The sequence below is a fragment of the Limnohabitans sp. genome (genome assembly GCF_046052765.1).
Taxonomy (GTDB): Bacteria; Pseudomonadota; Gammaproteobacteria; order Burkholderiales; family Burkholderiaceae_C; genus Limnohabitans.
Genome location: NZ_JAVLFQ010000065.1, coordinates 57,672 through 146,261, shown reverse-complemented (window position 1 = coordinate 146,261; position 88,590 = coordinate 57,672). Strand labels below are relative to the sequence as shown.

The 88,590-nt window shown below is 50.2% G+C and carries 79 protein-coding genes, 1 tRNA gene and 1 pseudogene (1 of these 81 cut by a window edge); 39 read left to right on the top strand and 42 right to left on the bottom strand.

From position 1 onward, the window contains the following. Window positions 1-28: 28 nt before the first annotated feature. From tolB to AC9UG7_RS09730, 5 genes and pseudogenes are all read left to right on the top strand, one after another. Window positions 29-1,219: pseudogene (gene tolB, locus AC9UG7_RS09750) on the top strand (Tol-Pal system beta propeller repeat protein TolB); the annotation flags it as partial. Between the two features lie 44 nt (window positions 1,220-1,263). After that, window positions 1,264-1,806 carry a peptidoglycan-associated lipoprotein Pal gene (gene pal, locus AC9UG7_RS09745; RefSeq protein WP_099730420.1) on the top strand — a complete coding sequence of 181 codons (543 nt, stop codon included), beginning with the start codon at window positions 1,264-1,266 and terminating at the stop codon, window positions 1,804-1,806. Then, the gene (gene ybgF / locus AC9UG7_RS09740) at window positions 1,806-2,597 is read left to right on the top strand and encodes a tol-pal system protein YbgF (RefSeq protein WP_509587085.1); all 792 of its coding nucleotides are present in this window, start codon (window positions 1,806-1,808) and stop codon (window positions 2,595-2,597) included. The genes pal and ybgF overlap by 1 nt, the downstream gene beginning before the upstream one ends. Then, complete coding sequence (locus AC9UG7_RS09735) at window positions 2,597-3,424, top strand: tRNA threonylcarbamoyladenosine dehydratase (RefSeq protein WP_509587083.1); 828 nt, start codon at window positions 2,597-2,599, stop codon at window positions 3,422-3,424. Before ybgF ends, AC9UG7_RS09735 begins: the two co-directional genes overlap by 1 nt. A 42-nt stretch (window positions 3,425-3,466) precedes the next feature. Beyond that, window positions 3,467-3,542 (top strand) — tRNA-Lys (locus AC9UG7_RS09730). A 42-nt stretch (window positions 3,543-3,584) separates the two neighbouring features. On the opposite strand, the gene AC9UG7_RS09725 is transcribed toward AC9UG7_RS09730, so the two are convergent. From AC9UG7_RS09725 to dapC, 5 genes are read right to left on the bottom strand one after another with little or no spacing between them, the layout of a single operon-like run. Continuing rightward, complete coding sequence (locus AC9UG7_RS09725; RefSeq protein ID WP_509587081.1) at window positions 3,585-5,546, bottom strand: ABC-F family ATP-binding cassette domain-containing protein; 1,962 nt, start codon at window positions 5,544-5,546, stop codon at window positions 3,585-3,587. Then, the gene (gene prmB, locus AC9UG7_RS09720; protein ID WP_509587079.1) at window positions 5,543-6,406 is read right to left on the bottom strand and encodes a 50S ribosomal protein L3 N(5)-glutamine methyltransferase; all 864 of its coding nucleotides are present in this window, start codon (window positions 6,404-6,406) and stop codon (window positions 5,543-5,545) included. The genes AC9UG7_RS09725 and prmB overlap by 4 nt, the downstream gene beginning before the upstream one ends. After that, window positions 6,403-7,575, bottom strand: a complete 1,173-nt coding sequence (gene dapE / locus AC9UG7_RS09715; RefSeq protein ID WP_509587077.1) for a succinyl-diaminopimelate desuccinylase — start codon at window positions 7,573-7,575, stop codon at window positions 6,403-6,405. Before dapE ends, prmB begins: the two co-directional genes overlap by 4 nt. A 2-nt stretch (window positions 7,576-7,577) precedes the next feature. Continuing rightward, on the bottom strand, window positions 7,578-8,402 hold the full coding sequence (dapD, locus tag AC9UG7_RS09710; protein WP_509587074.1) for a 2,3,4,5-tetrahydropyridine-2,6-dicarboxylate N-succinyltransferase: 825 nt from the start codon (window positions 8,400-8,402) through the stop codon (window positions 7,578-7,580). After that, window positions 8,399-9,604: a succinyldiaminopimelate transaminase gene (gene dapC / locus AC9UG7_RS09705; RefSeq protein WP_509587072.1), complete on the bottom strand. Its 1,206-nt coding sequence runs from the start codon at window positions 9,602-9,604 to the stop codon at window positions 8,399-8,401. The genes dapD and dapC overlap by 4 nt, the downstream gene beginning before the upstream one ends. Here dapC and AC9UG7_RS09700 point away from each other — a divergent pair. Genes AC9UG7_RS09700 through AC9UG7_RS09680 form a run of 5 tightly spaced genes read left to right on the top strand, consistent with a single transcriptional unit; the run spans window position 9,603 to window position 17,597 of the window. Continuing rightward, complete coding sequence (locus tag AC9UG7_RS09700; RefSeq protein ID WP_509587070.1) at window positions 9,603-9,980, top strand: Hpt domain-containing protein; 378 nt, start codon at window positions 9,603-9,605, stop codon at window positions 9,978-9,980. The genes dapC and AC9UG7_RS09700 overlap by 2 nt on opposite strands. 47 nt (window positions 9,981-10,027) lie before the next feature. Continuing rightward, entirely contained in the window at window positions 10,028-13,543 is a 3,516-nt protein-coding gene (gene smc / locus AC9UG7_RS09695) for a chromosome segregation protein SMC (RefSeq protein WP_509587068.1), read from the top strand. A 10-nt stretch (window positions 13,544-13,553) separates the two neighbouring features. After that, window positions 13,554-14,603 (top strand): cell division protein ZipA C-terminal FtsZ-binding domain-containing protein, encoded by a 1,050-nt coding sequence (locus AC9UG7_RS09690; protein ID WP_509587066.1) that lies wholly within the window; start codon window positions 13,554-13,556, stop codon window positions 14,601-14,603. A 10-nt stretch (window positions 14,604-14,613) separates the two neighbouring features. Continuing rightward, entirely contained in the window at window positions 14,614-16,689 is a 2,076-nt protein-coding gene (ligA, locus tag AC9UG7_RS09685; protein WP_509587101.1) for an NAD-dependent DNA ligase LigA, read from the top strand. After that, complete coding sequence (locus AC9UG7_RS09680) at window positions 16,686-17,597, top strand: ROK family protein (RefSeq protein WP_509587064.1); 912 nt, start codon at window positions 16,686-16,688, stop codon at window positions 17,595-17,597. Before ligA ends, AC9UG7_RS09680 begins: the two co-directional genes overlap by 4 nt. On the opposite strand, the gene AC9UG7_RS09675 is transcribed toward AC9UG7_RS09680, so the two are convergent. Continuing rightward, window positions 17,598-20,219, bottom strand: a complete 2,622-nt coding sequence (locus AC9UG7_RS09675) for a [protein-PII] uridylyltransferase (RefSeq protein WP_509587062.1) — start codon at window positions 20,217-20,219, stop codon at window positions 17,598-17,600. It abuts the gene before it with no gap. A gap of 3 nt (window positions 20,220-20,222) precedes the next feature. Then, window positions 20,223-21,035 carry a type I methionyl aminopeptidase gene (gene map / locus AC9UG7_RS09670; RefSeq protein WP_509587060.1) on the bottom strand — a complete coding sequence of 271 codons (813 nt, stop codon included), beginning with the start codon at window positions 21,033-21,035 and terminating at the stop codon, window positions 20,223-20,225. A gap of 128 nt (window positions 21,036-21,163) precedes the next feature. Between map and purL the strand changes: the two genes are divergently transcribed. Continuing rightward, window positions 21,164-25,144 (top strand): phosphoribosylformylglycinamidine synthase, encoded by a 3,981-nt coding sequence (purL, locus tag AC9UG7_RS09665; protein WP_509587058.1) that lies wholly within the window; start codon window positions 21,164-21,166, stop codon window positions 25,142-25,144. Between the two features lie 42 nt (window positions 25,145-25,186). Further along, complete coding sequence (locus AC9UG7_RS09660) at window positions 25,187-25,597, top strand: hypothetical protein (RefSeq protein WP_509587056.1); 411 nt, start codon at window positions 25,187-25,189, stop codon at window positions 25,595-25,597. A gap of 240 nt (window positions 25,598-25,837) precedes the next feature. Here the strand turns inward: AC9UG7_RS09660 and AC9UG7_RS09655 are convergent, their stop codons facing one another. The 6 genes from AC9UG7_RS09655 to AC9UG7_RS09630 form a co-directional block, all read right to left on the bottom strand. Beyond that, complete coding sequence (locus tag AC9UG7_RS09655) at window positions 25,838-29,524, bottom strand: hypothetical protein (RefSeq protein ID WP_509587054.1); 3,687 nt, start codon at window positions 29,522-29,524, stop codon at window positions 25,838-25,840. A gap of 762 nt (window positions 29,525-30,286) precedes the next feature. Further along, the gene (locus tag AC9UG7_RS09650) at window positions 30,287-31,069 is read right to left on the bottom strand and encodes a peptidylprolyl isomerase (RefSeq protein ID WP_509587052.1); all 783 of its coding nucleotides are present in this window, start codon (window positions 31,067-31,069) and stop codon (window positions 30,287-30,289) included. A gap of 60 nt (window positions 31,070-31,129) precedes the next feature. Continuing rightward, on the bottom strand, window positions 31,130-31,402 hold the full coding sequence (locus AC9UG7_RS09645; protein ID WP_509587049.1) for a BolA family protein: 273 nt from the start codon (window positions 31,400-31,402) through the stop codon (window positions 31,130-31,132). Next, window positions 31,399-31,953, bottom strand: coding sequence for a septation protein A (locus AC9UG7_RS09640; RefSeq protein WP_509587047.1), 555 nt, complete (start codon window positions 31,951-31,953; stop codon window positions 31,399-31,401). Before AC9UG7_RS09640 ends, AC9UG7_RS09645 begins: the two co-directional genes overlap by 4 nt. Beyond that, window positions 31,950-32,366 (bottom strand): peptide-methionine (R)-S-oxide reductase MsrB, encoded by a 417-nt coding sequence (gene msrB, locus AC9UG7_RS09635; RefSeq protein WP_509587045.1) that lies wholly within the window; start codon window positions 32,364-32,366, stop codon window positions 31,950-31,952. The genes AC9UG7_RS09640 and msrB overlap by 4 nt, the downstream gene beginning before the upstream one ends. Beyond that, entirely contained in the window at window positions 32,363-33,859 is a 1,497-nt protein-coding gene (locus tag AC9UG7_RS09630) for a protein adenylyltransferase SelO (protein ID WP_509587043.1), read from the bottom strand. Before AC9UG7_RS09630 ends, msrB begins: the two co-directional genes overlap by 4 nt. 62 nt (window positions 33,860-33,921) lie before the next feature. On the opposite strand from AC9UG7_RS09630, the gene AC9UG7_RS09625 reads away from it, so the two are divergent. From AC9UG7_RS09625 to AC9UG7_RS09560, 14 genes are all read left to right on the top strand, one after another. After that, the gene (locus tag AC9UG7_RS09625; RefSeq protein WP_509587041.1) at window positions 33,922-35,547 is read left to right on the top strand and encodes a 3-(methylthio)propionyl-CoA ligase; all 1,626 of its coding nucleotides are present in this window, start codon (window positions 33,922-33,924) and stop codon (window positions 35,545-35,547) included. A 92-nt stretch (window positions 35,548-35,639) separates the two neighbouring features. Next, window positions 35,640-36,866, top strand: a complete 1,227-nt coding sequence (locus AC9UG7_RS09620) for a branched-chain amino acid ABC transporter substrate-binding protein (protein WP_509587039.1) — start codon at window positions 35,640-35,642, stop codon at window positions 36,864-36,866. A 60-nt stretch (window positions 36,867-36,926) separates the two neighbouring features. Then, window positions 36,927-37,964 carry a branched-chain amino acid ABC transporter permease gene (locus AC9UG7_RS09615; protein WP_509587035.1) on the top strand — a complete coding sequence of 346 codons (1,038 nt, stop codon included), beginning with the start codon at window positions 36,927-36,929 and terminating at the stop codon, window positions 37,962-37,964. Beyond that, window positions 37,957-39,243, top strand: a complete 1,287-nt coding sequence (locus tag AC9UG7_RS09610) for a branched-chain amino acid ABC transporter permease (RefSeq protein ID WP_509587033.1) — start codon at window positions 37,957-37,959, stop codon at window positions 39,241-39,243. The genes AC9UG7_RS09615 and AC9UG7_RS09610 overlap by 8 nt, the downstream gene beginning before the upstream one ends. Continuing rightward, window positions 39,240-40,004: an ABC transporter ATP-binding protein gene (locus tag AC9UG7_RS09605; RefSeq protein ID WP_509587031.1), complete on the top strand. Its 765-nt coding sequence runs from the start codon at window positions 39,240-39,242 to the stop codon at window positions 40,002-40,004. The genes AC9UG7_RS09610 and AC9UG7_RS09605 overlap by 4 nt, the downstream gene beginning before the upstream one ends. Window position 40,005: 1 nt before the next feature. Next, complete coding sequence (locus tag AC9UG7_RS09600) at window positions 40,006-40,701, top strand: ABC transporter ATP-binding protein (RefSeq protein ID WP_509587029.1); 696 nt, start codon at window positions 40,006-40,008, stop codon at window positions 40,699-40,701. Window positions 40,702-40,785: 84 nt separating this feature from the next. Beyond that, window positions 40,786-42,888, top strand: coding sequence for a 3-hydroxyacyl-CoA dehydrogenase NAD-binding domain-containing protein (locus tag AC9UG7_RS09595; protein ID WP_509587027.1), 2,103 nt, complete (start codon window positions 40,786-40,788; stop codon window positions 42,886-42,888). A gap of 9 nt (window positions 42,889-42,897) precedes the next feature. After that, a complete protein-coding gene (locus tag AC9UG7_RS09590; protein WP_509587026.1) occupies window positions 42,898-44,073 on the top strand; it encodes an acetyl-CoA C-acyltransferase in 1,176 nt (391 codons plus the stop codon). 65 nt (window positions 44,074-44,138) lie between these two features. Next, window positions 44,139-45,953: an acyl-CoA dehydrogenase family protein gene (locus AC9UG7_RS09585; protein ID WP_509587024.1), complete on the top strand. Its 1,815-nt coding sequence runs from the start codon at window positions 44,139-44,141 to the stop codon at window positions 45,951-45,953. Window positions 45,954-45,980: 27 nt separating this feature from the next. After that, window positions 45,981-46,772, top strand: coding sequence for an SDR family oxidoreductase (locus AC9UG7_RS09580; protein WP_509587021.1), 792 nt, complete (start codon window positions 45,981-45,983; stop codon window positions 46,770-46,772). A gap of 40 nt (window positions 46,773-46,812) precedes the next feature. Further along, a complete protein-coding gene (locus tag AC9UG7_RS09575) occupies window positions 46,813-47,826 on the top strand; it encodes an NADP-dependent oxidoreductase (protein WP_509587019.1) in 1,014 nt (337 codons plus the stop codon). A 6-nt stretch (window positions 47,827-47,832) separates the two neighbouring features. Next, complete coding sequence (locus AC9UG7_RS09570) at window positions 47,833-48,759, top strand: glutathione S-transferase family protein (protein WP_509587017.1); 927 nt, start codon at window positions 47,833-47,835, stop codon at window positions 48,757-48,759. Then, window positions 48,756-49,661: an SDR family oxidoreductase gene (locus AC9UG7_RS09565; RefSeq protein WP_509587014.1), complete on the top strand. Its 906-nt coding sequence runs from the start codon at window positions 48,756-48,758 to the stop codon at window positions 49,659-49,661. The genes AC9UG7_RS09570 and AC9UG7_RS09565 overlap by 4 nt, the downstream gene beginning before the upstream one ends. Window positions 49,662-49,759: 98 nt before the next feature. Continuing rightward, window positions 49,760-50,842 (top strand): patatin-like phospholipase family protein, encoded by a 1,083-nt coding sequence (locus tag AC9UG7_RS09560; protein ID WP_509587012.1) that lies wholly within the window; start codon window positions 49,760-49,762, stop codon window positions 50,840-50,842. On the opposite strand, the gene AC9UG7_RS09555 is transcribed toward AC9UG7_RS09560, so the two are convergent. Together AC9UG7_RS09555 and AC9UG7_RS09550 are read right to left on the bottom strand one after the other, a co-directional pair. Next, entirely contained in the window at window positions 50,830-51,465 is a 636-nt protein-coding gene (locus AC9UG7_RS09555; RefSeq protein WP_509587010.1) for a LysE family translocator, read from the bottom strand. The genes AC9UG7_RS09560 and AC9UG7_RS09555 overlap by 13 nt on opposite strands. A gap of 12 nt (window positions 51,466-51,477) precedes the next feature. Further along, window positions 51,478-52,335 carry a YbgC/FadM family acyl-CoA thioesterase gene (locus tag AC9UG7_RS09550; RefSeq protein WP_509587008.1) on the bottom strand — a complete coding sequence of 286 codons (858 nt, stop codon included), beginning with the start codon at window positions 52,333-52,335 and terminating at the stop codon, window positions 51,478-51,480. 56 nt (window positions 52,336-52,391) lie between these two features. Between AC9UG7_RS09550 and gbd the strand changes: the two genes are divergently transcribed. Next, window positions 52,392-53,540: a 4-hydroxybutyrate dehydrogenase gene (gbd, locus tag AC9UG7_RS09545; protein WP_509587005.1), complete on the top strand. Its 1,149-nt coding sequence runs from the start codon at window positions 52,392-52,394 to the stop codon at window positions 53,538-53,540. Between the two features lie 10 nt (window positions 53,541-53,550). On the opposite strand, the gene ygfZ is transcribed toward gbd, so the two are convergent. After that, window positions 53,551-54,480: a CAF17-like 4Fe-4S cluster assembly/insertion protein YgfZ gene (gene ygfZ, locus AC9UG7_RS09540; RefSeq protein ID WP_509587003.1), complete on the bottom strand. Its 930-nt coding sequence runs from the start codon at window positions 54,478-54,480 to the stop codon at window positions 53,551-53,553. A gap of 45 nt (window positions 54,481-54,525) precedes the next feature. Here ygfZ and mltG point away from each other — a divergent pair, with 45 nt between their 5' ends. From mltG to AC9UG7_RS09510, 6 genes are all read left to right on the top strand, one after another. Then, entirely contained in the window at window positions 54,526-55,539 is a 1,014-nt protein-coding gene (mltG, locus tag AC9UG7_RS09535; RefSeq protein WP_509587001.1) for an endolytic transglycosylase MltG, read from the top strand. Between the two features lie 5 nt (window positions 55,540-55,544). Further along, complete coding sequence (gene tmk / locus AC9UG7_RS09530) at window positions 55,545-56,192, top strand: dTMP kinase (protein WP_509586998.1); 648 nt, start codon at window positions 55,545-55,547, stop codon at window positions 56,190-56,192. Next, window positions 56,189-57,178 (top strand): DNA polymerase III delta subunit-related protein, encoded by a 990-nt coding sequence (locus AC9UG7_RS09525; protein WP_509586996.1) that lies wholly within the window; start codon window positions 56,189-56,191, stop codon window positions 57,176-57,178. Before tmk ends, AC9UG7_RS09525 begins: the two co-directional genes overlap by 4 nt. An 8-nt stretch (window positions 57,179-57,186) precedes the next feature. After that, on the top strand, window positions 57,187-57,981 hold the full coding sequence (locus tag AC9UG7_RS09520; protein WP_509586994.1) for a TatD family hydrolase: 795 nt from the start codon (window positions 57,187-57,189) through the stop codon (window positions 57,979-57,981). A 287-nt stretch (window positions 57,982-58,268) separates the two neighbouring features. After that, entirely contained in the window at window positions 58,269-59,756 is a 1,488-nt protein-coding gene (locus tag AC9UG7_RS09515) for a PglL family O-oligosaccharyltransferase (RefSeq protein WP_509586991.1), read from the top strand. Between the two features lie 43 nt (window positions 59,757-59,799). Beyond that, complete coding sequence (locus tag AC9UG7_RS09510; RefSeq protein WP_509586989.1) at window positions 59,800-60,402, top strand: ankyrin repeat domain-containing protein; 603 nt, start codon at window positions 59,800-59,802, stop codon at window positions 60,400-60,402. Window positions 60,403-60,409: 7 nt separating this feature from the next. Here AC9UG7_RS09510 and AC9UG7_RS09505 read toward each other — a convergent pair whose 3' ends face one another. From AC9UG7_RS09505 to cspE, 10 genes are all read right to left on the bottom strand, one after another. After that, complete coding sequence (locus tag AC9UG7_RS09505; protein WP_509586987.1) at window positions 60,410-61,039, bottom strand: Tll0287-like domain-containing protein; 630 nt, start codon at window positions 61,037-61,039, stop codon at window positions 60,410-60,412. A 26-nt stretch (window positions 61,040-61,065) separates the two neighbouring features. Beyond that, on the bottom strand, window positions 61,066-62,496 hold the full coding sequence (locus AC9UG7_RS09500) for an aldehyde dehydrogenase family protein (protein WP_509586985.1): 1,431 nt from the start codon (window positions 62,494-62,496) through the stop codon (window positions 61,066-61,068). Window positions 62,497-62,749: 253 nt separating this feature from the next. Beyond that, window positions 62,750-63,679 carry an LD-carboxypeptidase gene (locus AC9UG7_RS09495; RefSeq protein WP_509586983.1) on the bottom strand — a complete coding sequence of 310 codons (930 nt, stop codon included), beginning with the start codon at window positions 63,677-63,679 and terminating at the stop codon, window positions 62,750-62,752. 56 nt (window positions 63,680-63,735) lie between these two features. Then, window positions 63,736-65,103, bottom strand: coding sequence for a four-carbon acid sugar kinase family protein (locus tag AC9UG7_RS09490; RefSeq protein WP_509586980.1), 1,368 nt, complete (start codon window positions 65,101-65,103; stop codon window positions 63,736-63,738). 4 nt (window positions 65,104-65,107) lie between these two features. After that, a complete protein-coding gene (locus tag AC9UG7_RS09485; RefSeq protein WP_509586978.1) occupies window positions 65,108-66,319 on the bottom strand; it encodes a ribulose-bisphosphate carboxylase large subunit family protein in 1,212 nt (403 codons plus the stop codon). Window positions 66,320-66,358: 39 nt separating this feature from the next. Beyond that, complete coding sequence (locus AC9UG7_RS09480; protein WP_509587099.1) at window positions 66,359-67,132, bottom strand: SDR family NAD(P)-dependent oxidoreductase; 774 nt, start codon at window positions 67,130-67,132, stop codon at window positions 66,359-66,361. 8 nt (window positions 67,133-67,140) lie between these two features. After that, on the bottom strand, window positions 67,141-68,535 hold the full coding sequence (tadA, locus tag AC9UG7_RS09475) for a tRNA adenosine(34) deaminase TadA (protein ID WP_509586976.1): 1,395 nt from the start codon (window positions 68,533-68,535) through the stop codon (window positions 67,141-67,143). A gap of 32 nt (window positions 68,536-68,567) precedes the next feature. Beyond that, entirely contained in the window at window positions 68,568-69,248 is a 681-nt protein-coding gene (locus tag AC9UG7_RS09470; RefSeq protein ID WP_509586974.1) for a class I SAM-dependent methyltransferase, read from the bottom strand. After that, window positions 69,245-69,502, bottom strand: a complete 258-nt coding sequence (gene infA, locus AC9UG7_RS09465) for a translation initiation factor IF-1 (protein WP_509586972.1) — start codon at window positions 69,500-69,502, stop codon at window positions 69,245-69,247. Before infA ends, AC9UG7_RS09470 begins: the two co-directional genes overlap by 4 nt. Before the next feature lie 22 nt (window positions 69,503-69,524). Further along, on the bottom strand, window positions 69,525-69,731 hold the full coding sequence (cspE, locus tag AC9UG7_RS09460; protein WP_509577987.1) for a transcription antiterminator/RNA stability regulator CspE: 207 nt from the start codon (window positions 69,729-69,731) through the stop codon (window positions 69,525-69,527). Window positions 69,732-69,930: 199 nt separating this feature from the next. On the opposite strand from cspE, the gene AC9UG7_RS09455 reads away from it, so the two are divergent. The 3 genes from AC9UG7_RS09455 to AC9UG7_RS09445 are packed head-to-tail and all read left to right on the top strand — an operon-like array spanning window position 69,931 to window position 71,900. Then, complete coding sequence (locus AC9UG7_RS09455) at window positions 69,931-70,398, top strand: CoA-binding protein (RefSeq protein ID WP_509586969.1); 468 nt, start codon at window positions 69,931-69,933, stop codon at window positions 70,396-70,398. Window positions 70,399-70,403: 5 nt separating this feature from the next. Continuing rightward, window positions 70,404-71,684 (top strand): O-acetylhomoserine aminocarboxypropyltransferase/cysteine synthase family protein, encoded by a 1,281-nt coding sequence (locus AC9UG7_RS09450; protein ID WP_509586968.1) that lies wholly within the window; start codon window positions 70,404-70,406, stop codon window positions 71,682-71,684. 42 nt (window positions 71,685-71,726) lie between these two features. After that, window positions 71,727-71,900, top strand: a complete 174-nt coding sequence (locus tag AC9UG7_RS09445) for a hypothetical protein (protein WP_509586966.1) — start codon at window positions 71,727-71,729, stop codon at window positions 71,898-71,900. A 2-nt stretch (window positions 71,901-71,902) separates the two neighbouring features. On the opposite strand, the gene AC9UG7_RS09440 is transcribed toward AC9UG7_RS09445, so the two are convergent. The 5 genes from AC9UG7_RS09440 to AC9UG7_RS09420 all read right to left on the bottom strand — a co-directional run bounded on the left by AC9UG7_RS09440 (window position 71,903) and on the right by AC9UG7_RS09420 (window position 76,856). Then, window positions 71,903-72,802 carry an aspartyl/asparaginyl beta-hydroxylase domain-containing protein gene (locus AC9UG7_RS09440; RefSeq protein WP_509586964.1) on the bottom strand — a complete coding sequence of 300 codons (900 nt, stop codon included), beginning with the start codon at window positions 72,800-72,802 and terminating at the stop codon, window positions 71,903-71,905. A 26-nt stretch (window positions 72,803-72,828) separates the two neighbouring features. Further along, window positions 72,829-74,481, bottom strand: a complete 1,653-nt coding sequence (gene guaA, locus AC9UG7_RS09435; protein WP_509586961.1) for a glutamine-hydrolyzing GMP synthase — start codon at window positions 74,479-74,481, stop codon at window positions 72,829-72,831. A 37-nt stretch (window positions 74,482-74,518) separates the two neighbouring features. After that, window positions 74,519-75,988, bottom strand: coding sequence for an IMP dehydrogenase (gene guaB / locus AC9UG7_RS09430; protein WP_509586959.1), 1,470 nt, complete (start codon window positions 75,986-75,988; stop codon window positions 74,519-74,521). 104 nt (window positions 75,989-76,092) lie between these two features. Next, entirely contained in the window at window positions 76,093-76,425 is a 333-nt protein-coding gene (locus tag AC9UG7_RS09425) for an RnfH family protein (protein ID WP_509586956.1), read from the bottom strand. Continuing rightward, window positions 76,422-76,856 carry a type II toxin-antitoxin system RatA family toxin gene (locus tag AC9UG7_RS09420; RefSeq protein ID WP_509586954.1) on the bottom strand — a complete coding sequence of 145 codons (435 nt, stop codon included), beginning with the start codon at window positions 76,854-76,856 and terminating at the stop codon, window positions 76,422-76,424. Before AC9UG7_RS09420 ends, AC9UG7_RS09425 begins: the two co-directional genes overlap by 4 nt. Window positions 76,857-76,928: 72 nt before the next feature. Here AC9UG7_RS09420 and smpB point away from each other — a divergent pair, with 72 nt between their 5' ends. Continuing rightward, on the top strand, window positions 76,929-77,402 hold the full coding sequence (smpB, locus tag AC9UG7_RS09415; RefSeq protein ID WP_509586951.1) for an SsrA-binding protein SmpB: 474 nt from the start codon (window positions 76,929-76,931) through the stop codon (window positions 77,400-77,402). Window positions 77,403-77,404: 2 nt separating this feature from the next. On the opposite strand, the gene AC9UG7_RS09410 is transcribed toward smpB, so the two are convergent. After that, complete coding sequence (locus tag AC9UG7_RS09410; protein ID WP_509586948.1) at window positions 77,405-78,082, bottom strand: ABC transporter ATP-binding protein; 678 nt, start codon at window positions 78,080-78,082, stop codon at window positions 77,405-77,407. A gap of 3 nt (window positions 78,083-78,085) precedes the next feature. Here AC9UG7_RS09410 and AC9UG7_RS09405 point away from each other — a divergent pair, with 3 nt between their 5' ends. Both AC9UG7_RS09405 and mnmH read left to right on the top strand, forming a co-directional pair. Further along, on the top strand, window positions 78,086-78,733 hold the full coding sequence (locus AC9UG7_RS09405; RefSeq protein ID WP_509586946.1) for an arylesterase: 648 nt from the start codon (window positions 78,086-78,088) through the stop codon (window positions 78,731-78,733). Then, window positions 78,733-79,812 carry a tRNA 2-selenouridine(34) synthase MnmH gene (gene mnmH, locus AC9UG7_RS09400; RefSeq protein ID WP_509586943.1) on the top strand — a complete coding sequence of 360 codons (1,080 nt, stop codon included), beginning with the start codon at window positions 78,733-78,735 and terminating at the stop codon, window positions 79,810-79,812. Before AC9UG7_RS09405 ends, mnmH begins: the two co-directional genes overlap by 1 nt. On the opposite strand, the gene AC9UG7_RS09395 is transcribed toward mnmH, so the two are convergent. The 10 genes from AC9UG7_RS09395 to der all read right to left on the bottom strand — a co-directional run. Then, complete coding sequence (locus tag AC9UG7_RS09395; protein ID WP_509586940.1) at window positions 79,809-81,041, bottom strand: PLP-dependent transferase; 1,233 nt, start codon at window positions 81,039-81,041, stop codon at window positions 79,809-79,811. The genes mnmH and AC9UG7_RS09395 overlap by 4 nt on opposite strands. A 3-nt stretch (window positions 81,042-81,044) precedes the next feature. Further along, window positions 81,045-81,569, bottom strand: a complete 525-nt coding sequence (locus AC9UG7_RS09390) for a phosphoribosyltransferase (protein WP_509586938.1) — start codon at window positions 81,567-81,569, stop codon at window positions 81,045-81,047. A 15-nt stretch (window positions 81,570-81,584) separates the two neighbouring features. Beyond that, window positions 81,585-82,958 carry an adenylosuccinate synthase gene (locus tag AC9UG7_RS09385; protein ID WP_509586936.1) on the bottom strand — a complete coding sequence of 458 codons (1,374 nt, stop codon included), beginning with the start codon at window positions 82,956-82,958 and terminating at the stop codon, window positions 81,585-81,587. A gap of 18 nt (window positions 82,959-82,976) precedes the next feature. Further along, window positions 82,977-84,131 carry an ATP phosphoribosyltransferase regulatory subunit gene (locus AC9UG7_RS09380; RefSeq protein WP_509586933.1) on the bottom strand — a complete coding sequence of 385 codons (1,155 nt, stop codon included), beginning with the start codon at window positions 84,129-84,131 and terminating at the stop codon, window positions 82,977-82,979. Between the two features lie 82 nt (window positions 84,132-84,213). After that, a complete protein-coding gene (locus AC9UG7_RS09375) occupies window positions 84,214-84,381 on the bottom strand; it encodes a DUF2065 domain-containing protein (RefSeq protein ID WP_509587097.1) in 168 nt (55 codons plus the stop codon). A gap of 31 nt (window positions 84,382-84,412) precedes the next feature. Further along, window positions 84,413-85,309 carry a protease modulator HflC gene (gene hflC / locus AC9UG7_RS09370; RefSeq protein WP_509586931.1) on the bottom strand — a complete coding sequence of 299 codons (897 nt, stop codon included), beginning with the start codon at window positions 85,307-85,309 and terminating at the stop codon, window positions 84,413-84,415. A gap of 12 nt (window positions 85,310-85,321) precedes the next feature. After that, a complete protein-coding gene (gene hflK / locus AC9UG7_RS09365) occupies window positions 85,322-86,626 on the bottom strand; it encodes an FtsH protease activity modulator HflK (protein WP_509587094.1) in 1,305 nt (434 codons plus the stop codon). Window positions 86,627-86,802: 176 nt separating this feature from the next. After that, window positions 86,803-87,972 (bottom strand): GTPase HflX, encoded by a 1,170-nt coding sequence (gene hflX / locus AC9UG7_RS09360; RefSeq protein WP_509586929.1) that lies wholly within the window; start codon window positions 87,970-87,972, stop codon window positions 86,803-86,805. 32 nt (window positions 87,973-88,004) lie between these two features. Further along, the gene (hfq, locus tag AC9UG7_RS09355) at window positions 88,005-88,250 is read right to left on the bottom strand and encodes an RNA chaperone Hfq (RefSeq protein WP_509586927.1); all 246 of its coding nucleotides are present in this window, start codon (window positions 88,248-88,250) and stop codon (window positions 88,005-88,007) included. A gap of 74 nt (window positions 88,251-88,324) precedes the next feature. After that, window positions 88,325-88,590, bottom strand: the 3' end of a protein-coding gene (der, locus tag AC9UG7_RS09350) for a ribosome biogenesis GTPase Der (protein WP_509586924.1). The gene runs 1,072 nt beyond the window's last position; 266 of the gene's 1,338 nt are visible here — the last part of the coding sequence; its start codon lies off the right edge, out of view — the gene reads right to left on this strand; it ends in the stop codon at window positions 88,325-88,327.

Here is an 88,590-nt window from a genome sequence, read left to right as displayed (position 1 = left end):
CGTCGGCAGCGTCAGATGTGTATAAGAGACAGGCGTTGGGCTGACCCAATTGCCCATCGCCATTGCTCCGTTCCGGGGCGAGGCGCAATCGCCCCAAAAAATTGCGGCCATCGTCCAGGCCGACCTGGAGCGAAGCGGGCAGTTCCGCGCCATTGACGCCTCCGGCGCAACGCTGGACGAAACCGCGCGGCCAGACGTCGCACTGTGGCGCCAGAAAAGTGCGGATTCGCTGGCCACTGGCAGCGTCACGCGTTTGGCCGATGGGCGTTTTGATGTGCGGTTTCGTCTGTGGGATGTGGTCAAGGGCCAAGACCTGGGCGGACAGAGTTTTGTGGTCACGCAGGGCGACCTGCGCCTGGTGTCGCACCGCATTGCCGACTTCATCTACGAAAAGCTCACGGGTGAGCGCGGTATCTTCTCGACGCGCATTGCCTATGTGACCAAAACCGGCCCCCGTTACAGCCTTTGGGTTGCGGATGCCGACGGCGAGAACGCCCAGTCCGCACTGTCCAGCCCCGAGCCCATCATCTCGCCTGCATGGTCGCCCAACGGGGGGCAACTGGCCTATGTGTCGTTCGAGTCGCGCAAGCCGGTGGTCTATGTGCACGATGTGGCCACAGGTCGCAGGCGCCTGATCGCGAACTTCCGTGGCTCCAACAGTGCGCCAGCCTGGGCGCCGGATGGCCGTACGCTGGCAGTCACGTTGAGCCGCGATGGCGGCTCGCAGCTGTACACCATTGATGCCAACGGCGGCGAGCCGCGCCGCCTGATGCAAAGCGCAGGCATCGATACCGAGCCTGTGTTCTCGGGCGATGGCCGCAGCATTTTCTTTGTGAGCGACCGGGGCGGTGCCCCGCAAATCTACAAGGTGGGTGCGTCCGGTGGCAATGCGGAGCGCGTGACCTTTACCGGCACCTACAACATCTCGCCCAGCGTGAGTCCCGACGGTCGCTGGCTGGCCTACATCTCCCGCGTGGGTGGCGCATTCAAGCTGCATGTGATGGATCTGTCCACGGGCACCGTCAATGCGGTGACAGATACGACGGCGGACGAAAATCCCAGCTTTGCGCCCAACAGCCGGCTCATTGTTTACGCGACCCAACAGCAGGGCCGTGAAGCCCTCATGACCACAACCCTGGACGGCAAGATCAAGGCGCGTCTCGCCGGTCAGGCGGGCGACATCCGCGAGCCGGACTGGGGCCCGTTCCAAAAGCAATGAACTTATCTGCACTTTCAGTTATCAAGCCTTCAGGAGAAATTTGGATGATGAAACGTATTACCCTTGCCCTCACCGTTGCCGCTCTCGTGGCGGGCTGCAGCTCTGGCGTGAAGCTGGATGATGTGCCGGTCGAAGACAAAAATGCCACCTCCACCATGGGTGGAGCCAACAACGGTGCCAACTCCGGCAATACCTCGCAAAGCGGCGTGGCGGGCGTGGACCTCGGCCAGTCCGGCCGCGACGGTGCCGGCCCCGTGGGGGTCGCGCGCGTCGTGTACTTTGATTACGACAGCTACGTGATCAAACCCGAGTTCCAGTCGCTGATTGAAGCGCATTCCCGCTTCATCAAAGCGGCCCCCAACCGCAAGGTCATGATCGAAGGCCACACGGATGACCGTGGTGGCCGCGAGTACAACCTGGCACTGGGCCAGAAGCGCGCAGAAGCAGTGCGCCGTTCGCTGGGCTTGCTGGGCGTGCCTGACAGCCAGGTCGAGGCCGTGAGTTTTGGCAAGGAAAAGCCTGCAGCCCAAGGCGCTACCGAAGATGCACGCGCCCAGAACCGCCGCGCTGAACTGTCGTACCGTTAATGACATCCGCTGCACCGGTTTTCTCGTTGCGGGCGCTGGCCACGGCGGCATTGCTCGCCGTGTCGCTGTCTTCTGCCCATGCCGCCATCTTCGAAGACGGCGAAGCGCGACGGGCTATCCTGGAGATGCGACAGCGCGTTGATGGTCTGCAGTTGTCTCAGCAGCGTTCTGCCGAAGAGGTGCGCAAGCTGGACGAAGAAAACGCTCAGCTTCGCCGCAGTCTGCTGGATTTGCAGACGCAGATCGAGACCTTGCGTGCCGAGCAGGCCAAACTCAATGGCCAGAACGAGCAGCTGTTGCGCGATGTCGGTGAACTGCAGCGTCGGCAGAAAGACATCGCGCAGGGTGTGGATGAGCGATTGCGGCAGTTTGAGCCCATCAAGGTCAATGTGGATGGCCGCGATTTCCAGGCAGATCCTGCCGAAAAGCGGGATTTTGAGGCGGCTCTGGCTGTCTTTCGCTCCGGCAAATTCCCTGATGCAAGTGTCGCTTTCGCGGGCTTTGTGCGGCAGTATCCGCGCAGCGGCTACGTGCCCTCTGCCCGTTTCTGGTTGGGAAATGCCCAGTACGCTACGCGTGAGTACAAGGAAGCCATCGGCAATTTCAAACAAATGCTGACCGACGCCCCCACGCACGCCCGTGCGCCCGAGGCAGCTCTGTCCATCGCCAATTGCCAGATTGAGCTCAAAGACACACGTACCGCGCGCAAGACACTGGAAGACCTCATCCGGGCTTATCCGCAGTCTGAGGCCGCTGTGGCCGCTAAAGAACGCCTGTCGCGGCTCAAGTGATGGCGGGTGATGTGGCTTTTGCCTCGCAGGCTGCGCCAGATGGTGGTGCGGAGCACGCTTCGGAGCGCCGCTTTGGTGGGCTTCAGCGGCTCTACGGAGTGCAGGGCGCAGCCAGAATTCGCTCCGCGCACGTGGCCGTGGTTGGTATTGGTGGAGTCGGGTCGTGGGCCGCAGAGGCCCTGGCGCGCAGCGGCGTCGCGCAAATTACCCTGATCGACTTGGACCATGTGGCTGAATCCAACATCAACCGACAGATCCATGCGCTCACCGATACGGTGGGAGAGGCCAAGGTTCTGGCCATGCGTGATCGCATCGCACAAATCCACCCGGACTGCATCGTTCATTGCGTGGAGGAGTTTGTGGAGCCTGGAAACTGGCCTGCCTTGCTGCAAACGCCCGTAGATGCTCTCATTGATGCCTGTGACCAGATCAAAGCCAAAACTGCACTGTCCATATGGGCGCAGGCCCATGGGGTGCTGCACATCACCGTGGGTGCAGCAGGGGGCAAGCGGCATGCGCACAAGGTGGATGTGGATGATCTCGCACTGACCACCCATGACCCGCTGTTGGCCCAAATGCGCTATCAGCTGCGCAAACACCACGGCGCACCGCGGGAGGGCAAGAAGATCGGGGTCACCTGCGTTTTCAGCCGTGAGGCCGTAGCTCCGCCAGATGCTTCCTGCAATATCAATGGCGATGGTTCTTTGAACTGCCACGGCTACGGCTCGGTGGTCGCTGTGACCGCGACCTTCGGCCAATGTGCCGCAGGCTGGGTGCTCGATAAACTTGCAACCAATTCCAAATCGGCTGGAAAAAAGACGCTATAATTCAAGGCTTTGCAGCAATCGACACGATAGCTGCAATCGGTCGGGACGTTAGCTAAGTTGGTAGAGCAGCGGACTTTTAATCCGTTGGTCACAAGTTCGAATCTTGTACGTCCTACCACCCTCATTCAAAAAAACCAGTTCATTTTGAACTGGTTTTTTTTTAACTTGACGTGCTGGCGTTTTCTAACAAGCCTGTCAACTCCAACCATCTTGATTCCAATACCGGCAGTTCTTCATCAATTCGTTTTAATTGTTTGCCTTTGTCAGCCAGTTCGGTACTTGCCACTGCACGAGTCATGAATTCATGCAATTGTTCGCGCTCAGCTTCAAGCGTTTGCATTTTTGATTCAAGCTGCGTCAACTCTTTTTGTATATTTTTTAAAGAAGGCAGAATTGTTTTGGGCGTCGCAGTTTTCACAACAGTCGCGGGTGGATTGATATTTGGAGAGCTCGCAGCAACACCAGAATGAGCGGAGGCTATCGTCTTTAATCGTTTGGCTTCATCCAGCAAGAACTTTTGATAGTCATCTAAATCGCCTTCAAATGGCTCTATGCCTCCACGAGAAACCAACCAAAACTCATCGCATACTGCGCGTAACAAGGCGCGATCGTGACTGACCAGCATCACGGTTCCTTCAAACTCATTCAAAGCAACCGACAACGCTTCACGCGTAGCCAAGTCCAAATGGTTGGTAGGCTCATCAAGCAGCAACAGATTGGGACGCTGCCACACCAACATGCACAGCACCAGACGTGCTTTTTCACCGCCACTCATGCTTCCCACACTTTGCTTGACCATGTCACCACTGAAATTGAATTGGCCGAGAAAACTTCTCAAATCTTGTTCGCGCGTTGCCTGACCAGACAACAAACTTTGCTGGTTTAAGCGTTTAGCCAATGCAATCATGTGATCCAAAGGATTGTCAACCGGTTGCAAAACATCGAGTTCCTGCTGTGCAAAATAGCCAATATTTAACCCTTTGCCTTCGGTGATTTCACCTGCTACCGCTTGCAGATTACGGGCTATGGTTTTCACCACGGTGGATTTACCTTGCCCGTTGGCACCCAAGATGCCAATACGCTGACCTGCCAATACCGAGCGACTGATATTTTTGACAATCACAGTAGATGCTGCATCAGTACCGTCTGCATTCGGATAGCCAAAGCTCACAGCTTGCATAGACAACATGGGATTGGGCAAATGGGCAGGCGGTTTGAATTCAAATTGGAAATCTGCTTCACTGAGCAGAGGTGCAATTTTCTCCATGCGTTCCAACGCTTTGACGCGACTTTGTGCTTGCTTGGCTTTGCTGGCTTTAGCCTTGAAACGCGCGATAAATTTTTGCAAATGGGCAATTTTGTCTTGCTGTTTAGCGAACGCGTTTTGTTGCAGGTTCATTTGCTCGGCACGCATATCCTCGAACTTACTGTAATTTCCACCATAACGCATCAATTTGGCAGCATCGATATGCAAAGTAACGTTGGTCACTGCGTCAAGAAATTCTCTGTCGTGGCTAATAACTAACAAGGTGCCCTCGTAGCGCTTGAGCCAACTCTCTAGCCACACCAATGCATCAAGATCCAGATGGTTGGTAGGTTCGTCCAGCAACAATAAATCCGAAGGACTCATCAATGCGCGAGCCAGTTGCAAGCGCATACGCCAACCGCCGGAAAAACTATTGACAGGATTGTCTAATTCACTGGTTTTGAAACCCAGTCCCAATATGAGCGACTGAGCCCTTGAGGGCGCATCGTGCTCACCCGCATCTGACAAAGCCATGTAAGCATGCGCCATGCGTTCGCCATCATCTGTTGCTTCAGCAGCAGTTACTTCAAGTCGCGCTTGCATCAAGGCGATGTCACCTTCAATCACAAACGCTGTCGCGCTTTGTGCAGTTTCGGGCATGTCCTGTGCAACTTGCCCCATACGCCATTGCGTAGGAATATAAAACTCGCCAGAGTCCTCTTGCAAGCTTCGATTGAGTAATGCAAACAGGCTTGATTTACCAGCTCCGTTGCGTCCAACAAGACCTACTTTCTCGCCGGGATTCAAAGTCACTGAAGCTTGATCCAGCAGCAGTTTGGTGCCGCGACGCAGCGATATATTCTTCAACGTAATCATGAAAGTAACGCCTGCCGGGTGATCAACATGACTTGCTCATCACCAGCACTGGTGGACAAGTATGTCACTTCAATCGAGGGAAATGCTTTGTGAAAATGCGCAATTTCATGTCCTATTTCCAAGACCAACACACCCTCATTCGTCATGTACTCAGGCGCTTGCGATAACAACCCTCGAATGAAATCCATACCGTCTATTCCTCCAGCCAATGCGAGCTCGGGCTCATTGCGAAACTCCTCTGGAAGCAACGTCATGCTTTTTGCATTCACATAGGGTGGATTGCAGACGATCAGGTCATACCTGCCAGATGCCTGCTGCAGACCATCCGATTGTTGTGTTGCGATACGGTCTTGCAAACCATGCCTTTCAATGTTGATGTGTGCCACGGCTAAAGCTTCGGCGGAAATATCCAAAGCATCGACATGCAATTGTGGATAAGCCAAGGCAAGTAACACCGCCAAGCTGCCTCCACCCGTGCACAGGTCAAGCGCTCTTTGACTATGAGGGTTTAGCCACGGATCCATGCTGGCATACGCAATAACTTCGGCGATTAAGCTTCGAGGAATCAAGCAGCGAGGATCGACATGAAATGAAACACCTTGCAACCATGCTTCGCCTGTCATGTAAGCCAGCGGTTGACGTGTGTGTATTCGCTTGTGCAACAAGTCCAGCGCAGTGTGTATATCGTGTTCAGACAAATCGGTATTGAGCGAGGAGGTATCTATGTCTAAAGGTAATTTCATGGCCCACAGCACCAACCAAGCGGCTTCATCCTCTGCGCACAAAGTGCCTTGACCAAAGGCCACACCAGCCATGTTCAATTCTTTACTGCAGTGCGCGATCAACTCAACAAGTGTCATGCACCTGCCGCACTTTGAGTGTGTTCTTGCAGTTTTTTTAAGATACCTAAATAAATATTTTTCAGGCAGTCAATATCGCTTAAGCGTATGAATTCGTTGATTTGGTGAATGCTGTCATTGGGAGGACCAAACTCAATGACTTGGGGACAAATTTGCGCAATGAAACGTGCATCGCTGGTGCCGCCGGTGGTGGAGAGTTCGGTTTTTAAACCCGTGTGCTCCAAAATGGACTGTTGAACTACCTCCAACAAATCTCCTGGGGTAGTGATGAATGGCAATCCACCCAGCGTCCATTTGACAGTGAAGTTGAGTTGGTGTTTGTGCAAAATAGCTTCGAGTGTTTGTATCAAACCTTCGGCGGTAGATTCGGTACTGAATCGAAAATTAAAATCAACCACCACTTCACCGGGAATCACATTGTTAGCACCCGTGCCTGCGTGAATGTTGCTGACCTGCCAGCCTGTCGGCTGGAAATAAGCATTGCCTTTGTCCCATTCGATAGCCGTTAATTCAGCCAATGCGGGCGCAAGCAAATGGATGGGATTGCGAGCAAGTTGAGGATAAGCGATATGACCTTGCTGTCCTTTGACTGTGAGTTTGCCGCTGAGCGTGCCACGTCTTCCGTTTTTCACCATGTCGCCTATGTGATGGACTGAAGTAGGCTCACCCACAATGCACCAGTGCAGAGTTTCACCGCGTTCTTTCAGTGCTTCTATCACTTTGACCGTACCATCTACCGAAGGACCTTCTTCATCGCTGGTGAGCAAAAAAGCCAAAGAAAAATCAGCTTGGTTTTGAGCTTGGGTGAATTCCTCTGCCGCCACGACCATGGCTGCAAGCGATGTTTTCATGTCACTAGCGCCGCGCCCAAATAGTTTGGCTTCGCGGTGCGTAGGTGTGAAAGGATCACTGGCCCATAGCTCTAAGGGGCCTGTAGGCACTACGTCGGTATGACCCGCAAACACAAATGTTTTTGCATGTGGGGCAGCACTGCGTTTGATTGCCCACAAATTACTAACGCGTGCTTTTTCAGGCCCTTGGTCCATGCGTTCACACTCGAATCCGATCGCAGACAGGCGCGAGGCTATCAGCGATAAGCATTGCGCATCATCTGGCGTGACTGAAGGACGGGCAATCAATTGCTCGACCAGATCGAGAGTCAAGGACATGGTCAGTCGCGCAACAAGTCGTTGAGGCTGGTTTTCGCACGCGTTTGTGCATCCACGCGCTTGACGATGACAGCACAGTACAAGCTGTATTTACCATCGGCACTGGGCAGATTGCCCGACACCACCACTGAGCCAGCGGGTACACGCCCGTAGGTCACTTCACCAGTGGCACGGTCATAAATCTTGGTGCTTTGGCCAATGTAGACACCCATAGAAATGACTGAGTTTTCTTCAACGATGACGCCTTCAACCACTTCAGAACGTGCACCGATGAAACAGTTGTCTTCAATGATGGTTGGGTTGGCTTGCACGGGCTCCAATACGCCACCAATGCCTACGCCGCCGGAGAGATGGACGTTCTTACCAATCTGTGCACAAGAACCCACCGTGGCCCAGGTATCGACCATGGTGTTTTCATCAACATAAGCGCCTATATTCACATAACTGGGCATCAAAATAGCGCCCTTGGCGATGTAACTGCCACGACGAGCCACTGCAGGCGGCACCACGCGCACGCCGCTGGCTTTCATGTGTGCTTCATCCATGTTGGAAAACTTGGTTTGTACTTTGTCGTAAAAACCTAAATCACCTGCTTTGACCACGTGGTTATCTTTCAATCTGAAAGACAGTAACACGGCTTTTTTCAGCCATTGGTGGGTGGTCCATTGACCCACTGATTGGCGTGTAGCAACGCGCAAACGGCCCGCATTGAGTTCAGCGATCACATGCTCGACCGCATCGACCAGTTCTTTGGGAGCAGCAGAAGGACTGTATTGGGTGCGGTTTTCCCAGGCGGTATCGATGATGGATTGCAGTTGTTGGGTCATGGTGTAGAGGATGAAAAGTGAGATTGAACAAATTGAACGATACGGTTTGCCGCTTCAAGGCATTCCTGAGGTTGCGCGACCAAGGCCATGCGAATCCGGCCCTGACCGGGGTTGATGCCGTAGACCTCGCGAGCCAGATAACGACCGGGCAACACAGTGACATTGTATTGAGCCAGCAAATCCCTTGCGAAAGCCTCGTCATCGCCGCCTGGAACACCTGCCCACAGATAAAAACCGGCGTCCGGCAAGCTCACCTCTAGTACCTCGGCAAGCAGGGGGGTGACTTGGTTGAATTTTTCTTTGTATAGCGCACGGTTGGCCGCTACGTGCGCTTCGTCATTCCATGCTGCGATGCTCGCCTGTTGCACCATCCCGCCCATGGCACTGCCATGGTAGGTGCGATAAAGCAAGAATGGCGCAATCAAGGCAGCATCTCCAGCGACAAAACCGCTGCGTAGGCCTGGCACATTGCTGCGTTTAGACAAACTGGTAAAGCACACCAGACGCTTGAAATCAAGTCTTCCTGACAATGCCGCTGCCTGTAAACCACCTAAAGGAGGCGTGTCACCGAAGTAAATTTCGCTGTAACACTCATCAGAAGCAATCACAAAACCATAAGTGTCGCTGAGTGCAAAAAGTTTTTGCCACTCTGCCAGTGGCATCACTGCGCCAGTAGGGTTTCCTGGCGAGCAGACAAACAACAGGCGTGTTTTTTTCCAGACGTCATCTGAAACGCTGTCCCAATCAATAGCGAAATTTTGGGACGCCACACTTGGTGCATAGTGAACGCTGGCGTTACCTAAAAACGCTGCCCCTTCATAAATTTGATAAAAAGGGTTGGGCGATACAACGTAACTGCCCTCCTGCCCGTCCAGCACGGTTTGTGCAAAAGAAAATAAAGCTTCGCGCGAACCATTGACCGGCAAGATCTGGTTGGTGGGGTCTACCGACACCGCGTACCTGCGATGCAACCAGTTTGAGCAAGCTTGCCGGAAATCAGCCAATCCTGCTGTCGCAGGATAGGCGGCTAATTCAGAGGTATGCGTTCTTAATGACTGAATAATTAATTCAGGCGTAGCGTGCCTAGGTTCACCTATGCCTAAACTGATCGCACGAAAGTCAGGATTCGGCTGAATGTCTGAAAACAAATGACGTAATCGCTCGAAAGGATAGGGCTGGAGTCTGGAAAGTAGAGGATTCATGGCTGATATTATCTGTCTCATGTATATTTTCCTTGATACTGCCAAGGCAGGCGACTTTGCAATTGACCACGACCAGTTGTTGAACCTGGCCGAAACCTTTGTATCCAGTCTGCAAAATGATCTGTCTTCGCTAGAAGATGCCATGGCCGCGGCTGACGTGTCCGCACTCAAGCGATTGCTTCACACCCTTAAAGGCTATGTGACTTTTTTGTGTAGCGACAACTTAGCTAATCAATTGATTCACATTGAATCATCTGCCAGAGAGTTGACTGCTGAGCAATTACAACCTCATGTCCATGAACTGCTGCCTGCTTTAAAAAACATGCACCATGAAGTGATTGATTGGCGTGATCAATTATTACCGCAGCAAAAGTAAATTACTGCATTGCTTGTCTATCATTTCATCTGTATCAAAGGTTAACAGTGCGTCTTAATTCCATCAAGTTGTCTGGGTTCAAATCATTTGCCGACGCTACCAACTTCTTGTTGCCAGGACAATTGGTTGGTGTTGTAGGCCCTAATGGTTGCGGCAAGTCCAACATCATTGATGCTGTGCGATGGGTTTTGGGAGAAAGTCGCGCCAGTGAATTGCGCGGTGAATCGATGCAAGATGTCATCTTTAACGGAACCAACACACGCAAGCCCTCTAGTCGTGCCAGTGTGGAACTGGTGTTTGACAACCAAACTCACCGCGCAGGTGGGCAATGGAATCAGTTTGAAGAAATTGCAGTCAAACGGATATTGACCAGAGATGGAAACAGCAGTTATTACATCAATAACCAACCGGTCAGAAGACGCGATATTCAAGATGTGTTTTTAGGCACGGGTCTGGGTCCGCGTGCTTATGCCATCATCGGGCAAGGAACAATCAGCCGAATCATTGAATCTAAACCTGAAGAGCTTCGCCTTTTCCTCGAGGAAGCCGCTGGTGTTTCCAAATACAAAGAGCGTCGTCGTGAAACTGAAAATCGCCTGAGTGACACGCGTGAAAACTTGACGCGGGTAGAAGATATTCTGCGAGAACTCAATGCCAATCTTGAAAAATTAGAACGACAGGCTGAGGTCGCACAAAAATTCAATGGCTTACAGCAACTCACCACACACAGACAGCAGCAGCAATGGTTCTTAAAACGCGCTCAGGCACAAACTGAACAAACCACGCTGCATCTGCAAGCCGAGCAAGCCGCCAATGCACTTGAGGCTAAAACAGCTGAATTGAGGCAAACAGAGGCATCAGTTGAGCAAATTCGTCAAGCGCATTACGATTCTGGTGAGCAGGTTAACCAAGCGCAAGGGCAGTTGTATCAGGCGAGTGCGGAGGTGGGACGCCTCGAGGCTGAAATTCGCTTCGTGGTCGAAGGTCGCCAACGCGCGCAAGAACGTCTGTTACAAATACAAACACAGACCCAGCATTGGACTGAACAGGCCAGTGAGTCTCTGCGTGAATCTGAATCATTAGAAGAAAATCGTGCCTCACTCGATTCTCAGGTGGGCAGATTGCAAGATGACATGGAATCTCTGCAACTACGTTTACCCGATGTAGAACAAGTTTGGACAGATGCAAGGCAACAGGTCCAAGACCAGACGCAACAAGTCAATCAAGTCCAGCAGCAAATGAAAGTGCTGGCTGCTGAACAACGAGGTTTGCAAGAACAGATACAGACCATTGAGCTGCGGCTGGAGCGACTTCAAACTGACCGTGGTGCATTGACCGCACCGGATCCGCACCATTTACAAAAGTTACAACTCCAACTGTCTCAAGCTGAAGAATTGTCGGAACAAACCCGGGCTCAATTGGATCAGCTTGAAGCAGCAGTCGAGGGAATAGAAAATACACGCAAACAAGCGCAGGACACCGCGAATCAAGAATCGGCCAAGTTGGTGGAGTTGCAGGCACGACAGCAAGCATTGAAAGCACTACAAGATAAATTGCGCAGCGATGAACGATTGACACCTTGGCTGAACAAACATGGCTTGCAAACATTACAGCCGCTGTGGAGCAAGGTGCACATCACTTCAGGATGGGAACAAGCACTAGAGGCTGCTTTGCGTGAAAAACTGGCCGCATTGGAGGTGTCCAAAATTGACACCGTCAAAGCATTTGCTGTTGATTCACCCGCCACCAAATTAAGTTTTTACGCGCCCTCTGTGTCGCCTGCTGGCTCTGCTAAGTCTGCGCTTCCTGCTTTGTATGACCAACTCAAGCTCAATGATGCGAGCTTGAGCGCTTTGTTTGCCGACTGGCTAACCGGTTGCTTCACCGCAAAAAATATCGAGGAAGCCCTCAGTCAACGCACTCAATTACAACCCGGCCAACAAATTTTCACGCCACAAGGACATGCAGTCGGATTGCACAGTGTCAGTTTTTTTGCGCAAGACTCAGAGCAATCAGGTTTATTGGCCCGAGCGCAGGAAATTGAAAATCTTGACAAATTGATACGCGCACAGTCTTTGATGGCTGAGGAGTCACGTATGCAACTGGGGCGAGCCGAATCGGCTGCGGTTCAATCCGCTCAGCAACGCGCTCAGGTTCGTCTTGAATCCTCTCAAACCCAGGCAGCCGCTCACAGTTTGAAACTTGAATTTCTCAAAGCACAACAGCAAGCCGAACAAGTGCTGGCCCGACAGGGTCAGTTGGCCAATGAGACTGCTGAATCAAACGAGCATTTAAAGCGCTTGCAAGAACGCGCCAAGGAAGATGAAGCCCGCTTTGAAAACCTGGATATGCAAATGGCGCAAACCCAGCAAAGACATGAAGGACTTCAAGAAAAAGCTGCGATTGCTGAACAACTATTGAATCAAGCGCGTGAGAATTTCCGTCAAATTGAGCGTCAATCTCAGGAAGCGCAATTCAATTTGCGCTCCATGACCGCCAAATTGGCAGAGTTGCAACGTACCCGTGACACGGCAGCGCAACAAATTCAACAACTTGGACAGGAACACGTCCGTCAACAAGCAGAGTTGTCTAATTTGTCGGATACCGCTGCACAGTCAGGGCTACAGGATGCTCTCGCGCTCAAGTTAGAAAGAGAAAGTTTGTTGGCCAATAAACGTTCGGAATATGACGATTTGACAGCCCGATTGCGCTCTAGCAATGAAGACAGATTGAAAATTGAACGCGAACTAGATCCCCTGCGTCAACGAATCGTCGATGCTCAACTGAAAGAGCAGGCCGCCCGGTTAGGCTTCGAACAGTACGACAGATTTCTGCAAGAAGCGCAAGCTGACCTCTTATCTGTTGAGGCTTCCATCGAAGAAGAAAAAATCAAACTCTCTGGTCTTCAACCCGAAATTGACAGCTTGCAACGTGAGATTCAATCGCTGGGAGCGGTCAATTTGGCTGCCTTAGATGAACTTGGTGTTGCCAGTGAGAGAAAACACTTCTTGGACGCGCAGTCGGCAGACTTGAATGAAGCTATCAATACGCTGGAAGACGCCATCCATAAAATCGACATTGAAACCCGTTCATTGCTGTCAGATACGTTCGCCACGGTAAACCATCATTTCGGCCTCATGTTCCCTGAATTATTTGGTGGTGGAACAGCCAAGTTGGTCATGACAGGCGACGAAATTCTTGACTCTGGTGTGCAGGTGATGGCGCAACCGCCTGGTAAAAAGAACCAAACCATTTACCTGCTTTCAGGTGGTGAAAAAGCGTTGACAGCCATTGCCTTGGTGTTTGCGATATTCCAACTCAACCCCGCCCCGTTTTGCTTACTTGACGAAGTCGATGCCCCCTTGGATGATGCCAACACCGAGCGCTACAGCAAACTCGTGTCCAGCATGTCAAAAGAAACCCAATTCCTGTTTATTTCGCACAACAAGATTACCATGGAAATGGCTGAGCAATTGATCGGGGTGACGATGCAAGAACAAGGCGTTTCCCGCATCGTGGCTGTCGATATGGAAGCCGCCGTTGGTATGGTGTCCACTGCATGAAAGCCAAGCCATGAGCCATTTTCAAATGTGGCTTGCCATCGCTGGCGGCTTCGTCCTTGTCTTGGTAGTGGCTCACAGCACTTGGACTTCCAGACAAAGTCAACCCCGCCAAGCAGAACCTTTGATCAGCAAAGATGAGTTGGAGGCTTTGGAGATCACACCAACCGGAGCAGCATCCATCGAACCAGCGGGTGAACTCGAACAAAGCATGCATACACAGGTTGCTGAACGTGACATCAAATCACAGTTAGACGCCTTGATCGATGTGATCGCAACCATTGAACTTGACAGCCCTGTTTCGGGTGAGGCTGCTATCGCCGCACTGCCACCTATCCGTCGGGTTGGCAATAAATTGTTTGTGGTGGAAGGGCTTAATGCAGAAAACGGAAGTTGGGAAAGCCTTCAAACACAGCGTTACTACAGCGCTTTTCAAGCGGGTATTCAAGTGGCTAACCGTCAAGGCCCATTGAATGAAATTGAATATTCTGAGTTCATAGTCAAGGCGCAATCATTTGCGGATGAATTCATGGCTACGCCTGAATTCCCTGATATGCAAGAAGCGCTTTCGCATGCCCGAGAGTTGGATCAATTTGCCAGTGCGCATGACGCTCAGTTGAGCTTCACCATACAGGCGCGCAAAGCCGCTTGGAGTCCAGGCTATGTACAACAGCAGACAGCGCGTTTGGGATTTGTACCTGGTGTGATTCCCGGGCGGATGGTTATTGCCTCGTCTTCACAGGGATTGCCCCCCGTACTGGTTCTCCAATTTGATGCGCGGGCTGCCATGGCAGAGGACCCCAACCAAGCTGCATTAAGAAGCATCAGCTTGAATTTGGATGTGCCTCAGGTTGCCCAAACTGAACAAGCATTTGCCCGTATGTGTGAAACCGCTCAGGTATTAGCTGATGCCATGGACGGACTGGTCACTGATGACAACGGACAAATATTGTCAGAGCAGGCTATTCAAATGATTGACCGGGACTTGCGGCAACTGTATGACGAACTTGCCGCTAGAGATTTGGCTGCAGGCTCGCTGCAAGCCCGTCGTCTTTTCAGCTGACATTGCAAGCATGCAGGAACGCGTTGCTTTAATTCGCAGGCAACTGCAGTTGGCAGGACATCACTACCATGTTCTGGATGAGCCCATCATTCCTGATGCCGAGTACGACAGACTGTATCGGGAATTGCAAACCATTGAGGCTGCGAACCCAGAACTGATTACACCGGATTCGCCTACTCAACGCGTCGGCGCCGCGCCTGTGGCTACATTTGCCTCTGTTACACACCGCGTACCGATGCTGAGCATACACACTGAAACAGATATCAGTGAACAAGGGGCTGTGCAGTTTGATCATCGCATACGTAAGCAACTGCAACTCAGCGACACAGATGCGCCTGTCGAATACGTGGCCGAATTGAAATTTGATGGTCTGGCGATCAGCTTGATTTACCGCAACCGTCTGTTGGTTCAAGCCAGTACACGTGGCGACGGTGAAACCGGTGAAGACGTGACTCACAACATCCGTACCATCCAACAAATACCTTTGAGACTGCCTGACTCTGCACCGGCGGACTTGGAAGTGCGCGGCGAGGCGTATATGCGCCGTGATGATTTTGAAATTCTGAACGAGCGTCAACGCAAACGCATAGCCGAAGGATTAAAAAACGAAAAAACCTTTGTCAACCCGCGCAATGCTGCAGCCGGCGCTGTCCGCCAGTTGGATCCCAAAATTGCGGCACAACGGCCACTGAGTTTTTTCGCTTATGCCTTGCACATTCATCCTGAGACTCCATCCTCAATCAGCCCTTTAGATGCTACTTTGAATGGCTTGAGCACTTTTGGCACTCACTTTCAAGTACTGCAGTCGCTCAAAGCCTGGGGCTTTCCTGTGTCTGAGCACAGCAGGGAAGTAGAAGGCGCTGAAGGTTTGATCATTTTTCACCAACACATTGCCTCACAGCGCGACAGCTTGCCGTTTGATATTGACGGTGTGGTTTACAAGGTCAACCGCATAGAGTGGCAATACCGTCTCGGCATGGTCAGCCGCGAACCGCGCTGGGCGGTGGCGCACAAATACCCTGCGCAAGAAGAATTGACCACTGTTCAGGCCATTGAGGTTCAAGTCGGGCGCACTGGCAAACTCACCCCTGTTGCCAAACTGGCACCCGTGTTTGTGGGTGGTGTGACCGTCACCAACGCTACTTTGCACAACGAGGACGAAGCCCGCCGCAAGGATGTGCGTGTTGGAGACACAGTCATCGTCAGACGCGCAGGCGATGTCATTCCCGAGGTTGTCTCCGTGCTACCTGACAAACGCTTGCAAGATGCGCAACTGTTCACCATGCCCACGCATTGCCCCGTGTGCCACAGTCTGGCTGTGCGTGAAGAGGGCGAAGCAGATTACCGCTGTACTGGCGGCTTATTTTGTAGCGCTCAACGCAAACAGGCTATCTTGCATTTCGCGCACCGACGCGCAGTCGAAATTGATGACTTGGGCGAAAAACTGGTGGATCAATTGGTCGATGCCGGCCTGGTGAACACCTTGCCCGATTTGTACAGATTGGGTTTTAACCATCTTGCTGCTCTTGATCGCATGGCAGAAAAATCGGCCAACAATTTATTGGCGAGTTTGGAGAAATCTAAACAAACGACATTGTCAAGATTTATTTTCGGGCTAGGTATTCGACATGTGGGTGAAGCCACCGCCAAAGATTTAGCAAGGCATTTTGGCAGCATGGACGCTGTCATGGATGCCAGCACCGAACAATTGCTGACGGTCAATGATGTGGGTCCGGTGGTGGCACACAGTTTGAAAACTTTTTTTGACCAACCCCATAACCGAGAAGTGGTTGAACAACTCCGAGCCTGTGGGCTTCACTGGGAAGAGACCACGCCCGGTGCCAGATTGGATTTGGTCTTGGCTGGTCACACTTATGTGATTACCGGCACCTTGCCTACGCTGTCAAGAGATGAAGCGCAGGCCATGTTGGAGAGTGCAGGAGCCAAAGTGGCAGGTAGTGTGAGTAAAAAAACAACCGCCGTGATTGCCGGAGAAGCCGCAGGCAGCAAACTTGAAAAAGCAGTGTCACTTGGCATTCCTGTACTGGATGAAGCCGCCTTGCTGAGGTTGGTCAAACTGCCATGAGTTTTCAAATTGGCATCGATGTTGGGGGGACCAAAATTGAAATTGCTGTTTTAGACGAGCAAGGCGACATCGTTTTTCGCCAGCGTTGCCCAACGCCCTCCATCGGTTATCAATCCATATTAAATGCCATCGCTGCTTTAATTGATCAAGCCTGTTCGCAGGTACCTATGTCCAAGCCTCAAGTCATAGGTGTTGGAATACCTGGCTGCTTGGATGCAAGCACTGGCCTGGTCAGGGGTTCAAATACCTTGGTCATGAACCATCAGCCATTGCAGATCGATTTGCAAAACTTACTAGGTTGCGAAGTGCGATTGCAAAACGATGCGAATTGCCTTGCGCTGAGCGAGGCCATCGACGGTGCTGCCGCCCACGGACAAATCGTTTTCGCTGCGATTTTAGGAACCGGTTGTGGCGGCGGCGTAGTGGTTAACCGTCAATTGTTGACAGGCAGACACGCTATCGCCGGCGAATGGGGTCACAACCCTTTGCCTTGGCCTACACCTGCTGAATCACAAACCACCCCTTGTTGGTGCGGCCAAACCGGATGCCTAGAAACCTGGCTCAGCGGTACCGCGTTTTCACACGACCACACAAGACATACAGGCCAAAATTGGACTGCGAAAGACATCATTCAAGCCATGCGTGATGGTAATGCGCCGGCGAAGAACAGCTTAGAAAAATATATTACCCGCTTGGGTCGTGCCTTGGCGCAAGTGATCAATTTGCTAGATCCGGATGTGATAGTGCTGGGCGGCGGCATGAGCAATATTGAAGAACTGTATCCGTTGGTCGGCAATGTCATTACGCAATACAGTTTCGGAGTGAAAGCCACTACGCCAGTGCTTGCAGCTATGCATGGTGACTCCTCTGGGGTCAGAGGTGCGGCTTGGTTGTGCAAGCAAACTTGATCAATTGCCTAAACCAATGACAGATAGCAACTGTGTTTCCAAATCGATTTGGGTTTTATTGTGTTGCAATGCCGGGCCGTCAATCAGAAAAGTATCTTCCACACGTTCACCTAAAGTGCTGACCTTGGCCAACAACACATTGATGTGGTGTTGCGCCAAAACCTGAGCCACCCCGTAAAGCAAACCGGCATGGTCTGTGGCGGAAATACTCAGTAACCAACGTTGCGCCTTTTCATCGGGTTGCAAACGCACGCGCGGCGCCACAGGGAAACTTTTCACCCGTCTGGATAACCTGCCCACTTGACGAGGTTTGTGCAACGGACCACCCGATTCAATGGCTTGTTTCAATCCATTTTCCACCATGGGCGTGAGTTCGCGGTAATGCACATTCAACATGGGAGTCACCACTTGAAAGGTGTCTAGCGCGTAGCCGTTTTTTGCTGTGTGCACCTTGGCATCCAGAATACTGAATTCGGCTTGGTCAAAATAACCGCAAATTCGCGCAAATAAATCGGTTTGATCAGGTGTGTAAACCATCACCTGCAAGCCTTCTCCCAAAGGGGATAACCGCGCTTTCACAGTGACACCTGCAGCCACATGTTGCGCCTTGGCTATCGCCAATGGACGAGATAACTGCCGCGTATGCCAAGCAATATCAGCAGCTTCATGCCGCATGAAATACCCTACGTCCAAGGTTTCCCACAAGTCCTTGTGCGATTCAAAGGGCATGGCGTATAAATTCAAGGTTTCTAAGGCCTCCCGTTTTCGCATTTCCACCAAAGCATGCGGATCATGCGCTTGACCGCCAAGCACTGCCGCGCTGGCTTTGTATAAATCCTCCAGCAACTTTCCTTTCCAAGCATTCCAGACCTTAGGACTGGTGCCTCGAATATCAGCCACAGTCAGCAAGTACAAGGCGCGTAAATAGCGCTCATTGCCTACGCTGCGTGCAAATGCGTTGATGACATCTGGATCACTGAGGTCTTGTTTTTGTGCGACGTGGCTCATGGTCAAGTGATGTTTGACCAAGAATTCAATCAATTGCTGATCCGCTTTCGCGATGCCATGCTGGCGGCAAAAAAGCCTTACCTCTTGTGCTCCCAGATCAGAATGATCGCCGCCGCGCCCCTTGGCTATATCGTGGAATAAAGCGGCGACAAACAAAATCCAAGGTTGCTCCCAACCCGCTGCAAGCTGTGAACAAAACGGATATTCGTGCGCATGTTCAACGATGAAAAACCGCCGAACATTGCGAAGCACCATCAGAATGTGTTGGTCGACCGTGTACACATGAAATAAGTCATGCTGCATTTGACCGACGATTCTTCTGAACACCCACAAGTAACGGCCTAGCACCGAGGTTTGGTTCATCAAGCGCATGGAATGCGTGATACCTTGGGGTGTTTGCAAAATCCGCATGAACATGGCACGGTTGGCCGGATCACGCCGAAAAGCGGCGTTCATCAATCCTCTGGCGTTGTAAAGCGCGCGCAGCGTACGCGCAGACAATCCTTTGATACCAATGGTTTCCTGATAGATCAAAAATGTTTCAAGAATAGCGTGCGGCTTTCTTTGGTACAAATCATCATCCACCACTTCCAGCATGCCCGCTTTGTCCAAAAATCTTTCATTTAAAAACCTGGGAGGATGTGTTTGTGCCTGTTGAAACAACCATTCCTCGATGTTCAGATGAATGATCAGGTTCAATTGTGTGACGGCCTTGGCCGCCCAGTAATAACGTTTCATCAGCGCTTCGCTGGCGGCACGGGCGTGTCGCGCATCTTGAGACACTTCACTCAATCCGAGTTCAACAGCCAGCGTGGTTTGCAAATCAAAAACCAAACGATCTTCTCTGCGCTTGGCGGACCAGTGCAAACGCCATCTGATCAGTGAAAGAAGATTTTCGTTACGCTGCAGTTGCTGCATCTCCAATGGCGTCACCATGCCGCACGTGTTTAAGTCTTTCCAAGTCGAACCCAAACCGCTGGCCTTGGTCAGCCACAACAGCATTTGCAAATCGCGTAACCCCCCTGGGGACTCTTTGCAATTCGGTTCTAAAGAATAGGGCGAGTTATCAAATTTGCTGTGCCGCTGATGCATTTCCAGCGTTTTACCGGTGAAAAAGGCTTTGGGATCAAGACTTTTTTTCAAGGATTCGGCAAAAGCCTGCAACAAATCCGGATTCCCAGTCAGGGAACGCGATTCAAGCATGGCTGTTTGTACAGTGATGTCCGCAACTGCTTCCGACACACATTCACTGAGATGCCGAACACTGGAACCAATCTCCAGCCCAGCATCCCAACAACTGCCAATGAAAGATTCAATCCGCGATGCGATCGTTTCGTCTTTTTCAATAGAAAGCGTGTCTGGCAATAACACCAACACATCTACATCGGAATAAGGGAATAAGGCCTGACGGCCATACCCGCCGACGGCCAATAAAGCACAACTTGTTGGCATGTCTGCCTGAAGCCATAATTCTTTTAAGGTGTCATCGCATAAATCGCTGAGCAATCTCAAATGCCGTTGTACCAGTGCTGCTCGTGACAAACTTTGCTCTGCAGCACACTGGGTCAGCAATTCATTTTTACGTTGTCTGAAATCAGAGGCTAAAGCGTTCACCAGTCAGCACGCCGTAGCTGTCACAAACGAGGGAAGGGGAGGGCTGCCTTGTGACAGCGTTAGCACTTCATAGCCAGTATGGGTTACCAGAACTGTATGTTCCCACTGAGCCGACAGGGAATGATCGCGGGTGATGATGGTCCAGCCGTCATTCATTTCTTTGATATCGCGTTTACCAGCATTCACCATGGGCTCAATCGTGAACACCATGCCTTGTTTAAGTTCTTCAAGGGTGCCTGGTTTACCGTAATGCAAGACTTGGGGCTCTTCGTGGAACACCTTGCCGATGCCGTGGCCACAAAACTCCCTGACGATGGAGAATCCATGGCCTTCAGCAAACACCTGGATAGCGTGACCGATATCACCCAAACGCGCACCTGGCTTGACTTTGACAATACCGTGCCACATGGCCTCGTAGGTCAACTGACACAAGCGTTTGGCTGCAATTGAGCCTTCGCCGACGATGAACATGCGACTGGTGTCACCGTGCCAACCCCCTTTGATGACGGTGATGTCAATATTGACAATGTCACCCTTTTTCAACACCTTGTCACTTGGAATGCCATGGCAGACTTGGTGATTGATGGATGTACAAATAGACTTGGGATAGGGGTTGTTGCCGCTGGGGTTGTAATTCAGTGGCGCGGGGATGGCTTGTTGAACTTGGGTGATGTAGTCAAAAGCCAATTTATCTAAATGGTTGGTGGTAATGCCAGGCTGCACATGCGGCGTGAGGTAATCCAACACCTCCGACGCAAGTTGACCTGCGATACGCATACCGGCAATGCCTTGTTCGTCTTTGTAAGTGATAGTCATGGACGTATTATCTCAGGGTAAGTGTCAGCCCATGGCGGCAACTGGCAAGCATGGGCTTGTCGTTAAAATTCACTCTCCATTGTTGAAAAACCTCTGCAATCACGCCTCCTATCAAAGAAGACTGCCAAGTGACCCTACATATCAGTACCTTTCAGGGCTCAAAGGCCTTCAGTACTTTAAAAACACTTCGTTTGCTGAGTTCTCTGCACAAGATCAGTCCTTCCATTCACTCGGTCATTGCCAGTCACGTCTATCTGGTAGCAACTGAACACACACTGAGCTCGCAAGATACTCAGCGATTAGCCCAACTGTTGGATGCCGAACTTCTTCTACCAAAAAAGTCAGAAAAATCATCGTTGTCCAAAGTGATTTCGCCAAGATTGGGAACCATTTCTCCGTGGGCATCCAAGGCCACCGACATAGCCCGCAATTGTGGGTTGGTGATACATAGGCTCGAAAGATTGACGCGCTATGACATGGATTTGCAAGCAAATACCGTGTTGTCTGACAAAGCGTTGTCTGGTATTGAAGCCTTGTTGCATGACCGGATGACGGAGTCTGTGTGGCCAGACCTTCAAGCAGCACTTCAATTGCTAACGCCCTTGCCAGCCACTGAGATGCAAACGGTTGATATTTTGAAACACGGACTTTCAGCCCTGGTTCAGGCCAATATCGACAACGGTTTGGCACTGGCCGACGATGAAATGGATTACTTGCTTGACTCGTTCATAAAACTCAATCGCAACCCGACCGATGCTGAGTTGATGATGTTTGCTCAGGCCAACAGCGAACATTGCCGCCACAAAATTTTCAATGCCGACTTCATCATTGACGGACAGGCGCAAAGCCACAGTCTGTTTGGGATGATCCGGCATACCCACAAAACGCATCCGCAACATACCGTTGTCGCTTACTCGGACAATGCTGCCATCATGCAAGGGCATCAGGTGGAACGCTTTTCCACAGCACTTACTGGATACATGCCGCGCTATGACAAAAGTAACGGCGTGCAACACATTCTGATGAAAGTGGAGACGCATAACCATCCGACAGCGATTTCACCTTACCCAGGCGCCGCCACTGGTGCGGGTGGCGAAATTCGAGACGAAGGCGCTACTGGTCGGGGTGCCAAACCCAAAGCAGGTCTCACAGGATTTAGCGTCTCTAAGTTGTGGGACAGCACGATAGGACAAGCGTCTCACATGGCTTCCGCTTTGCAAATCATGACCGAGGGACCACTGGGTGCGGCCGCGTTCAACAACGAATTTGGCAGACCAAGTTTGCTTGGTTATTTCCGAGAATATGAGCAAAAAATCAACGGCGTGCAGCGTGGCTATCACAAACCCATCATGCTCGCAGGCGGATTGGGTGTGGTTCGTGAAGAATTGACCCACAAATTGTTATTTCCAGCGGGCACATTGCTGATTCAACTGGGCGGTCCTGGTATGCGCATAGGCATGGGTGGTGGCGCGGCAAGCTCTTTGTCCAGCGGCAGCAACACAGTGGCTTTGGATTTTGACTCCGTGCAGCGTGGTAACCCAGAAATTCAAAGGCGTGCACAAGAAGTCATCAACCATTGCAACGCACTTGGTAAGCAAACACCTTTATTGGCAATTCATGATGTGGGCGCGGGCGGTTTGTCGAATGCATTCCCTGAATTGGTCAATGATGCCGGACGAGGTGCGCGTTTTGACTTACGCCAAGTGCCGCTGGAAGAAAGTGGCCTTTCTCCCAAAGAGATTTGGAGCAATGAGAGCCAAGAACGCTACGTGCTGGCAATCTCCCCTGACTCGCTGCCACAGTTTCAGTTTTTATGTGAGCGTGAGCGCTGTCCGTTCGCGGTGGTAGGCGTGACTACCCAAGACAGGCATTTAACTGTCAAGCAAACTGACGTATCCCATGCGGTGGACATGCCACTGGATGTGCTGTTGGGCAAACCACCCAAAATGCTGCGCGATGTCAAGCGTCAGTCAAATCCCATAGACAACTTCAACGCTTCGTCTATCGATTTGCAAGACGCAGTACTCAAGGTGTTGTCTCATCCCACTGTGGCGAGTAAACGTTTTTTGATCACGATTGGTGACCGCACCGTCGGTGGACTCAGTCACCGTGACCAAATGGTAGGTCCTTGGCAGGTTCCTGTGGCCGATTGCGCCATCACGCTGGCCGACTTCAAAGGCGTCGCCGGTGAGGCCATGGCGCTGGGCGAACGCACGCCTTTGGCTGCCATCAACGCGCCTGCTTCCGGACGCATGGCAGTGGCTGAGGCCATCACCAATTTACTGGCTGCGCCCATCAACCTGGATCGCGTGAAGTTATCCGCCAACTGGATGGCCGCCTGCGGCGAACCTGGTGAAGACGCAGCATTATTTGACACCGTCAAAGCGGTTGGTCTTGAGTTATGCCCCGCCCTCGGCATTTCAATTCCTGTGGGTAAAGACAGTTTGTCTATGCGTACCCGTTGGCAAAAAGATGAAATCACACAGCAAGTGACGTCACCCGTGAGCTTGATCGTTACCGCCTTTGCCACGTTGGATGATGTGCGTGGCAATTTCACGCCGCAATTGAACGCCAGTGAGATCGACACCAGCTTGATTTTGATCGACCTCGGACGCGGCAAGCAGCGTATGGGCGGCAGTATGTTGGCGCAGGTACTGGATCAATCTGGCGGCGCTGTTCCTGATTTAGACGATGCCAATGATTTGAAACAACTGGTCAGCGCGGTGAACGATTTACGCGCTCAGGGCATGGTGCTCGCGTACCACGACCGCAGCGACGGCGGCTTATTCGCCTGTGTGACAGAAATGGCATTGGCTGGCCATGTCGGGGTGGCGATGAACATCGATTTACTCGTCACCGAAGGCGATGGCATCACAGACAGTAAGGCTGACCATGGCGACAGCAAAAACTGGTCTCAGCAAATCAGCGCCCGACGAGATGAATTGACAATGAAAGCCTTGTTCAATGAAGAACTTGGTGTGGTCATTCAAGTGCGTACCGAGGTACGCGACCAAGTGATGCAATTGCTGCGACAGTATGGTTTGTCTGCTTGTAGTCACGTGATTGGCAAAACCCGTCCAGCCACATCCGGCATCAGCAAAGGTGTAGGAGAAATCAGTGTTTGGCGCGATGCCAAAGCAATTTTCAGTGCAAGCTTGTTTGATTTGCATCAGGTGTGGGACAGCGTAAGTTGGAAGATATGCCGCGAACGAGACAATCCGCAAACCGCTGACGCCGAACACGCAGCAGCGGGATTGGCCGACGATCCCGGCTTGCATGTGCATTTAACGCCAGGAGCGCTAGACAACGTTGCAGCGCCTTATATTCATCAGCAAAAACCGCGTATAGCCGTATTGCGTGAGCAAGGCGTCAATTCGCATGTGGAAATGGCATACGCATTCACAGAAGCAGGGTTTGAAGCTTATGACGTTCACATGACCGATTTACAGCAAGGTCGTGCGAATTTAAAAGACTTTCAAGGACTGGTGGCTTGTGGCGGATTCAGTTATGGAGACACTTTAGGCGCTGGCAAAGGTTGGGCACGTAGCATCACTTTCAATCACGCGTTGTCCGATCAATTCCAAGATTTTTTTCAACGCCCCAATACCTTCGCGCTGGGGGTTTGCAACGGTTGCCAGATGTTTGCCGAATTGGCAGTATTGATCCCTGGCACACAAGATTGGCCGCGCTTTACCGCTAACAAAAGCGAGAGATTTGAAGCTCGCTTGTCGCAAGTGGAAGTGCTGGACTCACCCAGCCTGTTTTTCCAAGGCATGGCGGGCAGCAGATTGCCGATTGCGGTAGCACACGGTGAAGGTTATGCTGATTTCTCTGAAAGAGGCAACCCAGACAAGGTATTGACCGCCATGCGTTTCACCGATCATCACGGGCAAGCCACACAAGCCTATCCTTTCAATCCCAACGGCAGTCCAGGCGGCTTGACAGCAGTCACCACAGCCGATGGTCGTTTCACTGCCATGATGCCGCACCCAGAGCGTGTTTTCAGGCAATTACAAATGAGCTGGACCACCCACAGTAATTTTCAAAAATCTACCGATTACAGTCCATGGATGCGCATATGGCGCAATGCCCGCCATTGGGTAGACTGAGGATCAAGCTTCAAGTTTTTTTCCAACACAAGGAAGTACCCCATGAACATGAATATCAATATCACCAGGGACAGGGAACTGGTGGATTTGCTCTACAGCAGTTATGTGCAATTGAATGAACTTCACGCTGACTTAGCCAGTATGGAGCAACCACATAGTGACAATGCTGTTACCCACGTTGACCATTCTCATGACCACCTGACAGATAAATCGCACCTGTCCAAAGAGCAAATACAACATGCCAAAAGCTTAGAGCACGCGATAAAAACAAACGTTGCATTACAAAAACAATGTGTACAAATCATCAAACTTTTGATTCAAAACCATACCGACTCCATCAGTATCCTCAATGAGTTTGAAAAAATTCGAACCAGTTGCATCATGCAAACCACGCCATTTGCGCTGGCGCATGTGATACCCATGGCGGGACAGGAAAACAAACCGCACAAATAAAAAAGCCCCCAATGCTTATGTATGGGGGCTCTTGATAAAAAAATTAGATTATTTTCTATATTTAATCATTTGCCTAAAAATCAAAGTTCAATGGTTTTTCATCTTTAGCGGCCTGTGTAGGCTTCGTTGATTTGTCTTTACTGCAAAACTCAAATCAGCAATGGATGCTGGCTAGATATGCATGTTTGCAGTAGCGACTCATGACTCAATCTGAGAGAAAAACTCATGTATTACATTTATTTAAATAATGTTATGACCTGTCACCAACAGGCGGTCAATGATTGTTACATTTCCGGCAAAAAAGTTGTATTTCACATCGTGAGAGATGGATTCTTTTGCGTAAATATAGCCAGGCACAAATACTTCGCCATCCTTACCGAATCCTACATATTTACCATCCACGTTAAAAATCTCGTCATGAAATAAAGTATTGGTATGACCATAAAAATCTACAACCTTCTCTGATCCATACCATCTCATGGGTGGACCATAATTATGTAAATCCTCAATACTCATTGTTTGAGACCATGTCTTATCAATAAGCGTATCTCCACCTTTTTTCATCGCACTGGCCATAGAAACTATCAGCGATTTGAAATTATTTGTAAATTCCTGTTGTATTTGGCTTAGATTTGAATCTGCGGGGACTCCTAATTGATCAAGTAGGTCTGGGAGTTGTAAAAACGCGTCTGCGATATGGTTATATTGCAAGGTATTTGAAACAGCCGACTTTTCAGCTTTCATCCAATCTTTAATTTCACTTTTTGTAATGGAGGTTGCAATATTAAGATCGGATAGAACTTCGCTCCCAGCTTTTACAGCATTGATTACACCGCTTACATTTTGAAACGCAGCATAAGTCTTACCCAATCCGGCACCTAGGCTGAGCACACCGCCAACAATATCCAATACATTTTGAATCAATTGCTGCTCATCAGCAAATGTTTTATTGGCCACAACTTGATCTATGCCTTTAGCGCAATTAACAACGAATGTATTGGCTTCTTTGAACAAATCGATTTCCGCCATGATAATTGCTTCTTTAAAACTCAAGTTATTAGCACCGTTGTAGGTTATATTAGATTGAGTAGTTAAAGGCGCACCATTAAGCATCCACATAATCGCACTAGGATCCAAATGTGTTTGAGTTGTGTTATCGATCACATACTTGTTAAAACTTTCGATGTCATTAGAAATCTCTTTTAAATTTTGCTTTAAAAGATTAAATTTACCAGTTTCGTTGAGTAATGATTGCGCGATAGTTTGAATATACCCCCTAACATCAGTCCCAGTTGCAGGCGGCACACTTGGTGTTAAAACATTGTATTCAAGTGATAAATTATTGAACATTAACTTAACATCGGTAACAAGACTGCCATATGAGATTGGGGTAGAGGTACTTAATGCCAAACGTGTTGCTACATGACTATAGGTACTATGCAATAAGCTATCCGTTGTAAGCGTATTTTTTATGGCAGTGAAATTGGCATCATACCAATGGACAAAACTATCGAGCTTAGTGATTTGACCCGCAGTAGGTGTTACACACAAAGTGTTTGAGTCTGCCAATAAATCCATATAAGGATTGATTGCATTTTTTGCATCAAGTGCGGCAAATGAATCTTGCAAATTTTTAGTCAGTAGACTTAATTCTCGATTGAACTCTTGATCAGGATGTTTTAGCTGATTTATTAAATCTGGAATTTTTGTTTTTATGATGTTGAGTGTGTTTGGACTCAAGGTCATCAAATTGTTACCACTTTGCTGCTCTAAAGCACCCAATAAATAATTTGAATTGAAATTATCAACCTGAATCTTGGTTAGACTTCTCAAATTGTCTCCTTTATTGTCACTTAAATAACTGGCAATTTGAGCTTGAGATAGCTTTCTGAGATCATGAGGCGTAAATTCAAATAACCTTACGAGTTCTGATCCAGAAAATGAATTTGATTGAACCACGTTATTTGCTAATTCGCCATTAGGAAACGCATTGTCCAACGCTTTCCATAAGATAGGTCCAGCAAAACTTTTCCCCACAATAATCGCCGCCGCAAGAGCCTTAGGGCCATAACTACTGATCGCATTGTTGATAATTTCAGCAGTGTAATAATTAGCTTCTGCATTGGATTTCATAGAATTACCAAAATTTAAAATTTTTTGACCAGCCGTATAGGTCCAATCCCACCAATTAGATGCTGACTTTATGGCATTTCCCAAAATAACTAATTCGACACCTGCCAATCCAGCAATTTGATTGGGTGTTAGATTTGTAATGACTAAAAAATTCAGGTGACTAATTGCGTCAGGACTTAATTGATCAAGCTGAGCAACAGTGAATCCATTGATGGCATTTATTGTGAGGCCGGAGGCATTAGCATTAAATGCTTTGATTTGAGCGATTGTCATTGCATGAGTTTCGCTAGCCGATATACCAGCTACTTGATCCACACTTAAAGCTGAAATAACTTCTGGTTTGAGATTAGCAAAACCCACAGTGCTAAAGTTTTGAATACTTGCAGGTAAAAGACTTTTGATCTGCTCAGGAGTCAAACCTGATGCATTTGCACCTAGCGCATTGATTTGATTGCTTGTTAGGTAGGCAATTTGAATTGGTGTAAATTGACTGATCTGAGTTGTAGAGAATGATGAAATAACACTTGTATCTAATGAAGAAATACCTTTTTGACTAAATGATTTGAGTAAAGTTGAGTCTAAATTTGTTTCACTTAGATCGTTTGAAGTGAGTCCGTGCGCATTGCTACCAAGCGCGTTAATTTGAAACTCTGAAAAAAATTTAAAATCAGATGGTTTCATTCCATAAATAGTTGACTCTGTTAAATTTGCAATGATATTTGGAAGTAATTTACCTTGATATAACAAAGCCTCCGCTTGTGTAGTATTTAGACTTTGAGCGACTATTCCTAAATTTGATAATTCATTCAGATTTAATTCACCAATTTGAGTAGGCAAAAGCTCAGACAGTATTGTGTGATTGCTGGCATCGATAACGCTTAATTGATTTGCGGTTAAAGCACCAACCTGGTCTAAGCTCAAGGCTTGTACTTGAGTAGAGAGGAGTTCCGAAAGAACTAACTTTCCGCCAGCGTCTTTGGCACTCAGCTGAGCCGACGTCAGTCCAGCAACTTGGGCGGGGATCAGCGCTTGTAATTGAGCCGCTGTCATCACAGCCATATTGAGGCCGCTCACTTGTGTTGAGAGGAGTTCAGAAAGAACTAATTTTCCCCCAGCGTCTTTGGCACTCAGCTGAGCCGACGTCAGTCCAGCAACTTGGGCGGGAATCAGCGCTTGTAATTGAGCCGCTGTCATCACACCCATATTGATGCCGCTCACTTGTGTTGAGAGGAGATCCGTAAGAACTAATTTCCCTCCAGCGTCTTTGGCACTCAGCTGGGCCGACGTCAGTCCAGCAACTTGGGCGGGGATCAACCCTTGTAATTGAGTCGCTGTCATCAAAGCCATATTAAGGCCGCTAACTTGTGTTGGGAGGAGATCCGTAAGAACTAATTTCCCGCCAGCGTCTTTGGCACTCAGCTGGGCCGACGTCAGTCCAGCAATTTGGGCGGGGGTCAGCGCTTGTAATTGAGCCGCTGTCATCACAGCCATATTGAGGCCGCTAACTTGCCTTGGGAGAAGATCCGTAAGAACTAATTTCCCGCCAGCGTCTTTGGCACTCAGCTGGGCCGACGTCAGTCCAGCAACTTGTGCGGGGATCAGCCCTTGTAATTGAGCCGAGGTCATCACAGCCATATTGAGACCGCTAACTTGTTTTGCGAGAAGATAATTAAGAAGTAATTTCCCGCCAGCGTCTGTAGCACTCAGCAGGGCCGACGTCAGTGCAGCTACTTGGGCAAAAGATAAACTTTGGATTTGAGTAATTGATAGTTTGGTAATGTTAATCGTTGTCATTTCATTCTTTCATTTTGGTTGTACATAAGTTAAAGAAATTAAACCTGAATTGCTCATAAAGTATTTATTATTATTGTGACGCTAATATGACTTATAGATCAAAAAGAATGAATTTAAGTAATGCTCTAGGATTCAAAAAATTACTTGCAGGAGGCTGTGCTTTGGCCCAATCTGGAAGTTCAAAGGGCACCAACTTTCGCCGCGCATTCATTGCTATCTAGTTGACTTACCTAAACGTGAATGATGGTAGGCAGACTAAACAAATGGCTATCGCGTTATTGATCGGGAACTGATGGTATGTATGCCATCACATTTAGGCAGTGTTCTTTTGGGATGATTTTGCTTATGCTCAATTTCCGGCATTACCTTAGCTAAAACGACTAAGCGATGTCCGGTGCGTTGCTAATTCATCTGAACTTAGGTGTTGACAAAGATCTCAATGATCCAATGCAAAACGGTGAGCCTAGGGACCTGCTGGTGGCGTTAAGAAATATTACTCAAAACGCACGAAAGTACGCGTGCGGTGGAGCTACGGAAAAGAAGCTGAATGCCAACCAGCTTTACCACATGCAATCGCCGCAGTGCAGCCCTTAATGGCGCAACTTTTTCACAGTGCTCAAGGCGTTGAGACTACGCCACGTCATACAAAAGGAACAGCCCGAATGCCGCAGTTTGTTAATTGCGCCGGTTTGGGCTTACTCACAATCAAAGTCGAATATTTAGCTTGACTTTGATTTTTGGGGGGTATGAGCAAATTCAGCCTTATTCGATTTTGGCTTTGTCTCTCAGAGACTGTTGAAATTCAGCCAATTTATTGGTTTGCAGTTGCTGCAGAATTTGCGGCTTGACCTCGTCTAACTTTGGCAGTTGCGAGTCACGCACGTCATCCAAGCGAATGATATGAAAACCAAATTGGGTTTTCACTGGGGCATCTGTGGTTTGACCTTTTTTCAAAGTAACCATGGCCTCTGAAAATTCTTTGACGAAACTCGCTGGGTTGGCCCAATCCAAGTCTCCACCCTTGGCACCTGAACCAGGGTCTTTGGATTGTTTTTTGGCAATCTCATCAAACTTACCGCCTTTTTTCAGGCTGGCGATGATGGCTTTGGCCTGTTCTTCCTTTTCCACCAGAATATGTCTGGCTTTGTATTCTTTACCACTGCCACTCATGGTGGCGAATTTGTCATATTCAGCTTTGATATCAGCATCGGTGACCGGGTTGTTTTTTTGAAAATCAGCGAACAATTCACGGATTAACAAGCTTTGACGCGCCAGTTCCATTTGTGTTTTGAACTCCTCGGAAGCATCCATACCTTTGCTTTGTGCTTCCTGCATAAAAATTTCACGAACAATCACTTCCTCGCGAAGTTGCTGCTCAACGTCAGGGGTCACTGAACGGCCCGTACGTTCGAGTTGCGCGGCCAGCGCGTTCAATCTGCTTTTAGGCACTGCTTTGCCATTCACGATGGCAATGTTTTGTGCATTAACTGCTGAAACAGCCATGAGGGACGCCAAAACGGCTGATTTAAAAAAGGGGAATTTCATGGAGAAGCTTTCTAAGAGATAAATCAGGTCTGAATCTAAGGAATGTAATTTGCCGCAAATTCAATTAGGTGCATCAACAATTTCGATGGCCAGCGCATGCAAACCCTGGTCAGTAAATTGTTGCAACGCATCATACACAAGTCGGTGCCGCGCGACACGACTGATGTCTTTGAACCCATGTGAACCGATACGCACGCGAAAATGAGTGCCTTGTCCAGATCCATCGGAACCCGCATGACCGGCATGGGCCGCGCTTTCATCCAACACCTCCAGAAAAAAGGGGGCCAATGCGTTTGTCAGTGTGGTTTGTATTTGGATTGAACTGATATTCATGGCTCTTGCGTCGCTTGGTCAGTCTCGGTCTGGATATAGCGGTTCAGGTAAACACCTTGCGCGAGCACAAATACAAACATCAATCCCATGCTGCCGAACAATTTGTAATTGACCCAGGTGTCTGTGTCAAAGTTGAAAGCAACCCACAGGTTGATGCCACCCATGATGGCAAAAAAAGCAGCCCAACTCCACAGCAAACGAAGCCAAATGGGGTCAGGCAAACTCAATTGTGCAGACATCATGGAATGCAGGAAATTCTTCTTGAACCAGATATGCCCGACCAATAAGGCAGAGCCCATCAACCAATACAAAATGCTGGGCTTCCACTTGATGAACGTATCGTCATGGAACACCAAGGTGGCACCGCCAAACAAAGTGATGATGGCCAAACTCACCCATTGCATGGGTTCGACTTTGCGGTGTTTCGCATAAACCCAGCCGATTTGAACCAATGTCGCCAACATCGCAACAGCGGTTGCCACATAAATGCCTGCGAATTTAAAAGCGATGAAAAACAAGGCGATAGGGAAAAAGTCCATCAATATTTTCATGGCTTGCCCGTCTCTGGTTCGAATGACAAAGCGGCCGAATTCATGCAATAACGCAGGCCGGTAGGTGCGGGCCCATCGGGAAACACATGGCCTAAATGCGCTTTGCATACAGCGCAAACAGTTTCCGTACGCAACATACCGTGGGCTGTATCGGTTCGTTCTTCGATCGCATGCGGATCGCTGGCTTTGAAAAAGCTGGGCCATCCACAGCCTGCGTCAAATTTGGTGTCAGACGCAAAAAGTGGGTTGTCGCAACAGATACATCGGTAAACACCTTTGTCCCAATGGGCTTCATAGCGACCGGTGAAAGGGCGTTCGGTGGCCGCATGACGCGTCACCTCGTAGGCCACGGGTTCGGCATTCTTAGCGGCTAAATGGGCGCGCCATTCAGCGCTGTTGTCGGGAAGTTTCATGAGGAACAACTGATAGAAATGGAAGAAGCCCAGTCGGGCGGGAAGGCAGCGAAATGTTCAAATTCAGGGTGTTCTTCAAACGGTGAAGACAACACTTGCATTAAATGTTCAACGCCACTGAAGTCGCCTATTTTCGCTTGTTGTATCGCCTGTTCGCCCAGGTGATTGCGCAACACATATTTGGGATTGGTTTTCAGCATCAAGCTACCGGTTTTCTTCAGATCCAAACCCTTGAGCCGGTGCAGATAGCCGGGTAACCAATCGTTCCAATTCGACGCATCGATGAACATATCTTTGACAGCTACAAATGAATGTGGCATGTCGTTGGGGTCAGCATTGGCTACCGCATGACTGAGTCGTCGCCAAAAAATAGTGAAATCGGTTTTTTCAACAGCCAATAACTTTAAAAGTTTTTCTATCAACAAGTGGTCATCTGTTTCTGCCTGCGGCAGACCCAGTTTGCGAGCAAAGGCGCGGTCTGCCATGGCGGGATAAATGACTTTGAAGGTTTCCAGCGCTTCCAAAGCCAAGTCTTGTTCTTCGATCAATGGCAATAATGCTTGTCCGAGGCAAAACAAATTCCAGTAAGCCACCTGGGGCTGCCGTGCGTACGCATAACGACCTTGGTGATCGGAATGGTTGCAAATATGTCCCGGATCAAAACCATCCAAAAACTGAAAAGGACCGTAGTCAATCGTCAAGCCCAGCAAACTCATGTTGTCGGTGTTCATGACGCCGTGGCAAAACCCTACAGATTGCCACTGTGCCAGCAAGTGGGCGGTTAAATGGGTAATCTCTTTGAGCAAGGCGCTGTACCTGACTGGCCCCGCTTCGATAGATAACAAATGAGAAAAATGCATGGCAAGCACATGGTCAACCAGTTTTTTCAATGCGTCTGTTTCACCATTAGCGGCAAAGTGCTGGAGATGACCAAACCGCAGAAAACTCTGTGCAACACGAGTGACCACAGCAGCTGATTCCATCTCTTCTCGCAATACACGATCGGGCGAGCCGATCAAGGCCAAAGCGCGGGTGGTTGGTATACCTAAACCATGCATGGCTTCGCTGCACACATATTCTCTGATGCTTGACCGCAGCACAGCCCGCCCGTCACCCATGCGCGAGTAGGGGGTTTGTCCTGCTCCCTTGAGTTGAAACTCCTGCAACCCCATTAAGGTGTCCACACAGCCCAATGACAATGCCCGTCCGTCCCCCAATTGACCCGCCCATACGCCAAATTGGTGACCGCTATAAACAGTGGCAAAGGGTTGACTGCCTGGCCAAACCGCATTGCCTGCCAACACCTGCAACATGACTTCGCTGTCCCATTCCCCCTCAGGCCAACCCAAGTCCTGCGCGAGCAAGTGGTTTTTGGCGACCCAATGCACACGGGTTAACGGCGTGGGATGAACTGGCGTGTGATAGACAGTCCCCAAGGTGTCAAAAGGGTGGCGCCAATCCAAGAAAGTTGAGTGTTTGACTGAATCCTGCATATGACAATTGTGCACAATACGGCAAACAACATGCACGGTAGTGCTATTTACAGGAGACATCCATGCTGGGATTGATGCAACAACAGACATTGTTGATTTCGGACATGATTGAATTTGCCGAAAAACATCACGGCGACACCGAAGTGATTTCACGCAGGGTAGAGGGCGACATTCACAGGAGCGACTGGTCAACCATTGCTTCACGCTCGCGGCAGGTGGCAAATGCATTGGATGCGTGGCATATTGGCGCTGGTGAACGCGTAGCCACTTTGGCATGGAACGGTTATCGGCATCTAGAACTGTATTTCGGTGTCAGTGGCAGTGGGCGGGTGTTGCATACCCTCAACCCGCGACTTCACCCCGAACAAATCACTTGGATCGTCAATCACGCAGAAGACGCAGTGCTTTGTTTTGACATGACGTTTTTGCCTATCGTTCAAAAAATTCACAAAGATTGCCCCACTGTCAAACACTGGGTTGCCCTGTGTGATGCGAATGCTTTGCCCGCCGATACCGGTGTGAGCGGCATGGTCAGTTATGAACACTGGATGGGCAGTCAATCGCGCACTTACACATGGCCGAGATTGGATGAAAACACGGCTTCATGCATGTGTTACACCAGTGGCACTACCGGCAACCCCAAGGCAGCACTTTATAGCCACCGTTCGACGCTGTTGCACGCCTATGCCTGCGCCTTGCCTGATGTCATGTGTTTGTCTGCGCGCGACAGTATTTTGCCGGTCGTGCCTATGTTCCACGTCAATGCATGGGGCATTCCCTACAGCGCGGCCATGGTGGGCGCCAAATTGGTTTTTCCCGGTGCTGCTTTGGATGGCAAATCTGTTTACGAATTATTAGAAACAGAAAAAGTCACCTTGGCTGCAGGTGTACCCACCGTTTGGCAAATGTTGCTGGCTCACCTGAAAGCCGATGGGTTGCGGTTCAATTACCTTCAACGCACCGTGATTGGCGGTTCTGCCTGTCCGCCCGCCATGATCCGGGCTTTCAATGATGAGTACGGGGTTGAAGTGCTGCATGCCTGGGGCATGACAGAGCTCAGCCCCTTGGGAACTTTATGTACCTTGAAAAACAAACACCTTGAATTGCCCAGCGACGAGCAAATGAAAATCCGATTGAAACAAGGCCGTGCAATTTTCGGTGTGGATTTCAAGATCGTTGATGATCAAGGCATTGAACAACCCAATGACGGCAAAGCCTATGGCGATTTATTGGTCAAAGGGCCGTGGGTCATCAGCGAATACTTCAAACAAGAAGGTGATTCACCTTTGATTGATGGCTGGTTTCCAACCGGCGACGTTGCCACGGTTGACCCAGATGGATTTTTACAAATCACTGACCGCAGCAAAGATGTCATCAAATCTGGCGGGGAATGGATCAGCTCCATTGACGTAGAAAACATCGCTATGGCGCATCCGGATGTGGCGATGGCTGCTTGCATTGGCATGCCTCACCCCAAATGGGATGAAAGGCCCATCGTGGTGGTGGTGAAAAAGCCTGGCGCCCATGTTGAACGTGAAGCCTTGTTAAAGTTTTATGAAGGCAAAATAGCCAAATGGCAGATACCTGATGATGCAGTGTTCGTTGACGCCATTCCATTGGGTGCCACTGGAAAAATGCTGAAAACCAAATTGCGGGAGCAATTATCAGGATACAAATTGCCGATTTGAGTGGCTTTCCATTGCCATTTCTAGGGCTTACCCTAGAAGGGACAACCCGAAAAAAACGTTAGGCTTAATCATCTTTGCATGAGGAGAAAAGAATGCTGTTTCGTAAACTGGGTATTGCGTTGGTATTGAGTGGTTTAAGCATGATCGCTTCGGCTCAAAAAGGCGAAACCGTCAAAATCGCTTGGATCGATCCTTTGTCTGGCTTGATGGCGCCTGTGGGCTCCAATCAGCTCAAAACTTTGCAATACCTTGCAGAGGAATACAACAAAAGCAATGCAGCTGGTGTCAAATTTGAAATCATCGGTCTGGACAATAAATTGAGTCCTGCTGAGAGCCTGAATCAATTGAAATCTGCCATGGACCAGGGGGTTCGCTACATCACCCAAGGTAACGGGTCCTCCGTCGCTGGTGCGCTGGTGGATGCCATCAACAAGCACAACGAAAGAAATCCAGGTAAAGAGATCATTTTCCTCAACCACTCGGCCGTGGATCCGGATTTGACTAACAGCAAATGCAGTTATTGGCATTTCCGTTTTGACGCAGACACTTCCATGAAGATGGAAGCCATCAGCACCTTCATCAAGGACATGCCCGATGTGAAAAAGATTTACCTGCTGAATCAAAATTATTCACACGGTCAACAGGTAGCGAAATTTGCGAAAGAAACCATAGGCCGCAAACGCCCCGATATTCAATTCGTAGGGGAAGATTTGCATCCCCTGGCCCAAGTTCGTGACTTTGCCCCTTACATCGCCAAAATCAAGGCCTCAGGCGCAGACTCGGTCATCACCGGTAACTGGGGATCGGATTTAGCCTTGCTTGTGAAAGCAGCCAACGAAGGGGGTTACAACGGTAAATTCTTTACCTACTACACGGGTGTGACAGGCACACCGACGGCCTTAGGACAAAGTTCAGAAGGCCGTGTCTATCAAGTGGCCTATGCACACTACAACATGACCGGTCCTATGACCAAATACCGTGACGGTTTCAAAGCCAAGTTCAATGACGATTTGTACACGGGCTCCATGATCAGCATTTTTGATTTGCTTACTGGTGCGATGGCACAAGCCAAATCCACCGATCCCGTCAAAGTCGCTGCTGTGATGCACGGTTTCAAGTTCAAAGGCTTCAATGGCGATATGGAAATGCGTAAATTCGACCACCAACTTCAGCAAACTATTTACATCACAGTTTGGCAAAAAGCGGATAAAAAATATCCTTACAGCCCTGAAAACACTGGCATGACATTGGCACCTGTCAAGACATTCGAGCCCTATGTCTCCAGCACTCCTACCAGTTGCCAAATGAAGTTACCCTGAGGTGATGGTTGTGTTGTACCTGCCTGATTCTCAGGCAAGCCTAAAACAAGTTTCACGGATTTGAATATGGAGTTCTTTTTTATCTCCATGCTCAATGGTGTGAGCTACGGCTTGCTGCTGTTTATGTTGAGTTCTGGTTTAACCCTGATCTTCAGCATGATGGGTGTTTTAAATTTCGCCCATGCGAGTTTTTACATGCTCGGTGCCTATTTTGGTTACACCCTCAGTGGCGTCGTCGGTTTTTGGCCTGCCTTACTCATTGCGCCTGTGCTCACTGGTGCGGCAGGTGCTTTTTTTGAAAGTCAAGTGCTCAGACGTGTACACAAAATGGGACATGTATCCGAATTGCTGGTGACATTCGGCTTGTCCTATATCGTTCTCGAATTAGTGCAATTGGTGTGGGGCAGAGTTGCGGTTGAATTCATGCCGCCGTCCTTGTTGCAAGGCCCCTTGTTCACACTGATCAACCATTCTTCATCAGGTTTGTCTTTGGTTTCAGGTGCTGGTGGTGGAATTTGCCAGTCAGCGGATGCCACGGTGCGAATCGTTTGCACACCGTTTCCTGCGACCCGTGGTTTCATCATGTTGACCGCGATTGGCATGATGGTCAGCCTCTGGTGGGTGCTGACCCGAACGCGAGCCGGCATGATTATTCAAGCGGCATTGACGCATCCAGAAACCGTGGAGACGCTTGGTCACAACGTGCCCCGCATTTTCATGTTGGTATTTGCCATGGGAACTGGGTTGGCTGGATTGGCAGGTGTGATTGGCGGTTTTACGTTTATCACTGAGCCTGCCATGGCTGCTACCGTGGGCTCGGTTATTTTCGTGGTGGTGGTGGTGGGCGGTATTGGTTCACTCAGCGGTGCTTTTTTAGCGTCTTTGCTGATAGGCGTGCTTCAGACTTTTGCGGTAGCTGTGGACTATTCAATTTTGCAATTGCTGCAAGACATCGGCTTTGTAATGTCTATCGACTCACAAAACAACACCATGCTCAAGCTATCAATTTCACAAGCGGCTCCGGTATTGCCCTATCTGCTGCTCGTATTGATACTTATTTTCCGTCCACGTGGTTTGCTGGGAACACGAGATGCTTGAGTCAAACCGCTTGCCTACCTTCCATGTTGAAAAGATGACCTGGTTTAGCTTTGCTTTGGTGTTGTTGATTGCACCCTGGCTGTTCACCAGCAATTTGTCCATGACCATGATGTCGCAAATGGGCATCGCCATCATCGCTTGCTTGTCCTATAACGTGTTGCTGGGTCAAGGCGGCATGCTGAGTTTCGGGCATGCGGTCTACAGTGGCATGGGAAGTTACCTCACTATCCATGCCTTGAATGCGGTTGGCTCGCACACTCTGCATTTGCCAGTTTCTTTGTTGCCGTTAATCGGGGGATTGGCGGGTATGGGGTTCGCCGTATTGCTGGGTTTCGTCACCACCAGAAAATCTGGCACCACTTTTTCTATGATCACTTTGGGCATGGCCGAACTTGTTTTTGCCATGTCACTGATGTTTTCGGAGTTTTTTGGTGGTGAAGCTGGCGTGTCGGCCAACCGCGTGGCGGGTCAAGCTTTCATGGGCATTACTTATGGTCCCCAACGACAGGTGTATTACCTGATCGCTGTCTATACGTTCATCAGTGTCGGCTTGCTTTATGCCTTGACGCAGACCCCTTTGGGGCGCATCTTGAATGCAGTGCGTGACAACCCCGAAAGAGTGGAGTTTGTGGGCTACAACACACAAATGGTGCGTTACCGGGCGTTCATCATTGCTGGTTTTTTTGCAGGTATTGCAGGCGGTCTGGGCGCACTCAATTTTGAAATTGTCACAGCAGAAGTGGTCGGGCCCGCACGCTCAGGCGCTTACCTGTTGTTCACTTTTTTAGGTGGCGCCACGTTCTTTTTCGGTCCAGTATTGGGCGGTGTGTTGATGGTGTTGGCCTTTGTGCTGTTGTCAGAATTGACCAAGGCTTGGCTGTTGTATCTTGGTCTGATTTTTTTACTGATGGTGGTTTATGCACCAGGCGGATTTGCTGCACTCATCATGATCAATCTGCGTGTGATCAAGGCCGGCGCCTTTCGCCGTTTGTATGGCGTTTATGCGGGGCTGCTCTTTGCCGGCAGTGTAATGTTTGCAGGTGCCAGTTCATTGATTGAAATGATTTACCACCTGCAGCTGAATTCATCCATAGACACGCATTTGGTTTTTGCTGGCTTGCGCTTAGACACCCACAGTACCACCGACTGGGTCGGCACGGTAGCTGTCATGGTCATAGGATTGGTATGGTTTGATTGGCAACGCAAGCGTTTCATCAACCGTTGGGAATCCGTTCAATCAGACATGGCCCAAGCCGCCCAGGCCGGGGGTGCAACATGAACCTTACCCCCTCTTTGGTATTGACCAATGTTCACAAGCAATTCGGTAAAACTGAAATCATCCGTGGCGTAGATTTAAGCGTACAACCCGGCGAACGCGTAGCCATCATCGGTCCTAACGGGGCTGGGAAATCCACGTTGTTTAATCTCATCAGCGGACGCTTTGCACCTAGCAGCGGGGAAATTCATCTGCATGGTCAACGCATAGACAAATTAAAGCCTTATGAGATCAATCGCCAAGGCTTGTCTCGCAGTTTCCAAATCACCAATATTTTTCCCAAGTTGAGTGTGTTTGAAAATTTACGCTGCTCTGTGTTGTGGAGTCTGGGTCACCGCTACAGTTTCTGGTCGTTTCTCAGTCAACTCAAAGACGCCAACGAGCTCGCAGTGGAGTGGATGCATCGTATTCAACTCGACCATAAAAGCCAAGAATTGGCGATGAATCTGACCTATGCAGAACAACGCGCACTCGAAATTGGCATCACCATGGCAGGGGGAGCCAATGTGGTGTTGTTAGATGAGCCCACGGCTGGCATGAGCACCAGTGAAACCTCGCGTTTCATTCGGCTCATCAAAGAAGTCACGCAAGGCAAAACCCTGCTCACTGTGGAGCATGACATGGGCGTGGTCTTCGGACTGGCTGACAAAATTGCCGTGTTGGTCTATGGCGAAATCATTGCTTTTGACACGCCTGAAAAAGTTCGTGCCAATCCGCAAGTGCAAGAAGCCTATCTGGGCAGCATGACTGAACAAGGCGAATAACATGTTGCAAATTGACCAACTTCATGCGTATTACGGAAAAAGTCATGTATTGCAAGGGGTGAGTTTTCATATTGCCCAAGGTGAAATCGTTGCCTTGCTCGGCCGCAATGGTTCAGGACGGTCTACCACGGCCAAGGCCATCATGGGGTTGGTCGATTGTCACGGTCACATGACATTCAAGGGCCAAAGCCTGATCAACCGCAAACCCTTTGATATTGCGCACATGGGTGTTGGCTACGTGCCCGAAAACAGGGATATCTTTCCTAAACTCACAGTGCATCAAAATTTATTGCTGGGATTAAAAGGGGACAAACCCAAAGGACGCTGGAATTTTGAAGATATGTACCAGTTGTTTCCCCGATTGCGTGAACGCCAGCACACAGAAGCTGGCGTGCTGTCTGGTGGTGAACAACAGATGTTGACCTTGTGCCGTACCTTGATGGGTGACCCCGAACTCATCATCATCGATGAACCTACCGAAGGCTTGGCGCCCAAAATTGTTGAATTGGTAGGGCGTTTTTTACAAGAGCTTCGAAACCGTGGTGTTTCCGTCTTGTTAATCGAACAAAAGTTGACCATTGCCATGCAAATCTCGGACAGGGCACTGGTAATGGGTCATGGCAGCATGGTGTTTGATGGCACACCGAACATGTTGCGCGAAAACTCAGCTATTCGCAAAGAATGGCTGGAGGTTTGATTCAAAAGCCGAATCTTCGGTCTACAATGCTAAAAAAGAACGATCGTTCTTTTTTTGTTCATCCATTTTTCACAAGGAACTTCAATGAGCGCTGATTACGCTGTTCATGGCGATGTCGCCGTGATCACAATGAATAACCCGCCAGTCAACGGTTTGGGTTTAGCTACCCGACAAGCCATTGTTTCAGGCTTACAGCAAGCTGAGGCTGATGAGGCAGTCAAAGCCATCGTGGTCACTGGCGCTGGCAAGGCATTTTCAGGCGGCGCTGACATCAAAGAATTCGGCACCTCCAAGGCGTTGCAAGAACCGCATTTATTGAGTGTCATTCATGCGCTAGAAAACTCAAGCAAGCCTGTGGTGGCTGCTATACACAGCGTTGCCATGGGTGGCGGTCTCGAACTCGCCTTGGGTTGTCACTACCGTATCGCGGCCCCTGGCGCTGACATTGCCTTGCCAGAAGTCAAACTGGGTTTGATACCAGGGGCTGGCGGAACACAGCGTTTACCACGGGTCATTGGTGTGGAAGCCGCTTTGAACATGATCGTCAGTGGCGAACCTGTCAAAAGTGAAATGTTGGCCATGTTGCCAGGACAAAAGCTGTTTGACCAAATGGCCGAATCCAAGGACAGTTTGCTGCAAGAGGCCATTTCATTCGCCCAAAGCGTAGCAGGTACTTCCCCGCTTCCCTTGGTGCGCAATCTGCCTTGCAAACACCCTAACGCAGATGCCTATTTCAAGTTCAGCCTGAACATGGTCAATGGCATGACCAAAGGCAAATACCCTGCGCCTCCCAAATGCATTGAAGCCGTGCAAAACGCCACCAAGATGAAGTTCGATCAAGGCATGGACGCAGAGCGTGAAATCTTCACCAATTTGATGTGGACACCTGAGTGCCGAGCCCTGCGTCATTTATTTGTGGCTCAACGCGCCGCCTCCAAAATCGATGATGTGCCAACTGACACCGCACAACGCGAGATCAAATCAGTGGCAGTTATTGGTGCGGGCACCATGGGTGGCGGCATCAGCATGAATTTTTTGAACGCAGGCATTGCCGTCAAAATTCTGGAAATGAAACAAGAAGCGCTGGATAAGGGAGTGGGCGTATTGCGCGGCAACTATGAAGCTCAAGTCAAAAAAGGCAAGTTGAAAGAAGACAAATTCAAACAAAGAATGGATTTGCTGACGACCACTTTGAATTATGAAGACCTTGCTGACGCAGATTTAGTGATCGAAGCTGTGTTTGAAGAAATTGGCGTTAAAGAGCAGGTCTTCAAAAAGTTAGACGAGGTGATGAAACCCGGCGCCATCTTGGCCTCCAACACTTCCACACTGGATGTGAATGCGATTGCTCATTTCACGCAACGACCGCAGGATGTGGTCGGTCTGCATTTTTTCAGTCCTGCTAACGTGATGAAACTGCTTGAAGTGGTGCGCGGCGCAGACACGGCTAAGGACGTCATGGCCACTGTCATGTCTGTGGCCAAAAAAATCAAAAAGACCGCAGTGGTCTCGGGTGTGTGTGACGGCTTCATCGGCAATCGAATGATCGAGCAATACAGTCGACAGGCGGGATTTCTGATTGAAGAGGGCTGCACCCCCCATCAAGTGGACAAAGCGGTTGAAAAATTCGGCTTTGCCATGGGCCCGTTCCGCATGGGGGATCTGGCAGGAAACGACATCGGTTGGGCCATCCGCAAAAGACGTTATGTTGAAAAGCCTGACATGAAATACAGCAAAACGGCCGACCTGCTTTGCGAAATGGGCCGCTTCGGTCAAAAAGCAGGCAAAGGTTGGTACGACTACTTGCCCGGAAAACGCGATGCAATTCCCAGCAAGGAAGTAGAGGACATGATTGTCGGGCACCGCCAGTCTTTAGGCCTCACAGCCCGCAAAATCAGCGACGATGAAATCGTGCAACGCTTGGTGTTTGCCTTGGTCAATGAAGCCGCCCATATTTTGGAAGAGGGCATTGCTGCTCGCGCCAGTGATATCGACATGGTCTACATCACAGGATACGGCTTCCCCATCTACCGTGGCGGCCCCATGATGTATGCAGATCAATTCGGTTTATTTAACATGGTGCAAACCATGCATCGCTTTGCTCAAAATCCACACGACGACGCATCTTTCTGGCAACCTGCACCGTTGCTTGCCCGTTTGGTCGCCGAAGGTAAAAATTTTAATTAAGGACATATCATGACAAACGCCGTCATCGTTTCAACTGCTCGCACGCCTCTTGCAAAAAGCTGGAGAGGCGCTTTCAATATGACCCACGGCGCTACCCTCGGTGGCCATGCTGTCAAGCACGCGATTGCACGCGCTGGCATTGATGCAGCCGAGGTGGAAGACGTCATCATGGGTTGCGCCAACCCCGAGGGCGCCACGGGTGCCAATATCGCAAGACAAATTGCATTAATGGCCGATTGCCCAATCACTGTCAGCGGCTTGACCGTCAACCGTTTTTGTTCTTCTGGTCTGCAAACCATTGCATTGGCATCCCAACGCGTGATTGCTGGTGAGGGGGATGTGTATATTGCTGGTGGGGTGGAAAGCATTTCTTGTGTACAACAGGAAATGAACCAGCACATGTTGTCAGATCCGGCATTGATGAAAATGAAGCCTGAGATCTATTGGAATATGCTGCAAACCGCCGAACAAGTAGCCAAGCGTTACAACATTGGTCGTGACCGCATGGACGAATACGGCGCTGCCAGCCAGCAAAAAGCCTGTGCCGCACAAGCCGCTGGCAAATTCACAGATGAAATTGCTCCCATCACTGTGCAAGCAGGCGTGGTTGACAAGGTCATGGGCATGATGACCAAACAAGTCACCGTCAGTGTTGATGAAGGACTGCGCGAAGGTACAACCGCAGAAGGCATTTCAGGCATCAAACCCGCTGTTCCAGGTGGTGTGGTTTCCGCTGGTAATGCCTCTCAGTTTTCTGACGGTGCGGGTGCTTGTGTTGTGACCAGCGAAGCATATGCAGCCAAAAACAATCTCAAACCGCTGGGGCGTTTCCTCGGCTTTGCAGTCGCTGGTTGCGAACCCGATGAAATGGGTATCGGTCCTGTGTATGCCATTCCCAAAGTGTTAAAGCGTTTGGGTTTAACCATTGCTGACATCGATTTGTGGGAATTGAATGAGGCCTTTGCCGTTCAAGTACTTTATTGCCGGGACAAACTTGGCATTCCCGCTGAATTACTCAACGTCAATGGCGGGGCTATTGCTGTCGGTCACCCTTATGGTGTCAGCGGTCAGCGACTGACAGGCCATGCGCTGATCGAAGGCAAGCGTCGCGGCGCCAAACGTGTCTGCGTCACCATGTGCATTGGCGGCGGCATGGGCGCTGCCGGTGTGTTTGAAGTGCTCTGAACCAGACAGTCATCCACAAGACAACCCGTCCCATGTGGCGGGTTTTTTTCTTTTAAAGTCACCTCATGTCATTGCGAAACACAGTTGATTTTTTACTCTATGGCTGGTTAGGCGTTGAAGGCCTGAACCAACGCCAGCGATTTCGCGAGCACTCGCGTGAAACATTCGATGCTGTACTCGACACCTGCGAGCGAATTGCGCGTGAAAAATACGCACCCTTCAACAGACTGGTAGATACACAAGAACCTGTGTTTGATGGTGAAAAAGTGATTCTGCCTGCTTGCACCAAAGAAGCTTTGCTGGCCTATGCCGCCAGCGGCATGCTCAGCGCTGCACAGGATGAAGATATCGGTGGTATGCAATTGCCCTATACCGTGGAAGCAGCTGCTAATGCATTTTTTGCCTGCGCGTCGGTCAGTATTGGTGCGAGCATGTTGACCGTTGGCAACGCCAATTTATTGATGGCGCACGGCAGCGAATTGCAAAAAAAGGTATTCGCGCTGAACGAATTTGCCGGGCGCTTTGCAGGCACCATGTGTTTGTCAGAGCCGCAGGCGGGTTCATCGCTTTCTGATATCACCTCGCGTGCCACACCTGACGGGGTTGATCATGCGAATGACCCCCTCGGCCAGCGCTACCGGCTCAAAGGCAACAAGATGTGGATCTCCACCGGCGACCATGAGCTGACTGAAAACATTGTGCATTTGGTATTGGCCAAAATACCTGATAGCAACGGCAAAACCATAGCTGGCACCAAAGGTATTTCCTTGTTCATCGTGCCCAAGCATTTGGTGAACGAAGACGGCCAATTGACGGGCGAGCGCAACGATGTGGCATTGGCTGGCTTGAACCACAAACTGGGCTGGCGCGGCACAGTCAACACCTTATTAAATTTCGGTGAAGGCCGCTATCCGGTGCGCGGCAATGCAGGTGCTATTGCTTATCTGGTCGGTCAACCGGGAGAAGGATTGAAGTGCATGTTCCATATGATGAACGAAGCACGTATTGGTGTTGGTTTGGCTGCCACCATGTTGGGCATGGCGGGCTACTACGATTCACTGGACTATGCCCGCACCCGTACCCAAGGCAGACCGGTTGGCCCTGCAGGTAAAGACCCCTCTCAACCACCGGTTCGCTTGATTGAGCATGCAGACATCAAGCGCATGTTGTTGGCCCAAAAAGCCTATGGCGAAGGTGCCTTGTCTTTGGCTTTGTATTGCGCGCGTCTGGTTGATGAACTGCATACTGGTAACAACGATCAACAACACGAAGCACAATGGTTGCTGGAAGTACTGACACCGATCGTGAAAAGTTGGCCCAGCGAATGGTGTTTGGAGGCCAACAGCTTGGCCATTCAAATCCATGGCGGCTATGGTTACACCCGAGATTTCCAAGTCGAACAATACTGGCGCGACAACCGCTTGAACATGATCCACGAAGGCACACACGGCATTCAAGCCATGGATTTGCTGGGACGTAAAGTGTTGCTGGACAATGGTCTAGGACTGCACCTGCTAAGTCAACGTATGCTCGCTACTTGCGCACGTGCCGAGACAGCCACGCAAAAGCAACAAGCCCAAGCGTTAGAACAAGCTTGGGGTCGGTTGGTTCAAGCGACCACAGACGCCTGGCAAGGCAATGACGCAGCGCTCTCATTGGCCAATGCTGTCCCCTATATGCAGGCGTTCGGTCACACGGTTTTGGCTTGGATCTGGTTGGATGTGGCCATCGCCAGTTTGGACAGTGACGACGCCAGTACAGGCAGGAGACAAGCCTGTCAGTATTTTTTCAATTACGAGTTACCTAAAACCGGCGCATGGCTGAACGTCGTGCAATCTCGCGATGCCACTTGCGCCGCCATGCCAGAAGACGCCTTTTGATCCACCACTCTTGAACGAAAGCACACTATGACACGCACAGTGAAACAACTTTTTGATTTGACAGGCAAGACCGCTTTGGTCACCGGCGGTTCGCGCGGGCTTGGGCTACAACTCGCGCAATCTTTGGGTGAGGCAGGTGCCCGCATCATGTTGAGTTCGCGCAAAGCCTCTGACTTGCAAACATCTGCTGCTGAGTTAAAAGCTGCTGGCATTGACGTGCAGTGGATTGCCGCTGACTGCGCTGACGAAAAAGATATTCATCGATTAGCGGACGAAACACTCAAGGCATTTGGCCATGTGGATATTTTGGTGAACAACGCCGGTGCTGCTTGGGGCGCACCCGCTGAAGACCACCCGCTGGAAGCTTGGGATAAGGTGATGAACCTGAATGTGCGAGGTTATTTCATCCTGAGTCAGTACATTGGCAAGCACAGCATGATTCCACGTCACGGCGGCAGCATCATCAACGTAGCGTCGATCGCCGGTTTGGGCGGCAATCCCAGTGGCATGAAAACCCTGGCTTACAACACTTCCAAAGCCGCGGTCATCAATTTCACCCGTGCGCTGGCTGGCGAGTGGGGCGAACACGGCATTCGTGTGAACGCCATTTGCCCCGGCTTTTTCCCCAGCAAGATGACGGCTGGCACGTTGAAAGCGATGGGCGAAGATGCGTTGGCGGCGCACGCACCGTTGCGTCGCCTTGGCGATGACGAAGACCTCAAAGGACTGGCATTGCTGTATGCCTCAGACGCTGGCAAACACATCACCGGTCAATGGCTGGCCGTGGACGGCGGCGTCAGTTGCATCTCAGGCGGTTAAACATTTTTCAACTTTTTTAAAAAACATACTGGAGACACACATGCCACATAACCCACAAATCCATTTGGTCAGTCGCCCCAAGGCCGAGCCTGTGGCAGACAATTTTCAATTGCTCACATTGGAAACGCCATCACTGCAAGACAACCAAGTGTTGGTCAAACACGAATACCTCAGCCTCGACCCCTATATGCGCGGTCGCATGAACGATGTGAAAAGCTATACCTTGCCACAGCCACTCAACAGCGTGATGATTGGCGGTACCGTCGGTGAAGTGGTCGAGAGTCGCCATCCCGGGTTTGCTGCCGGAGACAAGGTAGTGGGAATGGGCGGCTGGCAAACCTACAGCGTGGTCGACGCCAACACTCCCGGAATGCTGAGAAAAATCGACACCACCCATGTACCCATCAGCCATTATTTGGGCGCAGTAGGCATGCCCGGCGTCACCGCTTGGCATGGGCTGGTGCGTATCATTGAGCCCAAAGCAGGTCAAACATTGACGGTCAGTGCAGCCAGTGGTGCGGTCGGCAGTGCCTTTGGTGCATTGGCCAAAGCGCGTGGTTGTCGCGTCATCGGCATCGCTGGCGGCAAGGATAAATGCGACTACGTTGAAAAAGAACTCGGCTTTGACGCATGTATCGATTACAAACAGTATGCAGACTATGTGTCACTGTCTAAAGCCTTGAAAGAAGTGTGCCCCGATGGCATTGACGGCCATTTCGAAAATGTCGGCGGCATGGTGCTGGACGCGGTGATGTTGCGCATGAATCAATTCAGCAGCATCGCGGTCTGCGGCATGATTTCTGGTTACAACGGTAACCCGATTCCCATGGCCAACCCTTCACTGATTCTGGTGAACCGAATGAAAGTGCAAGGCTTTATCGTCAGCGAACATCCGGCTGATTGGCCCGTTGCATTGAAAGAACTGGGTGAACTTGTGGGCAGCGGTAAATTCAAGCCGCGCGAAACTGTGGCGCATGGTCTGGCTCATGCCCCTGAGGCATTTTTTGGTTTGCTCAAGGGCAAAAATTTCGGCAAACAAGTTGTCAAGATCTGAGCAACTATGATTCTTCACCATTACCCCACTTCGCCTTTTGCAGAAAAAATCCGACTGATATTTGGCTATAAAAAAATCAGTTGGCAAGGTGTGCATATTCCCATGGTCATGCCCAAGCCGGATTTGATGCCGTTGACAGGTGGTTATCGCAAAACACCGGTTCTGCAAATCGGTGCTGATATTTACTGCGACACTGCCCTGATTTGTGATGTGCTGGAACACTTGGTCCCCACACCATCGCTTTATCACGCAGCGCCAAAAGGGCTGGTTCGCAGTTTGGCCCAATGGGCCGATACCTTGCTTTTCCCCGTGGCTATGGCTTATAACTTTCAGCCCAAAGGGGCGCAGCACGTGATGGCCACCATGCCAGAGGATGTGGTCAAAGTATTTGCAGCCGACAGGCAAGCCATGCGGGGCGGAGGTACACGTATGCCACCTGCAGATGCCACCGCCATGTACAAAAGCCATTTGCGTCGCATCTCCAGCATGTTGGAAGACCATGCATTTTTATTAGGCGATAAGCCTTGTCTTGCTGATTTCTCTGTGTATCACTCGGTGTGGTTCACTGTGGCCAAAGTACCTGTGATTGACAGCATTCTGGATGCCACGCCGTTGGTGCGTGAATGGACCCAACGCATGGCAACATTTGGTCACGGCACTGAGCAAGACATTACTGCCGATGAAGCCATTGCTGTGGCTAAAGCAGCACAGCCCATCGCTTTGACAGACGATGTCTTTCAAGATGAGCATGGATTTGAATTAGGCACCCAAGTCTCGGTAGCCGCCGACAGTTTTGGCACTGAACCAACCTTGGGAAGACTGGTGGCCGCGACCCGCACCCGATTAACCTTGGAACGCAATGACCCGCAAACCGGCACCGTGCATGTGCACTTTCCACGCATGGGCTTCATAATGAAAAAGGTGGAAGCATGATCACAGACTTCAAGGGTAAGACAGCGGTGTTAACCGGCGGTGCATCAGGCTTTGGCTTGGAATGCGCCCGTATCGGCGCATCGCTTGGCATGAACCTGGTACTGGTGGATGTGCAAAAAGACGCATTGAAAGCCGCCCATGATGAACTGCAAGCCCTGGGCGTGCAAGTCATGGCCAAGCGTGTCGATGTGTCTAACGCCGAGGAAATGCAAACGCTGGCTAACGATGTGCAACAGCGATTCGGTGCACCGCATTTTGTGTTCAACAACGCAGGTGTGGGCGCGGGTGGACTGGTCTGGGAAAGCAGTTTGCAAGACTGGGAGTGGCTGATGGGCGTCAATGTGTGGGGAGTGATACATGGCGTGCGCTTGTTCACACCGATGATGTTAGAGGCCGCCAAACAAGATCCGCATTGGCAAGGTCATATTGTCAATACCGCCAGTATGGCTGGCTTGCTGACACCGCCGAACATGGGCATCTACAACGTCACCAAACACGCCGTGGTGTCGCTCACAGAAACTCTTTACCAAGATTTAAATTTGGTAACCGATCAGGTGAGTGCCAGTGTGTTGTGCCCCTATTTTGTGCCAACGGGTATCAACCAAAGCGAAAGAAACCGTCCCAGCCACTTGGCGGCTGCCAAGCCAACACAAAGCCAACTGATTGGCCAAGCCATGAGCGACAAAGCGGTGGGCAGCGGAAAGGTCAGTGCCGCACAAGTCGCGCAAATGGTGTTTGACGCAATGCGCGTAAACCAGTTTTATATCTACAGCCACCCTAAAGCACTTGGCAACGCCCAAACCCGTTTTGATGCCATTGTTGCAGGCTCGAACCCGCCCGACCCTTTCGCAGAACGCCCTGAGATAGGTATCCAATTGAGGCAAGCGTTAAGAGGAGAGTAAATGCCTTTACTAGAACTTCAGATCGCTGAAGGACTGTTCATTGGCGTTAATACTGTGTCAGATGTGCTGACTGTGCGCCAGTCAAAAGGCTTGGCAGTGTGAAAGCTTTGCGCATTCATGCCGGCCCCACGGCACTGGCTCATATCAAAGCCAACGGTTTAAATCCGCAGGATATCAGTGTGATTCCAGGTGCTGCGGGAGGGCCTAAGGGCTTGATACTCGGTCCGATAGATCGCTATTTGTTTGACCAGTGGCTGCCGCGTAGCAAGCAGCCTATCGATCTGGTGGGTGCCTCCATCGGCGCATGGCGCTTGGCCACCGCCTGCTTGCCTGAGCCGCGTCTTGAATTGCTGGCTTTGGAAGAAGCTTATGTGCATCAGGATTACAAACTGGCGCCAGGTAAAAACCGACCTACTGCGCAGGAAGTGAGTGAGGATTTTTCAGCCAACTTGCACCGTTTTTATGACAAGCGGATTCACAAAGTATTGCAACATCCTCGCTACCGTTTGCATGTAATGACTTCGCGCGGACGTGGCCTGTTAAGCCAGGACACCATGGTACGAACAGCGCTGGGTTATGCTGGTGCATACCTGACCAATGCGTTGAATCGACGCGCCATGGGTTTGTGGTTGGAGCGCGTGGTTTTTTCTTCCGCATTTCTTGGGCATCCACAACCGCTGCCATTTCATACCAGTGATTACAGAACACAACAGATAGCTTTATCTGAAAATAATTTCTTAGACGCTGTACAAGCGAGTTGTTCCATTCCATTTGTACTCCAAGCAGTGCATGGCATAGACGGCGCACCCGATGGTGCTTATTGGGACGGCGGTATCACCGACTACCACTTGCATTTGGACTACAGGGCGGCCAATGGGCTGACCCTTTACCCGCATTTCCAACAACATCTGGTGCCTGGTTGGCTTGATAAAAAACTCACCAGAAGACACAAAGCCACCCCTTTTTTGGACACGACTGTTGTCCTGTCACCCGACCCTGAATGGATAAAAACTTTACCCAACGGCAAACTGCCGGATCGCAGCGACTTCATGACCTATAACCGCGACCTAACAGGACGTGTGAAAGTCTGGCAGACCGCTATTGCCGAAGCAGGCAGGCTGTCAGATGAATTGGCACAATGGTTATTGAGACCTGACGCCAGTGTGGTTCAAGCGCTTTGATTTAAAGACCCATTGGAATCGGTGACACTGAGATAAACGCCCAGTCCTATCAAGCTCACGCCAGAAATTTGATACAAGCCGCCGGCTAATATTTTGCTTGTCAGTTTTGAAGCTAGCAAACGATTCGCGAAAATAACTGCTAGAACATCGACTATCGTATTCAGCCCCACGCTGATACAACCCATCCATAACAACTGCTGGGAAACCGGCTCCTCAGGCAAGAGAAACTGCGGCAGGAAAGCCAGAAAAAACAAGGCAGTTTTGACATTCAATGTTTCCAGCAGAATCCCCTCCAAGAATGCGCTGCGATGACTCAGTGTTTTGATATTCGGTTTGACCGAGGTCTGTGAGTTTTGCAAAAAGATGCGTACCCCCAAATACATCATGTAAATGATGCCAGACAATTTAATCACGCTGAAGACCCATGCTGATTGCGTGATGACAGCACTTAAACCCAATGTGGCTGCAATGACATGCACCAATCCACCTAGCGCATTACCGAAAGTCGAGGCAAGACCATTTTTCAGCCCTCCTGCTGCCGTTCGAATAACCACATAAGCGATACCAGGTCCAGGTGTGATGGCAAGTATTCCTGCCGCGATCAAAAAACTCGAGGAAACCATAGGAATAAAAAGTTAAAGTTTGGTGAACATTTCTACATGGTCCATGTCCGCTTCCACAAACACCTCGCCTCGCCGGGTAAAGCCTTGTCGTTGATAGAAATTCTCCGCTGTACATTGGGCGTGTAGCACAACCTCGCTGTCCCCACGCTGACGGGCTGCCGACAGCAAACCATTCAACACATGGTCTCCCAGTTTCAAGCCCCGCAATTGACGTTTCACCGCCATGCGACCAATTTTGGATACGCCTGCTACTGCAGGCAGCAGGCGACCAGTTGCCACAGCCAAGCCCATCCGATTTCGCAATACCGCATGCAGTGAACGTGCATCGAATTCATCCCATTCCAACGCCTGATCAACGCCTTGTTCCTCAACAAACACTTCTGTACGCAATGTGCCAGCTGTATTTTTTAACGTCATCCAACTGCCGAGCTGCAGTTTCACCATGGTCTCACCTTGTTCATAACCCAACATAGCGTCACGAAGTTCCTGTGGCACGGGCTTGGATGATTGGGTGACCGGATCGGCATAAACGTAAACAATTTCACCAGTGACCAGCACTTGGTTACCGCGAAACGCGCAAGCTTGAAAAGTGATTGAAGAATTACCTATACGCTGGCAGCGCATACCGATCTGCAGCAAATCGTCATACACCGCAGAAGCCTTGTACTCAAGAGAAGATTTGACGACGTACAAATCGCCGCCCAAATCGTGCATGGTTTGTTCATAAGGCAACGCCAAACTACGCCAGTAATCGCCGACTGCCGTGTCAAAGTACATGAGGTAATGGCCGTTAAAAACGATTTTTTGCATATCTACTTCCACCCAGCGTACGCGCAGCGGATGAAAAAAACGAAAATCTTGTTTGTCCATAAATTTCTGCCTGAGTCCGTTAAAGTCGCAGCATCCTACAACGCATCAGAGGTCATATGTCCAGTATTCTCTACATCACACAAATCTATATTGAATCCGGTGCTTTGAATCGGCTTGGGCAAGAATGTCAACGCCATCACATCAGCCGCCCGCTGATCGTCACGGATGCTGGTATCAAAGCGGCAGGCTTGCTGCAAAAAGCATTGGATGTTTTGCCGGAAATAGTTTGTACGGTGTTCGACGCTACGCCTTCCAACCCCACCGAAGCAGCTGTACGGGCTGCAACTGCTATGTGCCAGGCCAACCATTGCGATGGCCTGATAGCCATAGGCGGCGGCTCTTCCATGGATTGCGCCAAAGGTGTTGCCATCGCAGCAACCCACCCGGGGCCTTTGACCACTTATGCCACGATCGAAGGTGGTTCGCCGCTTATCACAGACAAAGTGTTGCCGCTGATTGCCATACCCACGACCGCCGGCACCGGCAGTGAAGTCGCACGTGGGGCCATCATCATCGTCGATGATGGCCGCAAACTCGGTTTCCACTCTTGGCACTTGGTACCTCAAACCGCCTTGCTCGATCCCGACCTGACACTTGGCCTACCGCCCTTGATGACCGCAGCCACCGGCATGGATGCGATTGCGCATTGCATGGAAACCTTCATGTCCTCGGCTTTCAATCCGCCAGCAGATGGCATTGCACTTGACGGATTGCAGCGAGGTTGGGCCCATATTGAGAAAGCGACTCGCAACGGCCAGGATCTGGACGCACGTTTGCAAATGATGAGCGCGTCTATGCAAGGTGCGTTGGCGTTTCAAAAAGGCTTGGGCTGCGTACATTCGCTCAGCCACAGCCTAGGCGGTATCAACCCGCGCTTACACCACGGCACCTTGAACGCTATGTTTTTACCTGCGGTGATCGCATTCAATGCTGGCGCCGAAGCGATGCAACAAGAAAACCGCTTGGTGCGCATGGCGCACGCCATGGGCATTGCGCCTGACGATGATGTTGCCAAAACCTTGGGGGACGCCATCAAGCGAATGAACGCCAATCTCGGATTGCCATCAGGTCTGGCCGCAATGGGCGTGACAGAGGCACAGTTTGACGACATCATCAAGGGAGCGTTGGCCGATCATTCACACAAAACCAATCCGCGGGATGCCAGTGTGGCTGATTACCGCCATATGTTGCTAACGTCTATGTGATGTTCAGCGTTTAAATATCGTCGCGCAACGGGTAGGGCAGGGGATGCGTTGTCAACACCCGGCCCGTTGCTTCTGCGGGATGCAATTCACCGTCATCGATGGAAGATGTTTGTAAACACACCAAAGCCCAATGGCCGTGAACAGGATGAGAAACCGCTTGAACCACTTGACCGGATGGTTGACTGGTTTCTGTTGAATGGAAGATTTCCTGACCGCTGTGCAATGGCAGGGAACTGCTGACCAAGTAGGTACGGCGCTTCAAAATTCCTCTGAATTGACTACGCGCCACCACCTCTTGACCGGGATAACAGCCTTTTTTGAAATTCACGCCATCCACCGACTCGTAATTCAACATTTGCGGTACAAATGCTTCGAAGGTGGCGGCTTGCACGTCACCGATGCCGCTGAATATCTCTGACAGCAACCAATCATCCAAGGACAAACCATCGTCCAATGAAAGGATACCCGCAGGAGCCAGCACCAAATATCTGGCGGCAGAAGGTATCGGGTACAGGCTGACAGTCCATGTGCCGTCAACATGGCTTGATTGCCAAGGCGTCTGTGTGGCTTCAGGTGCAGCCAACCGGCCATGGACATTCCAATCTGTACTGGCGTCACTCAATGTGACCTTGGCCCGCAATACAAACATGCTCAGTCGTTTGAGCGTTTGTGCCAGCAAATCATTGCGCAACACCAAGAGAACTTCCTCATCAGAAGTCTTGAACCCGACCATGCTGGCCTGCATCCGACCTTTGGCATTGCAAAATGCCGTCAGACGCGCATGCTGACCATCAAGAAGTAAAAAATCTTGGGTCAACTGGTTATGTAAAAAAAGAGCGGCATCAGGACCTTTGGCAGCAATCACACCGAGATGCGGCAACACGCAAGCCCCAAGTGCCTGTAACAACGGTATCGATTTGACAGTTTCTGATGAGTTCATACCTCTATTATCATGTCCGCTTTGAAGAATACGCAGGACAGGCTTTTGAAAACACGGTTTTGGTCAGGGTTGAGTCTGCTCTTATTGGCAGTTTTGCTGGGCGCAACAGTCTGTGCTTGGTGGGTCTTGCGCCCCTTACCTCTCACGGCTTCGAGAGTTGATTTGTCGATTGAACCCGGGCAGTCAGTAAAAACCATAGCCAACCAAACAGTGATGTCTGGCGTCGATGTGTCGCCGTCATTGCTTTATTACTTTTTCAAATTCAGCGGTCAGTCTCGCTACATTCGTGCGGGTAGCTATGAGATCAGCCAAGCCACATCTGCCTGGCAATTGCTCAATAAGTTAGTGCGTGGCGAAGAAAACCTCAAGTCTTTGACGCTGGTCGAAGGTTGGAATTGGCGTCAGTTGCGTCAGGCGATGGACAAATCTGATTATTTGAAACACGATACCGTCAGTTTGAGTGACGAAGAAATCATGAGCCACCTGGGCAAAAAAGGCATAGCCCCAGAAGGGCGTTTTTACCCTGATACCTACAACTTTGGCAAAGGCAGCTCTGACCTGGATGTGCTGCGCCGTGCCGCCAAATCCATGGACAAGCATTTAGAGTACGCATGGAATAACCGCGACTTGGCACTACCCTTGAAGTCAGCCGACGAAGCCTTGGTATTAGCCAGTATTGTTGAAAAAGAAACCGGACTTGCCAGCGACCGACGCATGATTGCCAGCGTGTTTCACAACCGGTTACGGATACAAATGCCACTGCAAACTGATCCCACTGTCATATACGGCATGGGTGCTTCTTTTGACGGCAACCTCAGACGGGTGGATTTAAAAACGGATCATCCGTGGAACACCTATGTCCACAAAGGTTTGCCTCCGACGCCCATAGCCATGCCTGGACTAGCCGCCCTGCAAGCCACGTTGCATCCAGCTACCAGTAAAGCGTTGTATTTTGTGGCGAGAGGCAATGGGAGCAGTCAATTCAGCGAAAACCTGGCTGACCATAACGCAGCTGTAGACCGATACCAGCGTGGACAAATGGCTGACAAGGCACAATAACGCCAATGCAAACCGGTTTATTCATCAGTTTTGAAGGCATAGACGGCGCTGGAAAGTCCAGCCATATACAAGCAGTGGCAGATGCTTTGCGCTTAAGTGGCCGCCATGTTGTTCACACCCGTGAGCCCGGCGGAACGCCATTGGCAGAAAAAATTCGTGACGTGTTATTGCATGACGCCATGGACCCGATGACTGAAGCACTGCTGGTGTTTGCTGCCAGGCGCGACCATTTGCAACAGGTCATAGAACCGGCACTGGCTCGGGGCGATGTGGTCTTATGCGACCGTTTCACCGACGCCACTTTCGCCTACCAAGGAGGCGGGCGGGGTTTTGATCTGCAAGTCTTGTCGCAATTGGAACAATGGGTACAAACCATGTCGGATGGGCATTTGCGTCAGCCGCATCTGACCCTGTGGTTTTCACTCGAGCCCCACATCGCCGCGCAACGGCTGGCGTCCGCTCGGGTGCCTGACCGCTTTGAATCACAACCCTTGGTATTTTTTCGACAGGTGCATCAGGCGTATGCTGAGCGGGCAAAAGCCGAGCCAGCACGCTTTGCAACCATACAGGCTGCAGCTGATTTCAATGACGTTCGTGCCTCTGTCCTGACCCAACTAGAGCTGCGTGGCTATGTGTCTGCGCGCCCGTTATGAGCACACTCGCGCCATGGTTGCAGTCCCAGTTGCAAACATTGATGCAGCGTTCAGGCCATGCGTTTTTACTTCAAGGTCCTTCAGGATTAGGTCAATACGACTTGGGTTTGGCGTTGGCCAGTGCTTGGTTATGTCAAAACCCCACGCCACAAGGCGCCTGTGGCTCATGTCCAAGTTGCCATGGTGTAAAAGTACGCGTGCACGCTGATTTAGTGGTCTTGATGCCGGAAACAGACATGCTCACCCTGGAGTGGCCGTTGCCTGAAAAAGCGCTCAAAGACATTGAAGACAAGAAACGCAAACCCAGCAAAGAGATACGGGTTGAAGCCATGCGAGACACCATTGCTTTTACACAAACTACCCGTTCAGGCGCGCATGGCAAAGTGGTTTTCATCAATCCAGCTGAACGCATGAACACCATCACAGCCAATACACTTTTAAAAACATTGGAAGAACCCCCCGGGGATACGCGCTTCATTCTGGCCTGTGAGGCTGCGCATGAGTTGCTGCCTACGGTTCGCAGCAGATGCCAAATCCACGCCATGTCATGGCCACAAACAGACTTGGCCATTGATTGGCTGACCACCCAATCAGTACCCGCAGAAGACGCCGATGTGTTGTTACAAGCCTCTGGAGGTCGGCCTCAAGATGCCGTTCATTTACATCACGCTGGGTTCAAAGCGCAGTCTTGGCGTGCCTTACCGCTTCAATTGAGCAAGGGCCATCCTGGCGTTCTCGAGGACAACAGCGCGAGCATCATTTTGGCTTGCCTGCAAAAAATTTGTCACGATATGCTGCGAATACGGGTCGGGGGGCAACCTCGTTTTTTCAACGCCAAGGACTTGCCTGCCGCAGGCAATATAAAGTCGCTCAGTGCCTGGTCAAAAGAATTGATGCAAAGTGCAAAAACAGTCGAACATCCTTATTCGTCAGGCTTGTTGCTAGAGGCCTGGGTCAATCGGGCCCAACGCGCCATGAATACCTGACTTTTTTTATGTACACAGATTCTCATTGTCATTTGAATTTCCCCGAACTGCTTTCTCGACTCGATGAAATTCGAGCTGAAATGCATGCCGCGCAGGTCAGTCGCGCTTTATTGATCAGCACACAACTTGAAACCTTTGAAGATGTCCATCGTATCGCCATGGCCCATGACAATTTCTGGTGTACGGCTGGCGTTCATCCTGACGAAGATACGGTACAAGAACCCACGCTCGAAGATTTATTGCGCCTCGGACAACGCGACAAAGTGATTGGCATCGGTGAAACCGGACTGGACTATTACCGTTTAGGCGACCGCTCTGTGGCAGACATGGCGTGGCAAAGGCAACGATTCAGATTGCATATACGTGCTGCGCGTCAACTTCACTTACCACTGGTTATTCATACCCGCAGTGCGAGTGCAGACACGCTGGGCATATTAAAAGAAGAGGGCGAAATCGGGGATGCAGACAGCGCAGGCGGTGTGTTTCATTGTTTTACTGAAACGGCAGAAGTTGCTCGAGCGGCTTTGGATTTGGGTTTTTATATCTCCTTTTCGGGCATTTTGACTTTTAAAAATGCCGCTGATTTAAGAGACATCGCCAGTTGGGTTCCCTTGGACCGTATGTTGATTGAGACAGACAGCCCCTACTTGGCGCCGACACCGCACCGCGGCAAAACCAATAATCCTTCATACGTTCCTTGGGTTGCCAAGCAAATTGCCGAATTGCGTGGCATGACAAGCGAACAGATTGCCGACATTACTTCCAAAAACTTCGATGAATTGTTCAATAAAAAATCAATTTAATCGATAAAAATAATACTATAGAGTGATTAAATTTAATCACTCCTATGCAAAAAATACATCTTCCTGAGCTCAAAATTGCATTCAGTCAACTCGCATTTATATTAATGCTGAGTCTGCCACTGTTAACGTTTCCTTCAGACAGCATTTATCCACGTTACTACCCTGACATGATGGCATTTGCATTCATGGGTTTATGGGGTTTGCTGACTTTTGCAGACAAGCAAACCAGAACGCAGTCACTTGAAATCAACAGCTTAGGCCTATTAGCCATAGCCTGGGCTTGCATAGTGATTGCTCAACATGTCTGCGGATTGATAAGCACCTATGTGAGTTTTACGCTCTTGAGCCTTGGCTATTTATTTGCCATGGTAGCGATTGGCAGTTTGGTCAATGTATGGATCAAAGCGGGTTATAAACAGGAGTTAGTGTATTCCCTGTTGTTGTCTATATTGGTGGTGGCCTTGGTAAACGCCATCGTTGTATTGATACAAGCATCCAGCTATAGCGAATTATTTGCCCCTCTGATCGAACCAGGCAATTCACAACGACCCGGTGGTTTCATATCTCAATCAAACATAGCGGGTTCTTGGTTTGTTTGCGGATTGGTTGGTTTGATTTTCTTGACGCGACAAATAGAACAGAAATCAACAAGACCTTCTGTTTTGCATCTATGCCTGATGGTATTGTTGATGCTGGGAATCAATCTCACAGCCTCAAGAATAGTGTTACTTGAAATACTCGCCTTGAGTACGGTTTTATTTTTATTTAGAAAACAATTCAATATCAGCATCATTTGGTTGCTCATACCTTTATGGCAATCAAGTATTCACCTTTTGACTTATCTAGGCAACAAATATTTAGATTGGTCTGTTCCCAGCGGCACATTTTCTCGCTTGAATGAGAGCCAACAAACCAGGTATGACATTTATAACGGTGTCATCGAAATGATCAAAGATCAGCCGATTTGGGGCATCGGTTGGCGGCAAATGCAACTTGAACAATTCAGCGGAATGGATTTGAAAAACGGTATTCTCGACCATGCCCACAATGTGGTGTTGCAGATTCAATTAGAGCTTGGCATCTTAGGCAGCTTGGCGTTGATTCTTTTTTTTATTTATTGGATTCGGCAAAAATACATATGGCAAACAAACGATCCTGCAGTTGTAGTGGGTCTTTGTGTGTCCATGGTGTTTGGTTTACACAGCATGACTGAATTCCCGTTGTGGTACGGGCCCAGCCTGTTTCTATTTAGTACTTCTGTTGCGTTGATATCCGACAAGCCATTGATGCGACTCAAATTAAATACACCCTTAGTCATCTCATTATTTTTATTACAACTTTCAATTTTGGTATGGATATATTTTGATCATGCAAAAGCATATAAAAAATTGGAAGACTTCAGCCTCCATGCCTCAGTGTCACAAACCACAGAAACCATGCCAAGCTGGTGGTTCAAAACTTACGACGATTACAGAGAGCTTCAAACAATCACGCTAACGCCAGACAATTACAAGCAATATCAGGTCCAAATTCTCCAATTAACAAATTTTTTTACACCTGCCATTCCTTATCACTTCCTTTTGCAACAGTATGTGTTTTCAAAAGATGAAAAGAGATCGCTGGGATTGGCTCGCAATATCTGTCACCAAAATCCTCTGATCTGGCAAAAGATGATGACGTATCATTTGCTAGAAGGCCCGCAAGAGATGAGAAATTGGATTCTTGGGCTTCCGGCGGATTTAAGAAAATGTGTGAACAGTGAAAACGATCATTAAATTTTTCAAAATTTATTTCTTTTTTTATGTATTTTGCGCTTGCATGGGTACTGCGCACGCAGGTAGTTATCAAGACTTTTTCAATGCGATAGAAAAGGATAAACCCGAAGATATCTTTTCCTTAATCAACCGCGGTTTTGATCCCAATACGGTAAATGAAAAAGGTATTCCTGCACTGATATTGGCGGCTCAAAAAAAAGCATTCAAAGTCATCGCCGTACTTGCCAAAGCCCCACATATCAATCTCAATGTCACCAACCAAGCGTCTGAAAACACCTTGATGCTTGCGGCCATCGACAACCACATCGACATTGCCCGAATGCTTATTCAAGAAGGTGCCGAGGTTAATAAAACTGGCTGGACACCGCTCCATTACGCATCAACCAAAGGTCATATCGAAATGATGCGTTTGCTCATAGAGAATTCAGCATACCTTGACGCAGAATCTCCTAACGGCACCACGCCATTGATGATGGCTGCGTTTTACGGAACGCCGATGGCGGTCAAATTATTACTAGAGGAGGGTGCCGACCCACTGCTAAAAAATAATCTCGGGATATCGGCTCTTGAATTCGCACAACAGTCGCCCCATAAAGAATCCATTCAATACATTCAAGCCTTCATGGCAGTGGCTACTGATCGATAAGCGTCTATCAATGTGCCAATAATCGCGTGACAACCACAGCGCCACGCAGTTCACCAGGTTTGTAATTCACGGCTTTATCGTTAGGGTAAAGCTCAGCCAATTTGGCTTTCACTTCAGGGCTGATTTGATCAGGACTGCCATGGCATGCGGTACACATAGGCTGAAGAACAATGGGTTTGGCAAAGCGCAATTCCAAGTCATAAGATCCTGATTTGGTCAGTTGTATGAATTCAATGTCATAGGGTTTGTCGCCCTTGGCCAGCCTAGATTCAAATTGTTTAAGCGCTTGGGTTTGCCATTCATTGGGAACGCCCATGTCTGGGTTGCGAGCACGTGTGCCCACACGCGCCACCTTTACTTGATGCTTTAAAGACAATTTCATGGCTATTTCAGGCGCTTGTGTTTTACACACACCCATGGCGTTTTCAGGTCCGCCGTTGGCAATGGCGGCTTGCAATGTCTGGCTTAATTCTTTCAACATGGCTGCCGCTATATCACGGGTTTCTTGCATCGCAGATTCATTCGGGCCAGGGCCTGGCTGCGCCATTGCCATGTTTGAAAAGAAGAAGAATGCCATGCCAGTCAGTGCTTTGGTACATGACAAAGAGATGTGTTTTTTACTTAACATAATATGCATCGTATTAAATGAATAAGGAATCAAAATCAAGCTTTTTCAGCAGGTTTGAGTTGAATCGCCTTGTGTTCCAGAAACTCCTCAAACCCGTATTTTCCATTTTCTCGACCATTGCCGGACTGTTTATAGCCACCAAAAGGAGCATTTCCGTTAAAAGGCGCACCATTGATGTCCACTTGGCCTGTACGCATGCGTCGCGCAAAAGCCATGGCATGTTCTTCGCTGGCACTCCATACGCCACCACCCAAGCCGTATATCGTGTCGTTGGCAATATGGGCCGCTTCGTCCTCATCCTTGTAGGTCAAGATAACCAAGACTGGACCAAAAATTTCTTCTCTCGCCAAGGTGTCATTCGGCTTGACCTTTAAAGCCGTCGGCAACACAAAATAGCCTTTGTCAAAAGCGGGTTTGGCCAAACCGCCAGCTATCAATTCTGCGCCCTCGTTCAAGCCAGTTTGGATAAAACCTAACACGCGTTCGCGCTGTGTCGCAGTAATCAATGGACCTAAGCGGCTGTTTTCATCCAGGCTCACACCCAGCGGGTATTTGGCAATTCCTGCTTGCAAAAGAAGCTTGACTTCGTCGTAATGCGATTCATGAACCAACATACGCGTGTGTGCAGAACAGGTTTGGCCGCTGTTGAGAAAACAAGCGGCTAACGTGCCTTTGACAGCAGCTTCCAAATGGGCATCTGGCAGAACGACGCTGGCAGATTTACCGCCCAATTCAAGCGTGACACGCTTAACCGTTTCTGCGGCTAAAGCAGCCACACGCTTACCAGCACGTGTAGAACCTGTGAAACTGACCATGTCTATTTCAGGATGGCTGGCGAGTACTTCACCCACCACTGGACCCGCACCGTTCACGAGGTTGAATACGCCAGCAGGTAAACCAGCTTCATGAATGATGTCCGCCAGAATCATGGCATTGACGGGTGCGATTTCACTGGGTTTGAGCACCACCGTACAACCTGCGGCCAAGGCGGGTGCAATTTTGAGCGTGATTTGGTTCAGCGGGAAATTCCATGGTGTGATGCAGCCAACAACACCTATGGGTTCACGTACCACCAAGGAGTTACCCACTTTTTCTTCGTAGGGATAGGCTCTGGCAACTTTGGCAGCATTGCTCCAATTGAACACCGGTCCACCGACTTGAATCATCTTCGCCATTTTGATCGGCATACCGACTTCGCGAGCAATGGCTGTGGCCATTTCGTCAGTACGCGCTTTCAACCCTGCAACGATTTTGTCTATGAACTGACAGCGCTCTTCTACGCTCAATCCAGACCACGAAGGAAAAGCTTGACGGGCCGCCAAGACCGCTTGCGCTGTTTCTTCAATTGTTCCTTGCGGCACTGTGGCCATGATTTCTTCGGTGCTGGCATCGTGAACCTCAAAGTTAGCTTTAGATGAGGCCTCTTGCCAGGCGCCGTTGATGTAATGTTTGGTGTAACTGATCATGTGGACTTTAGGAGTTGATTGCGTGCTCAAAGCATTGTAGATGCGGCAGGAATTAAGCCTTTCCTAAGGAAATGCCGTCAAAGAAAACTGAGAACAGACGACGACATGGCGGGCGGGCCGACGCGAACGTCACGGCTTTGCCGTGAAGAGCGGCGACCGTCCCGGCATGGCGTGAACAGTTCACATCAAACGGAAACGAAAACTTCACATCAAACCGAAACGGCCTGTGTTGAGTACATCTCTCAAAACGAACTCAGTGCGAATGATGCCCCTGATGAACCCACAGTAAAAACGCTTCTCGCCCTTCCCTGAGCAAGCTGATTTTTTGTCCTAAGGGCAGACACAGCTTGGTTGGCACATGACCAAACGGCAAGCCAGTCAGCACAGGAACTTTGACTTGGGTACGCAACCAACTCACCACCGAATCCATTTTGAAACCCTTGTCATGCGCGGTGAGTTTGAACTCCGTGAATTGGCCCAACACAATCGCTTGCTGTTTGACCAATACACCTGCGTGCAGTAACTGTGTCAGCATGCGCTCAATGCGGTAAGGATGTTCGGCCACATCTTCTAGAAACAACACTCCTTTGTCGATGGCTGGCATATAGGGAGTACCTATCAAGCTGCATAAAACACTTAGATTACCTCCCCACAAGACAGCGTCTTCAGCCAATACGTTGCGCTTGGGCAATGGAATCAAATCAGAAGAAGGGATTCGCCAACCGGCGCCCTCCCCTCGGGACTGAGCCATGTCGTCAAAACAATCTTGCATGATTTCATCTACCGACAATGCGCCGAAATCAGTGCAAGCGTGCGGTCCAGACCAACTGTGAGCACCTGTTTTGGCCAAAAGCCCCATTTGCAATGCAGTGAAGTCGCTGTGGCCGACCCAACGACTGCCCTGTTTGATGGAATGGGCAATCGCTTTATAGGGCAATTTTTTCATCAACCGTGTGATGCCATAGCCGCCACGCGAAGGCATGACGACATCTGCACCGCTGGCAGCAGCCCTGCTAATCGACATCAAGCGAATGTCATCATCACCGGCAAAGCGTTGTGAACGGGTCAACACATCAGGATCCAGCTCTACCTCGTGCCCCAGTTGTGTCAAATGCTTGACTGCACGCCGCAATGCGGCTTTATCGCGCACAGCGCCTGAGGGGGAGTAAATATAAATATGCATGGCATGAACCCGTCAATGTTTGAAATTACGTTGAGTGAATGTAACTTGCTCGGCCTTTATTGACCAAACCCACTCAGAGCCAGTAAATAGATATCTTCAGCACCAACCTGCCCGCCTTTCAACAACACTTCTTTGCCGTGGATTTGTACATCGTCAGATACCAGACTGGCAAAATGCGCGTTTTGCTCAAAATGGCTGGCCTTGCACTGCAATGCTTGTGCACCCAAATCGCGCATGGTGAAACTTGAAGAGTCCCCACCGGCGACCACTAAACGTGTCAACGCAGTGCCACGAAATGCTTGTGATGCAATGCTTGCAAACAGATGTCCTATGCGTTGTGCCAATTGTCCGCTGGCCCAATTCGCTGTCCATTCGCGCAGCATTTGTGCATGCTGATCCTGCGGTCCTTCTGCTGTAAATACAACGACGCTTTGGCCATTTCTCAAAGCTACCAGTGTTTGAAGTAACACTTGCTCAAACCCGCTGTGACCTTCATCAAATAAAAGTTGAGGCGTCAAGCGTAAACATAAAAAACCAGCTTGTCGGGCCAATGCAATTTGTTTCGCTGACAACTCAGAGCAACTTCCTGACAACACCAATAACCTGTCGGTTGCACCTAACTGTTGCAAGGGGGGCTTGCCCGAAATACTTCCCGATTCACGCCAATATTGACCCAAACCATGCGCCAGTCCCTGCGCGGCCATGGCACATACTTGCTTGTGTTGGCTGAGTTGGCACAACAGGGAAGCCGTGCTGACGGTATGTTGTTGGGTGTAACCATCAAACACTGCGCTGTCATAACGACTGAGTTCTTTGGCTAAGTCAATATGCTTGAGTGCGTATTGATCTAATTGCCGCAGATCGACATGATGCGCAGGTGTGAAACCTTGCTCATTCAATACAACACTTAACTCCGCATCTTGCATTGGCGTCACGGGATGTACAGACATCACCGGGTGACGGTCTAAGCGATATACCTGTTGGCCTGCACGCGCGAAATGATGACCAAATACCGTGTACCTGCCGAACTCGGGTGCGGCGGCATGGACGGGAACAAAGCAGCCTGGCCACACTTGGCGCATCAACGCGATGGCATGCCCCAAACTGCCAGTGTGTGGTGCGCTGTCAAACGTAGAACAACATTTGTACTGCACCAGTGGCACTTTTAACGCAGCAAAGGCAGTCAGCACTGGCAACAATTCAGCTTTCATGCGGGGGGCATCCAGCGAACGCGCGGTACCGGCCACGCCGACAACATCGCATTCACGGGCAGCTTGCGCCAATACAGTGGGCTCTGGCAGTGAAAAAAACAATCGCGTACTCAGCCCGTGTCTGGCATATTGGGCTGCGTTGTCAGATGCACCAGTGAAATCGTCACCATAAAACAGCAAGCGGGCTTGATATTCAGAGCGTGAATGAGGCATAAGGTTAAATGGCTGAACCAAATGTAGCTATCGCTTCGCGTAATTCGCGATGCGTAAGTGCTGCGGTGTGTAACGGCACTCCCGCCATGGCTGCGCCCCATGCCTGACGCAAGGCAATCACACCTGCTGAGATACCGCCGGGATGGGCAAACAACCCTCCGCCTGCCAAAAAAAGCAAATCAGGTGATTGAAGTTGCTCCCATGTAGGGTGCGCTTGCATCACAGTTTGCCCCGAAGAAAAAACAGGCATGACCGTGCAAGGTTTTTCAATGAACAAGGGTTGGTGACAAGCGCGGGCAGAAGCTATCACGCTCTCGTTGTCCTCCTGAAACTTATTGGCAATACCGTTCACATGCATATGATCTGCGCCGGCAAGACGCCACAGTTTTTGCCAAGCTATGTATGACCATCCCGCTTGCACATAACCCCAGCCGTTGCGGTGCGCATGAATCGGTAATTGCGCATGTCGGCGAAATGCATTAAACCCTGTCATGCCGACAGAATTCAAGCTCAGCATCACCGCAGTTCCACCTTCAGCAACCACCAAGTCATGGCGACGGCGCATTTCATCAAGCTCACCCGTGAGGTTAAAGGCATACATGACCTTGCGACCCGTGCGATCGGCATGGCGACGAATGACTGCCATACAAAGCTTCACTCTTTCATCAAAAGGACAGCTCGAACCATCGGCTTGCAGCTCATCGTCTTTGATGAAATCAATACCTGCGGCGCACAACTGGTCCACCATGGCTGCTGTATCGGCAGCGCTCAAACCTACCGATGGTTTGATGATGGTGCCTATCAGTGGTGCATCCACTACGCCGGTCAATACGCGGGTACCGGATATGCCAAACGCTGGCCCAGGGTAGGCATGGGCAAAAGCTGTAGGCAATTCAAAATCCAACAAACGTAACGAATGAACGGGCCGCAATTCATACAAATTACCAGCTATCGTGGCCAGCAAATTGGGTAATGACGCCCCCAGATTTGCCAATGGCCAACTCAGCGTCAAGCGGTAATGAGTGTATGTCGATGCAGTTGAAGTAGAAATGGGTTCAATGTTCCAAGTCGCTGCAGATCGGGCTTTCAGCGCTTCATCTTCACCTGGTATGGCAATAAAAGTACCGCTGGACTGTTCGCCTGCAATCATGGCCGCCGTGCGCTGCGGATCAGCTGCTGTAGTGAGTTGGTATACGGCAGTGACAGATTGATCCATGGGGGTAGTCCGCCTACTGGTAAGCATAGAAATTCATACTCACAGTCCTCTTGCGCCGCTTGCAAGAAATCCGCCATCAACAGGCATGGCAATACCTGTGATGTAAGACGCCTGGGTCGATGCTAAAAACTCAACCACAGAAGCAATTTCATTCACACTACCGTAACGTTCCATGGGAATGGCTTTGGCATACGCTTGACGAAATTCTGCACTGTGCAGTTTTTGCGTGAGTGGCGTATCTACAGGCCCAGGACAGACAGCATTGGCAGTGATACCAAACTCTGCCAGCTCTACCGCCATTTGCCTTGTCAATGCAATGACGGCTCCTTTGGAGGTTCCATAAGCAGTTCGACCGCTGCCTACCGCGCGCATACCCGCAACAGATGCGATGTTGATGATGCGTCCCCAGTTGTGATTCTTCATCAAACGGGCCGCATATTGGCTGCACAACATCGTCCCTGTCACGTTGATATTTATGGTGCGCTGAAATTCATCCAAGGGGAAATCAACAAAAGGTGCCACTGTGGCCACGCCAGCAGAATTCACCAAAATATCACATCGTCCAGCCTTTTGCGCTATGTGCTCAAACGCGTCAGCTATTGACTCAGGGCTGGATACATCCATCATCACTGCGTTGACGCGATGACCGAGCAAGCAAAGCTTGTCTGCGGTGTCTTGTGCTGACGGATAGTCGCGGTCGGCAATGAATACCTGGTGCCCCAAATCGGCCAGACGCTGTGCAGATGCGGCGCCTATACCCATGGCACCACCCGTAACCACAGCGACACGGAAAGTGTTTGACGAATTCGTAATCACGACTTTTACCTTACCAATGAACTATTGAAGAACGATTGCAAGGCGTGAACAGCAATAGCCTCACCGTGTTCTTGCACAAAATGACCTGCATGCGCTAACAGCACAGGCTCTGGACACCCTGAGATTGATTGCTGTAATTTAAGCATCACTGTTTCACCCAACACGGGGTCTTGCTGCCCGATGAACATCAGGCTACGTCCTCGCCATTGTTCTTGCCAGAATGCGGCTGCTTGACGCGAAATATCTGCTCCAGGACTGTCAAAGGATGACGGCACCATCGGCGGAAATGCTCTTAACGCCGCACGGTGACCTGCATCAGGAAAGGGGGCGTTGTAGGCAGCACACTCATCTGCTGACATTTCCGGGTTGCCTCGTGCAAACAATTTACCCACATCAAACATGGGTTTATCTGCGCACATCTGCTTCCAAGCGAGAAATCCTTGGCTCAAGGCTTGCTCGCCAGTGGCCAAGGTGGTGTTCATCACCAACAGGGACTCATAGCGCCCATCCTGCGCCATTGGCAAGGTCAATCCGAGAATCCCACCCCAGTCTTGCACCACGAGTTGAATTCCGCGCAAGTCAAGTGCCTCAACGAATTCCAACAATACCTGTCTATGCCATTCGAAAGAATGTGCGCTGTCTTTTTTGGGTTTGTCGCTCTTGCCAAAACCTGGCATGTCTGGCGCGACCACACGATGACCTGCAGCCACAAAAACGGGAATCATGTGACGATACAAGTAACTCCAAGCCGGGTTGCCATGCAAACACAGCCAGATTACTTCGGCATCTGCCGGACCTTCGTCCAAGTAGTGCATGCGTAACCCGTTCAAAGCTGGCAAGTCACTGATGTAATTCGGCTGCCAAGGGTATCCTGGTAATTTGTCAAAAGCACGGTCAGTTGTACGCAAAGCATCCTCGCGTAAGTGTGTTGCTGCAGCCTGTGTTTTTTGTATGCGTCGTTGCTCTTTGAAAAATGTCTGCAATGGAAGCGAACATTGATCGGCCATAAATTGGCCTTCATTGAGGGTCTGGTGATTCAAAAGGGGTTGATCAAACACATTAATCACCGATCCGCCAGCCCCTGTTTTAGGTTCAGCTGCGCCCCAGACCACCTTTGCCAATCGGGCATTCAAGATGGCGCCGGCACACATGACGCAAGGCTCTAAGGTGACATACAAAGTGCAATCATCCAAACGGTAATTCCCCAATTTGGCAGCAGCTTCGCGCAAAACAAGCACTTCAGCGTGTGCGCTGGGATCATGTGTTGCAATGGGGGCGTTGTGAGCCTGCGCAATCACCTGTCCGTTTCTCACCAATACAGCACCTACTGGTACTTCACCAGCGGCTAGCGCCAAATCGGCTTGTGCCAAAGCAAGTTGCATGAAATCAATCGCGTTCATGCGCCGCAATGTAACCTATGCGGGCAAAGATTTCAGTCGCGCTGATAACTTAGAAAACGGCCTCTATAAGATTTCTCATCCTGCAAAGGCGTGATTAAATCGGTTTGAGTCAGCACAAAACCGTTGTTTTTCATGGCTTTATGGAACGCAGCACGGTTACCTCGGTTCGGGTCAATGATCAGCACTTGCGCATGGAGAGCAGCATGTCGTTGGATAAAACCTGCAAGCTGCTGGGGGTGGTCTCGCTCGTAGAGTACATCGCTGCCAATGATTAAATCAAATTCTCCCAACAGCGGATTGGTACGTTCCCAATGGCCGCTGATGTAGGGCAGCGTGTGCATCTCATTGAGCAGCACATTGGCTTGTAAAAAGCGCTCTGTGTAGGGATGGTAGTCAGAAGCCGTGACGTTACCCAAACGCCGATGAATCACCAGGCTGGCCAGTCCCAGACCGCATCCGATTTCCAGAATACGCAAATTGGCAATCGGCCAAGTCTGCATCACATCTGCCATTTTACGAGCAGAAGGCCAGACCAAACCAAACAAGGGCCAAGTGGCCGAAGAAACACCTAAAGCCAGGGCGATGCCTAGCGGGTCATGGAATTGAAGTTGATTGAGTAAGGAGCGTATCTGCAAGTCAGCACCACCTTCAATGGCGATGCACTCTTGCTTGACCAAATAGCCCAATCCGGTGTCGGACGGGCTGGTGGTCAAAACCGCCTGCGACGTGGTCCGCTTGGTCCCTTGCCTTCGATATGTCTAAAGGTGATTCGACCTTTGGTCATGTCATAGGGAGAGAGTTCCAAGGTGACTTTGTCACCGGCCAAGATGCGGATGTGGTGCATGCGCATCTTGCCTGCGGTGTAGGCCACGAGTTCGTGGCCGTTGTCCAAAGTGACACGGTAACGAGAGTCGGGAAGAACCTCGTGAACCATGCCGGACATTTCCAGCATTTCTTCTTTGGACATCAGCGGCCTTTAAGCTGTGTGCTTAATCGGCGGATTTGATGTTGGACGCTTGCAGGCCCTTGGGACCGGTGGTCACTTCAAAGCTGACGCGTTGACCTTCTGCCAGGGTTTTGAAGCCTTGGTTCTGGATCGCGGAAAAATGAGCGAACAAATCTTTGCCGCCGTCTTCGGGTGTAATAAAGCCAAAACCTTTGGACTCGTTAAACCATTTCACTGTACCTGTTGCCATGTATTGCATTTCTTAAAAAAAAGGGAAGCCCCCCTCGGGGTCGAAGGTCAAGACAGGCGGTGAGACGAAGGGAGAAATACCTATGAGGGCAGAACTAAAAACGAACTACAACGACTTAACCTGATAATCGAGTGCCTACTATGCCCTGTTTCGTTACATAAAGCAATCTTTATTTCATATATCGGCTAATATCCCACGAATGAGTGACATACGCGTACTAAAACAGGTGTTGAAACAACACCGCACCATTGCCGTCGTTGGTTTATCAGCAGATTGGTTTCGGCCTTCTTATTTTGCGGCGAAGTACATGCAGTCACACGGGTATCGCATCGTGCCTGTCAACCCCAAGTACCCTAGCATTCTGGACGAAACCTGTTACCCCAGTCTGACTGACATTCCCTTCCCCGTGGATATTGTCGATGTGTTTCGCAAACCTGCCGATACCCCAGCGATTGCGCAGCAAGCAGTTGACATTGGCGCCAAAGTGCTTTGGCTGCAACTCGGTGTGGTCAACGTTGATGCAGGCCGCATTGCTCAACAAGCTGGTCTCACTCTCATCATGGACCGCTGCGTCAAGATTGAACACGCCCGATTGTTCGGGGGACTGGGCTGGTTCGGAGTCAACACCGGCGTCATCTCGGCACAACGTCAAATTCCTCCTCAGTAAAAAATATGGCAGATCGCACATTTGGTTTTGACACACTCAGCTTGCATGCCGGACAAATTCCAGATGCCGCCACCGGCAGTCGTGCAGTTCCAATCTACCAAACCACCTCGTATGTATTTGACAGTGCGGAGCATGCTGCCAGCCTGTTCAACTTACAAACCTTTGGTAATGTGTATTCGAGACTGTCCAATCCCACAGTGGCGGTGCTCGAAGAACGGCTAGCTGCTTTGGAAGGCGGACGTGCTGCAGTCGCGACGGGCAGCGGCATGGCGGCGCAAATGATTGCCCTGCTCAATCTCTGCGAAGCGGGCGATCAAATCGTCGCAGCCAAGACCTTGTACGGCGGCACGCACACACAATTGGGTGTGAATTTCAAAAAGCTGGGCATAGAAACGGTTTTTGTCGATGCCTCAGACCCGGAAAATTTCGCCCGTGCTATCACGCCAAAAACCAAGGCCTTGTATGCAGAGACATTGGGCAATCCGTCGCTGAATGTGCTTGACATAGAAGCAGTGGCATCGATAGGTAAGCAAGCTGGTGTTCCGCTGTTCATCGACAACACCTTTGCCAGTCCTTACCTGTGCCAACCTTTTAAGTGGGGTGGGGCCATCAGCATTCACTCAGCGACCAAGTTCATCGGCGGGCACGGTACCACCATGGGCGGCGTGATCATTGAATCAGGAAAATTCCCATGGGATAACGGTCGTTTTCCCACCATGACAGAACCGTCTCCCGGCTACCACGGGGTACGCTTTTTCGAGACATTTGGCGACTTTGGTTTCACCATGAAATGCCGCATGGAAGGCATGCGCACTTTCGGTCCTGTGCTCTCCCCTTTCAATGCATTTTTGTTATTGCAAGGTGTAGAAACTTTGTCTTTACGCATGGATAGGCATTGCAGCAATGCACTGTCGGTGGCAAAGCATTTACAAACTCACCCTAAGGTGGCTTGGGTGAACTATCCTGGATTAACCAACCACCCTGACCACGCTTTGGCCAACAAATACCTGCCACGCGGTTCGGGTGCGGTGCTGACGTTTGGGGTCAAAGGGGGTGCTGCCGCTGGCCAAACCTTCATTGAACACGTTTCATTTCTGTCTCATCTGGCGAACATCGGCGACGCCAAAAGCTTGGTGATTCACCCAGCTTCTACCACGCATCGACAGTTGTCTGAAGAACAGCAGATTGCCGCAGGCGTACCGCCTGACTTGATACGCTTGAGTGTGGGCTTGGAAACGTTGGACGACATCATTTGGGATATAGAGCAGGCGTTGGATAAGACCTGATTTACGCCATGCCGTATCGGTCGCAGAATGTTTAGTAAAGCTATGCGTTCACGCTACGGCTTGACTGCTTTAAGCAATGTATTCCACGCCATGCCGGCTCGGCCGCCGTTCACCGCCTACGGCAACGTTCGCGGCGGCCCGACCGCCATGTCGTTTGTCCGCTCGATTTTTTTCTTCGACACCTTTTCGCTGATCAATGAATCCAAAAGCGCTTGAACTCAAAGGTAAATGACGCCTAACACTATAAGAGCGATCAAACTGAATTTAGTCAACTTGTAAACCGTGCGGTTCCAGTTTTTAAAAGCCTTGCGCTTTTCATCGATCACAAAATGCAAATGCGTTAGCTTATTGATAGCTCCAGTTTGATCACCCACATCATTTGGAGAACTGGCCGCAGACATCACCACCCGACTGAACCATCGGTTCAAAGCTGCAACCCAATCCAAGCGCGATGGCCTCTCTACATCGCAAAACAAAATAATGCGGTTATGCGCTGTTTTGTTGTACGCCTCGTGGATATAGGTTTCATCAAAGACGACACCCTGCCCATCGCGCCAACTGTGACGTTCACCGTCAACATCGATGTAACAAGCATCATCATTAGGTGTCACCAGACCGAGGTGATAGCGCAGTGAACCGGCGTATGGATCGCGGTGTCGGTTGAGTTGTCCGCCTGGCGGAAGCTCGGCAAACATGGCTGCTTTGATTGTCGGAATACTTTTTAGAATCGCTACGCTTTGCGGACACAACTCAGCTGCCGAGGGGTGAGCAGCGTCATACCATTTCAAGTAAAACCGCTTCCATCCGTATTTGAAGAATGAATTAAAGCCTATGTCATCGTGTTTATCCGGTGCTTTGATACGTTGCAATTCAGACAAATGCAAGGCTTCCGCACGGAACACCTGCCAGTTATCCTGTAATTGTTGCAGTTCAGGCAATTCATGCAAAGGCACAAAAGGCTTGGTGGTAACTTTGGAGAACAAGACCATCAAGGCATTGATGGGCGCTAGCACCGCAGAATGATCCAAAAATACTTTTTGCCAAGAAGCACGAACACTACCCCTATAGTGGCCATAAAGAATAGCGGCCACCCAAAGAGCCAACAGAGACCACTTCATAAATTCATACCCAAATCGATCATAAATTATTCCCACTCAATAGTCGCTGGCGGCTTACTGCTCACATCCATCACTACTCTGTTGATACCGCGCACTTCATTGATGATGCGACCAGATACTTTCTTTAAAAGTCCGTAAGGTAACTCCGCCCAATCAGCCGTCATGAAGTCACTGGTGATGACTGCGCGCAGCGCCACCACATAGTCGTAAGTGCGGCCATCGCCCATCACACCGACTGATTTCACCGGCAAAAAAACTGCAAAAGCTTGGCTGGTGGCTTCGTACCAATTGCGTGGTGCTTGCGTGCCGCCAAAAGCGACAGCGCCGGGGTCTCCGGTAAATGGCGTATGGCGCAGTTCTTCGATAAAGATAGCGTCAGCACGACGCAGCAAATCGGCATATTCAGATTTCACTTCTCCAAGTATGCGTACGCCCAAGCCTGGACCTGGAAACGGATGGCGGTAAACCATGTCGTAAGGTAACCCCAAGGCCACGCCTAGCTCACGCACCTCGTCTTTGAACAAATCGCGCAAGGGTTCTAACAATTTCAAACCGAGTTGTTCTGGCAAACCGCCAACGTTGTGATGGCTTTTGATGGTGACCGCTTTTTTACTTTTCGCAGCGCCGCTCTCGATCACATCGGGATAAATTGTGCCTTGGGCCAGATAGCTTGCACCCATGTTTCTGTCACTAACTGCTTTGAGTTTGGCTGCTTGCTCTTTGAATACAGTGACAAATTCAGCGCCAATGATTTTGCGTTTGGCTTCAGGGTCGCTGACGCCCGCAAGTTTGCCTAGAAACAATGCGCTGGCATCCACCCGAATGACTTTTGCATGCAGTTGTCCGGCAAACATGGCCATGACAGCGTCACCTTCGTTAAGACGCAACAAGCCATGGTCAACAAACACACAAGTGAGTTGATCGCCGATGGCTCGATGTATCAAGGCAGCCGCTACAGATGAGTCAACACCGCCGGACAAACCCAGTATGACTTCCTCGTCGCCCACTTGTTGGCGAATACGTGCAACAGCTTCTTCCACATACCCTGTCATCAGCCAATTGGCATGTGCCTGACAAATCTGAAGTACAAACCGTTGCAGTAGGGCCTTGCCTTGCAGCGTGTGTGTGACTTCGGGGTGAAATTGCACGCCGTAAAAATGCCGTGATTCGTCAGCCATGCCTGCAATCGGGCAACTGTCAGTGCTGGCCATCAACTTAAATCCTGGCGGTAGCGCAGTCACTTTATCGCCATGACTCATCCAAACCTTGAGCATGCCGTGACCTTCAGGCGTGGTGAAGTCTGCGATGTCTTTCAACAGGCTTGTATGCCCGCGCGCACGCACTTCGGCATAGCCAAATTCACGCTGATGTCCGCTTTCCACTTTTCCGCCAAGTTGCTGTGCCATGGTTTGCATGCCATAGCAAATACCCAATACGGGGATACCTAACTCAAACACCAGTGATGGCGCGAGGTCAGTTTCGTCTTCATAGACGCTGGCGTGACTGCCGGAAAGAATAATGCCTTTAAGTAAACCGTCGCTAGCGTATTCACGTAGCCATTCGTTGCTGACATCACAAGGATGGACTTCACAATACACATGGGATTCACGCACGCGTCGGGCAATGAGTTGAGTGACTTGCGAGCCAAAATCAAGGATCAATATTTTGTGGTGTGCCATAGGGGTAATGAAAGCAGACAGTCAACTCTACGGAAAATCAGTCAGCGCGGTAATTCGGCGCTTCCTTGGTAATTTGCACGTCGTGTACGTGGCTTTCACGCATACCCGCCACTGAAATTTCAACGAACTCGGCGCGATTGCGCATATCTTCAATACTGGCACAACCGCAGTAACCCATGGCGGCACGTACGCCGCCAGCCATCTGGTAAACGATGCTGACCATAGAACCTTTGTACGGTACCCGACCTTCAATACCTTCTGGCACGAGTTTGTCAGCGTTAGGGTTGCCAGTGGTGGCCTCTTGAAAATACCGGTCTGCGCTGCCCTGTTGCATGGCGCCAATACTGCCCATGCCCCGGTAACTTTTGTAACTCCGCCCTTGGTACAAAATGATTTCACCGGGGGCTTCTTCGGTACCAGCAAACATGCCACCCATCATGATGCTTGAGGCACCTGCAGCGATAGCTTTGGCGATGTCCCCGCTGTAGCGTATGCCCCCATCAGCAATCAATGGAACGCCGGATCCTTGCAGTGCTGTGGCTACGTTATCAATGGCGGTTATTTGCGGTACGCCCACACCAGCAACGATTCGCGTGGTGCATATGGAGCCCGGGCCGATACCTACCTTGACCGCGTCAGCGCCTGCCTGTGCCAATGCAAGCGCGGCGGCACCCGTCGCAATATTGCCGCCAACAACGTCAATATCAGGATAGTTTTGTTTGACCCAGCGAACCCGTTCGATCACGCCGTGGCTATGACCATGCGCTGTATCAACGACGATAGCGTCAACACCTGCGCGAACCAGCGCTTCCACGCGTTCTGCGGTGCCAGGGCCAACGCCCACCGCAGCGCCCACCCGCAAACGCCCGGCACTGTCACGGGCTGCATTTGGGAAACTGGTTTGCTTGGTAATGTCTTTGACAGTGATCAGCCCTTTCAGCTCGAAAGCGTCGTTGATGACCAGCAGTCGCTCGAGTTTGTGCTTGTTCAATAAGGCCTTGGCCTGCTCGGGTGTGGTGCCTTCGGGCACAGTGATCAAACGCTCGCGCGGCGTCATGATGTCTTTGATGTGCAATTCATAACGCGTCTCGAAACGCAAATCGCGGTTGGTGACAATGCCAACCACTTTGCCGGCGTCGCAGACTGGAAAGCCAGAGATGCCTAATTCGTCCGACAACGCCATGACTTGGCGGACAGTGTGGTGAGGCGTGATGATGACCGGGTCAAGCAGCACCCCGCTTTCATAGCGCTTGACTTTGGCCACTTCGGCCGCTTGGTCTTGCGCAGTCAGATTCTTGTGGACGATGCCCATGCCGCCCTCTTGGGCAATGGCAATAGCTAAGCGGGCTTCGGTGACCGTATCCATGGCAGCAGACACCAGCGGCAGATTGAGTGAAATGCGGCGTGAGAACTGGGTCGAAAGGCGTGTGTCCTTGGGCAGGACCTGGGAGTATGCGGGGACCAACAACACATCGTCAAAGGTCAGCGCTTTGCCAAGAAGGCGCATAAGGTAGATCTCCAAAAAATAGATTCTACCGATCCCATCAAGGGCGCTTTTAATTCAAGGCTCTGTATTTTCGAGATGAATAGGAAAGCATGCAATTTGCTACGTCAATAGCCTGGTTTGGCTCCAGCTCTGCGTTTGGCAAACAAACCTGCGGTTTTAGCCCCCTGCTTCTGAAAACGTTCACGTCTGGCCACTTTAGGGTCAACGCGCAAAGGTCGAAGCACTTCAAGTCGGTCGCCATCTTTAAGTAAATAAGAGGGGTCAACCGGTTTCCCCCAGACGGCTGTTTGCCAATCCTGAGAGGTTCGATTGGCAAAGTTCTCGGACACGTTGGTTAAATGTAGCTTGGCCTCGGCGACGCTGGGGCTTTGTACAGTTTGCCATTCGATGCGTTCTATTTTTCTCGAATTCAAGGAGACTAGGATTTCAATGATCATCGCTGGTACACCGATTCAGCACGCTTGACGAATGCATCCACCAGTGTGGAGGCGATTTTGTCAAACACTGGCCCAACAATGGCACCGAACATAGAGTCGAAACTGTAGGAGAGTTTTAATTCGACCCGGCAGGCCTGCTCTTCGCCCAGCGGAATAAAGTCCCACACGCCAGACAAATGCTTGAAAGGACCGTCGATCAAATCGAGTTTGACTTGCCGTGCGTCAATGTGCGTATTGGCAGTGGTGAAACTTTTATGCAATCCACCGAAAGCCATACCAATGCGCGCGGTCATGCCGTGGTCTGTGGTGGTGAGAATCTCTGCCTTGTCGCACCATGGCAAAAACAGAGGATAAGACGGCACATCGACGATCAAATCAAACATTTCACGGGCGCTGAACCAGATCAATACAGACTTCTCAATGGTTTTCATAGAATGCAGTTCATGCCACACTGGCGTTACGGGAGATTGTAAAGACCCCGTTGTATTTTTTTTTCCTCACCTATGGCCAGCAAAACAGCACCTCAAACCCGTATCGCGGACAACAAAAAAGCCGCTTTCAACTATTTTTTCGAAGAACGCTTGGAAGCAGGCATGGTCTTGGAAGGTTGGGAGGTCAAAGCCGCGCGAGAAGGTAAAGTACAACTCACAGACGGCTACGTGGTGATTCGCAATGGCGAGATGTACGTCATCGGTTGTCAGATCAACCCGCTCAAAACCGCGTCTACACACGTCAACCCTGATGCCATACGTTCACGCAAGTTATTGCTTCACAAAGATGAAATACGCCGATTGATAGGCAAGGTCGAACAAAAAGGCTATACGCTGGTGCCATTGAACCTGCATTGGAAAAACGGGCGCATCAAATGTGAGATTGCGTTGGCCAAGGGCAAAGCCGAACACGATAAACGGGACACCATCAAAGACCGTGAAGGCAAACGCGAGGTTGAACGTGCCATGAAGCAGCGAACACGCTGATCTCACTCCAGCCAGCGAGCGCTGCCTGCCTCCATCAGTAGGCGCTGATCACAACGACGGCTCAGCGCGACATCATGTGTGACCAAGACCAGAGTAGTTCCCAGTTCACGATTCAATTCAAGCATCAATTGCATGATGGTTTCTCCGGTAGCGTGGTCCAAACTGCCTGTCGGTTCATCCGCCAGCAACAACTGAGGCTTGACCACAAACGCCCTAGCCAGCGCAACTCTTTGCTGCTCTCCGCCGCTCATCACCTTGGGGTAATGGTTAAGCCGTTCTGACAAACCCACGCGCGTCAACATGTCTTTGGCCACTGGCCGTGGGTCAGTATGCCCGGCAAGTTCCAGCGGCAACATCACATTTTCTAATGCAGTCAATGGCGCGAGCAACTGAAAACTCTGAAAAACAAAGCCTATGTGGGAAGCACGCAAAGCCGCACGCTGGTCTTCATTGAGTGAAAAAATATCCTGCCCTGCAAGATGTACCGTACCTTGGGTAGGTGTATCCAAACCAGCCATGATGGCCAGCAATGTGCTTTTACCAGACCCAGAAGCACCCACAATGGCCAGTGTTTGCTGCGGGTTCAGGGTGAAATCGATATCGCGGAGAATGTCCAATGTACCAGTGACATCGGTGACCGATTTGAATAAATGTGAAACAGCAATAAGAGGTGAGGACATTCCGTGAGATCAGAGTTGCAACGCAGAGACTTTAACTGGCTAAGCATAAGCCTGATCGCCATGGGTCTTTCACCTGCCGTATTACGGGCTGACAAGCCACAAAAAATACTGGTGGTGGGCGATTCCCTCAGCGCTGAATACGGCATTGCACGTGGCAGTGGTTGGGTTGCTTTGCTGACGGCCCAACTCGCCAAAGAAAAACCGCAGTGGGAAGTAATCAATGCCAGCATCAGCGGAGACACAACCTCTGGGGGTCTGGCGCGTTTACCCGCGTTGTTGACTCAACACACGCCCCACATAGTCATTATTGAGCTGGGTGGCAATGATGCTTTGCGTGGTTTTTCCTTAAAAATGTCACAAGAAAATCTGACGCAAATGATCACTGCCTGTCACAAGATCAAAGCCGCCGTGTTGTTGATTGGCATGCAAGTGCCGCCGAACTACGGCGCACAATACGCCCAAGACTTCAGTCTTATGTTTAAGAACATCAGCCAAAAACAAGGCACTGCTTGGGTCCCTTTTCTGCTCAAAGGCATTGCAGATACAGCTGACCCCACCGCTATGTTTCAGCCTGACCGCATCCACCCCAAAGCCGAGGCACATCCACTCATTTTGGCTAACGTTTGGCCTGTTTTGAAAAAAATGCTCTGATGGCAGCGCACCCTATCAGCCCACATCAAGCTATTGCGCGGATGGCTTTATCCGCTGAAGCTGGAGGATTTAACAGCATCATCGATGCTCGCACAGAAGACGAATACGAACTTGACCATTTGCCTGGCGCTGTGAACTGGCCCTCATTGACCAACGAGGAGCGCATACGCGTGGGCACCATGTACAAACAAGTCAATTCTTTTGAAGCAAACAAGGTGGGGGCCGCATTGGTTGCTTCCAACATTGCACGGCATATTCAAGCGAAAGTAATGCCGTTACCCAAAACATGGCAACCGCTTATCTATTGCTGGCGTGGCGGTAAACGCAGTGGGTCGTTGGCTCTGGTGTTGGGGCAAATCGGCTTCAGGGTATGCCTGATTGAAGGTGGCTATAAAGCGTTCAGAGCGGCCATGGTGGAAGACATTGCGCAGTTGGTCAGCGGTTTACGCTTTCAAGTCATTACTGGCCCGACCGGCTCAGGCAAAACAAGGTTGCTTCAAGCACTGATCAAAGCGGGCGCCCAAGTGCTAGATCTTGAAGATCTGGCCAAACACCGAAGTTCTGTTCTTGGACGCATACCCGGCCAATCTCAGCCTAGCCAAAAACATTTCGATACGCTGGTATGGGACAAATTACGCAGCTTCAATATGCAACAAACGGTTTTCGTCGAAGCTGAAAGCAAAAAAGTAGGAAACGTCGCTGTACCCGAGTCGTTGATGGATGTGATGCGAGATAGTCCGTGTATTGATCTGCAATTGAGTGACGATGAGAGAGTAAAGTTACTGTTGGAAGACTACGATTTTTTCGCTCAAGATACCGATTTATTCAGCAGCCGATTAGATTTATTGACAGCGTTGAAAGGAAAAGCTGTCGTGAATGCTTGGCAAGCTCAACTTAACAACGGACAAATAGAGTATGTAGTCAGAGACTTATTGATTGACCACTACGATCCAACCTATGCCAAATCAGTAGCGCGTAATTTTGCGAAACATCCACAAGCCACAGTTGCGCCGCTGTCTGACCGACACTCGGCGGCCATGCAAGCACTGGCCGAAAAGCTATTGAAACAATTCGGTTAAGTCATTGCGTTTAAAGCTTGCGCCACATCTGCGATCAAATCGTCAGCTGATTCAAGTCCTATAGCAAGCCTGACAAATCCTCCCTGCATCAGGTCCACAGGCGCATGCTGGCGCATTTTGCTTAAATCGTAGGGCACCACCAAGCTGATGGGGCCAGCCCAACTGAAGCCAAGTTTGAATAAGCCAAGCGCATTGCAAAAGGCATCCACCTGTGACTGTTTAAAACCTGGGTTAAACCTAAGACTCAATAGGCTTGCCGCAGCGCCGCCCCAGTGAACCCCAGGGGGTGAAGATTGGCCACCCGCGCATAACTCTCGCCAGTTTGCGTGTCCCGGCGAGGTAGTGACTGCAGGATGCAATACCTGTGCAAACGCAGACTGTTGCAAACACCAATTTGCCAACTGGCGACAACTGGCGTCTTGCGCTTGGTAACGCAAAAGCATGCTAGACAAAGAACGCAGCACCAATTCCACATCATTTGCACCCACACCAAAGCCCAAGCGCATGTGACTGAGTTTCAATCGACGGGCTATATCGTCGTTGCAGGTGGTCACACTGCCCATCAATACATCACCGCCGCCACTTGGGTATTTGGTTAACGCATGCACACTCAAGTCAACACCACCTGTGCCTTCAGAATAGCGAGGCATGAAATCAAATGGCTGAAAAGCGATACCTGCTCCCCATGTATTGTCTAAGGCCGTTAACACTTGTTTTTCACGGCATATGTTGACCAGCGCAGGTAAATCTGGAAATTCCAAGGTTACCGAGCCAGGGGCTTCCAACCACACCAAGCGAGTTTGTGCGCTGATGGTTTCGGCCAGGCTTTGCGGATTCATGGCATCGTAATACTGGTGGCTGATACCCCAGTGCGCCAGTTCAACCTCGGCCAGTGATTTCAAAGGCCCGTAGGCATTGTCAGGAATGAGGATTTCATCGCCACATTTGAGCAAAGCCAGATTGACTTGCGCCAATGCGGCCAAGCCACTGGGTAGTAATACGCAATGCTTGGCGCCCTCTAACTGACACAAACGCTCTTCCAACGTGAACGTGGTCGGTGTTCCATGCAGTCCATAGGTGTAACCCGTTTTATCAAGCCAATTGCGCTCGCGCATGGCTTTGACGTCATTGAAAAAAACCGATGATGCCTTATGCACCGCTATTTGCGGTGACGCAAAATCTCCCGGCGCTTGGTAATCGTGATGAATAAGCGCGGTATCAGGCTTCATGCCTCAAACCCGCCATTTCTCCAGCAAATGAACCGGGCGCATGGTGTCATAAGCCTCAAAGGGTTGGTGTATCCAAGGATTGGTTGGTAAAAATTCCACCGAGAAATCTGGCGCGAAAGACGACACGCCTTTGGTCCAAATAACCGCGCTGCGCAATTCGGTGATAGGCGCGTAATTATTTTTCAACATGTCAATCACTGCATTCAGTGTATGGCCGGAGTCAGCAAGATCATCCACCAACAGCACGCGTCCCGCAATTTCACCCTTAGGTGTAGTGATGTATCGGGCAATATCAAGATGGCCTTGCACAGTGCCGCCTTCTGAACGGTAAGAACTGGTAGACATGATAGCCAATGGTTTATCGAAAATACGCGACAGCACATCGCCGGGACGCATACCACCACGAGCCAGACACAAAATGGTATCGAATTCCCAATGGGACTGGTGAATTTTGATGGCCAGTTTTTCAATCAGATTGTTGTATTCATCGTAAGACACGTACAAATGTTTACCGTCTTCAGTCAACATGGGAATACTCTCGGTTCAGGGTTGGAATGGATCGCGGATGAGAATGGTGTGGTCACGGTCTGGGCTTGTTGAAATCATGTGAATTGGCACACCAGTTACTTCTTCAATACGCTTGAGATAGGCTTGCGCTTGAGGAGGCAATTTCTGATATTGAGTGATACCTACCGTGCTATCACTCCAGCCGTCCATGGTCTCGTAGACAGGCTGGCAATCGGCAATTTCATCTGCACCATTGGGAAGGATATGGATGAGTTGACCATGCAATTGGTATCCGGTGCATAACTTGAGTTCAGACAATCCGTCCAATACATCCAGTTTGGTGATGCATAGACCGGTTAATCCGTTGACTTGCGCACTGCGCTTAAGCAAAGCGGCATCAAACCAACCGCAGCGGCGATACCTTCCGGTGGTTGTTCCTTTTTCTGCGCCTACAGTGCTCATGTGCCAGCCAGGTGTACCCTCTACCTCCCAGTCCAACTCGCTAGGGAAAGGCCCCCCTCCCACACGTGTGCAATAGGCCTTGGTAATACCCAAGATGTAATGCAACATGCCCGGCCCTACACCTGAGCCGGCAGCAGCATTGCCTGCAACGCAATTGCTAGAGGTGACAAATGGGTAAGTGCCGTGGTCTACGTCCAGCAGGGTACCTTGTGCACCTTCGAACAAAAGATTAAGACCACTTGCATGCGCTTGGTTGAGTTCAAGCGAAACATCAGCCATCATAGGTTTGAGCAACAGGGCATGACGCATGGCTTCATCGTAGACAGGTTGAAACTGCACTTCACCATCTTGGATATATGGCTTTAAGGCGTCGCCAAAAGTGAACTCTCGCGAGCCTAAAAAACTGGTCAATATGTGGTTGTGCAAACTGAGTAATTCGCGCAACTTGGTAGCGAAACGCTCTGGATATTTAAGGTCTTGGACACGCAGTGCACGTCGGGCAATTTTGTCTTCATAAGCGGGGCCAATACCGCGTCCAGTTGTGCCGATTTTTTCTGCACCTCCCTGTTCTCTGGCCGCTTCGCGGGCCACATCTAGCGCAGCGTGAAACGGCAGAATCAAGGGGCAGGCTTCGCTGATACGAAGACGAGAACGTACTTCCACACCGGCTTTCTCTAAGCCTTCGATTTCTTCGAATAATTTTCCTGCAGACAACACCACCCCATTACCGATGTAACACCGAACACCTGGTCGCATGATGCCGCTAGGTATGAGATGAAGCGCAGTTTTTACGCCATTGATCACCAAAGTGTGTCCGGCATTGTGACCGCCTTGAAAACGGACTACACCTTGGGCGCGTTCGGTCAGCCAATCGACCAATTTGCCCTTGCCCTCGTCGCCCCATTGGGTACCCACTACCACCACGTGTCTTGACTGCTTGGTACTCATAAATTTGTAGTCTTAGTCTCAGTTGTTATTCAAGGTGCGCAGTGTCCATGTTCCATGATCGTCAAATAATTCACGGTCATAGAAAAATTCATCCACCTCGCTGTCATGGCCAGGCAGCAAACAAACAACAGTTTGCCCTTGACTGCGCAATTTCGCAATGGCTTGGCTCAGTTGTGCATCTTCACGCCATGGCGCACGAATGGCAGCTTGTAATTTCGGGTGTGGCAACAAACCCACCAAAGCCTTGATATCAAGGCTGAATCCAACAGCAGGACGTTTACGCCCAAAAATAGCCCCGACTTCATCGTAGCGACCGCCTCGAACCAAGGCGTCACTGGTCTCTGGTACGAAGATAGAAAAACGAGGCCCGCTGTAATACGCATAGCCTCTCAAATCAGCCAAGTCAATGCTGACCGGGTAGTCTGCGTGATCTGCCAGCCATTCAAGTTCTTGCAGAGATTGCAGCACCTCAGGCCAGTCGGCAAATTCCAGTCGGGCTTGCTTCAATAAGCTGATGTCCCCATACATCTGAACCATCGCTTGCAAACCTTTGGCAAGCGATGTCGGTAAATGTTGGCAGATTTCTCGCATCCCGCTGACATTTTTGTGCGCCAATGCTTCGGTGATGCGAGCAGACAACTCGGCATTGGTTTCATGGTTTTTAAGCAAGGCAGGAAGAATACGTGCGTGACTCAAATCCACATGGAAACTTTTCAGACCCGATGAGTGCAGACTTTGCATGGCCAATTGAAGTATTTCCAAGTCTGCTTCCAAGCCGGCGTGTCCGTAAATTTCTGCGCCCATTTGCAGGGGTTCTCTGGTTGCATAAGGACTGGCAGGCAAGGTGTGCACCACAGAGCCGCAATAACAAAGCCGGGTAACGCCACTTCGGTTGAGGAGGTGGGCATCTATACGAGCAGCTTGGGGGGTGGTGTCTATGCGTAAACCCAGGGTTCGGCCGGACAATTGATCGACCATTTTGAATGTTTGGAGATCCTGTACGCTGCCTGAGGCTGATAAGAGAGATTCGATATGTTCAACCAAGGGCGGCATGACCAATTCGTAGCCAAAGCCACGCGCCGTATCTAGGCACAGTCGACGCAATTCTTCAATATGCCGGGCCTCTGAAGGCAAAACATCCGCTATGTGATCCGGCAAAACCCAGGCAGCCATGAGAGTAAAGTGCTGTTAAAAAAGAGATTCTACTGGTCTGTGATAGTAAGGCGCTGATGCCAACCCTGGCTCGGCGAGGGCGTCATTTCAGCCACTCCAACATTACCAAGCCAACCAATACACAACCAAGCCCTATGAACCTTATTTGACCGTCCGACAGCTGCATGATTTGCATAAAAGTGCGACGCCAAGAGGCAGGTGATATGAAGGGTAAAAAACCTTCAACAATCAGCACCAGTGCAAACGCCATCCACAAAGTCTCTCGGTCCACGGTAGAGAGCTTATTTTTTTGCAGGTGCTGCAGACCCGCTTCCGCGCATGGCTTTGAAAAAATCACTGCCAGGGTCTAACACCATGACATCCGACTTTTTGTTGAAGCTGGCTTTGTAGGCTTCTATGCTTTGGTAGAACTGGGCAAATTGGGCATCTTTGCCAAAGGCGTCAGCATACAAACGGGCAGCCTCGGCATCGCCCTCACCTTTGATTTTTTGCGCATCCCTGTAGGCATTAGCCAAAGTGACTTCGCGCTGACGATCCGCATCTGCGCGGATTTTTTCACCCTCAGCAGCACCGGTAGATCGCAACTCATTGGCCACTCGCTTGCGTTCGGCCTCCATGCGGCGATAAACAGACTCAGTGATGGTGTCTACATAATCTGCACGGGTGATTCGGACATCAACCACATCAATTCCCCAAGGGTTAGAGCCTTTGACAATTTCCAAAACTTCACGCTTGACGTCCACCATCAGTGCTTCGCGCTTGAGGGATAACAGGTCTTTGACGGTTCGTTTGTTGATTTCTTCCTGAAAAGCATTGCGCACCACGCGCGTGAGTTGCTGCGCACCGGCTTTTTCATCCAAGCCCACATTGCGAATGTACTGAGAGGGGTCGGAAATGCGCCAACGCACATACCAGTCAATCACCATGCGTTGCTTTTCAGCCGTCAGCATCGGTTCTGAGTCCACGTTGTCCAGCGTCAGCAGCCGCTTGTCGATGAAGTTGACGTTTTGTAGCGGCGGGGGAAGTTTGAAATTCAAGCCAGGTTCAGTGATCACTTTCTTGATTTGTCCAAGCGAATACACCACGCCATATTGACGCTGGTCAACCACAAAAACAGTCGAACTGAGGATGAGCAATGCCAGCAACAGTGAGGAAATATAAAAACCTAATTTATTCATGTCTGTTACACCTTATCGAAGATCGCGGTCACGCTGACGGTTGTCGCGGCTGCGGCTGCTGCTTTCTATGGTGGCAGGCGCTGGAACTGAACTGTTACTGCTGCTTGAATCATTACCAGAACTGGCCGCAGATGCGGGGGATTCAACTGGGTTGACGCCATTCATCTGCATGATTTTGTCTAAAGGGAGGTACAACATATTGGAACCCTGACGAGACTCCACCAATACCTTGGTGACATTGCTGTACATCTCTTTCATGGCATTGATGTAAAGCCTGTCTCGCGTGACCTGTGGCGCTTTCTGGTATTCGCTGTAAAGCGAGCGAAAGCGTTGTGCATCGCCTTGAGCCTGAGCCACGATGCGGGATTTGTAAGCATCCGCTTCTTGCTTGAGTCGAGATGCAGAACCGACGGCCCTAGGTATCACATCGTTGGCGTAGGCTTCAGCTTCATTTTTAGCGCGTTCGCGCTCCTGTCCAGCTTTGAGCACATCATCAAAAGCCGCTTGAACTTGTTCAGGGGGGCGGACGCCACCTTGCTGCAAGTTGATACCAACAACTTCGATACCTACGTTGTAGTGATCCAAAATGGTTTGCATAATGGCGCGAACACGCGGCGCAATTTGCTCGCGGTCTTCTGATAGTGCAGCGTCCATACGCATTTTGCCGACAACCTCACGTACCGCAGTCTCTGCCGCTTGCATCACTGCATCAGTCGGATTTTTACTTTCAAATAAATAGGCTCGTGCATCAGTCAGGCGGTATTGCACTGCAAACTTGATCTCGACGATATTTTCATCCTCGGTCAACATGGCGGATTCGCGCAAACCCGTGGCTTTGATGACGGCATCGCGCCCAATATCCAGAGATCGAATTTGGGTAACAAAAACAACCTCATGGCGCTGAATGGGGTAAGGCATGCGCCAGTTGATACCCGCCCCTACGGTGCTGTTGTAGCGGCCGAACTGGGTGATGACGGCTTGCTGTCCCTCTTGCACAATGAAAAAACCAGTAGACATCCAAATTAAAAACAATACGGTCAATACCACTCCGATGCCAAGGCGCGCGTTCTTAAAGGGCTCTGGAAAACCGCCGCCTGAACCCGGCGGATGAGATCCAGGTCCGCCTTTACCGCCGAACAACTGACCTAATTTACGGTTCAGATCACGCCAAAGCTCATCGAGATCAGGCGGGCCGTTGGAAGGGGGGGGACGACGATTCCCTTCAGGAGGTGGATTCTGGCCAGGTTCATTGCCATTAGAGGCATTGTTTGGTTGCTCTTCGCCCCGTCCCCATTTGCCGTCGTTCAAATTGAACATGCCAAGTAAACGCCGCCAAACGGCAGCCACAAAAAGGCGAACCCAATGTGCAAACCATTGCAGGTGGGTTAATCCGTTCATCAAAGGCCAAGGCCGAGTTTTATTGTTCATATGCAATCAGTAAAAAAAAAGCTGCAGAGCGACATTGTGCCTAAAGAGATTGACATCCTAAATCCTTATGCAGTGAGATCGGCGGGCAGTAGGGTTAAACGCTCTTCTTCCTGCTTGTGCGAATGTTCTAGCAAACGTTGGCGCAAACTGTCCAAATTCAACCCACTGCGGGCACTCAAAAAAATTCTGGGAATAGAAAGACCCTCAAAAAGATACACATCCTGAACAAATGCAGGGCGTCTGTCTTCTGGTAACGCATCAATTTTGTTAAAAATCAGCCATTGGGGAACCTGATCCGCCCCGATATCCTTCAATACTGACATGACTTGTTGAATTTGTTCAGGGTAAGCAGGATGAGACGCATCCACCACATGCAGCAGCAGATCGGCCGAGGTAGCCTCTTGTAATGTGGCTTCGAAAGCGTCTACCAGTCCATGTGGCAAGTCGCGTATGAATCCCACAGTGTCAGAGATGGACAACTGACTGCCACCACCGTCATCATGCGGCAAATACAACTGTCGGGTGGTGGTATCCAAAGTGGCGAACAGTTGATCAGCCGCATACGCTCGTGCTTTCACAAGTGAATTGAACAATGTGGACTTGCCTGCGTTGGTATAGCCGACCAAAGACACATTGAACACTTGATTTCGTTGACGTTGTTTGCGCTGGGTATTGCGTTGGCGCTTGACTTTAGACAAGCGCTCTTTGGTGCGTTTGATGGATTCACCGATCATGCGCCTGTCAAGCTCTATTTGGGTCTCTCCCGGGCCGCCTCTGTTTCCGATACCGCCGCGTTGACGCTCCAAGTGTGACCAGCGCCTGACCAAACGCGTGCTCAAGTACTGCAAGCGAGCCAGTTCTACCTGTAATTTACCTTCGTGGCTGCGGGCACGCTGGGCAAATATCTGCAATATCAACATGGTGCGATCATTGACGGGCATTCCTAAATGGCGTTCAAGGTTACGCTGTTGAGCAGGTGACAAAGACTGGTCAAACAACACTTCTGAAGCACCGTGAAGCAAGGCCAGTTCTTTGATTTCGTCCGCTTTTCCAGAGCCGACAAACATAGCAGCATCCGGCGCTTTGCGGTTACATGTCAGTCGAAACACAGGTTCAAGTCCCGCAGTCAAAGACAACTGAGCGAGCTCGTTCAACTCGCTGTCGAAATGAGGCGTACCAAAATCCACACCCACCAATAATGCAGTGGTCGTTGGTTCTTGTTCAGTGGGAGTCAAGTTGTTTATTTGCAGGTGTGGCAGTCATTGATTTATTCGGCAGACTCGATGCCATCATCCTGTGCAAAGTTAACCGGTCTGGCAGGAACAATGGTGGAGATGGCATGTTTGTATACCATCTGAGTGACTGTGTTGCGCAACAGAACCACATACTGATCGAATGATTCGATTTGCCCTTGGAGTTTGATGCCATTAACCAAATAAATGGAGACTGGCACATGCTCTTTACGCAAAATGTTCAGGAACGGGTCTTGTAAAAGTTGCCCTTTTTGATTCACGATATTCTCCGTGTTTGATGAGGAAGTTCGTAACATACCACAGCTTAATGCCTCAGTATTTCACTGGAAGGATATCAATCCTTGTCTGTGTAGGGGTTATGAGATGTCTTCATTTCTATCCGTAATGGCGTACCTTCCAGCGAAAAAGCTTTGCGAAACCGGCCCTCCAGATATCGTTTGTACGAATCTGTGACGTGTTCGAGTGAGTTGCCGTGCACAACTATCACTGGTGGATTCATACCGCCTTGATGTGCATACCTGAGTTTGGGTCGAAACATGCCGCCGCGCTTGGGTGCTTGAAATTGAACAGCTTCAAGCAATAACCTGGTCAGTATGGGTG

Bases quoted from the DNA above. Each gene is read 5' to 3' on its own strand.
- pal (WP_099730420.1), top strand. From the start codon at position 1,264: ATGATGAAACGTATTACCCTTGCCCTCACCGTTGCCGCTCTCGTGGCG.
- ybgF (WP_509587085.1), top strand. From the start codon at position 1,806: ATGACATCCGCTGCACCGGTTTTCTCGTTGCGGGCGCTGGCCACGGCG.
- AC9UG7_RS09735 (WP_509587083.1), top strand. From the start codon at position 2,597: ATGGCGGGTGATGTGGCTTTTGCCTCGCAGGCTGCGCCAGATGGTGGT.
- AC9UG7_RS09725 (WP_509587081.1), bottom strand. From the start codon at position 5,546: ATGATTACGTTGAAGAATATATCGCTGCGTCGCGGCACCAAACTGCTG.
- prmB (WP_509587079.1), bottom strand. From the start codon at position 6,406: ATGACACTTGTTGAGTTGATCGCGCACTGCAGTAAAGAATTGAACATG.
- dapE (WP_509587077.1), bottom strand. From the start codon at position 7,575: ATGTCCTTGACTCTCGATCTGGTCGAGCAATTGATTGCCCGTCCTTCA.
- dapD (WP_509587074.1), bottom strand. From the start codon at position 8,402: ATGACCCAACAACTGCAATCCATCATCGATACCGCCTGGGAAAACCGC.
- AC9UG7_RS09700 (WP_509587070.1), top strand. From the start codon at position 9,603: ATGGCTGATATTATCTGTCTCATGTATATTTTCCTTGATACTGCCAAG.
- dapC (WP_509587072.1), bottom strand. From the start codon at position 9,604: ATGAATCCTCTACTTTCCAGACTCCAGCCCTATCCTTTCGAGCGATTA.
- AC9UG7_RS09690 (WP_509587066.1), top strand. From the start codon at position 13,554: ATGAGCCATTTTCAAATGTGGCTTGCCATCGCTGGCGGCTTCGTCCTT.
- ligA (WP_509587101.1), top strand. From the start codon at position 14,614: ATGCAGGAACGCGTTGCTTTAATTCGCAGGCAACTGCAGTTGGCAGGA.
- AC9UG7_RS09680 (WP_509587064.1), top strand. From the start codon at position 16,686: ATGAGTTTTCAAATTGGCATCGATGTTGGGGGGACCAAAATTGAAATT.
- map (WP_509587060.1), bottom strand. From the start codon at position 21,035: ATGACTATCACTTACAAAGACGAACAAGGCATTGCCGGTATGCGTATC.
- AC9UG7_RS09660 (WP_509587056.1), top strand. From the start codon at position 25,187: ATGAACATGAATATCAATATCACCAGGGACAGGGAACTGGTGGATTTG.
- AC9UG7_RS09655 (WP_509587054.1), bottom strand. From the start codon at position 29,524: ATGACAACGATTAACATTACCAAACTATCAATTACTCAAATCCAAAGT.
- AC9UG7_RS09650 (WP_509587052.1), bottom strand. From the start codon at position 31,069: ATGAAATTCCCCTTTTTTAAATCAGCCGTTTTGGCGTCCCTCATGGCT.
- AC9UG7_RS09645 (WP_509587049.1), bottom strand. From the start codon at position 31,402: ATGAATATCAGTTCAATCCAAATACAAACCACACTGACAAACGCATTG.
- AC9UG7_RS09640 (WP_509587047.1), bottom strand. From the start codon at position 31,953: ATGAAAATATTGATGGACTTTTTCCCTATCGCCTTGTTTTTCATCGCT.
- msrB (WP_509587045.1), bottom strand. From the start codon at position 32,366: ATGAAACTTCCCGACAACAGCGCTGAATGGCGCGCCCATTTAGCCGCT.
- AC9UG7_RS09630 (WP_509587043.1), bottom strand. From the start codon at position 33,859: ATGCAGGATTCAGTCAAACACTCAACTTTCTTGGATTGGCGCCACCCT.
- AC9UG7_RS09625 (WP_509587041.1), top strand. From the start codon at position 33,922: ATGCTGGGATTGATGCAACAACAGACATTGTTGATTTCGGACATGATT.
- AC9UG7_RS09620 (WP_509587039.1), top strand. From the start codon at position 35,640: ATGCTGTTTCGTAAACTGGGTATTGCGTTGGTATTGAGTGGTTTAAGC.
- AC9UG7_RS09610 (WP_509587033.1), top strand. From the start codon at position 37,957: ATGCTTGAGTCAAACCGCTTGCCTACCTTCCATGTTGAAAAGATGACC.
- AC9UG7_RS09605 (WP_509587031.1), top strand. From the start codon at position 39,240: ATGAACCTTACCCCCTCTTTGGTATTGACCAATGTTCACAAGCAATTC.
- AC9UG7_RS09600 (WP_509587029.1), top strand. From the start codon at position 40,006: ATGTTGCAAATTGACCAACTTCATGCGTATTACGGAAAAAGTCATGTA.
- AC9UG7_RS09595 (WP_509587027.1), top strand. From the start codon at position 40,786: ATGAGCGCTGATTACGCTGTTCATGGCGATGTCGCCGTGATCACAATG.
- AC9UG7_RS09590 (WP_509587026.1), top strand. From the start codon at position 42,898: ATGACAAACGCCGTCATCGTTTCAACTGCTCGCACGCCTCTTGCAAAA.
- AC9UG7_RS09585 (WP_509587024.1), top strand. From the start codon at position 44,139: ATGTCATTGCGAAACACAGTTGATTTTTTACTCTATGGCTGGTTAGGC.
- AC9UG7_RS09580 (WP_509587021.1), top strand. From the start codon at position 45,981: ATGACACGCACAGTGAAACAACTTTTTGATTTGACAGGCAAGACCGCT.
- AC9UG7_RS09575 (WP_509587019.1), top strand. From the start codon at position 46,813: ATGCCACATAACCCACAAATCCATTTGGTCAGTCGCCCCAAGGCCGAG.
- AC9UG7_RS09570 (WP_509587017.1), top strand. From the start codon at position 47,833: ATGATTCTTCACCATTACCCCACTTCGCCTTTTGCAGAAAAAATCCGA.
- AC9UG7_RS09565 (WP_509587014.1), top strand. From the start codon at position 48,756: ATGATCACAGACTTCAAGGGTAAGACAGCGGTGTTAACCGGCGGTGCA.
- AC9UG7_RS09555 (WP_509587010.1), bottom strand. From the start codon at position 51,465: ATGGTTTCCTCGAGTTTTTTGATCGCGGCAGGAATACTTGCCATCACA.
- AC9UG7_RS09550 (WP_509587008.1), bottom strand. From the start codon at position 52,335: ATGGACAAACAAGATTTTCGTTTTTTTCATCCGCTGCGCGTACGCTGG.
- gbd (WP_509587005.1), top strand. From the start codon at position 52,392: ATGTCCAGTATTCTCTACATCACACAAATCTATATTGAATCCGGTGCT.
- ygfZ (WP_509587003.1), bottom strand. From the start codon at position 54,480: ATGAACTCATCAGAAACTGTCAAATCGATACCGTTGTTACAGGCACTT.
- tmk (WP_509586998.1), top strand. From the start codon at position 55,545: ATGCAAACCGGTTTATTCATCAGTTTTGAAGGCATAGACGGCGCTGGA.
- AC9UG7_RS09525 (WP_509586996.1), top strand. From the start codon at position 56,189: ATGAGCACACTCGCGCCATGGTTGCAGTCCCAGTTGCAAACATTGATG.
- AC9UG7_RS09520 (WP_509586994.1), top strand. From the start codon at position 57,187: ATGTACACAGATTCTCATTGTCATTTGAATTTCCCCGAACTGCTTTCT.
- AC9UG7_RS09510 (WP_509586989.1), top strand. From the start codon at position 59,800: ATGGGTACTGCGCACGCAGGTAGTTATCAAGACTTTTTCAATGCGATA.
- AC9UG7_RS09505 (WP_509586987.1), bottom strand. From the start codon at position 61,039: ATGCATATTATGTTAAGTAAAAAACACATCTCTTTGTCATGTACCAAA.
- AC9UG7_RS09500 (WP_509586985.1), bottom strand. From the start codon at position 62,496: ATGATCAGTTACACCAAACATTACATCAACGGCGCCTGGCAAGAGGCC.
- AC9UG7_RS09495 (WP_509586983.1), bottom strand. From the start codon at position 63,679: ATGCATATTTATATTTACTCCCCCTCAGGCGCTGTGCGCGATAAAGCC.
- AC9UG7_RS09490 (WP_509586980.1), bottom strand. From the start codon at position 65,103: ATGCCTCATTCACGCTCTGAATATCAAGCCCGCTTGCTGTTTTATGGT.
- AC9UG7_RS09485 (WP_509586978.1), bottom strand. From the start codon at position 66,319: ATGGATCAATCTGTCACTGCCGTATACCAACTCACTACAGCAGCTGAT.
- tadA (WP_509586976.1), bottom strand. From the start codon at position 68,535: ATGAACGCGATTGATTTCATGCAACTTGCTTTGGCACAAGCCGATTTG.
- infA (WP_509586972.1), bottom strand. From the start codon at position 69,502: ATGTCCAAAGAAGAAATGCTGGAAATGTCCGGCATGGTTCACGAGGTT.
- cspE (WP_509577987.1), bottom strand. From the start codon at position 69,731: ATGGCAACAGGTACAGTGAAATGGTTTAACGAGTCCAAAGGTTTTGGC.
- AC9UG7_RS09455 (WP_509586969.1), top strand. From the start codon at position 69,931: ATGAGTGACATACGCGTACTAAAACAGGTGTTGAAACAACACCGCACC.
- AC9UG7_RS09450 (WP_509586968.1), top strand. From the start codon at position 70,404: ATGGCAGATCGCACATTTGGTTTTGACACACTCAGCTTGCATGCCGGA.
- AC9UG7_RS09445 (WP_509586966.1), top strand. From the start codon at position 71,727: ATGCGTTCACGCTACGGCTTGACTGCTTTAAGCAATGTATTCCACGCC.
- AC9UG7_RS09440 (WP_509586964.1), bottom strand. From the start codon at position 72,802: ATGAAGTGGTCTCTGTTGGCTCTTTGGGTGGCCGCTATTCTTTATGGC.
- guaA (WP_509586961.1), bottom strand. From the start codon at position 74,481: ATGGCACACCACAAAATATTGATCCTTGATTTTGGCTCGCAAGTCACT.
- guaB (WP_509586959.1), bottom strand. From the start codon at position 75,988: ATGCGCCTTCTTGGCAAAGCGCTGACCTTTGACGATGTGTTGTTGGTC.
- AC9UG7_RS09425 (WP_509586956.1), bottom strand. From the start codon at position 76,425: ATGATCATTGAAATCCTAGTCTCCTTGAATTCGAGAAAAATAGAACGC.
- AC9UG7_RS09420 (WP_509586954.1), bottom strand. From the start codon at position 76,856: ATGAAAACCATTGAGAAGTCTGTATTGATCTGGTTCAGCGCCCGTGAA.
- smpB (WP_509586951.1), top strand. From the start codon at position 76,929: ATGGCCAGCAAAACAGCACCTCAAACCCGTATCGCGGACAACAAAAAA.
- AC9UG7_RS09410 (WP_509586948.1), bottom strand. From the start codon at position 78,082: ATGTCCTCACCTCTTATTGCTGTTTCACATTTATTCAAATCGGTCACC.
- mnmH (WP_509586943.1), top strand. From the start codon at position 78,733: ATGGCAGCGCACCCTATCAGCCCACATCAAGCTATTGCGCGGATGGCT.
- AC9UG7_RS09395 (WP_509586940.1), bottom strand. From the start codon at position 81,041: ATGAAGCCTGATACCGCGCTTATTCATCACGATTACCAAGCGCCGGGA.
- AC9UG7_RS09390 (WP_509586938.1), bottom strand. From the start codon at position 81,569: ATGTTGACTGAAGACGGTAAACATTTGTACGTGTCTTACGATGAATAC.
- AC9UG7_RS09385 (WP_509586936.1), bottom strand. From the start codon at position 82,958: ATGAGTACCAAGCAGTCAAGACACGTGGTGGTAGTGGGTACCCAATGG.
- AC9UG7_RS09380 (WP_509586933.1), bottom strand. From the start codon at position 84,131: ATGGCTGCCTGGGTTTTGCCGGATCACATAGCGGATGTTTTGCCTTCA.
- AC9UG7_RS09375 (WP_509587097.1), bottom strand. From the start codon at position 84,381: ATGGCGTTTGCACTGGTGCTGATTGTTGAAGGTTTTTTACCCTTCATA.
- hflC (WP_509586931.1), bottom strand. From the start codon at position 85,309: ATGAATAAATTAGGTTTTTATATTTCCTCACTGTTGCTGGCATTGCTC.
- hflK (WP_509587094.1), bottom strand. From the start codon at position 86,626: ATGTTCAATTTGAACGACGGCAAATGGGGACGGGGCGAAGAGCAACCA.